Origin of the sequence: Arthrobacter sp. NtRootA1, from assembly GCF_019976975.1 — a bacterium.
Lineage (GTDB): Bacteria > Actinomycetota > Actinomycetes > Actinomycetales > Micrococcaceae > Arthrobacter > Arthrobacter aromaticivorans.
The window spans coordinates 2,296,973-2,412,315 of the sequence record NZ_AP024630.1 but is presented as its reverse complement, the minus strand read 5'-3'; the positions used below and the strand labels follow the sequence as shown (position 1 = coordinate 2,412,315).

Below are 115,343 nucleotides of genomic sequence, written 5' to 3'. Positions count from 1 at the left end.
TCATAAGCGATAGGCGCCGTTGCTACGCGCGGCACGGAGATCACCTCGCATGCAGCTTTTTCAAGGCCAAGGAGGTCGAACTCGTCCTCTTCCGGTGCGAATTCGTAAGCGGAGCGGTGCACGGCATCGGAGTTGGGCACGGTGGCCATGTTGACCACAAACTCCCCCGTGTCGCGGATATTCGTGAACGTGTCCTTCAAGGACACGCCGTCAGCGCGGGGCTGCAGGGAAATCGAAATCATCGGCGGCCTGCGGCCGACGCACGTGAAAAAAGAAATCGGGGCGATGTTGGCGATCCCTTGGGGGGATACGGTGCTGACCCAGGCGATGGGTCGAGGCAGGATCGATCCGATCAGCAGCTTGTAGGCGGCTTCTGCGGAGAGGGACTCGGTGGAGATGATCATGGTCAATGGCTTTCTTCATGGCGGCAAAGTGCCCTCTGCTTGGAGTTGGCGGGGCAGGATGCCAGTGGATATGGACGGCGAGCAGCCGTAGCGGTCTGTCCAGCGGAACTGGATGCAACTGATGCAGACGAAATTAAGGTTCGCCTGGTTGGCCTTTAGTTGGTTGCTGCGCGTTCCCGGTGGGCCCGGACGTTCGCCCGGTTTCCGCAGACCTTGACGTCATGCCAGGCGCCGCTGTTGTTGTTGGAGCGGTCGTAGAAGACGACGTCACACGTCTCGCTCTTGCATGACTTCATGCGCCGCAGGACGCCTTCGAGTTGACCTTGGTGGCACATGAGCAGCAGCGCCGTCTCGAAGTACTTCCAGCCCTCCCCGTCGGGGCGGAGCTCGATTCCTCCGGCGGAAACCGTCATCACGGGATGATAGCTGGGGTTGTTCCGGCCGAGTCCGCGGGCGGTTTCGGAGTGGGAGTGGCCGAAGAGGCCTTCAAACAGCCGGTCCCTGAAGGCCAACAAAGCTTTCCGGTCGGTCTCCGTCAACCTGGGCAGGGTCTTCGCCCAGCCCAGGTCGTCGATGGATATCCACTGTTCGGTCACCCTGTCGGCCCATTCCTGCGCGGAGGTTAGGGTGGCGAGCAGGTCAGGGGGAGCTATGGTTCCCTCTGTAATGGTGTTGAGGAAATCCTGGACAAGACCGAGATTTCCGGGCGCGACAGAGAGCCCGTAGCGGGTTGTAGCGGGCCAAGCCATGTAGCGTGCGGATCCTTCGGGCATGTTGATCAGTTCTCTTACTCTACTTGTCCTGCATTAGGTGCGTGGTGAACCACTGCAGGGCTGCACCGGAGGTCGCTTCGAATTCGCCAAGGTAGGCGTCAAAGTGTCCTCCGGGGAAGACCAGCAGCTCTTTGGGCGGGAGAGCACGCTGATAAGCCTCCAGTGCCAGATCGGTAGGGGTCACCCGGTCGTTGTCCCCGACGATCATGAGAAGAGGGGTCGGTGACACGCGTCCTATGAAGATCCCTGGTTCGTAGGCTCGCGCCGCCCTGGTTGAGCGTACGGTGACGTTGTTCTCCCAGAGCCCGTCGGGGATGGGCTGCAGGTAGAACGCTACGGCTTCCGGATCCGTGTAGCTCGCAGGGACGGAGCCGTCAGAGACCAAGGCAATGCGGTGCGGTTCTTCGCCTGCGAGCTGAGCCCGGTCATCGGCCGCGAATGAGGCCTCCAATGCGGCCAGATTGTCCGGGTTCACCCGCCGGAGTCCTTGCTGATAGCCGCTGATGGTAGGGACTTGGGAGACGATCGCCTTCAGCCGGGGTTAGGTGGCACCGAGGACAAGTGCGTGCCCTCCCGAGTAGCTTGAGCCCCACAGGCCGATCCGCTCCGGATCTACCTCTGGCCGGGATTGGAGGTAAGTGATGGCCCTGCGCCAATCTTCGATTTGCTGCCAGGGGTTGATGTCCTGGCGTGGTGTTCCGCCGCTTTCCCCGAATCCCCGGTGGTCGTGGAAGAGCACGACGAAACCGGCGCTGGCGAAGGCTTCCGCATAAGGGAGGGCGCCCTGTTCCTTGACTCCCCCGTACCCCATGGACAACGTCAGTGCCGGATGCGGGCCATCACCTGTCGCGGGGATGTAGAGGTTGCCCCGGAGCTGGACGTTCCCGTCGGCAGCGAAGGCGACCCGTTCGATCGTGTAGTTGTCCTGGGTCTCAGTCATCGGCGCGGAAGTGTCCTGATTCGAGTTTGCCCTGCGTGCGGCGGTTCATCTCAGCCGAGAATTCAAGGAGGGCCGCGAGGGGACGGTGACTGATCGAGACGTGCTGGATCAGCCCTTCCTCGTTCCGGGTAAGTACCGTCACGCCGGAGAACTCGACTCCTGAGGCGCCAGTGGCCTCCCATTCCACGTAGGTCCGGGGACCGTTCGTGGCTTCGTGGGTGAACCGAAGGGCCTTGTAGTAATTGCTGGCCGTCGACATCACGGTCTGCACGTCGGAGCGGCCTTTGACCGGGACCAGAAGGGCCGCCGCCTCGAGCACAACGTCATGCGTGAACGCTTCTCCGAAGGCTTCCTCGGATTTAGTTGCGAACGCGCCGGTCCAGCTTTCCTCACTGACTTCGTCTGCTTTGATGCTGTTTGTGGGGTTCATTGCTTTTGATTCCTTTTCTTTCACGAGGGGCGCGCTTATATCCAATCGCGACGCTACCTTGGACATTCAGGCCTCAACCCGGTCCAAAGAGCGGACGAAGTCGCCCACGATCCGTGAAACGTCTTCCGGCTTTTCGAGATGTGGGAAGTGCCCGGCGTCGGCGATGCTGACCAGCCGGGCGTTTGCGAAGCGCGGAAGCACGCCTGCGTTTATCACATCTTCGGTGACGAACGGATCGCCAATTCCTCGGGCGATGAGGGTGGGGCCGGCATAGGCTGAGGGAGCGGTCCCGGCAGCGTCCCCGTTGTTCCAGGCATCGAACACCTGAGCAACGACAGTGGGTTGGATTGCTGCTCCCGAGGCGAGCAGGATTTCAAGACCATGCGGGCTGAGGGACACCGAAACGCCAAGCCGTCCCTGCCGTTGCGCGTCAGCGTCGCCTCCCAGCGAGCGGAAGGAGTTGGCCGCGTCCCCGGCGAGGTGGACGCCCGCGAGAGGGACAGGTGTAAGCAGCACCAGTCCTGCTACCTTTTCCGGGCGTGCGGCGGCTGCAAGTTCACTCACTTGAGCTCCCATGCTTTGCCCCACGAGCACGACGGGTTCGTGGGAGCGGTCGATCTCGGCGATCACTGACTCCGCAAGCCGCGGGAGCGTGAAGGGTCCTTCATCGTTCAAGCGCGCACCGGAGCCGGGCAGGTCAAGGGCAACCGCTTCGAAGTCCTCTCCGAGGCGGGACAGAACCTCCTCCCAGGCGGAGCGGTCATCGAGGAATCCGTGAACGAAGACGACCTTGGTCCGCGGCGTTTGATGCTGATCATTGGACATTGCATGACTCCTTTGTCATTAGCTATGCAGTTATTGGGTCAGGGGACAGCTGTTGCAGAAAAATTGGTAAAAACTGGTTCTAACGCGTGCGGCTCAGAAGTCCTACTGCGCCATACCAGGCGGGCCCTGGATTCATCCGGAAGGGGTAACGGCGCATGATTGCGTTGTAGTACTCCTCCGGGCTGGATACCGTTGCGAGAAGGTGCTGCGCATCCTTGAGGTAGGCACGCGTTTCTTCAATGCTCTCCGGATTATCGGGGGCGCCGGGGGCCTTATGGCCCGCGACGACGAACCTGGGCTTCAGCGCTGCGATGGTGTCAAGCGCCGCGAGCCATGAGGCAAATCCTTCTTGGGAAGATTCGAGCACATATTGGTGGACGCCGTTGTACACCGAATCACCCGCAACAACGAGCTCCAGCGACGGAACCCACAGGGCGGTTGTGTCGTCGGTGTCGGTGTGCCCGAGCTCAATCGGAACCAACCGGTTCCCCTCAATTTCCAAGCCGTCAGCGGGAACCGCCTCGGCGATCAGGGGTGACGCAGGGACAAGCCCCGGGAAGATTGCATCCCAGACCTTCTCCCGACCGACAGTGGCTTCGTGCTCCATGCGGCCGAGGGTGCCCGGTGTTGCATAGACCGTCACGCCGGGGAAGCTGGAAAGCAGCTCTCCAGCACCCAACCAGTGATCGCCGTGAGCGTGGGTGATGTAGACGTACCGGAGTGTCTTACCCGAGTCCTGGATCCAGTTCCGTACGCGCTCGATTTGCCCGAAGGTATAGGGGACGTCAACCAGTACGGCGTCCTGCTCCCCGGAAATCAATGTGATCGCCAATGGTGAAGAGACGATCGCTTCGCCGCTGGGAAGTCGCTGGTCTCCCGCACGCGGAGTGCCGTCGAGCACCAAAACTTCATAGGACAGATTTGTCATTGCGTTGTTGTTCCGTTCCATATCAGGGCACTAAGTCGATGTTGTAATAGTCACATAGGTGATGCCTCTTACACAAGCCTTTGCGTGCAATTCCTCCGCGGTCCTGTACGCACCATCTGCACACCTGGCCGCTGGTAACCCCGGTGAGACTGCCGACCGAGCGCTTAAGCGCGCCCGTACGAGGGAACGGGTGGTGCAGTATTTTTGGATGAGCAGAACATCGACGTATTCATCGGCCTGGACGTCGAGAAATCCGGCCACCACGCGGCGCCGATGGCGCCGCGTTTCCCCCGTTGCCCAGCCAGCCTGTCTGACGAGAAGATTCGCCCTTCGCCGCCGCCCACATGCAAGCGCACCGAGACGACTAACCTGAAATCACCGCCGGGGGGCTCCTGGACGATCAGCATCGTGGCCCAGCAAGGGGTGAAGAGTTTCGACGGCAGCGTGCCATGACCGGGGTCGGCGATGACGTCTTCCACTGCAGGTTTCCGGCCAAGGCGGCGACCTCCGACTATAGCGGGGTCATCGCACATCCCGGCCGTTCGGTATGGACCAGACAGCGGCCTGCTGATCAACGACACCGGTGTCTACGGTGGCATGGTGGTCTGGGCACAGGGGCTCCACCAGGTCTCGCCAGACGGGAACTGGCCCGCCACCCTCATATAAGGGCGAGGAGTTCTTCAGACGGCACCGGGCCCGATGAACCGGAAACGAGGATAGGTGTTGAGCTGAAGCCCTTCTAGCTCCTGGACAGTGCAGCGAAACGGCGGCCGAACCCGTCCAGCCGCCGCTTCTTGACGCCGTGTAACCGTGCGCCATCAGATCCCTGGATCGGACCGGGCCGTTTTGGACGTACAGCCAGCCACGCAGCATCATCCCCCGGCGGCCCCGAACTCGACGTCTTGGCCCTCAACTATGTTGCTTCGCTTTGTTGGTGATCTCTTCGACCCGCAGCGCCTTCAACCAGTCACTGATCGCGCTCCAGGCCAGTTCCCAGCCGTGGTCGAGCATCATGTCGTGCCCGATCCCGGCCACCTCCCGTACATCCGCGTCATAGCGTCGTGCGGTTGCCCGCGCCGACCATACGGGAACCATCCGGTCGTGGGTACTGTAGACGCACAGCAACGGGTAAGTACGCTTTATCCTTGAGGGCAGGTGGAAAAGCAGCTGGTACTGGACCCACGGCGACTCGCCGCAAAGGGATCGAGAAATCTCCGCAGCCTCCTCGGCACCAAGCCGCTCGAACAGCATGTCCGGGGGCAGCCGAAGGCTTCGACCTGCGATGTACCGCACCGCCTGCCAAGGATGGTTTCGCAGCACCGAAATAAACGTACCGAAGGCCGGGGCGGAAGTCAGCGAGCCGACGAGCACACCGGCGCTGACCTTCGCCGGATGCGATGCCAATGCCCGCTGCACAACCAAGCCGCCGAGCGAATGCCCAACCAAAACGACGTCATCTCCGTCGACAGCCTCAACTGCGCGAAGGACATCAGCCACATAGTCCTTTAGCCACGCCGAGCGCAAGCTTCCTCCACTCGCACCGTGACCCCTGAGAGAGATCGCGTATGCCGCATAACCGTCGGCGGAAGCTGCCCGCATCCAATTGCGCCAGCATCTGGCGTCGTGACCGAGCCCATGCACAAAGAGGAGCGCCGGGCGAGGCTCGGCGGCGCAGGCAGGGGCCGCAGCAAGCATTTCGAGGTGTATATCGTTTCCTGTGCCAAACATCATCGTTGCCAGAACCTCATCCGATCGTATCTACTGGTGCAATTGGTCAAGGCGTAGTATCGCCGTACATTTCGCCACCTCAAAATATGTGCCAACCCGGACTGCGAGACCGGTTACCGCATTCATGGTGCGGGGTGGAATGTCTTGCCATTGACCCGTTCTGCGGCGCCCACTCTGTCCAGGTAGGGGGTGATGCCTCCGAGGTGCATGGGCCAGCCGGCGCCTGTGATCATGCAGAGATCGATGTCCTCAGCAGTCGGGACCACGTCCTCTTCCAGCATGAGTCCGATTTCCTGAGCAAGCGCGTCCTGGACGCGGACCAGGACCTCCGTGGAGTTATTGGGGGTCTGCCCGAAATGGAGAAGGTCGAGCGTCGGTTCCGGGACGGACTGCGTACCGTCAGGGTTTCTGACCCATAGGGCATCGATGCCCTGGTCGATGAGCCTCTGTTGGTTCGCCGAAACCCGGAACCGATCGCCGAATGCGGCGTGGAGGGACTCTGTCACGTGCTGGGCTGTTTTGATTCCGATCATGGCGAGCAGATTGAACGGGGTCATGGGCAGGCCCATGGGTTTCAGCGCCTTGTCTGCAATTTCGGGGTGAGTGCCCTCGTCGAAGGTGTTAATGACCTCCCCTATCAGTCTCAGCAGAATACGGTTGACGACGAATCCCGCGGAGTCATTGACGAGGACGGGGGATTTCCTCAACTGTCGGGCGAGTGCGAATGCCTTGCCTAGAACTTCGTCGCTCGTCTTCGGAGCGCGCACGATTTCAAGCAACGGCATGGCGGCAACCGGGTTGAAGAAGTGGAAGCCGATGACGCGTTCCGGGTGCCGAAGATCTGCCGCCATCTCTGTCACGGATAATGAGGAGGTGTTTGTCGCGAGGATGCATGCGGGCGAAACTATGGCCTCCATCTCAGCGAAGACTTGTTTCTTGACTGTCATGTCCTCGAAGACAGCCTCGATGACCATGTCGGCGTCGGCAAACGCTTCCTTGGACAGGGACCCAGTCAGAAGTGCAGTTGTGCTCTTGGCGGAGTCCTCTGAGATGCGCCCGCTGCTGAGCAGCTTGTCGACTTGAGCGTGAACGTAGGCGAGGCCCTTGTCCACGCGCGCTTGGTCAATGTCCGTGATTACGACTGGAATTTCGAGTTCACGTGCGAAGAGCAGGGCGAGCTGGGTGGCCATCAGGCCGGCGCCTATAATGCCGATTTTTCTGATCGGTCGTGCAGGGGTCGATTCTGATGCGCTGACGGACTGTTTGGATTTCTTCCGAACGACGTCCAAGAGGGCATACACGGTAGCCCGGAACTGCGGTGTGTCCATGAGCTCGGCCAAGGCCTCCACTTCAGCCTGGGCAGAGTCCCCTTGCGTAAAGTACTTTCCCTTATCCAGCAGGTCCAGCACTCTGGCTGGGGCGGGAGCGGCATTTGATGTCTTACGCTCAACGAAGGCCCGGCCCCCGGCTACGGCCGCGTCCCAGTCGGTGTCATCGTAATTGGTTCGTTCGGCCCGCCGCGCGGCTACGGCTTCAACGGCAGTGGCATCGCTAAGAATGGTTCTTGCCCACGCCAGGGAGTCCGCCAGGAAATTGGACGAATCGAAGATGGCGTCGGCAATGCCGAGCGCGAAAGCGGCCTTGCCATCGAGCGTTCGGTTGTTACTGAGCGGATTTTCGATCATCACCGTAACGGCGTTCCTCGGCCCGATCAGCCGTGGCAGACGGTAGACGCCGCCCCATCCGGGCACGAGTCCGATGTAGGCCTCGGGAAGAGCGATGTTGCTGGCACCGGCGGAGACCGTGCGGTAGCTGGCCGCAAGAGCGAGCTCAAGACCGCCCCCTAGCGCAGCTCCATTGATGAATGAGAATGTCGGCACGCCCAGCGAGTCCATGACTGCGTACACCTCATGGCCGAGCCGGGCCATGAGCGTCCTGCTTTTGTGGTCTTTCAGGGACCGCATCGCGAGGAGATCTGCGCCTGCAGCGAGATAGTTGGGTTTTCCGGTGACACCGACTGCGACGACCTCCCCGGCTGCTGCGCGTTCCTTGAGCTGGTTGAGCCGGGTGCCCAGTTCAATCAGTGTGTTGGGCCCCAGCAGGGTGGGCTTCCCGTCGACGTTGTTGTCCAACGTGATCAGGGCAAAGGTGCCTACTCCGGCCAGCTGGATGTCGCGGAGTTGAGGATAGGAAACCGCCTCGCCCGGGAAAAGATCGGCTAGGGCCTTGAAGTCGGAAAAATTCAATTTGATTGTCCTGTCTAGGATCTGAGTTGGGGTAAAGAGTGCGTTGGGCGGCTCAGTGGGGGATTTTTGATGGGGCAACTCGAGTGTCAGTCACCGGTTAGGTTCTTGATGATTAGGGCATCTCCCTGACCGCCCCCGCCGCATAGAGCGACCACACCCGTTCCTCCGCCGCGACGTTTGAGTGCAAGAGCCTGGTGCAGCACAAGTCGGGCACCGGAAGCGCCCACGGGGTGACCGAGCGCTATTGCCCCGCCTTCAGCGTTTACTCGCTCGGTCTCAACGCCAAGGTCCCGCGCCGACTGGATCACGACGGAGGCGAAAGCTTCGTTGATTTCGATCAGGTCCAGCTCAGCGGCCGTGATCCCTTCGCCCTTCAGCGCCGCTTCGATGGCCCGTGAGGGCTGTGAGTGAAGGGAGCCGTCGGGGCCGGCCGTCTGGCCGTGAGCTCCGATCTCAGCAATCCATTCCAAGCCCAGGGCCTCTGCGGCTGACTTCCTGGCAATGACGAGGGCAGCGGCACCATCGGACAGGGGCGAGGAAGACCCCGCCGTGATGGTTGCGTGCTGGCCCTTGGCGAAGGCAGGCGTGAGCCGGGACAAAGCCTCAAGTGTGGTCTCCGGACGGATGCCTTCATCGTCGGAGAGTGTGATGGCAGGCCCTTTGCGCTGGGGTACGTCCAGCGGAGCGATCTCCTCGGCGAGGATACCCGACGCCCGTGCCGCTTCGGCGCGCTGGTGCGAGCGGACTGCCACCTCGTCCTGGTCCAGGCGGCATATCCCCCGGCCAGGATTGCCCGCATCTGTGGCCCCGCCCATGAGTTGCCCGTTGAAAGGGTCTTGGAGGCCGTCATGGTTCAGTGAGTCCAGTAAGGGGGTATCTCCGATGGCAACGCCAGAACGGAGTCCCGTAAGCAGGTGCGGTGCGTTTGTCATGGATTCCTGGCCTGCGGCGACCACGAAGTCGGCTTCGCCCGCACGGATCATCCTGGCGGCGTCAATCACGGCCGTCAGCCCTGAAAGGCACAGCTTGTTTATGGTGACGGTCGGGACGTCCCAACCGATTCCGGCGGTGAGGCTGGCCTGCCGGGCAGGCCCCTGGCCTGCGCCGGCCTGAAAGACCTGGCCGACGACAACGGCCTCAACCTGATCCGCACGCAGGCCCGAGCGTTCCAAAGCCGCGCGGATGGCGTGGGCGCCAAGTGCACTGGAGGAAAGGGTCGACAGGGCGCCATGGAAACGGCCGAACGGTGTACGGGCACCAGCGAGAATGACGGGAATGTTCGAGTTGGAAGAGCTCATGGAAGGCCTTTCAGGGCAAGGAAGTCAGGGCAGATAATGCGTGTGTTGGTGGTGGGGCCGGCAAGCGCGGAACTGGTGAGATGCGGGCTGTTCAGTTGAACGCCGAGATGCCGGTGATGGATCGGCCAATGATCAGGGCCTGGATGGACTCGGTGCCCTCATACGTGTGGATTGCCTCGATATCGGCCATGTGCCGGGCAACACGGTTGGTAATGAGAATGCCGTTGCCGCCCAGCAAGTCGCGGGCGTTGGCGGCCACGGAGCGGGCCGTGCGGGTGCAGGTGAACTTGGCAAGAGAAGCCTGCGCAGGTGTGAGGGCGCCGGCTTCGTCCAGTCGTGTCATTTGCACGACCATCAACTGCATGGTGGCCAGCTCGCTCTGCATCCTGGCCAGACGTTCCTGCACGATCGCAGACGCGGCGAGCGGACGGCCGAACTGCTTGCGCTGCGCGGCGTATTGGACCGCAGTTTCATAGCACGCAGTGGCATGACCGACGGCGGACCAGGCGACGCCGAGACGCGTGGCCACCAACACCCGTGAGGTGTCCTTGAACGAATTGGCATCGGGGAGCCTATTGCTGTCCGGGACAAAGACGTCCTCCAACCGGATGTGAGCCTGCCAGATCGCCCGCAGGGATGCCTTCCCCTCAATCGTGGTCGCCAGGTACCCGGGTGAGTCCTGGGGCACGAGGTAGCCGTGCACCTGCCCGTCGTCCCCGCGGGCCCACACGACGGTGATTCCGCCGATTGAGCCGTTGCCGATCCACTTCTTCTCGCCGTTGAGCAGGAAGCCGCCTTCCGTGGCTGTCGCCGAAGTTTCCAGACCCACGGAGTCCGAACCGTGGGTAGGCTCTGTCAGCGCGAAGGCTCCGTGCTGCTGCGCCCTCGCCAGCGCGGGAAGCCACCGGTTCTTCTGCTCGTCCGAGCCGCAGTAAGCGATGGACCTCAACGCCAGACCGCCCTGGACAGCGACGGCGGTTCCGATGGAGCCATCCCCGCGGCTGAGTTCCATCATGACCAGCCCGGCGGCCATCTTGCTCATAGGGGCGAAGCCGTCCAAATTGACGCCGTCCCGGAGCAGGTCAAGCTCCCCCAGCCGCTTGACAAGATGCAGTGGATAATCCCCCCGCTCCCAGTACCCGGCGATGACGGGCAGGACCTCCTCTTGGACGAACGTCCGGGCGCGTGCCCAGAAAGTGCCATCGGCACCCGAGATGTCGCTGAACACTCCAGCCGGGTCTGTCGTGGGAGCCCCGGTGAGCACATAAGCGGGCTCAACGGTTCCCGCCGGGAAGATTCCGAGGCCGGCATTAGAGCTCTCTGTTGCCACAGACGAAGGAGTCAGCATGACGTCAGCCCGGCTTTGACGATCTTGCCGACAGAGTTCTTAGGCAGGGAGGCAATGATGACGAACTGGCGGGGAACCTTGAATTTGGCCAGGGACGCCAGGCAATGCCGCTCCAGCTCGGCAACATCGAGCTGCCGGCCCGGGACCGGCGCCACGTAAGCGACGGGTACCTCCCCGAAGAGCGGATCGGGGAGTCCGACCACGGCGGCTTCGAGCACATCGGGATGCTGGTAAAGCACGAACTCAATTTCCTTCGGGAAGATGTTCTCGCCGCCCCGGATGATCACGTCCTTGATCCGGTCGACGAGGACCAGGTACCCGTCCTCGTCGAGATAGCCCACGTCGCCTGTATGCAGCCATCCGTCGTGGAGCACTTTCGCTGTCTCCCCCGGGCGCCCGAGGTATCCACGCATGACGTTGGCCCCCTTAATGAGGATCTCTCCATGTTCCCCCTGTTTGGCCGCGGCACCGTCCATGGTCACGATCCGTACCTGTTGCCCGGGCAGCACCGGCCCCACCGTGCCTGCCTTGCGGGATCCCCGCAGCGGGTTCAATGTTGAGGCAACCGATCCCTCCGAGAGGCCGTAGCCCTCAACGACAGGTACGCCGAATCTGTCCTGAAAGCGCTCGAGGAGATCGGTAGGCATCGGCGCGGCTCCGCACACGAGAAAGCGCAGCGATGAGGTGTCCACTGCCCGGGTGGTCTGCGCCTCAAGCATTGCGTACATGGTGGGGACAGCAGAGAAGAACGTGGGCCGTTCCGCTTCCACGACGTTCCAGAATGTCTTGGCATCGAACCGGGGGGCGATAACGACTGTGCCGCCGGCACCCAGGACTGACAAAACCCCGATCAGCAGCCCGTTGCTATGAAACAAGGGGAGGACTAGAAGGCTGGTGTCCTGGGCGTCGATTTCCAAATGCGTGGAGATGGACGTCACCATTGCCGTGATGTTGCTGTGGTCCAGGACGCAGCCTTTGGGTTTTCCAGTGGTTCCGGACGTGTAGATGATGAGAGCAAAATCCTCTGGTTCTGCCACCGCAACGCTCGCAGGAGCGTTGTCCGGATCAGCGGGTGAGCCTGTGTGGATTGTGAAGGCGTCGATGTGGGTCTTTTTCAGTCCGGCTGCAAGGTGCCCAGCCCGTTCGTCCCCGATGATGACCTTGGCTTCCGAGTCCTGGAGTTGGTAGATGACCTCCGGGTCTGTCAGTGCCGGGTTCATCGGCGTGAGGGCAGCTCCCAGGGACCAGGCGGCGAACATCGTCGTGACGATCTCGGCGCAATTTGGCAGCAAAATGGCCACCACGTCGCCCCGGGACACGCCGCTGGCGGCAAGGCGGGCCGCAAGGGCAGCCGTGTCCAGAGCGAAGGTAAGGTTGTCCAACGAGCGGTTCTGGTCGCGGATGCATTCGCCCGTTGGATCTTGGCGTGCCCTTGCAAAGGGGACACTGACAAGCACGGAAACGTCAGTGTTTTGAGCCTGTTCGATAGTCATCGCTTCAGAATAGGAAACGGCGCAGCACTTGGCTTCGTCCCCCGAGGACAAGCACGGAATGAAAGTTCGTCATCCGTGAACAGATCCTGGGCGCATGGTCCCACCCCGGACGCGTCCACTCCGAAGCCGCGTCATATGCCCTTCTCCATCCCGCCTCTTTCGGGAAAACTGTCCGCCATCGACTCAACCGAGGCGGTGCTGAACCGCGCCCTACACCTCCACCCGCAGATAGTGGGATCGGGGTAGAAACCGGAGAGGATCGGCTGTTCGGCCCCAGACACGACGGGGCGGCTGCCTGATGGTTGCGCTGTTCCGGCGCGGAGCGCGTCAGACATGGACTACGGTAATTCGCGTCTGGGAAGCCCACTCTTCGTCTGATCGGGCACAGAGCCACTCAGGGTTTCGTGCGCGGCTTCCACATCGACATGCTGCGAGCGACTGTTAGATGGAAACCATGGACGCCGCGGTGAAGGCAACTGAGTACGGCTTGACGTGTTTGCTACGCCAGCGGTCGAAAATGGGGAGGCATCGCTGTCTTGGAAGACTGCCGTGAGGAAGTCTTCGACTTCGTTGCTGCTTTCCAGCGCGCCAGCCGTAGGTGCCTTGGAGGGATTGGACGTGGCGTTAGAGTTGCCGCCCAGATTGGGGAAGATGTTGTTTGGTGACTTGTCGGCACAACCCTCGTGGAAAGAGTTCACTCCATGGTCCTTTCGACTAAGCCTTCGGCGAGTTCCGCGATGAGATCGCATCGAGATTGATGATTGTTCATACAGAGGCCGGGTGCGTGGACATACGTCATACTCCCTAGCTCGGATATCAGGAGACATCTGCCCGAGCTGATTGTTTAATAACGTCGCCGGACAACGTTGCACATAATCATAGCCGAACCAACAGCAACCGCCCGAATTACGCAGCTGGGGCCCTGGCAGCGCACCAAACTCGGTCCATTACCGTCCGAGTGTCTGGCTCTTAGGCTCACGTCCATCTCAAAGACACCCCCGAATACGTTCCCAGGGAACTCGATTTAGTCGACACGGTCGGGTTGAACCTCACTAGTCTCGCCTGACAGCATCATCGCCTCTCCTGAGAGACCAATTGCCATGACGATGCCCATGTGACGGCTGCGAAAGCACAGACACTTGGGGCACGATGACTGCGGCAAAGGCAAAGTCAAAGCGAGATCTTGCTCCGGGAGCTTGCAACAGATATCGTTTCGTAAAACGTTGCACACGGCTGTCGCCGACAACTAGTAGCTGCCTTCATCATCGGCGTAGCCGGCTGCGATGCCAGCCCGATCCACGACTTTCGTTGTGCCCGCAGACCTACCAAGACGCGACGGCCAAGGGTGACGGACGGCAAAATTCGGAGGTTTATGAATGAGAAGAACGAGATTACCTAGCGTAGGGCGAGAGGTTACCCACCTCTGCGTGGGAACGAGTCCCCTTGGCTCCGCAATGACGTTCGCCTACGGGGAAGCGGTAGATGACGCCAGCGCCAGTGCCACCATCAATGCTGTGTTGAACAGCAGCATCCGGTTTCTCGACACTTCGAATGCCTACGGGGAGGCTGAGCGTCGCATCGGAGACGTGCTGAAGTCACGAGGTCTGCCGGACGACTTCGTCGTTGCCAGCAAGGCGGACCCCATGGGTAACGACTTCAGTGGCGAGAGGGTGCGTGCATCCTTTGCAGAAAGCACCTCCCGACTCGGATTGGAAAGTCTGGATCTGTTCTACCTGCACGACCCGGAAATGTTTGATTTCTCAGACCTCACAGCAAGGGGCGGCGCCGTCGAGGCCTTGGTGAATCTCAAATGCGACGGTCTCGTGCGCGGGATCGGCGTTGCAGGGGGCAACCTCGACGTGATGCGTCGGTATGTCGACCTCGGAGTTTTCGACGTCGTCCTGAACCACAATCATTACACCCTTCTCAACAGAACCGCCGAACCGTTGATCAGCCAGACTCTGAATGCCGGTGCCGCATTCATCAATGCCGCCCCCTACGCCAGCGGGTTTCTAGCAAAGACATCCGGGGCCACGTACCAGTATGGGGCTCCCTCCGAGGACGTGGTCCGCAAAGTCGAACGCCTGCGGGGGCTGTGCGACGACTACGGCGTTTCACTTCCCGCGCTGGCATTGAGGTTCTCCACACAAAACCCGCGCATTAGTTCAACAATCGTCGGGGTCTCGCGTCCAGATCGTATCCCCGAGCTCGTATCGAATGATGCGGCAGAAATTCCTGATGCCATTTGGTCCGATGTTGAGAACATCCTTGAAATTCAAAGCTGACCTCCCAAATCCGAAGCACACGGCCAAGTAATTCTTCTGGCGCTGCGGCCTCCTCAGAGCATGCCTCCATGCCCGTCTCCTTAACGAAAGAAAGATCTCATGTCTGAACGACCCCGCAAAGTGCTCTTCGGAGCAGCCTATTACCACGAATACCAACCCTCACCCCGCCTCCAGGATGACCTCGACCTCATGGCGGCAGCAAACATGACCGTCATCCGCGTAGGTGAGTCCACTTGGTCCAAATGGGAGCCAGAGGATGGCTGTTTCGACCTTGAGTGGATGACACCAGTTCTGGACGGCGCGCATGAACGGGGCATTTCGGTGATCTTGGGGACGCCGACTTATGCGATTCCGATGTGGCTGGCACGCCGCTACCCGGAAATCGCGGCTGAAACCAGTACCGGCCGGCCACTTGGATGGGGAGCACGCCAGGAAATGGACTACACCCACCCGGCCTTCAAGTTCCACGCAGAACGCGTCATTCGCAAAATTGTCGAGCGGTTTTCGAAACACCCGGCCGTGATTGGCTACCAGGTTGATAACGAACCGGGCTTACGCTCCTTCCATAACCGCGGGGTCTTCCAGCGGTTCACAGACGAACTCCGGCATCAGTACGGAACGGTGGAGAACCTCAACAAGGAATGGGGCTTGGTCTACTGGTCCCACCAACTCTCTACCTGGGCCGATCTCTGGACCCCCGACAACAATGCACAGCCACAGTACGACCTCGCCTGGCGTCGATTCCAAGCCCGCCTCACTACCGAATTCCTTCAATGGCAGACTGCCATCGTCCGCGAATACTCGACGCCGGAACAGTTCGTCACCACCTGCATCTCGTACGACCTACCTTCCCAGCACGATCAGGACGTGACACGCGATTTCGATATCACGGCCGGCAACCCCTATTACGCCATGCAGGACGCTTTCGCCATCCCGTCGTCGAGTAACACATCCCAGGGCTGGGCCGCCGGGGGCGCCTGGACACTTTTTCGGAGCGGCGACAGGATGTACTCATCCAAACAAGCTCCTTTCCTGGTCACTGAAACCAACGCCGGCGCTATCGGGGGTTCAGAAATGCACTACCCTGCATTCGACGGACAGTGGCGGCAGGCGGCTTACGCACTTATTTCCCGCGGCGCCGAAATGATCGAATACTGGCACTGGGCAAGCAACCACTGCGGCACAGAAACGTACTGGATCGGCGTCCTCCCACACGACCAGAAACCCGGACGTGTCTACCGCGAACTGGCGCAACTGGGCGCGGAGCTTAAAGCAGCCGACAAAGCGCTGGTCGGCCTCACCCCGGACGCAAGCATCGGCATGATCTACTCCAATGACTCCAAATGGGGACTGGCCGGCCAGCCCTGTTTCGCGAACGAAGCCTCAATTGGAGGAGACGAACGCTCCTACGAGAAAATCTTCGACGCCTTCTACCAAGGAGCCTTCCATGCAGGGGCTCCTGTCCGCATCATTCACGACCGGCAGATCGCGGGAGGTGAAGGCCACGCTCTCGATCCTGCCCAAGTGGCTAAAGAATTGCCCGTCCTGATCGCTGCCGGCCTGTTTATTGCCGATGACGAATTGCTGGACTGGCTACGAGCCTATGCTGACGCCGGCGGACACCTCGTGCTCGGCATGCGCACCGGATACGCCGACCACGAGTCCCGAGCCCGGCTCGAAACAAAACCCTCCCGACTCGCCACACACGCAGGTGTCAGTTACCAGGAATTCTCGCAACTCGATATCCCGCTCGCCCTGGAACCCACTGTGGGTTTGCAACTCTCCACAGAAAGCCGTGCAACGCGCTGGGTCGACTATCTCGAGGAGCACGAGGCCACAATCCTCGCTAGCTACCGACACCCCCAGTTTGGTCGCTACCCCGCCATCGTCACCAAGGCAACCGGGTCCGGCCGAATAACCACCATCGGCACCCTGCCAAATACCGAACTGGGCGCCGACATCATCCGCTGGCTTACCTCGGAACAAACTGCAGTCTGGGAAGACCTACCAGAGGCAGTCACCGTTCACTCGGCAACGAACGCCGACCAGAGACGTGTGCACTTCGTACACAACTGGAGCTGGGAACCAGCGACAATTGCCTCATCGGCGCCCTTGGACGACGTCCTCGACCGGAAATTGACCAACTTGACCAAAATCGAACTTGCCGCCTGGGACGTTCGAATACTCATAGAACCCGCCGGTTGAGACCAAGTGGGGGACGCCACTGCGACTCACCGTGGTCGGAACACGGGGAACACCTTGCCGGACGAAAGTTCCATGGAGCCGGGAAATTGCACTGTGCTGGCTAGTCCATTCCGCCGAGCATCGCCTCTGACTCAACCACTGTGAAGCATCCTCAATGAGTATCTTGCCGCCGCAGGTCGCCACGTCGCCATGCAGTGGGGCGATCCGCGGCGCCGCAGGCTGAAGGGTACGGCCGCCAGCGGCAGTCGGGCGGGGCGTGATCCTGCCTAGGAAAAATCCCCTCACCATCGACTGGGACGCCTTCCAGTGGGCCAGCGACACCGAGCAGCAGCTGATCATGTGGTCAGCCGAACCCGGCTCCCCCACCCACGACAAACTCCGCATCCTCAGCTCCTGGATCCAGGCCCCCCTCCACTCAGGACGCGCCGACCGGAAGGACAGAATCATGACCTGGGCGCCACACAACGCTGCGAAAAAACCGGCCATTTACCGCTGCAATTTACAGTTCCTTTCCGGTCTCAAAATGCACGGGTTCGAAAAGAAACCGCGTTCAGCCTCACTGGTTTCCGGTCCACGGCGGTTCGCCTGCTTGGATTTCGCGTGCACTGCCGTGGATTTGTCGACGCTTCGAGTGCCTCCCGGTTTTACTGCTTGGGCAGGGGGATGGGGCCCGTGAAGCGGAGGGTGAGTTCTTCTTCCACTCGTTCGAGCGTGCGGCCCTTGGTTTCTGGAACCGAGCGGATGTAGAAGATCAGGGTCCCGACGTTGATGGCGGCGAAGAGGAAGAACGTGGAGCCTTGGATAGCGTTGATGAGGATCGGGAAGACCAGCGACACGATCGTGTTGGCGGTCCACACGAAGGACACGGCGAGTCCCGTCGCGAATCCACGGATGCGCAGCGGAAAGATTTCCGCCAGCAGGAGCCAGAAGATCGGGCCGATGCATGCCTGCATGAAGAAGAGGAATACCAACATGCCCGCCAGAACGAGGTAGGAGCGCAGCGTCGACTCGGGCAGCAGGAAGAAAATACCAATCAGGGCCAGCGCCAACGTCAGGCCAGCCTGCCCGGTGATGATGATCGGCCGGCGCCCGACGCCCCGGTGAAGCAGATAAATGCCAACCAAGGTCCCCAGGACGGAGACGAGCCCGTTGCAGATGGTGGCGACCAGGGATGCCTGCGTGTCCAGCCCGGTGGAGATGAGGACAGTGGGTGCGAAGTACATGATGCTGTTGACGCCTGTGGTCTGGGACAGGAACGCGATCGCGACGCCCAGGAAGACGAGCTTCCGGACCCACGGTGTACGCAGGTCGCGCCAGCTGCCGTGTCCGATCTTTGCGTCGCACGCCGCCATGTCCTGCATCTCGTCAAGCTCGCCCTCCACCGCTTCGGCCGGCCTCGTCCGGAACAGTGACTTTCGCGCGTCTTCGATCCGGCCCTGGGTGACGAGCCACCGTGCGGATTCGGGGACGAGGAGCATGCCGAGCCAGAGGAGTACTGCCGGCAAGGATGCGAGCACCAGCATCCACCGCCAGATGTCCCCGTCGTGGGCGACTGATCCGAGAATTGCGTTCGAGCTGTAGGCGATCAGCTGGCCGGTCACGATCATCAGCTCGTTCACGGTCACGATCTGTCCGCGCCGTGAGGCAGGGGCGAGCTCGGCCAGGAAAACCGGGACGGTGGCCGAGGCTCCGCCCACCGCGAGACCGAGCACAAAGCGCGCGACGATGATCATGGCGGTGTTCGGTGCCAGCGCGCATCCGATAGCGCCGACGAAGAAAATCACCGCGAGCAGCATGATGTTGCGCTTGCGGCCCTGACGGTCGGACAGCCGTCCGCCGAAGAGCGCCCCAAACACGGCACCGAAAACGAGGGAGGCGGCAACGACACCTTCCTGCGCGGGGTCGAGCCCCAGCCCGCCCTCAGTTCCGGGCAGCGTCATGAAGGGGAGGGCTCCGCTGATGACGCCGGTGTCGTATCCGAACAGGAGGCCGCCGAGTGTGGCGATCCCGGTGATGAGGCCGAGTTTCGGGCCGGCTGGTCCTGCGGTGTTTGTTTTTTGGTAGGCAGGAGACGTCTTCGTCTGCATGGGTGTTCCTTTTGTTGGAGAGGCGTTTCAGATGCGGGCGGGAGCCCAGTCCGGGGTGTCGCGGAGCACTACGGAACGAAGAAGCTCGGCGGACTTGCGGACGCCCTCGCCGGAGTTCACAATTACGTCCTCGTGCTCGATGTTCAGGGGTCCCTCGTATCCGACGGAGCGCAGGGTGTAGATGAAGTCGGCCCAGAAAGCAGCGCCTCCCGGGTGGCCCAAGCCGAGTGTCACGTAGTTCCAGGAGCGTTCCCCGGTCCGGGCCGGGGGAAGGGTGTCCAGGATGCCATTGACGTCCGCGTTGGCCCGTTCGATGCGGGCGTCCTTCGCGTGCACATGGAAGATCGATGACCCCAGCGCGCGGATGACCGCGAGGATGTCCCCGCCCATCCACATGAGATGCGAAGGATCGAGGTTCGCGCCCACTACATCGTCGCCCACAATGTCCTGGAGCCGTTTCATCGTGGCCACATTGAAGACGAGCTGGCGCCCGTGCATCTCAACGGCAAGGCGCACGTTGTGGCGTCGGGCGAAGCCGGCGAGACCCTCCCAGTAGGGCGCCGCGACGTCTGTCCACTGGTATTCGAGGATCTCGAGTGTCTCAGGCGGCCACGACGTGGTGATCCAGTTGGGTGACTTCTCGCCGCGCGCACCGGGGAGTCCGGACATCAGCACGACCGTGGGAACACCCATCTCGGAAGCGACCTTGATCGTGTCGCGCACTACCCGATCGTGGGCCGGTCCGGTCAGGGGATGGAGCTGGTTGCCGTTCGCGTTGAGCGCGCTCAGGGTGAGGCCCCGTGAGCTGATGGTCCGGGCGAGGGCATCGCGCGCCGCAGCGGTCGAGACGAGTTCGTCGAGGCGTGCGTGCGGAGACTCTGACCAGTTACCCGTGGCGATCTCCACAGTGTCCAGGCCGAGCTCGGCGGCAGTATCGAGTACCCTCTCCAGAGGTTGCGAGCCGAGCGAGTCGGTGATCAGGCCGAGCTGCATGAACAGTCCTTTCGTACGTCGTTGTGCGGAATCTAAAGCTTTAGATGGGCAAGCGAGCAGGCCGATCTAAAGCTTTAGATAGCTACATTAGACTTAATGTCCTGACATGACAACGGTTTAGGACTAAGTTGTTTGTCCGCGCACGAATTCCACGGGCAGGACAATCTCGTGATGCTCGTCTACCGGCTTCGAGATGAGGTCAATGACTGTACTGGCGATGAGATGGATCGGCTGCCTCACGGTTGTCAGTCGTGGCGTGATCATCTGGCCCCACGCGATCCCGTCAAATCCGCAGATCGCGATGTCCTCGGGGACGCGCAGGCCGGCGCGCTGCAGTTCGAAGAGAACCTGAATGGCCAGGAAGTCGTTGCCGGCGAAGTAGGCGTCGATGCTTCTATCGCGGAGCAGCAAGTCGGCAGCGACAGCGCCGGCGTCGGACGTGCGGACTTCGCCGAATGCAGCGTGCGCCACTTCGAGGCCCACTTTGGCGGCCTCGTCGATGAACCCGGTACTGCGGCTTTGTGACGTCGGCAGCCCCTGCGGCGGGCCGGTGACCAGGGCACGTCGGCGTCCGAGTGAGCGGAAGTGGCGGGCCGCCATGCGGGCGCCCGCCTCGTTGTCCACGGAGACGGACCCGACGCCAGCATGGGAGGTAATCTCGTCTACGATTACGATCGGCGGACCGGAGTCGAACCGGGATTCAACTTCGAGGACAGCGTCGCTCGTCATGGGGACGTAGATGATCCCGTCCGGGACTTCGTCGAACACTGTGTTGAGGTAGGACACTTCCCGGGCGCGATCCAGCTGGCAATTCATGAGCGAGAGCATCCAGCCCTGACTGCTTGCCGCATTTTCGATGGCCGCGATCAGCTCCGCATAGAACGGGTTAGTCACATCCGGCACCAGAGCCGAGAGGGACCGCGATGCTCCGCGGCGCAGTGCCCGAGCGTGACGGTTCCGCTGGTATCCCAGCCGGCGAACGACTTCCAGGACACGTTCGCGCGTGGCGTCGGCAACCTGTTCTTTCCCTGCCAGCACAAAGCTTACCGTCGCCGTCGACACCCCCGCCTCGCGTGCGACGTCAATGATCCCTACGCGCTTCGCGTTACCCAGGTGAACGGCCACAATGAATCGATCCTACCCCTATCGCAGCTTTGATCCTTGGTGGGGTATCTGGCAACCCGCACGCAGGAACTCCTCCCGAAGATGGGAGAGGTCAAAGAGATTCCCGAACCGCCCCCTCTAACGCTAGCAGCGCTGAGTGCCACTGCATCGAAATAGCGCCGCGGTAGGGCGGAGCAGCCCGCGGCGTCCTGCCAACATTCTGTGGCAGGTCATCACCAACTTCAGCTCGTTGGCCTCCGACCGATCGCCCCGGCCTGCCGAGGCTTTTTGGCGGGGCAATGGGGTAGCCGGCAACAACACGTTTTTGGGGTACAGAAAGTGGTCGGGGCGGTCATAGGTCCGATGGCCCAGCCGCGGGCGGTGGTCTTGGGTTTGCCGGTGGGTGGGCTGCTGCGGATTGTTGGCCGGTCCGCTCCTTTGTCGGCCGTGTGGGAAGAGATCCTCCCGCTACCTTCGGTCACCGCAGGGGAAGCATCCATGGGCACTGATGTCACGTGCGCCCGGGGTGGAACGCGGAGTAGGTGCTGACCGGCTGTCGCGGCACGGTTTGGGCAGCAGGGCCATTTTCACGCTCATGCTCGTCCATGGCGTCGCCGCGACCATGGCGTGGTAAGTGGCTCAACGCATCCCGCTGTGGACGGCCACCTTGGACATTCTCCACATGCCTGGGCTTATTGTTGCAACTGTGAGGTATTGCTGTTCCTCGCTGTTGGCTACGCTTCCGCGCGGAACGTACGCCGCAGGCTGAAGTACGAGACTTGGCGCCAATAGCCTGGGTTGTCGTGATCTGCGCGCGGCGGTGGGACCGGGAACTCCAACGCACGTCCCTCGAACCCATGCCTCAACGGCAAGCGCGCAGAATCCGCCCACGGGAGTCCCTGCGTGGTACCTCCAGCCGAGCGCGACGTTCGTCTTCGAGAGCTGCGCGCTGCAGGGCAGGCGGCCAAAGACAACCCCCGAGCACCCAGACTCCGAGGGCGACGGCTGCACCATGATGGCCGAAGACTGAGGGGCCGGACACCCACTCGGTTTGGAAAGAGAAGTACTTGAAGGCTCTAAAGTCGTGATCCCTACCAGCCCTGAACACTAATCGCTCCCCTTGGAACCGCATTTGAACGAGCCCACGACAGGTTCACGCCGCGCCGCATGAACCAAATGAACGAAGTCACCCAAGGCACCTTCCTGAGGGCCAAACAGTCAGTTACCGTCGCCATTGAACTGCTCAACTGACTTACCGGACACGGCACCGAACTCACAGCCCTAACGCAGGCGCCCCTGGACCGCTGGCAGGCAGAAGGCCCTACGACGAGAGGCATCGCATCACGCTTCCTCGACTGGGCAAGCAAAACCAACCTCATCGATCCCTCCCTGAAGCTGCAACCCCACCGCCGCGGCACCAGCCCCCGACTCGACGCAGCCAAGCAACAAGAAATCGTCCAAAGCCTCACCCGCGCGACCGAGATGAGCCCACGAGACCGTGCGGCCGCGATCCTCGTCCTGGTCTTTGGCCAGCAGGTCTCCGACGTCGTCAAACTCACCTGGGACCACGTCCAGGTCACCGACGAGGACGTCACCATCACCCTCGGGACCGTCGAGATTGCCCTCACGCACCCGCTCGATATGCCCCTGCGCCAGTTGGCTGCCGCTCCGACGCACGATCAGACGGCCACGCGGCCCAACAGCAGCTGGGTGTTCCGCGGCGGCCCTCCCGGAAGACATCTGCGGGCTTCCAGCCTCACCCAACGGCCCAGCACGGCCTTCAGCAGCCGAGCTGCCAGACTTGGCACGCTCCACGAACTCACCAAAGTCGCGCCCGTGGCCATCATCGCCGAAGCCCTCGGATACTCTCCAATCACCATCGAACGCCACGCCATCGATTCCTCGGCCAACTACGCCCAATACGTCGGGTCAGTAGCCAGGGCCCAGAGTCAGAAAGGCTCGTCAGCGGAACAATGAACACCGAAGATGGCCCTCAACAAGGAAGCACCCAAACCATCGCGGCAATTAATCAATTGTGGGGTGGCAGCCTTACCCACTTCGCACTTGATCCCATCACTCAACGCAGCGAGCTCCGGATCCGCGTCCAAGAAATGGGCGTGACGGAAGACTATCTCGTGACCTGCAGTGACGTCGTTGAATGCCGTTTCAGCAGCAACATCCCGGGGCCTTGGTCGTATGCCGAGGTCACCCAGGTCGAAGCTGACTACGATCAGGCTGCGGCGCTTTGGCTGATTGATTTCATGCTGTGGTCAGAAGAAGCCGGAATCTCCATCCGATGCTCACATATCAGTATCAACGATCAACCCCTTGATGTTCCGCGCTGGTAGGCGCTTTCGACTTGCTCGACCGCTTCACGCGCCCTCCCTGCGAATCGCCCTATGTCGGTCGAAGATTCTTAGGCAGTGCCCCCTAAATCCACTGGCCTTCCGCCAGTTCAGACCAGAAATCGACACGATGGCTGGGTGATTTTCGGTCAGGAATGTTGAAGAACTCGCTTTGGAAGTAGGAGACGAGATCGCTGCCGTAGTAGATCACATCAGTTTGATACACGGAAAAACCGGGCTGCCCGCAGGCGCAGGAGCTGCCGGCATGAAACGGTGCGAATAGATGGGGATGAGGGAAGGCATGGTGCGCAAGCGCTCACGTGCTGCTAGGAGGGCTTCCTCAACTTCAGTGGGCCGCTCGCCCCATTCCTCGGGCCAGAAAACATTCTCGCTAACATCAAACAACACGCCATCGCGCGGCCAGTCGAGCCTCTTCTGAACCCCCCTGGGATCGCCCAGCCAATCAATCCACCTAGGGCCAATAGGCATCGCGAGACCCAGAAACCGCGCATGATCAGGACTGAACTCGAACGAAAACTGCTCTTCAACGTCTTCGATTTGCCAAGGCGATAAGCCCGGAGCTAGCGGAATCTTCGCGGCATAGAGAACCTCTATGGCTTCTTCAACTCACGCCATAAATCTAGCCGTAGGGCTACTCGTCCCAATCAACACGTCTCACTGCCAGTCAAAGTACGGGAGTAGAAGTAGCTGCAAGAACTCCCGTCCATCAACGATTCCGACGTTTCCGCTGGTCAGCCGCGCTTTGCTACAGATACGGGCATCCCTGCAGGACAGCGGGCGCGGAAGCGCATCCTTCGTGCGCAAGGGACCTTGCGAATCTGGGCCTTGAGGAACTGGCTGCAGATGAGCGGAGAGCCGGACTCGGTGCGGCGCCGCCCGGCCGCTGGTCCGAGATTTTGATTGAGGCTCATCCTGAGGCAGAACCTCACTCCCGACAGAATTCGGGCCCTTCAGGTATGATGACTATCAAATCAGGAGTTAGTTAGTTAGATCAGTGATTGAGTCGACCCCGGAAGGCGGTGGGACAATGCGCAGCCGAAGCAGCTTTGACGGAATGAAATGCAACGTCGCCCATGCTCTCGATGCCATCGGTGACGAATGGAGCGTGCTGATCATCCGGGACGCCGTCTTCAGGGGTAAGAGCCGCTACGACGAATTCCTTGAAAGTCTTTCCATCTCGCCTACGGTCTTGTCTAAGAGGCTGGCCACTCTGGTGGACTCGGGCATTTTCGAGCGCTCCCTTTACAACGAAAAGCCGCCGCGGTTCGAGTACAAGCTGACCTCCGCCGGCAAGGAGCTCGAGGTGCTGATCAAGGTTTTGGATAACTGGGGATACGAACACGCCCCCAGGCCCGAGGCCGCTGACCCCATCGCGGTCTCAGGCTATGCCCGGAGCGTCATTTCCCGGTGGTTCAGCGAGCCTGTAGCCGCAGTATCAGGCGCCTCCCGCCGGTAGCCGGCGCACCGCACCCGAACAGCATCTGCGGTTGGACATTGCAGAACGAAAAAACAGGCACAGGAGAGCATAAACGACTCGTCGAGCGGCGGAACCCGCCATCGGCACAGCCTGCCGACAATGAGCTACCTCGCTGCCTGTAGACAATTACCGGCAGAGAGCTGGCGCCTCTGCCCATGCGCGAACAGCTGAAGATGACACTGGTCGAGGCGGCAGCGGGCAAGGTCGGCTTCACTTGCTACTCCTATGAATCCCACCCCCATCGGCGCCGTTCACAGCAGTCCGGTCTGCACCTTGCTGGACTCGTCCTTCGGCTGTGCAGACCACATCACAATGCCGGGGCTACACCTCCGTCTGGTTCAAGGTACTAACGCGCCCCGTGGGTGTGGGCAGTGGCGTGCTGACATGTGCCGACATCCAAGCCGGGAAGCGGTGACCTCCGCTCAGAGCATCGGGAGGGATGCCGGCGGAAAACTCGTTGCCCCTGCGCCGCTCCCCCTTGGTCTTCCACTCCGCTAAGCACCAAAAGCCAACCTACGGGATGGTGAACCCGAACCGTTGACAGCCGCGCTGCCACGGAATACTATTGCATGCATCACCAGTGACTACTGAAAATGTAGTGACCATTCGAGCTTCTACCGAGATGCAGCCACGGCTATCTGTTTGGTGTCGCCCGAGCGTTCCCAATCACGATATTCGGCGGCAGTGGCGCCCTCAAGGCCATGTTCCCGTCAACTGTAAATTGGCCAGACGTTCCACCGTCGAAGCTATTCAAGCTGCACAACTACAAAGGAAAACTTTATGCCCATATTCCACGCATATATTCCCGCTCAAAAATTCTCAAGCGAGGAGAAGCGAGCTCTCGCCGATGCCTTGAATCTTGCACTTCACGAAGCGATGGAAACGCCCATGGATGATCGCTTTGTTATCATCAGCGAGCATCGCGAGGATGAGCTCTTCATCCACCCGACGTTCCCGGCCCAAGAAAGATCCGACCGGAGCCTGATCGTGACCGTAACCTTCGGCGACAGTAGGACGACCGAGCAGAAGCGCAGGCTCGCCGAGTTAGTCACGCGCTACTCAGTGGAACGGGTCGGTGTCAACCAAGACGATATAACTTTGCTTATGTATGCCATTCCGCTGGAGAACATGAGCTTCGGCGGCGGTAGCCTGGTTTCTGATATCGACCTTTCGATGCCTTGGGTGGATAAGTAGAAAAGTTCGCGGATATGGCGGCAAGGGCGTCGTTAATCTGGTGCAGGCCGGCGGGATGCGGCCGGCGGCTCCGCCGCCGACGTATCGCCAGGGCCTGCGAAGGCTTCTGCCGCGCAGCAACGCGCTATCGAGGATGTTGTCGCTCGGTGGCGTGTGGGGCGCCGTTGCCACCGCGCCGCGCCTCCCGCAGTCTTCCACTCCGTTAGCTACCAAGTGCCAACCTGCGGGATGTGCAACCATTGACAGCCGCGCTGCGACGAAATAATGTGGCACGCATCACGAGTGACTACTGAAAACGTAGTGACTATTCGAATAGCTATCGAAATGAAGCCAAAGCGATCTGCCCGGCACCCCCAAGCATTTCCAACCTGAAAGGAAAACATGTCTTCTCTGTACGTTGCCGCCCCCGTGCGTTCCGTCGACGTTGACGGCACACAGCTGGCATACCGCGAATTCGGAGACCAGTCGGGCGTTCCGCTGGTCTTATTCAGCCGGTTCCGCGGAAGCATCGACGACTGGGATCCGGCTGTCATCGAACTGCTCTCCCGGGAGCGCCACGTGGTCACCTTCGACAACGCCGGTGTGGGATTCAGCGACGGTGAGGTTGGAGCCAACATTACCGAGATGGCCAAGACCGCCGTCAAGTTCATCAAGACGCTTGGTACTAAGAAGGCCGACTTGCTGGGCTTCTCAATGGGCGGGTACATCGCCCAGCGGATCGCCCTGACCGAGCCGGAACTGGTCCGGAACGTCATCCTCGTAGGTACCGGACCTGGCGGCGGCGAAGGAGCCACCTACCCCGGGCCGGACGTCGCACACTGGGTGAATTCAGTACGTGATCCGGAACTCACCTTCCAGGCCTTGTGGTTCAACAAAAAGCCGACCGGCATAGCCGCAACCCGCGCCTACATGGAACGCATATACACCCCCGAGCGTCCCGAACGCGCCAATGTCACTGCCGAGGCCGGTGCGAAACTACGCGCAGCCATCGTTGACTGGTGGGAAGGCAACGGCTCCACCTTGCCGGAGCTGGAAAACATCCAGCACCCGGTCCTGGTCGTCAACGGTTCCAACGACGTCATGGTACCCACCCCGAACTCCTTCCTTATGGCCCAGCGCATTCCCAATGCCCAACTGATCATCTACCCCGACTCCGGACACGCCTCACTGTTCCAGTACCCGGAAACCTTCAGCGAACATGTCCTAAAGTTTCTCCGGGACCAGGAAAACGGCGGCCTAAAGTGACCCGATCCCCTTCGACATGTCGAGGAGAACATTTTTCGTCACCGGATCGGACGCTGGGAATGGGAATGACCATCGCCAAGGGCTTTCACGCCTGCGGCGCCCGCACGGTCATCTCCCAACATCCAGCAGGACCTTGACTCCGCGGTCGGGAAACTGGGCAGCGAAGACACCGCCGTCGAAGGCATCAAACTTTGACCTTTGGGGTACAGGACACTTTGGACCTGATAGGTGGATCCTTCCTGGAATGGAGACTAACGGCAGCGGCAGCATCGTTGTCACCTCCAAGGTGGCCTCCATTGAAGGCCACACGCTGTTGGGAGCGTAGGGGCAGGTAAGGCCGCCCCGCTGTTCCGTGCACCAGCAAAAGCCTACATCCCCGGCGTCACCACCCTGATGGTCGACGGCGGTCGCCACGTCATCTCGGACCCCGACCGGCCGCCCGGTCGAAACCCTTCTATCACTTTCCTCCATTTAGACAGGACTGGAATTCAATGGAGACTTCCACCTCACTTCCAACATCCAGCGGCAATGGATACCCAGCCCTCGCGAGCCTCCACAAGTCCGCTCCAATCCCTCAACGACGACAGGAACTCTCTGTGCCGATGCACTCACTGGACCAGGGGGCCGTTGCGTCCGGCAGCCCCTTTGAACTCCGCGGCAAGCGCGCCGTGATCACCGGAGCAACCTCCGGCATGGGACTTGCAATCGCGCGAGCCTTTGCGTTGCACGGGGCAGACACCATCATCTCGAGCTTCGACCCCGCAGATGTTCGAAGCACGGTCGCGACGCTGGCCAGCGACGGTATCGAGGTCTCGGGGACAATATGCGACCTCTCAAGTCCGGATAACGTGCGCTCGTTCCCAGCCGCCGTCACCAACGAATTCGGGCCCATCGACATCCTGATTGCCCATGCCACGCCATTTGCGCCAATGGGCCCAATCGAACAAACTACCCGCGAAGAACTTGACCGCCTCTTCAGCGGCGTCCTCAACAACTTCGAGCTGATGCGCGGCTTCCTGCCGATGATGTCGAACAACGGCGGCGGTTCCATCGTCACCACTTCAAGCATTGCCTCAGTCCGCGCCAGCATTTCGCTCGGCGCATACGGCGCAGGCAAAGCGGCCACGGACGCCTTCGTACGAAGCATTGCCGCGGAGTGGGGCAGTCGCGGCATCCGAATCAACAGCATCGCCCCCTCGATCGTGCGCACACCATTCGCCGCTCCCGTCTGGGACGACGACGAACGCGGCGCCGTGGCAGCAGGTAAGACCGCCCTCGGGCGCATCGCAGAACCGGAAGAGGTTGTCGGTGCTGTCATGCTGTTCGCCTCGCCGGCCGGCTCCTACATCACCGGTCAAACACTCGTGATCGACGGCGGCCGTTCCATCCTCTAAGGGAACCGCAGTGCACCTCACCCACCAGTTAGACGTTCCCTCACACACATCTACAGGTTCAATGTTGATCCAAGAAAGGCCGATCGTGACTACCTCTGATCCAGCCTCGCCGATCGTGGCTACCGCTAATACAAATTCCGAGAAGAAGAACATTCAGGGCTTCCTCGACTCGCAACCCGTCGGAAGAAGACGCTGGGCTATCGTTGTCCTGGCGTTCCTGGTGATCACACTCGACGGCATCGACGTCCAGGCGTGGAGTTTCGTCTATCCGCAGATTGTGGCCAACTGGGGGACGCCGCTTCCCGCGATTACCGCAGTGGTTACCTTTGGTGTAGTGGGTATGGCCATTGGTGCGATTCTCGGCGGTCCCCTCGCCGACCGCTTCGGACGACGGACAATCATCTTGGTGGGGACCGCATGGTTCACAGTCTTCACGCTTCTCGGTGCCGCATCGCAGACTGTTGAGATGGTTGGCGCAGCCCGCTTGTTGGCCTGCCTGGGCCTCGGCGCCGTCCTGCCTACAATCGTCACTCTGGTCGCCGAGTTTATGCCGGCCGCGCGACGTTCCACTCTCATCACCATCGCCTTCTCCGGATTCACCTTCGGTGTGATCCTGTGCGGCTACTTGGCAGCTGCAATCGTTCCGACCCTCGGGTGGCAGGCGCTCCTGGTCACTGCCGGGATACTCTCGCTCGCGATCATCCCCGTCCTCGCGTGGAAGATTCCGGAGTCGCTTACCTTCCTGGCGCTCAAGGAACGCTCCCCCGAGACGGTCAAGCGCACTCTCCAGGCAATTTCGCCTTCCGCTGACGTTGAGAACATTGACCTCGGCATCGATCGCACCGAGCCTGTAAGGGCGGGCGGCGTCCGAGTCGTGCTCTCCAAGCAGTTCCTGGCTTCGAGCATCCTGCTATGGGTCTGCTATTTCATTGGACTTTCGGTTACCTACCTTCTCGTCAACTACTTGCCCCTAATTATCAAAGCCTACGGGCTGACCGCCGCTGACGCGGGGGTGATCGTCGCAATGTACGGCTGGGGCGGCACGGTCGGCTCGCTGCTCGTCGGTTTCGCCATGGGCAAGCTCGGCAGTTTCCGAGTGCTCGGTGTCATGTTTAGCCTCGGTTCCCTCTCAATCTGGGCTGTCGCGGCGTTCACACTCGGGTTGTCCGGCCTCTTGGTGGCCGCCTTCGCGTGGGGACTCTTCCTCCCAGCGACGAACACGGGCGTCAACGCGCTTGCCGCGCTTGTCTACCCAACAAGGGCCCGAGGTACGGGCGTTTCGTGGATGCACGGCTTCGGTCGCATCGGCACCATTGTCAGCGGCATTGTCGGCGGCGTCATGCTCACCTTCGGCTGGAGCACCGGGCAGATCTTCTTCGCAATCGGCTTCCCGCTCCTCATAGGAACGATCGCAATGATCCTGCTCGGGGTCGCGTCACGTCGCCGGGAGGCGCGCGCGCTGGCCGACAACACCCTCAACTAAATCGCGTCGATAAGGAAATTACACCATGAACGAGACAACCGATCGCTTCCGCCTTGACGGCGACGTCGTCGTCGTCACAGGCGGCGGGAGCGGCATCGGCAAAACGTTGGCCGCGGCATATGCCGGTGTCGGCGCGACCGTCATCATCACCGACGCCAACGAGGAAGCCGCCGAATCGGCCGCCGCCGAAGTCGGTCATGGCGCAACTGCGGTCGCTATCGATGTCACGAACGAGGCATCCGTAACCGACGGTTTCGCTCGGATCGCCGACGAGCACGGCAAACTCGACGTGCTCTTCAACAACGCCGGCGTCAACCGGCGCGTGAAGACCACTGAGCTCACCATGGCGGACTGGCAGTTGGTGATCGCGGTGAACATGACTGGATCGATGCTCGCCGCCCGAGCCGCCGCCGCGATTATGTTCACCGGTGGCGGTGGCAGGATCGTCAATACTGCCTCGGCGCTGGGGCTGTCTGGCGGGTGGTACCCGAACCTGGCTTACCAGGCCGCCAAGGGTGCTGTCGTGAACATGACGCGGTCGCTGGCGGTTGAATGGGGGCCGCAGAACGTCCGCGTCAACGCTATCGCGCCGTCCCTGGTGCGCACACCGTTCATCAAAGCACTAACGGATCAACCGGACCAGGTGAAGTTCTTCGAAGGACTCTCTCCGCTCGGGCGCATCGGTGATGTCGAGGACATGATCGGGCCCGTGATTTTCCTGTCATCGCGCGCCTCCGATTTTGTGACCGGACACATCCTGCTCGTCGACGGCGGCCTGATGGCCTCGTAGTGATGGTGGTCGTAGCGGGAAGGCCGATTCCCTCAGCGTTGGGCCGTCGAACATTACAGACAGAGCATCGGTACGATTGCGGCGTCTTCTTGAGGAGCGATATGACTAGGCTCGAAGACTTGTGTTGGAGGCATCACCCAGGTGCTCTTTTACAACATTGAGTTAGGACCCCCTGATAGGGACGGAACAACAATGCATGGCGACTCTGTCCTATGAAGTCTTGGTGCTGGAGGGCGCTCCGGACGCCAGGGAGCAGCGACTTGCCAGCGGCGAAGCGATAGTTTCCTCACCCTTGGCGATCACTTTTATTTCCGGGGCCCCTGCGAATGAACACAGGGTCCGTTTGGTACGGAGCAGTAGGACTTCTGAGCCGCAAGCGTTAGAACTAGTTTTTAAAAACTCCCTACATAGATTCCCCAATCCAACAATTGCACTGCTAATGACAAAGGAGTCAGCCATGTCCAATGGCCAGGACCAAACTCTTCGGTCGAAAACCGAGGACAAATACACGATCGAACGGGTCGGCTTTCGTGCCGACGGCAACGTTGAGCTTCGGGGCAACCTTTATATTCCCACCACTGGTGATGGCCCGTATCCGGCACTGACGTTGGGTATGGGGTATGGCGGGGTCAAGGAGCAGGGCGCCCTCCCCTATGCTGAAGCCTTTGCCAGCGCCGGTTTCGTTGTGCTCTTCCACGATCACCGAGGATTCGGGGAAAGCGGTGGAATACCCCGTCAGGACATCAATCCCTGGCGGCAAATCGAGGATTGGCGCAGGGCCATCACCTTCCTCGAATCGCGGCCGGAAGCGGATCCGGAACGGATCGGTCTGTGGGGCTCAAGCTATGCAGGGGGCCATGCCTTCGTCCTCGGCGCAACCGAACCCCGGCTGAAGGCGATCGTCTCGCAAGTGCCTACCATCAGCGGCTATCAGCAAGGACTCCGGCGGGTGACCCCGGAAAAACGGGCAGCATTGGAGGCCTCGTTCGCGGCCGATGACCAGGCACAACTCGCAGGCGAGGAACCGCACCGTATTGCCTTGGTCTCCGACGGGTCCGTCCCTGCCAGCTACACGGACCCGGAAGCCGTATCGTTCTACCTGCAGCCAATCCCTGACGGGCTCTGGGAGAACAACGTCACCGTACGCTCAACAAGAGCGGCCCGGGCATACGAGCCTGGGATCCATATCGAACGCGTCTCACCGACACCTCTTCTGATGATCGTGGGGGACAACGACCGGGTGACACCGACTGATCTGGCACTGCAGGCCTACCAGCGTGCCCTCCCACCCAAAGAGCTGCTGGTCTTCCCCGGAGGACACTTTGACGCCTACCTTGGCGAATTCGAAGCGACCTCCGGTGCAGCCCTGCAATGGTTCACCCGACACCTAATGCACGACAAGTCGAGCAAGGAGAACTGCTCGGCATGACTGAACGATCCGGACGCTACATTGGCTTGATCCGCTACAACCCGGTACAGGCTGTCTGTTGCGCCCGGAACCCTAGGTCTCAACCGTCAAGCTTTGTACACACTTAAACGCAAAACGCCTCTGACGAGGGGTTATGCCGTGCCCGAGGGGACTCGAACCGGACTCCAGCCCCGCCAATGCTGAGAACTCCCGCAAACGTCCCCAATCCGGCCCAGTCAGACCGATATAGGACCCGATCCGAAGCCCAAGGTCTGCACAGTGTGCACAGCTTTCTTTTGCCCATTTCGCTGCCCCGTTCGCCGACTCGGGCGACCGCACGGGGCTGGAGGTCATCATTGCCTGATCGAGCAAGAATCCGTGACGTTATCCTCTAGCACTCCGCATGCCGGCTTGTCCGCTACGGGAAAGACATCCCAGAGTAGCGACTGCACTAAGGCAACACGAGGATGAGCCGGCTCAAGCCAGTACGACAAATCGTCCGTTATCGGCGCATAAAGTACAGGAGCAGAAGGAGATGATTGTGGTTCCGTCCGTGGCAACCGTCAGGGGGAAAAATCGCGTAGAACAGGGCACGAGGACCTCGAGTAGCCGTCATGCTCCGTAGCTCCAGGACACCCGGAGGCTGCCCTTTGTGCATTTCCAGTACCATCTCACCAAGCTGCCTGGACTCTGCAGCTAGTCCTTCAACGCCCCGTCACACAGGCGGGCAACGACCTCGGTGAGCATGGTCAGCCCGGCGACGATGTCCTCATCCGTGGTGTATTCGTGCTCGTTGTGGGAGATGCCGTCAACGCTGGGCACGAACAACATGACCGTTGGAACGAGGTCCTTCATGTTGGTGGAATCGTGCCCGGCGAGGGTCATGACCTCCTTGTTGGACAACCCCAGATCGGCGGCGACCTTGGCTGCGAGTTCCACACCTTCGGGCTGGTAAGGCGTGACGGCCCAGGAGTGTGAGTGGTTCTTTTCCACCGAGACGTTGGCCAAGCGTTCAATCTCCGTGATGCGGGCGTGCAACAGTGCGTCGGCCTCGGCCAGGACCGCTTCATCGGCGCTGCGCAGGTCCAGGAGCAGGTTCACCCGGGACGGGACCACAACGGGCGAGTTCGGGTAGACGTTGAGCTGGCCCACCGAAGTGTGGAGCACACCGGAAAAGCGGTCGGCGATTTCGCGTGCCGCAACTACCATCATCGATGCCCCGAGCAGGGCGTCCTTGCGGTCCGCGATCACAGTGGAACCCGTATGTGCCTGCTCGCCGTGAACCACGAACTCGTATTTGTTCGCTGCCCAGTTGGAACTGACCAGCCCAATGGTGACGCCTTCGCGCTCCATGCTGCGGCCCTGCTCGATGTGGATCTCGGCGCAGTATGCAGCCTCCGGCCCCTCAAACGTTCCGCGGCAATCGATCGCGTCCAGAGCGTCACGGACAGTGATCCCGGCAGCGTCCTTGGTGTTAAGCGCATCCTCCAGGTCCAGCTTCCCCGTGTACACGGACGATCCCATCATGGACGGCTTGAAGCGACTGCCTTCCTCGTTGAACCAGTTGACGATGGCGAGGTTGAACTTGGGTGCCGTGGCGCCGGCTTCCCAGCGCGCTACCAGGCGGAACGCGGCGTGGGCAGCCGCGAGGACGCCATACGCGCCGTCGTAACGGCCCGCCGTCGGCTGTGAGTCCATGTGCGAACCGACCACCACGAAGGGCGCACCGGGCACGGCTTCGTAGAGGCCCCACTGGTTGCCGGCGTGGTCGAACTTCACCGTGAAGCCGTGCTCCTCCAGGAGGCCTGCGAGCCAGCGGCGCTGTTCGCCGTCGGGAATCGTTGCCGCTTGGCGGTCCACCCCGCCGTTCTCGGTGGCACCGAAGGCGCTCATGGTCCGGAAGTCCTGGACGAACGCGGTGTCCTGCGTGGTGAAACTTGTGGTTGTTGTCATGGTCTCCCCTATGAGCTCTCTGGCGCTGAAACACGGCCCGCTGAAACGGGGGCCGCGAACGGACTTTCCAGGGAAAGTGCCGCGTGGAAGTCGGTTGATTGGTAGGTGAAGCGGCCTCCGACGGCGGTGGCCAGGACGTGCAGTTCGCTGATGGCCGGTGCCGTCAACGGTGAGGCGGAAAGGACCGTAAAGTCAGCCAGTTTGCCCGGTTCCAGGGTGCCCTTCTCGCCCAGGGACCCTGTGGCTGCTGCGGCTCCGGACGTGTAGGCGGCGAGGGCCTGCTGCGGGGTGAGGCGTTCCGCGGGGTTTCCAAAGACAGCACCGGATTCCGTCCGGCGGTCCACGAACGCCTGCATGCCGCGAAGCACGTTCCCATCGGCGACGGGCCGGTCCGAGCTGCCTGCCACCACAACTCCGGCTTCGAGGAAACTGGCTGCCCGGTACGCCCATGGCAGGCGGTCGGGTCCGAGGGAGGCGGTCATGCCGTCCCCGCCGTCGCGGAAGAAACTGGCCTGCGGCGTCACCGCGATGCCGGATTCGGCGAGCTTGGCCAGCTGCTCCGGGCGTGTCATGGAGGCATGCTCGATCCTGTTGGGGACCCGGCGGGGCCCATACGCAGCCTGGCAATCCGTAATGATGTCCACGGCGAGGTCCACGGCCCGGTCGCCGATGGCGTGGGCGGCGATGGACCACCCGGCGGCGTAGGCGGCCTCGATGCTTTCCCGCAGCTGGGCTGGATCCGCTTGGAAGTAGCCCGTGTTGCCGCGGTTGTCCTTGTGGCCATGACTGCAGAACTCGTGGCTCACGGCTGCAGTTTCGCCCAAGAGCGAGCCATCGAGGAAAACCTTGGCCGGTCCCAGGGACAGGAACTCGTTCCCGAATCCGCTGGCGATACCAAGATCCAGTCCAGCTGGAGCGGCGCCGGGGCTGTCCGAGGAATGACCGCCAAGGCCATGCAGCACGTCCAGCACCGGCATCACCTGAGCCCGCGCGTGCAGCCGGCCGTTGGCGGCAGCGTTCTGGTAGGCAGCGAGCTCTGCCGGACTGTGACCGATCCACCCGCCGCCCACCCCGGCTTCGGTGAAACTCGTGATGCCCTCCGAGGCGTAGTACAGCGTGGCCCGTTCAAGGGCGGCCTCAATGTCAGACAACGAATACGGCAGGATCAGCTGCTGGATCAGTTCCTGGGCCGTCTCCTGGACAAGTCCCGTGGGACGTCCCGCTGCGTCGCGGACGATCGCTCCGCCGTCGGGATCCGGGAACGACGGCGACTCGGCACCTGCCATCCGCAGCGCGGCTGTGTTGACAATGGCCATGTGCCCGGAGTTGTGGCGCATGAACAGCGGCCGCTCCCCCGTGATGCGGTCCAGTTCTGCGATGTCCGGAAAGGACCCGCCGTGCTGTGTCTGGCTGAAACCGGTAGCGAAGAGCCATCCCTCGTCGTCAGCCCCGGCTTCAGAAACAGCGCCCCGAAGCAACTCGTAGAGTTCCTCCAGACCGCGAGCACAGGAGACGTCCAGTTCCGCCAGGCCCAGCCCGAACCAGGTGGTGTGGCAGTGGGCGTCGATGAAGCCGGGAGTGACGGTGGCGCCGCCAAGATCGAGTACCTGAACGGCATCCAAGCCGTCCACTTCGTCGTCCAGGCCCACGATGCGTCCCTGCCAGATGCCCAGCGAGCTGGCCACCGGGCGGGCCGGATCCATGGTGATGATGTCTGCGTTCCGCAGGAGGAGGTCGAGTTTCATGTCAGGTTCTAGCGGTGGGAAGTGGTAACGGACTTGATGCGCGTGTAGTCTTCGAGCCCGTAGACGGAGAGGTCCTTGCCGGTGCCCGAGTGCTTGAAGCCGCCGTGCGGTGCTTCAGCCGGGATCACTTGGTGGCAGTTGATCCACACGGCGCCGAAGTCGAGCTCGTTGGAAACGCGGGTCACCACGCCGTGGTTCTCGGACCACACACTGGAGGCGAGGGCGTACTTGGTGCCGTTGGCGAGCTCGATCGCTTCGTCCTCGCTGGCGAACGGCTGGACCGTCAGTACGGGACCGAAGATTTCGTCGCACACCACTTCGTCTGTTTGGAACACGCCGTCGATGACGGTCGGCTCAAAGTGGAAACCCGTTCCGGTGCGCTTGCCTCCGGACAGGACGCGGGCGTTGGCGGGCAGGCGGGACATGAAGCCCTCCACTCGCTCCAACTGGGCGGCACTGTTCAGCGGGCCAAGATCAGCCTCGTCGCCCCCAACCGTCAGAGCGGAGGCGGCCTCTGCCAGGGCCGCCGCGAACTCCGTGTGGATGTTCTGGTGGACCAGCACGCGGGTCACCGCGGTGCAGTCCTGACCGGCATTGAAGAAGGCAGCCAGGGCGATTTCGCCAGCGGTCCGCTGGATATCGACGTCGGCAAACACCACTGCGGGGGCCTTGCCTCCAAGCTCCAGGTGGACGTCCTTCAGGGTCTTGGCCGCAGCGGACATGACCTGCGCACCCGCACGGGTGGAACCGGTGATGGAGACCATCTCCGGGATGTCGTGGTCCACCATTGCTGCGCCAGCCTCGCGACCGCCGCAGACAATGTTAACTACGCCGGCCGGGTAGACCTGCTGGGCAAGTTCGCCCAGCACCACGGTGGACCAGGGGGTGGTGTCGGCCGGTTTCAGGACCAAGGTGTTCCCCGCGGCGAGGGCTGGTCCGATCTTCCAGATGGCCATCATGAACGGGTAGTTCCACGGCGTAATCTGGGCCACCACACCGATGGGCTCGCGCCGGATGGTGGACGAAAAACCTTCCAAGTACTCCGTCTGGGCAGTGCCGGAAACCACCCGGCACGCTCCGGCGAAGAAGCGCAACTGGTCGGCGCCACGCAGGATTTCCAGCTCTTTGGTAAGTGCGGCGGGTTTGCCGGTGCAGGCCACCTCGGCCTCTAGCAGACGGTCAACATTCGCCTCGATAAGGTCGGCCAACTGCAACAGCAGCGACTGGCGCGTCCCCGGCGTCGTGCGCTTGTAGCTCTTGAATGCTGTGGCAGCGGCCTGGCAAGCGGCGTCGACGGCGGCAGCGTCACTGTCCGGGGCGGTGCCGATTTGCTGGCCCGTGGCGGGGTCGAAGAACGGCAGGCTGGCCGCCGCGTCCACGGACTCGCCGTTGATGATGTTCTGAAGCTGAATCACAGGAGGCTCCGGTCAGTTCGTTGAAGTCTTGGGGGAACGCGTGGTGGGGTCCTGCGGCAGGTGCAACAAGGCCGGGAGGCCGGAGTCGACGGCGCGGCGGAACGCGGCTGCGAAGTCTTCCGTACGGTCCACACGCTCGCCGTAACCGCCGTAGGAACGGGCCAGTGCGGCGAAGTCCGGGTTGGTCATGTGCGTGCCGGAGGGCCGGTCCGGGTAATGCGCTTCCTGGTGCTCGCGGATGGTGGCGAAGATGCCGTTGTCCACCACCAGGACGATGAACGCGGCTCCGTAGCCCATGGCCGTGGCGATTTCCTGGCCGTTCATCATGAAGCAGCCATCGCCGGCCACGGAGATGACCTGGCGGCCCGGGTATGCCAGTGACGCGGCCACAGCTGCGGGAATCCCCATCCCCATGGCGCCGTTGCGCGGAGCGGCCAGGGAGTTGGCCGAGTTGTGGTCCAGATACCGGGCGGGCCACAGGGCGTGGTTCCCGGCGCCGAAGGTGAGGACGGCGTCGTCGGCCATTTCCTTCTTGAGGACCTCCATGGCGGCGCCCAAGTCGACGCCGATGCCGCCGTCGGGCCGGGGCGTGGAGAAGGTGAGCTGGTCGGCGCGGGCGCTGGCGAACCAACCTTCCTCGCGGTTGCCCACGGAGTCCGCGGCGTCCGTGGCGGGGAGGGACGCAGCGAACGCGGTGACATCCGCGATGATGTGCTGGTCCACCCGGCCGAAGTGGCCCAGGAGGTTGGCGTCGGCGTTGACCACGACGGTTTCGGCATTGAGTCCACGCTTGTAGCCATCGGAGAGGACGTCGCCGCGGACGCATCCGACAAAGACGATCAGATCGGCGTCGTCCAGGCGCTGGGCGTTCGCGTCGCTGCGGCCGTAACCGAGGAAGCCTGCGTAGGCGTCGCTGCGGTGCGGGACGGCGTCGTAGGCGCGGAAGTCGGCCAGTACCGGGATGCTGTGGCGGGTCGCCCAGGCGGCCAGCTGCTCGCCGGACTCCTGGGTCCAGCTTTCTCCGCCGACGACGATCAGGGGCTTGCGTGCCTTCTCCAGCTTTTGGTTCAGGTCTTCCATGTCCGCGACAGCCGGCCGGGTACGGGCAACCTTGCGGGGTTCCACGGTGGCGTCCTCGACGACGTGCACGAGGACGTCCTCCGGGAGGCCGATCACGACGGGGCCCGGTCGGCCGCTGAGGGCGGTGAAAATGGCGTCGTCCACAACGCGGGCTGCGGAAGCGGCGTCGTCGAGGGTCACTACTTTCTTGGCGGTGCTGCCGAACCAGGCGTTGATGTCGAATTCCTGGAACGACTCGCGGCCCCGGTCTGCCACCGGGATCAGGCCAACGAAGAGGAGCAGTGGCGTGGCGTCTTGGTGTGCGGTGTGGATGGCGATGAAGGCGTTGGCAGCCCCAGGCCCGCGGGTCACCATGGCGACGCCCGGCAGTTCGGTGAGGCGGCCCTCGGCCAGTGCCATGAATCCGGCACCGCCTTCCTGGCGTGCCACTACGTTGGTGATCGGCGAGCCGTGCAGTCCGTCGAGGACATCAAGGAAGCTCTCCCCCGGAACGGTGTAGACACGCCTGATGCCTGCCCGTTCCAGTTGGGAGACGATCAAGTGGCCCGCCGTGGTGGTGCTCAATGCTTCATTCCTTCTTCTTCGATGGACAGGCTTGGGAGGAACAGGCCGGAGAGCGCGGTCAGTGCGGAAACCACCAGCAGGATGATGGCGCCTGGCCAGAAGGAGTTGCCGTTAGCTGCTACCAGGGCAGTCGCAATCAAGGGCACGAAGCCGGAGATGACACCCGCAGTGTTTGAGGTGATGGCGACGCCGGTGTAGCGGACCTTCGTGGCGAACAGCGCGGTCAGGGCGGTGCCGGACACTGCATACGGGATTGAAAGGACCGCGACGCCGATCATCATGCCCAGGACCACCAGCACGGGGTCGCGGGAATCGATGGCCAGGAAGACCGGGACTGCTACGAGCGCGGACGCCACACCGCCCCAGAGAATAACCTTGCTGGCGCCGAACTTCTCGCCCAGGCGGCCTGCCCAGATGAGGGCACCAATCTCAAGGGCCGCAGCAAGCAGGGTGCCCAGGAGCAGGAGTTCGAACGGCATCTTCAGGACCTTGGTGCCGTAGAAGACCACGAAGCTGGTGATCAGGTAGAAGCCGCCGATACCGAGCAGCGCCGAGCACATGCCCACGAGGATCTGGCGCCAGCTGTTCCTTAGGACGCCGCGGATGGGAGCATGCTCTGTCTCGCCGGATTCCATGAGCGCTTCGAATTCGGGCGACTCGCTAAGACGGCTGCGGATCCACATAGAAATAGCGAGGAGCGGAATGGCGGCGATGAACGGGATGCGCCAACCCCAGGCCTCAAAGTTGCTCTGACCCACCAGGAACAGCATGCCGAAGAAGCCACCCGAGGAAAGGATGGTGCCGATCGGCGAACCGATCTGCGGCAGCGCCGCGTAGCGTGCCCGCTTCTCCACCGGAGCATTTTCGACGGCGATGATCACCGCGCCACTCCACTCGCCACCGACCGCGAGGCCCTGGACAATGCGCAGCGCCACCAGGAGGATAGGTGCGGCCAGGCCAATGGTCATGTAGTTGGGCAGCAGCCCGATAAGGCCGGTAACAACGCCGATGCCCACGATGGTGACCATGAGGATTTTCTTGCGGCCCACCTTGTCGCCCAGGGCGCCGAAGATGAAGCCACCGATCGGGCGGGCAACGAAGCCAACCGCAAGAGTGGCAAAGGACCCCATGGCCGCCACGAAGGGGTCCTGGGAAACGAAGAACTGTGCGTTGAATACCAGCGCAGCGGCTGTGGTGAAAAGGAAGAAGTCGTACCATTCCAGCGCAGTGCCCACGAGGGCAGCCAAGGCTACTTTCTTGGTGACGCTTTCATCGACGATGCGTGCTGCCGTGGGACTGGCGTCCGGGGCTCCGCTGACCGTGCTTGCCATAGTTGCTCCATGAGTGCGAACGGGACCGGGACGTTGGGGATGCCCGGGCGATTTGTGTGACTTGTTCCATAGTGCCAGTAGTTTTTCCCAAAATATCTAGCAATTCACCACGGAATCATTGGACTAGAATGTGTGAATGCACAATTTTGAAGCTCCTGGGCACGTAGATCGTTGGCCCGAGCTGGTTGATCAGCTCGAGGGCAGGCTGGACACTCTCGCGCAGGCCTTCACTACGCGGGTTCGCGAGATCCCCGAATACGGGGAAAGCCAGGTGACGGTCCTGGAAATCCAGGAGACCGCGAGGGAGACTTTCAGGCGCCTGATCCGCGGGCTACGGAACGGCACGTCGGACAGCCGGGACGGGCTCCTCGACTTCGCCTCCGACCTTGGATCCAAGCGCGCCAGGGCCGGCATTCCGCCAGAGTCCCTTACCTCTGCCGTTCGCCTGGACTTCAGCATTCTCTGGGCCGAGCTGCTGGAGATCGCGCACACCGAGGACGCCGCCCTGCTGGCCACCCGAGTGGACCAGGTTTGGAGCGTCGTGGACGAATTCGCCACCCGGACGCACACCAGCTACTTGACTGAGCGCGTCAGGATGGCCCAGGAAGAGTCCAGCATCCAACGAGAGTTCATTGCCCGCCTGTTCAACCAGAGCAGCCCCTCCCTGGAGACATCCTCCCAAGTAGCTTCGGCACTGGGCATCAACCCAGAGTCGCGCTTTGCGCTTGTGGCAGCAAGTGGCGAACCCGGCGCCCGGCTTCGCGCCGCAACGTCCCAGTTCGGATCTGGGCAGCACACCCGGCAGCGCTTGTTTCTGCACGAGTCCGGCGGCAACACCTATGTTTTCTGGGCTCTTCCGGCCATTCGGACGCGAGGTCCTGAATCCCGAGGCGACCTGCACGGCACTGAACCCGAAGGCCAGCAGCTGCCGCCCGGCGTCGTAGATGTCCCTTGTGGCTACGTGCCCGCAGTACTTGGCCTGCGCGCTCTCCCAGGGGCCGCCCGCACCGCCGAGAGCCTCGCCGCTTTGCTGCGACCCCGGGATTCCGGTCCGTTGTCAGCAGATTCCGCGTGGGCCCGGCTGGCCCAGCAAAACCTGCAGGACGCCGGCTTGGACCTCGCCGCGGAACTCGACGAAGCTTTGGCGGAGTGCCGGGGCGGCGAGCGCGAGCGCCTGCTGGAAACTGTCCGGAACTACCTGGTAACGGGCAATGTCACCGTTACCTCCGAGCAGCTGTTTTGCCATCGCAACACCATTCTCAACCGGCTCAATCGTTTCCAGGAGCTGACGGGAATTGATGTTTCGGTACCGTCAAAGGCTGCGAGACTTGTGGTCCTTTGGGCCTGAATGCGCGTCCTGTTGTTCATGGCAGGACGACCCGAGGCTTTGCCGGCCATTCCTCCTAGACGGGGATCGTGAATGATGTCGGCAATGCGGATGCTTCCGGCAGCACGACAGGAGCGAGTTCCGTGAACCTGTCTCCGGGGCCGGGATTCTCGGGGGTGCAGTGCCCGCCCAACTGGTCCATCACTGCCCATGTTGCGTTCAGAGCGGTAGTGACCGCGCCCTCGGCCCATCCTGCCGTCCAGGAGACGTCGTCTCCTGCCAGGTAGATGCCTTGGGCTTGTCCACCTTGGGCGTGTTCCATGAACTGGGTGTAGAGCCTGCGCTGGTAGCGGTAGTGCCCGGGGAGGTTGATTTTGAACGCTCCTGCGAAACCGGGTTCGTCTTCCCACGAGACCGTGAGCGGTTGGCCGACGATGTGGCTTCGGATATCTACGTCCGGGTAGATCTCGCCCAGAGTGCGCAGCATGACATCGGCGCGCTGCTGCGCAGTCAAGGGCAGCCATTTCAGTGCGTCATCGTTCCATGTGTAGGAGAGGCAGATCAGCGCTTGCTGGTCCGGGCCGTTGTCGAAAAGGTACGTCCCGCGGGTGACTCTGTCCGTCAAGGTTGTACTCATGACACGCCGTCCGGTGTCAGGGTCTGTGTCCAGCCAGAAGGGGCGGTCAACAACCACGAAGGTTTTGGAGGACTGCAGGTAGTGGATCCGGCGCATGGCCATCCACTGTTCCGGACTGAACAAGCTTTCGTCGGCCTGTATCTCCGTGGAGAGCAGCCATTTGTGGCAGGTGACAATGGCTGCCGCGTACTCCCGGGACCCTTCGGCGTCGGTGATCGTCACGGCCGGATCAGTAGGCCCCGCGGCCCGCCGTATGCTGGTGACCGCACCTCGGGGCATGCCTCCGTGGAGGGATGCAAGGCTCGTGCCTTCCGGCCAGTATTCCATTTTCTCGGATGTGTGGCTCCACAATCCGTCTGTGATCCCGCGGGCCCCGCCCAGAATTCGTCGCTGGTTGTTTTCGCATTCCATGTAGACCACGCGGAGGATCTCCAGGATGGCGTTGGGAAAGCTGACATCCCAACCACCGGAGCCAAAGCCAATTTGGCCGAATGCTTCGCGGTACTGGTAGGGCAGGGCGGAGAACGCTTTGGAACTTGCCAGATAGTTCGAGAACGACGTGTCATCAAGGACCGGGACCAGGCCCGCCCAGATCCGTTTGATGGTGGCGTAGTCCCGGTCTGCGATGGCCTGCTGCATGGCGGCATACTCGGCACGTTCTTCAAGGCATTGCTCCCACGCGTCAGCGACTTCCTGGAAGAACGGGGGCAGGGCCTCGCTGGCACTGGCGTAGAACTGTTGCCCGCCCAGTTCCACTACGGTGCTCGGTGATGCGGAGTCCAGCGGGTTCGGGAACGGAGCCGAACCCACACCTGCGAGGTCGGCGTAGTGCCAGAATGCGCGACTGGACACCGGGAAGCGCATGCCTCCCATGTCGGCGACGGGTGCATCCGCCCCAGGAAGCGTGGCCCCACGGAGCCTGCCCCCTATGGTGCCCGATTCGTAGATGACAGGCCGAAGTCCCATTTTCATCAGCTCAAGGGCAGCCACCAGGCCGGCAAGGCCCGCGCCGATCACGGCTACTTCGGTGCCGTGTGTTGATGGGGGGACGGATCCCAGTCCGGAAGGGTGCTGGAGGTATTCGTCATAGGGGAAGGGAAAGTCGGGGGTCAGCATCGTGACAGGCTGGGGTTTCATGATGATTCCTGGTGGGTCTAAAGGGCTTTTACTTGTTGAAGTAGGCGAGATAGCCAATATCGGTCCGGGCTTGCCGGATGAGGTTGTGGTCCAGATCGGCGAAGACGATCTCGGCGTCTGCGTCCCCCGCTGTGGTGATGCGGCGCCCGTACGGGTCTGCGACAGTACTGGTCCCGGAGAACTTCGGGCCGGCATGGTTGGCGTAGGCAACGAACACTTGGCTTTCCAAGGCACGGGCAGGCACCAGAACAGTGGACACAATCCTGGTATCCAGGGGATGCGGCTCGTCACCCGTGCTGGCACGCAACGGGACGGCGGTTGGGATGAGCAGTAAGTTCGCGCCACGGAGTGCCTGTTCGCGGGCAAATTCCGGAAATTCGATGTCGAAGCAGATGCCCAGCGCGGCGGTGAAGTCACCAATCCTGACCAATTCCGGTTGCGACGTACCCGGCCTGAAGACTCCGCTCTCGTCCGCGCCAAAGAGATGCTGTTTCCGGTAGCGGGTGAGCTCTTGGCCTGTTCTGTCGAAGAGTGAGGCGCAGATGTAGCGACCGGCTTCGTCGTGATCGACTGTCGAAGCAACGATGCCAATCCCCGCCGCAGCGGCGGCCCTCGCAATCCAGTCGCGCTGATTGGCGCCATCCTCCAAGTGGACACGGAGCGGGTCGTACCCGCTGAGGAACAGTTCCGGGGTGAGAAGCAGGTCAGCTCCGCGGCTGGAGGCCGACCTGGCAGCGCCTTCCAAGGTCTCCCGGTTTTCCTGTGCCGCCCCCACGATTCCGGTGGCCTGAAGCAATGCGATTCTCATCAGTGCAGTTCCTCCGCCGCAACGACAACGTCATCCGCCCCGTGTTGGCTTTCCTTTTGACGAGCAAGCTCCCTCACCCTGCCGCGAACGGCATACCAGCCGAGAACGAGCGCCGGGACGATAATGACGAGCGTACCTACTGTGTACGTCCCCGTCGGGTACTGGAACGCAATGACAACCAGCACTGAGAACAAGAATGCCAGGGCGAGATACGACGTCCAGGGTGAACCCGGAAGACGGAAGGCCGGCCGGGTCACAAACCCCTGCTTGGCCCAGCGCTGGAGACGGAGCTGGCACAAGATAATAGTGGCCCAGACCGTCAGGATGGCCATCGCCGTTGCGTTCAACGTGATCTCGAACGCCTCCTTGGGAACAATCGCATTGACAGCCACACCGATCAGCGCAAAAGCCGAAGTGAAAAGGACCCCGGCGTAGGGAACACCAGACTTGCTCATCCGGTTCATGAAGCGCGGCGCCGACCCAGCCACCGCCAGGGAGCGGTAGATCCGCCCGGTGGAGTACAGCCCCGCGTTGAGGCTGGACATTGCTGCCGTGATGACTACAAGATTCATCGCATCTCCTGCACCGGAGACACCGATCGAGGCAAAGAACGTCACAAAGGGCGAGACACCAGCGGAGTACGACGTAAAGGGAAGCAGCAGGGCTAGCAGGACACTCGAGCCAACATAGAACACAGCGATACGGAAGATGACGGCGTTGACGGCCTTCGGAATGACCTTCTCAGGGTTCTTGGTCTCCCCCGCTGCTGTCCCAATCAGTTCAATGCCACCGTAGGCAAACATCACGCCCGAGACAGTGATGATCAGCGGCAACGCTCCGTTGGGCAGGAGGCCACCCTTGGACTCCAGAATCCCAAGTCCCGGGACTTGCCCTGCCACAGGGAAAGATCCAGCCAGGAAAATGGTGCCGATGACCAGGAAGCTCACCAACGCCAAGACCTTGACCAGCGCAAACCAGAACTCCATTTCACCGAAGAGCTTCACCGAGACCAGATTAATGGCCGTCACGATTGCCAACGCAATAAAAGCAAGCACCCACTGCGGGATGCTGGTGAACGCTGTCCAATAGTGCAGGTAAACAGCGACAGCGGTGATGTCCACCAGCGCCGTGAGGCCCCACGTCAGCGCGTAGATCCAGCCAGCGACATACGCCGCCTTCTCACCGAAGAACTCCCTGGCATAAGAGACGAATGAACCGGAGGACGGCCGGTGCATGACCAGCTCCCCCAACGCCCTGAGGATGATGTACGCAAAGATTCCGCAAAGCGCGTAGACGACGAACAACGCAGGCCCGGCCGTGGCCAGCCTGCCGCCGGCGCCGAGGAACAGGCCGGTGCCAATGGCACCACCGATACCAATCATCTGCACCTGACGGTTGGACAGACCCTTGTGATATCCAGCCTGTTCCTGCAGATCCACCCTGCTTGGTTTGTTGTGATTGATCATGAAAAGTCTCTCTGGAGTGTCGGCTCCACCGCCGGCTTCGATGACGGGATGGAGTTTCAGTCACATGCCGGAACGTTCCGGCTTGGACAAGAATGACAGTGTCGGCCCTCACATGTCAAGGAGCTGGACAAAGGGGGCGGCGCCGCGTGGATACCATTCACTTATGGGCAAACCGACAATTATTGATCTCGCAAAGCACCTTGGGATCTCAAAAACCACGGTGGCCGACGCGCTCAAGGGGTCCGGCAGGGTTGCCGACGAGACTCGGGCGAGGGTCATGGAGGCCGCCAAAGAAATCGGCTATGTCTCCAATCGGGCAGCCCGCCAGCTTCGCGAAAGTTCTACCGGCGCCATCGCTCTGTATGTGCCTCAACGAGTGCGCAACATGTCCTTCTACATGCCCTTCGCCCTCGGGGTAGCCGATGAAGCCGCCAAACATGGCTACGACCTCACGCTCGTCTCAGACCGTTCAGCCGACCGGTCCGGCTGGACACACGTGGACGGAGCCATTCTGGTGGACGCCATGATGGGCGACCCCGTTGTGCAATCCCTCATCCGCTCCCCCGTGCCGATCGTGACCGCCGGACGCATCGCAGGCTTCCCCGATGCGCGCTCTTCGGGCATCGTCGAGATTGAGCACACCAAAATGTGCGGAGAAATACTGGACGCCATGGCCTCGAGGGGAGCCGAACATCCTGCGCTAATTTGCCCTGAGCCCGGGGATGAGTCTTCCTGGGTACGCCAAATCGTTCTCGGATACAAAGAATGGTGCGTCCGGAAGAACATCCGGCAGGTCATTGAAGTGGTCAGCAGCTTTCCCACCAACGCCCAGCTTGAAGCATCCTTGGTTGATGCATTGTCCGGCGGTGACGTTGATTCGCTGCTCTTCGGCTGGCAGGACGTCGCCCAGCGAGCCGAGGCAGCCCTCACGCGGATCGGTCATGGCCTTGGGAAGGTGAAGTTGGCCTCTTTGCTAAGCTCCAAGGACAACCTGAACGAGTCCTATATAGCCGGACTGGATCTCCAGCCCTACGAATTCGGGCAACGAACCGCCGCTCTCCTCCGAGAGGCCATATCCTCGCCGCCAGCCACGCCTGCTCATCAACTTCACGAAGCGCTGGTCATACAGCCCGACGGCGGTGCCAACACCAGGACGTAGCCGGGATGGAGGCCCCGTGCCAGAAAACCAGACATCATGCCCAAAAGCATGCGCAGTGAATATCACAAGTCATGCTGACTGCACGACATAGGGTTCGTTATCGCCGGAAATCTCATTTCCGTTCGGGGAATCCCCAGGGTTGGTGCCGGTCACCAATGCTCCAGCTCGCGGCCGCTGAGGAAACCCCGGTTTTCGTGGTGCGCACCTCCCCGTCCATCCTGGTGACCGACCCGACCGGGATTACGGGCTGACAGAAGTCGCTGCAGGCAGCGCGCTGCCCTGGTGCTTGAGTCCGCCGAGGGCACCCCCAGGCCACGCTTTGCCCGTCGTCTTGAAAAGGTAGCCGCCAAGCCTGCCCTTGACCTTGTCGGCCAAAGGGGAGTTGATGGTCCAGTTCGTCCCGAGCAGCACCGTGATTTCCATAGACTCACCGATGGCGTGGTATGTGCCCATCTGCTTATCCCTGTCAGCCCAGGATGAATACGTGGCAAGGACGATGTTCTCACTGCGGTCCGCTGAGGAAGCAGAATCCATCATCAGGTCGTGCTCGTGCCAACGTGGACAATCGAGCCCTGCTCTAACCATTGCATCGCGCAATTCGACCACGGATGCATACTTTCCGCCGTCTGCTGGTGGTTCACCTTTCCCCTGAGGGGCTGCATCATTGATCTGGATGCACCCGGTCAGCACAAGCATGCAGAGCACCGGACCGCCCGCAGCTTTGACGACCCCCGCATGTTTCCCTATGTGATTCCCTTCAATGCGAACGCCACTGATCCTATTCCTTAAGAAGTCCGCACACGTGGCCATGACCAATGCATAGCCGAACAGGATAAAGCTCAGCCGGAGGAAAGATATTTATCTTCCGCTGTACTCATCAAACTCTCGCTCTTGGCGCCAGTGCCGTTTCAGGTAAGCCTCTTTCACCGCACTGTCAACCCCAGAGTAGATCGACGGCCTCATTCTGACATATGCCTTGAACATTTCATTTCTAAAGCGGACGAGCCCACGCTTTTGGAAGGGCGGAACAAAAAGAATCCCTCCAAACTCAGCCTTGCAAAGTTGACTCCGGTGCGTGGAACCCGCCTGAGTGCCAAGTTCCTCACTCAAAAGCTTGTACACGTCCCTCGTCGGGATGTCCGAGTGATTCCAGAGGGCAAAGGCCCGCAGTGTCTTTTCTCTCGGCTCCGAATCCCGAACGGCCGCTTGATACATGTCTGACAATTGCTGGGCTGACTCGTTTCTGGCTAGCCCACGAATCGCTCGATCGACGTCATTGTATTGAACTAACGTTCTACTCTTGGACTCCGCCACGATGAGACACTCCTGCCCAAGGACATGAACGAACCAGGGATAGCCGGATGACACGTCCGCCAGCCGTGCGATTGCTCTCATCGAAAACGCCAGAGGTATCCCTTCTGCATTCAAATAGGATTGTGCTTTTATAACAATTTGTTCAAGCTCAGCTTCTTCCATCACGGGCACAAGCACCGGCCTAAGGCGCCGTTCGATGGATTGATGATCGGTCAACAACTCGGCCACATTACTTGCAATGCCAACAAGTACAAACTTCAGAGCTTCGCTTGATACGGCCTTAAGGAAACTGGCCAATCCTGCAGTGTCCTTCATTCGATCCAACTCGTCGATGATGAACAGAACTGGCATGCCGTAGGTGTCCGTTAGGAGCTCGCAGAGCCGAACCAACTTCTCCTCAAGGTTAAGATCTTTGAAGGATAGGCGCCCACTTTCAGCCGCGTACTTCTTTGTACTCTCCGCTTCAAACAGCTTGAATGTTACCCGTTTTCGAGTCGTGCGATCAATCAGTTTGGTGGCACCCGCCGAGGTATCCACATGCTCAACCGACTCCGCATGATTAACCAAGGATTGAAGGAGATCGGCAAAATTCCGCGTCGAATCCGTACAGGTGACAAAAAAGGTCAGAAAACGCTTGTCCGGGGGAAGGACTCGATCCGTGACGCCAAGCTTAGTCAGCAGCTCAGCATTTCCCATCGCGATAAGTTGTAATTGAAGCGCCAGACTTGATTTCCCTAGGCCTCGGTCCCCGTAAATCAGCGGAGTGGCACCATGCGCGTACAAACAATCTGACAGCTCGAGCACCTGCTTGCGCCGTCCCGCAAAACGATCTGGAACTTCCAGTTCGTGCGCAGGCACGAAAGCGTTAACGAGAACTTGACGATTTATCACGATCAACCCGCTTTTCTCTCAGCATGTCCTGACCATGAACATACATCGCCCGAAGCGCTATTTGAACGCCTGAAGTACCGATAACGGCGCATATGTCGCGCAACAGAACGACCAGCACCTCTTGCCCATAGGTCCGTAAGTGCCTAGGACTACTAAACGCATCCCGCCGGCCTTGCGTACGACGCCCGGGCGCGCTTGGACGGCCGGACTCCTTCCCTGGCATGGACCTGTTGCGCCGTATGAAGAATGGACCGTCCACGGTCATGGTGCCGGGGCTATGGATCCGCATGAATTAACAGATGCATTTCCGCTGTAGGGCTTTCTGAATAGCCACACGCTTCGCTGAGCCTAACGGTGGCGCCACGATCAGCACTGGGGCCCATCGAGCGGCCATAACCGCGAGTCACGTGAGACAACAGACAAGGGAGACAGGACAATGAATGCGCTCACCGTCAAGGACCCCGCCGACCTGCTCAGTTTCATCGGCCACACCCTAGGATTCTGGCCACAAGAAAGCCTCGTCTGCATCACCCTCGACAAAGACAAAGTCGGCGCGACCCTCCGCATCGACCTCCCCCAATAACCCGGCTTGGAGGTCCACTTCGCTCGAACAGTCGCCGCCTACCTCACGACGGATGAACGAGCCAACGGCATCGTCTTCGCCCTCTACACCAATGAACTCCCGGAACCAGGAGAAGCTCGTCCGCACCGCAAGACCATTGCCGCCCTCACCGGAGTCCTCGCCCAGGAAGGCATCAACATCCGCGACGGCATCTACGTCACCAGCACAGCTGTCTCCCCCTACGACACCCCACCCGGGCCCGACATCGCCATCCCCATCAGCACCACCGAATACTCCCAATTCAACGCCGAATTCATCTACCGCGGCAGCACCATCGAAACCTTCGAACCATTTGCTCCTCCCAGCGGCGACTGACAAGCAAGAGCATGCGACCGCCGTCGAACACCACATGCAAACCGTCCTCAACGGACCACCAGCTGCCGTCAATCAAGACGCCCACGAACTCTGGTGCACCATGCTCGAGACCAAGGACTACCCCAGCGACCCGGACGTCCTGAGACTCATCGCCTACTACCAATTCCCCCACGTCCGCGACCAGCTCATGGCCGACATACCCGGCATCGACGAACCACCCGAGCACATCCTCTTCGCACAAACCCATGCCGCCCCGAACTGGTCACGGATCGAATGGGCCAAACAGCTCCTCACCCACACCTACACCCTCACAGCCCCAGAACACGCAGCACCCATCCTCACCACCATCGGCTACATCAACTGGTGGGAAGGCAGAGGCTCCAAAGCCCACCAATACCTCCAACTCGCCCTCGACACCGACCCCGGCTACCGCTTCGCACGAGTCAGCGACCAAATGCTCGGCGCAGGCATCATCGCCGGCTGGAACACCAACAAGGACACCGCCTACAAGAACCCCCTCGACATGCCCTAACCTAGATGATTACGAAAGCAGCAAATGCCGATAAACGGCTCTTCAGAGCGCTGCCACCGCACCACGCCGTCGAGTGCCCTGGGTCCAAATCTCGAGTTGACGAAAGATCCGTCATCGGCATTAAAACCACGGGAGTGGGAAGTAACTGCGCGAACTCCCGTCCCGTGACGAAGCGGGGCGTTCCACACGTCAAACCGCCTTTGCGGTAATGGGGACTCTTGACTCCTGGGGTCGTTGAATGGATTTCCGGGCTGATGAAGACGCCGAGTTCGTGGGCCAGGTCGAACATTAGTAAGCCGGGTCTCTAGCTCCTAGTCGGGCCTTCGCCGTTCCAGTGCGTCACTCACCCATGCACGATTGCACTCATCCTTTCCCGCACCGCCCCAGGGTCTGACTCACACAACCCGGACTCTGAGCCGGCTGAAGGCTGGTACCCACGGGACGACAAGCGTAGCGTCAGAAATACTGACGACGAGGCATCAGAAGGCACGGTGACGGTGGTCATCCGTGAACGGCCACTCCGATGTCGATCCTCAAAGGAGCCGCAATGGCTGGGTGGAATGCTGACACGGCGGCCGGAGCATTGGGCGCGGCCGTCACGCTGGTGGAAGGATCCAACTTCTGCATCTCGCTAACCAACGGGGACATAGTTCCGGGCCTTCCGCACGGGGTCTTCTACGAAGACACACGCATCCTGTCTTGTTGGAAGCTTTCGGTGAACGAACAAGCCGTTGAGGCGCTTGCAGCGGACGTCAAACAGCCTTACCGGGTTCTCTTTGCAGGTCGAGTGGCACGCCGGGACGGGAGGGCCGACAGCCCGCTGGTCGTGGAACGACTACGGGAAGTGGGCAGCGGCATCACCGAGCAGATCACCGTCCGGAATTATTCTGGACTCCCCGCGGAGTGTGTCATCGCGCTGACGGTTGAGTCGGATTTTGCGGACCTCTTCGAAGTCAAGGAGGCCCGTGTCCAGCGAACCTGGCAGGAAACCCGGCAAGTGGAGGCCCATTCGCTGATCATCCGGGCAAAATGGCAGGACATTACCAAGGGCGTCAATATCGACGGCGGCCCCACCGCAGTGGTGACGCCCGAGGCCGTGACGTACCGGACGACCGTTCCTCCGCACGGACACTGGAACGTGCGGCTGACTGTGGCGCCCTGGGGCGTGGAAGACACCCAGCCCCGTGCGCACTCCGGCAAAGACGCCCTTTCGCCAAGCGATCGTCGGCGGCAGGAGTGGGTGGCCAAAATCCCCGTGGTGCAGATGGGCAACCGGTCCATTGAACGAACCCTGCGGCGCAGCTACGAAGATTTGGGGGCACTGCGGATCGAGGACCCCAAGCATCCCGAGCGCGTGGTGGTTGCTGCAGGGGCGCCGTGGTTCATGGCACTGTTCGGGCGGGACTCTCTTTGGGCCTCGACAATGGCGCTTCCGGTTGATCCCTCCTTGGCACTGGGTACGTTGCAAACGCTGGCGGACCTGCAAGGCAGTGTCGTGGATCCCATGAGCGAGGAAGAACCCGGAAAGATCCTCCACGAGGTACGCCTTGACGTATCCAGTGGCCTTGCCCTTGGCGGAAAGTCGGCATACTACGGGAGCGTCGATGCTACGCCGCTATTCCTGATGGTTCTGGGCGAAGTCAGCCGATGGGGTTTCGCCAAAGAGACCATCGCTGCCCTGCAGCCCCATGCGGACCGCGCCATGGACTGGATCTGGAATTACGGCGACAGGGATGGAGACGGCTTTATCGAATACGCCCGCCTCAACGATAGAGGCCTCATCAACCAAGGATGGAAAGACTCATGGGACGGCATTAACTTCGCCGACGGAACCCTGGCCGAAGCACCAATAGCGCTGAGCGAGGTGCAGGGCTATGTTTACAGCGCATGTTTAGCGTCGGCTTGGATGGCGCATGAGGCCGGCGACGAGGCCAAAGCGGCCCAACTCCGCGCCCGCGCTGTACGCCTGAAGCAACAGTTCAATGAACGTTTTTGGTTGCCGGACAAAGGCTATTTCGCAATCGCCCTGGATCGCTACAAGCGTCCGGTCGATGCCTGCGCCTCCAACATGGGACACTGTCTGGCTACCGGCATTATCGACGACGACAAGGCACCTAGCGTAGTAGAGCACCTGATGTCCGATCGAATGTTCAGCGGCTGGGGAGTGCGTACCTTGGCTGACGACATGGACGCCTATAACCCCGTCAGCTACCACAACGGATCTGTCTGGCCGCATGACAACGCCATTATCCAGGTAGGCCTTATGCGGTATGGCTTCGTGGAGGAAGCACAACGTATCTCGACGGCGTTGCTGGAGGCTGCAGAGTTCTCCGATGGCCGGCTGCCCGAATTGTTCTGTGGCTTCAGTCGGGAGGCATTCTCAGCTCCCGTGCCCTACCCCACTGCCTGCTCGCCACAGGCGTGGGCCGCCACTGCACCCATCATGCTGGTGTCCACTCTCATGCGCTACGATCCCGATGTCTCCCAGGGCGGCATCTGGATGGACCCTGTCCTTCCAGAAAGTTACGGCGATTTGCACATCGCCAACGCGCCGATCGGTGAGGGCAGGATCAATATCAACATTTCCGGCTCATCGGTTTCCGTAGACGGGCTGCCGGAGGGAATGGTCTTCCACCGCGGGTACCTGCCATGGGTAGGCGATCTCATGGAAGGTGACCCGGACCGGGATCTATAGGGGGAGTTCGAATCAGTCGATCCTCTGGCGACCCAAGCGCGCGTAGATGTCGGGGCGCTTGGAGCGGAGGAAGAAGGCGTAGACGATGCCGCCGAAGAAAAGCGCGAAAGTGAAAGTCATGAAGATGGCCGTCATAACCGTTGAGCCCCCAATGAGCTCCGGGTAGTTGGCAATAGCCAGATAGGTGATAGCGCCCAGGAACAGCACGCTGATGAAAGGTGCGATGACCGTCTTCCAGATTGATTCCGGAGCGAAGCCGCGGCGGCGGATGAAGTACACCAGGACAGCGAAGCTTGTGATGAACATCAGAAGCAGCACGGCGAAGGTTCCGCTACCGCTGGCGATCGGATAGAGCACTTCCGGAGCCACCCCGATGACTGTAAACAGCACGATTGCTACCGCCCACACAATACCTACGGCCAGTGCCGAGGCGTAAGGCGACTTGTGCTTGGGATGCACCCTGCCCAGGAACGAGGGCAGCGCGTGGTCGGCAGCCAGCGCGAAGCTGTACCTGGCGGCAATGTTCTGGATGGACAGCATGCAAGCCAAGACGGACGTGATGAGCAGAAGGACGGCGACGTCGGCGAAGATCCTGCCCACGAGGCCGACGAGTGCGTCATTGAAGAGATTCACCGTGTTGTTCTCTGCCTCGGCCTGGATCTTGTCCGCACCGAAGAAGGCGATGAAGGCCCACGCTGCCACTGCATAGAAGATGCCGATGCCTGCCACGGCCAAATACGTGGCGCGAGAGATGGTCTTATCCGGGTTCTTGACCTCGTCCCGGTAGATAACGGTAGCTTCGAACCCGAAGAAGTTACCCACGGCGAAAAGCAGCGCCAAGCCCAGCGTCGCGTCAGCGATGGACGGCAGGGCGAACCCTGCACTTTGCACTGCCCCTAGCCCGTTGGCCGAGAACGAAACGACGTCGAACACGACGATGATCGCCACTTCAAGCAACATCACGATGGTCAGCAGCTTGGCGGACAGATCGATGCGGTTGTAGGCCAGCAGGGTGGTAAGGGCCGTGATGGCCAGCGCGTACCAGTACCAGGCAATATCCGGTCCGCCGAGGGTGTTGGCTACAAACCCTTGGAGCGTCACCCCGAAGAACGATGGCGCGAAGAAGCCGATAAAGATGTAGCCAAACAGTGCCAGGAAAGCGCCCCCGAGTCCTGCCGGCTTGCCCAGTCCAGCTGTGACAAAGGAGTAGAAACCACCCGGGCCCTGGACGCTGCGGCTCATCTTGACGAATCCCACCGAGAAGATCAGCAGCATGAGCGTAACCAGCAAGTAGATGGCAGGTGCAGTTTGCCCGCTGAACATGAGCAGGACCGGCAGCGTTCCGGCCACCGTGGCCAGGGGTGAAGAGAAAGCGAGCACGTTCATCACGAGTTCGCCCACTCCCATGTTGCCGCTGAGCCGGTTCTCCTGGATCTGACGCGACACCTTTGGTGCGTCAAGAGTGGTGTTATTCATGTAATCCTCATCACCAAATATAGAGTTCTGAATCACAGTATCGACGGGGCTAGGAAGGGCGTTGTGCCATGTTGGGACAGCGCGGCCTATGCGCTCGCCCGGCTTCGGGTGCCGACCTCAAGTAAGGAACGGGTTAGTGCCACCCCGTGGTCCGCCAGGCCGTCAAGATGCGTTACCGTGCCGTCCCAAGCGGTCCAGTGAGCGGCGCCGTCGAGCAGCGTAAAAATGGCTTGGATGGTTTGCCGCGTGACGGCGAGTCCCATCTCTTCGGCCGCAGCGGTATACATGTCCTCGTGCAGGCTCTGCCAAAAGGCCAACTCTTCACGCAGTCCTTGACCAAGGAATCCCGCCACCTTGTCCGAAGCAACCAGAAGATTCCAGAGATCAGCCTCGGGGGTGCTCACTTGCTGGGCGACATGGAAGCGGACAAGGGCCGCCCAGTAGTCGCCCGCGCACGAAGCTCCCTGCACTGCATCAAGGAGGTCACGGGCGAATCCGTGGGTGAACCACAGGAGCGATTCGGCCACGATCTGGTCCTTGCCCTGCGGAAAACTGGAATAGAGGCTTGGGGCCTTCAGGCCCAGCTCGCGGCCCAGCGTACGCATGCTCACTGAGTTGTAACCGTTGGTGGCAGCCAGCCGGAGGAAAGCTACGAGGATCCGCCTCCTGGCGGGCGTCTGTGCCGACCAGTCGCGTTTGGACAGGAATTCCCGGACAGCAGCGTTCGCCTGCTCACGCGGAGATGGACTCATTTCATCCTCAAAAGGGTCGTAACGGAATGAGTCTAACTAACATTCGTTAGGTTGAGAAGACCTAAACCACACAGAATCACCTCTACCGATGAGACAGTCAGCAAAACACTCCCGTACGCGGCCCACCACGAGGTCGTCCGTGTACCCGTCACAGCTGGTGAGAGTGACGCCGAGGACAGAAAGCGTGAGGGAACCCTGGGGCACGGCTTTGATCTGTCTCCCGGCGTAGGCCATTTGGTGCCAGTCCCTCCCCCACGGAACCTCTATCAGGGCGGAGGCCGCAGGCGCTGCGAACAACCTAACGGTGTGCTTGGTGCGGCACAGGCGCCGGATCAATGTTCCCGGTGGCATATTAAGGAGCAGGCAAGCCGTAGCCAGGTCCGGCCCGTCAGCACCGCCGAAGTTGACGGGCAATACGTAGGTAGCTGGCGGGGCGTCCCAGGTCCCGCACTCCGCTTGGGACGAAGCCGCCATGCCGGCGGATCCACGAACGGCCAACTCTGCCTCCTGGAATTAAGGAAGCGGCCGTAACGCCTGCACACAGTGCCAGGGAACAGGCGGTACGGGCCGCAGATTGTGGGTATCAGGAGCCCGGCGCGGGCCACGGTGAGGCATCGCTGCTATCGCGGCCTTCTGCCATGTCCTGAAGGAGACGGTGAACGAGTTTTCCGGAGCGCTTCAGCTGAAGGTCGGTGCGTTCGCCGAGATCGGTTTCCTTGAAGTGTGCCGATTCCCGCAACCATTCGACGTGCCGTCCTTGTGCGAGCTTCCTGTTCATCATCGAGATCAACTCTCAAAAGTAATAGAGCTATTGGGTCCTTCAAGGATCCGCCCCTGGCTCCCGCAGCAACCGTGTCAGTTTGAGACACGGGTTAACCCTCCACACTGATTCCCATGACAAAGATAAAGACCCCACTCGCAGCGACCAGAAATGCGGCGGCCCCCAGGGGAACCGCGTGGACGCCGCGGAAGCTCGCCGTTGGCCTCGCTTCACGGGACGGTCCCGCAAAATGCCAACCTGCAAAGCGCAATCCGGCCGCCACCAGGATGAGGAAAATGCCGAGGTACGCCACCTAGTTCTCCGTCCATCGGGCACTCTGCGGATCCAAGGCAATTGCCAGGTGCTTACTGGAGCGTTCCGGATCGATCTGCGAGACCTGCATGGCACAACTGAACCCGTCGGTGAGGACCAGCCCCTCACCACTATCCAGCGCCGGGACAATGGAGTGTTCCGCCACCTTCATGGACATGTCGAAGTGCTCGGCCTCAAAACCAAAGTTACCGGCCACTCCACAGCACGACGACGATTCAACGAGGTTGGGCACTCCCCACGCCTCCAAAACGCGTTTCTGGGCACCTGAACCGAAGACTGCATGCTCGTGGCAGTGGGTTTGCAGGACAGCGGTTTTGGGCGGAACGGCGGACGGCTTCCAACCACGTTTAATAGCCTCATCGACAGCCACGGAGAACGAACGGACCCGGGCGGCAACCCGCGCGGCCGCCGCACCGCCCACCATCTTGGGCCCTTCGTCCCGGATAGTCGCCGCGCAGCTGGGTTCCAGGACCACAATGTCGCGCTCAGTGCCGTCGTCAAGCCGGTTGATCAACCTGGCCAGCCGCCGCCGTGCTCCATCGCGCTGTCCCGTGGAAATCCATGTCAGCCCGCAACAGGCGTCGGGCGTGCAGCCCACGGAGGCGCCCGAGTCGCGGAGCACCCGGGCCGCGGCCGGGACCACTTCGGGCCGGAAGGCGCGCGTGAAGCTGTCGATGAACAGCAGGACGTCGGCATTGTCCGTGAACTGCGCTTCCCGCACCCGCCGCTGTATGCGGCCAGACGGCGCAAAGGCCGGGAGCCGGCGTCGGGCACTGACGCCCAACTTTTCGCCCACCCAACGGAACGGACGGAAGCCGGTCCCCGCGTTGGCTATGGGCGCGATGCGAGTCAACAGCGGCAGCCACCGCGGCAGCCAACCAATGGAGTAGTGCGTGAAGGGTCGGATTTTGCCGCGGTAATGCTCATCCACCAGCTGCGACTTGGCCTCTGCGATGTCCACGCCCGTGGGGCAGTCGGCCGAGCAGGCTTTGCAGGACAGGCACAGATCCAGGGCTTCCCGGACCTCCGGACTCGACCAGCCGTCGTGGCTGGTGCCCTCGGTGCGGGTGAGTTCCTGCAGGACCCTTGCCCGGCCTCGCGTGGAGTCCTTCTCGTCCTTGGTGGCACGGTAGCTGGGACACATGAAGCCGCCGGTGGTCGCCCGGCAGCGGCCCACGCCGATACATGCGTGGGTATTGCCGACAAACGGGCTCACCACCGGCAGCAGGCTGCGGCCAGCTGAAGAAGGTACGACGGCGGCACCCGGCACCTCGGCCGGCTCACCGTGCGCAGGACCCGGTTGGGGTACGCCCTCAAGAGCCAGCGAAGCAGCGAAGGGCTCTGGGTCCACGATGATTCCCGGGTTCAAGATTCCGGCAGGATCCCAGAGGTGTTTGAACGCCCTGAAGATGCCCACCATCGCGGGCGAATACATCACGTCCAGCAGTTCGCTGCGTGCCCGGCCGTCGCCGTGTTCTCCGGAAAGCGAGCCGCCGTGGGCCACCACGAGTGCGGCTGCTTCGCGGGTGAAGTTCGCAAACGACTCCCGGCCAGTGTCGCTTCGGAGGTCGTAATCCAGGCGCATGTGCACGCAGCCCGCACCGAAATGCCCGTACATAAAGGCCGTGTAGCCGTACTTCTCCACGAGGGGCAGAAGCTCCGCCAGATAATCTGCCAGGCGCTCCGGGGCGACCGCCGAGTCCTCCCAGCCGGGCCAGGTCTGGACACCATCGATCCGCCGGGATGAGAGTCCCGCCCCGTCTTCGCGCACCCGCCAGAGTTTGGCGCGCTCCTGGGACTCCGTGACAAGGGCGTGATCCACAACCCGGCCGTCGGCTTTGAGTTTCTCCAGCAGCTGTTCGCAGTCGGAGGCCGCCTGTTCCATGGTGTCCCCGGGGAACTCAACCATCAGGAAGGCCTTGCCCTGCGGGAGGGAGTCGACGCTGGAGGCACCCCGTCGGTGGCGCATGATGTCCACGATCGATGCATCCAGCCCCTCGATGGCACTCGGCTTGGCAGCGAGGATGGTCATAACATCACGGGCCGAGTCAATGGTATTCGCGTATCCGAGACACAGGAGGGCCGTGGTCCGGGGCTTCGGGACCAGCAGGACCTTGGCCCGCACCACAATGGTGCACGTTCCTTCGCTGCCTGCCAAAGCGCCCGCCAAGTCCAGGCCGTTTTCGGGCAGGAGGTGCCCCAAGTGGTAGCCGGAAACCTGCCGGGGAATGTTTCCCAGTTCCACCCGCAGCGGGGCGAGGTTGGCCTGGGCCAGTTCCTTCAAGCCCACCAGCAGTTCGCTGGCCCGGGCGACGGAGTGCTGGTCACCTGCGTCAACAGCCCGCAGGAAGTCCCGTCCGGCATGCAGGTGGGCACCATCGGCCGTGACGAGTTCCAGTTCCTGCACATGCTGGGTCATGCGCCCGTAGGCCACTGAATGGTTGCCGCACGCGTCGTTGCCAATGGAGCCGCCGATCGTGGCCCGCGTCATGGACGAAGGGTCCGGAGCGAAGGTCAGCTCCCCGCCACTCGCTTTCTCGACGTAGGAGCGCAGCTCGCCAAGGACGACGCCAGCGTCCGCCCAGACAGCCGCGTTGCCGCCGTCGACCTCTCCCACGGAAGTCAAGCCTCGCGAGAGGTCGATCACCAACGATTCACCGATCGCGTTGCCTGCCATGGACGTTCCGCCGCCCCGCGGGGTAATGGGAACGCCGGAAGCCGAACATTCGCGCACCACTTTCCTGACGTCGTCGACGCTTGCCGGGAAGGCGACGGCGGCAGGCCGGACACGGTAGTTGGACGCATCGTAGGAGTACTCGGAGAGCCGTCGCGGAGAGCAATCCACCTCGATGTCTTGCCCGCGCAACGCGGCCAGCAACTGCTCTACTTTCGTGTCTCCGTCGTCACCATAGGGCATGTTCGCCTTCTCCAATTCGTAGTGGTCCCCTGGAAGTTTAGGCAGGTGTCCACGCTGCCGTAGTGTGCCAAAACAGAACGGGCACAGTGGAAGGATCCACTGTGCCCGTTACCGCGTCCCTGTCCTGAAGGGAGCTACTTCAGGAACTCGGACAGGTTGTCCTTGGTGATGAGCGTGAACGGCAGCGTGTAGCGGTTGTCCACGTTTGCGCCGTTCAGGAAGTCGGTCACTACCTCAACGGCCTTGACGCCCTGACCCGCGGAGTCCTGGCGGACCGTTGCGGACATGGTGCCCGCCTTGATGTCCTGCAACGCGGGATCGGTACCGTCGACGCCAACCACTGCCTTGAACTCCGCGGTGCGTCCCGCATCGGCAATGGCGGAAGCCGCACCGATGGCCATTTCGTCGTTGTTGGCCACAACCGCGTCAATCTGGCCGGACGGGAAGCGCTGAAGGGTGTCCTCCATGTTGCGCTTGGCGTCATCCCGGCTGCCCTTGGCCTGGAATTCGGCTACGATCTTGAAGTTCTTATTGATGGTCTTGTCGAAGCCGGACTTGCGGCGGTCGGTCCAGGATGCACCGTAGATACCTGCTGCGAACACGAGGTTGCCGCCGTTGGGCATCAGCTTGTTGAGGTATTCGGCCTGCATCTGGCCGGCCACGGTGTCATCCACGCCGATGTAGCTCTTGTAGCCGACGTTCGATCCGTCGGCGAACTCGGTGGACAGGATGAACAGCGGAATGTTGGCCGCAATGACCCGCTTGGCCGCGTTCTGGCTGGCATCGCCGTCCAGCGGCTGCATGATGACCGCGTCCACCTGGCGGGTGAGGAGGTCCTCAACCTGGTTCAGTTCGCTGCCAACGTCCTTCTTGGAGTCGGTGATGTTGAGCTTGACGCCCTTTTCCTCCGCCGTCTTCTTCATGGCGTCGGTCATGTGGGCCAGGTCAGGATCTTGCAGGTCAAGGACCACAACGCCGATGTTGTAGGTCTTGGCCGCCCCTCCGCTGCTGCTTGCGTTGCTGCTGCCGGCACACCCGGTGAGGGTGAGTGCCCCCGCTGCCATCATTGCGACCGCCGCAGCGATCTTACGTCGCATACCCATGGTTGTTCCTTTCAGTGGTTTTGTCTGTGCGTTGGGAGATTGTTGCTGCTGTGGGTCAGTCGGACTTCCAGCGGTTCAGCAGGACGGCGAGGACCAGGATCACGCCCTGTACGCCTTGCTGGAAGTAGGAGGAAACGCCCATCAGGTTCATGCCGTTCATCACCACGCCCAGCAGGAGCACGCCAATGACGGTTCCGCGGATGGTGCCGACGCCACCAAAGAGGCTCGTTCCTCCAATGACGACGGCGGCAATCACCTGGAGTTCGTAACCGGTACCGGCCACCGGTGCGGCGCCGTCCAGACGCGCGGTGAGGACGAGGCCGCCAAGGGCGGCAGTGACGCCACCAATGAGGTAGACGGTGAACAGTACGCGGCTGGTGGAGATGCCGACCTTCTTGGCCGATTCCTCGTTGCCACCTACGGCGTAGACATGGGAGCCGAATTTGGTTCGGCTCAGCACGAACTCGCAGATGATGGCGGCCACCAGGAAGATGATCACTGGGACCGGGATAGGCCCAATGAAGCCGGATCCCAGCCACTCGGCCGGTCCGCTCAGGCCGGAGACAACCTGCCCGTCTGTAATCACCAATGCTGCAGTGCGGGCTATGGCCATGGTGGCCAACGTGGCCAGGAAGGGAAGGATGGCTCCCCAGACAACCATTGCCGCGCTCAGGAAACCGACCAACAGTCCGACGCCAAGCCCGGCGATCAGCGGGAGCCAGAAGGCGCCGCCGCTGGCAGGAGCGAGCAGGGCGAACGTCATGCCGGCCAGACCGACTACGGAGCCCACGGACAGGTCGATGCCTGCCGTGATCATGATGAAGGTCATTCCCAGCGCGATCAGCCCGATGATGGAGGATTGCCTGACGACGTTCACGATGTTGTTAAGGGTCAGGAAGTTCGGTGCTGCCGCGGCGAGGAAGACGAGGATCACCACGAACAGGATGATGATTCCGTAATCCCCAATGAAGCGCTTGACCTTGGTGGCGGTCATGCCTTCCTTGAGATCGGCGGGGCCCAGTTTGGTCTTCAGATTGTCCATGGTGATACTCATGAGTCGCTCCCGTTCGTCGTACCGCGCGCGGCCAGGGCATCAACGGTTTCCATTGATGAAGTGCTTCCGATCCTGCGGCGTTCCTCAGGGATGCCGCTGCCGGTGTCCACGTAGTCGTCCAGAGTGCCGTGGGAAATCAGGTGGGCCACTTGGGCTTCGGAAACCTCGCCAACGCGGAACCGCCCCACCACTTGCCCTTGGCGCATGACGGCAAAGCGGTCTGCCACTGCGAAGGCTTCGTCGAGGCGGTGTGTGATGATGATTACCGCGATGCCCAGGTCCTTGAGGCGCTGGGTTACTTCGATGAGCTTGTCCACCTTGGCCACAGACAGGTTCGCGGTGGGCTCGTCCATGATGATCAGGCGTGCATCGAAGGCAAGCGCGCGTCCGATCGCGACGGCCTGCCGCTGGCCACCGGAGAGTCGCTTGACCTTCAGGCGCGGGTTGATGGGGATGTCCAAGCGTTCCAGTACCCGTTTGGTCTCGGATTCCATCTTCTTCCTGTCGATGATCCTCAACAGCGGACCCAGGATGTTCTTCTGCGGCTCCCGCCCCAGGAAGATATTGGTCCGGACGTCGAGGTTGTCTGCCAAGGCAAAATCCTGGTAGACCATCTCGACGCCTTGGTCACGGGAAGCGGAAGGCGTCGGGAACTCGGTCCGCTTCCCGTCCAACTCAATCGAGCCGCGGTCTGGCTGGTAAACGCCCGTTAGCACTTTCATGAGCGTTGACTTGCCGGCGGCGTTGTCTCCAAGAAGTGCGAAGGTTTCGCCGGGCATGACATCGATGCTGACTCCGCGCAAAGCGGACACCGCCCCGAATGTCTTGTGTATGTCCTTGAGGGCGACAAGTGGAGCTGTCGCCGGTGGTGCGTCGGTCATCTCATCCTCGTTTGATAGGGCCATGCAAATGAACCGGTGAAACACCTTTGGCGATGGACCATCAAACAACGTTGTTTGATTTTGCAGAATCCGGGGTAATTCAAGGAAAGCCCCATAACTGCGTGACCTTCGCCACACTGTTTCACTTACTTGAACTTTGACGGATTGGATAACCGGACATGTGTGCCACTTTGGAACACGGGCCCTGCCAAAATTGTTGCCGCGGGAAACAATTCCTCGCTTTAAAAGACAAAGCCCGGTCCGGGCACGGATTGTTGCGAAAGAATCCGTGCCCAAACCGGGCAGTTCAAGGGTCAGGCCGCGAGGTCTACGGCTATCGCGGCACCGGTCCGGGCGGACTTCTCCGCGGCATCAGCGAGGATCAAAGCCGCACGGCCGTCCTCGAAACCAGGACTCCGCGAGGGAAGCCCGCGGACAGCGCGCAGGAACTCTGCCACCTCAAGCCGGTACGCCTCCGCATAGCGCTCCAGGAAGAAGCTCTGGTACGGCCCCATCCCCTCCACCGTCCTGGCGCCCCAGTGCCGGACCAGGCTGTCGTTCTTGTTGGCCACCTGAAGCAAGCCCGCGGATCCGAAGGCCTCGATGCGCTGGTCATAGCCATATACGGAATGCCGCGAGTTGAGGATGGTCACGAGTTCATCCTTGGACCCCCGAAGCGTGACCACAATCGAATCGAAGTCATCGGCCTCGCGGATCGCGTCGCTGAAGACGTTCGCGCCCCTGGCCGAGACCTCCACGATGTCCGGGATGAAGTAGCGGGCCGTGTCCAAGTCATGGATAGTCATGTCCCGGAAGATCCCACCGGACTGCGGCAGGTACGCTGCGGGAGGCTCCCCCGGGTCCCGACTGGTGATGACCAACTGTTCCAAGGCACCGATCTCGCCGGCCCCCACACGCCGCCTGAGTTCCACGAAGTGCCTGTCGAAGCGCTTGTTGAAGCCCAAAGCAATCGGGACATCCGCAGCAGCCGCCTTGGCCCGGAGCGCATCGACCCGCCCAATCTCCAGGTCGATGGGCTTCTCGCACAGCACTGGGATGCCGGCGTCGATCGACTGTTCGATCAGGTCCACGTGGGTGGCCGTTGGCGAAGCCACAATGACGGCATCGACTTCCCCGGAAGCAAACACTTCCCCGGGATCGTCGCTCACGCGGCCTCCGAACTCGGCGGCTGTTCGCTTGGCACCCTCAATGAAGGGATCGCACACCCAAGCCAACGTTGCTTCTTCCAGTGTCGCCAAGCTCATGGCATGCACTTGACCGATCCTGCCGGTCCCGAACAGGCCAACCCTGATCTGTTGCGTCATTGCAGGTCTCCAGATGTTGAAATGTCTATTGCTCGATTTTTTGCCGGCCCAGGCGTGCATAAACTTCCGGACGCTTTGAACGCAGGACGTATGCGTAGATAATTCCGCCAATGAACAGCGCGAAAGTAAAGGTCATGAAAATAGCCGTCATCAGGGCGGAACCGCCGATCAGTTCCGGATAATTCGCAATAGCCAAGTAGGTGATCAAGCCGAGGAAGATCACGCTGACGATCGGCGCCACGATCGTCTTCCACACCGATTCCGGGGCGAAACTGCGGCGGCGTACAAAGTAGACCAGCACAGCAAAGCTCGTGATGAACATCAACAGCAGGACCGAGAAAGTACCGCTTCCGCTCGCGATCGGATAGAGGGCCTCGGGAGCAACGCCCAGCAAGGTGAACACCACGGTGGCCACCGCCCAGAGGAGCCCCACTCCCATTGCTGAAACATAGGGGGACTTGTGGCGAGGGTGCACCCGGCCCAGGGCCTTCGGAAGCGCCCCATCGGCGGCAAGCGAAAAGCTGTACCGCGCAGCGATGTTCTGGATGGACAGCATGGAAGCCAGGATGGACGTGATGAGCAGGACAACCCCGACGTCCGCAAAGATCTTGCCAACCAACACGGTTGAGCCGTCGTTGAACAGGTTTACCGTGTTGGCCTTGGCCTCTTCCTGGACGTTGTCAGCACCAAGGAACGCCGTATAGGCCCAGGCAGCCACCGCGTAGAACAAGCCGATGCCAACCACTGCCAGGTAGGTTGCCCGGGGAATCGTCCGGTCCGGATTCTTAACCTCGTCGCGGTAGATGACCGTTGCTTCGAAGCCGAAGAAGTTGCCAACTGCAAACAGCAGCGCAAGGCCCAATCCGGCGTCGGTGATCCACGGCATGGAGAAGCCGACGCCTTGGGACACATCACCTGAGGCAAACGCCGCAACATCGAAGACGATGACCACGGTGGACTCGAGCAGCATGACAACCGTTAGCACCTTCGCGGAAAGGTCGATCCGGTTGTAGGCCAGGAGTGTTGTGATGCCAATGATGCCCAGTCCGTACCAGTACCACGGGATATCCGGACCACCGAGGGTATTGACCACGAAGCTCTGCAGCGTCAGGGCGAACAGTGACGGCGCAAAGAAACCGATGAAGATGTATCCCACGAGCGCCAGGAGGGCGCCACCCAAGCCCGCAGGCTTGCCGAGACCGGCCGTGACGAAGGAGTAAAAGCCGCCGGGAGCCTCGACGCTCCTGCTCATCTTGACGAATCCCACCGAGAAGATCAGGAGCATCAGCGTCACCAGGAGGTAGATTCCCGGAGCAGTGTGGCCGCTGAAGAGGAGCATCACGGGCAGGGTGCCCGCGACTGTGGTCAGCGGGGAGGAAAAGGCGAGCACGTTCATCACGAGCTCGCCCACCCCCATATTTCCGCTGAGCTTGTTTTCCTGGGTTTGGGTAGGCGTTATCGGCTTGCCTTTTATTGAGCTAGACATGTAATCCTCGTCACGAAATTTAGAGTGCTGAATCACACTACCGACGCGGATTGTGGGAGTACTGTACCAGCTTGAGACAGCCCTTTTGGAGCAGTTCCGCCGAGCTTTTTCAGGTCCACCACGTCGCCCAGCGGCTGTCCTGTCTTCCACTGCCGCAGGTTCTTCGCAAAGCAGTCCACCACACGTCCGCGCCACCCGATCAGATCCCCGGAGGCATGAGGGGAGACCAGGATGTTCTTGCGGCTCCACAGGGGATTTTCGGCCGCCAAGGGCTCGTTCTCAAATACATCCAAAGCTGCAGCACCCAAGTGCCCTGCGTCGATCGCATCGAGGAGGTCCTGCTCCACCACCACGGCCCCGCGGCCCACGTTGACCAAGCGGGCACCGGTACGCATCTTGTCGAACCGGTCAGCGTTGAACAGGCCACGGGTCTCCTCCGTGAGGGGAACAGTCAGCACCACGTCCTGCGCCTCTCCAAGGAGCGCATCCAGCTCATCGAAGGAGGCGATGGCGCCCAACTGCTTGTCCTCGCGGGCGGTCCGGCCCACCACTGAGACATCCATGCCCGCCGCGCGCAGCAGCAATACAGTTTCGCGTCCCACCGGTCCCGGGCCGACCACCAGCACCTTGCGGCCCAGCAACGGCTCGGTCTCACGGTGCTGCCATGTCCGCGCCTGCTGCAGCTCGATCGTGCGGCGGAGGTCCTTGGTGAACATCAGCAGCACGCCCAGGACCCACTCAGCGATGGGACGCTCGCATACCCCACGGGAGTTGCTGACCACGATGTCGCTGTTGATGATCTCCTCGGTCATGAGGCTGTCGACGCCGATGCTGGAAGTGTGGATCCAGCGGAGGCCACCGGGGCCCACTTCACGCAGGAGCGTGGTCCGGAAATCGTTGAGGAACAGGATCTCCGTTCCCGGCAGCGCCGCCCGGAACTCGTCTGCGGTCCGGACCACCACCACCTCCGCTTCGGCATCCAGACGTTCCACGGGAGGTGCCGGGCGGCCCTCCTGGACGATGACAATCACTTTAGGTCGTGACACATTTTCTCCTTTCAAGGGGCGCTCCCGCAGAAGCGCCCCTAAAAACTCGTGCTTAGTACCGGTGGCGGCCTACCAGCCGCCTTGCCAACCGCTCATCAGTCCGTACGGCAGCCGTTGCGGCTCTTCACCCGGCAAACCCTTGAGGAAGTCGAAGTCGCAGCCCTCATGTGCCTGGTTGACGTGGTCGACGAAGAGGCGTCCGTAGCCGCGCCGGTATTTCGGCTCGGGGAGCTTGAGCTCGGCCAATCGGGCCTCGATCTCTTCGGCTGGGACATCCAGGTCGAGCCGCTGGTTCTCGACGTCGAGCACTATCGGATCGCCGTCCCGGACAATGGCCAGCGGGCCACCCACCGCAGACTCCGGCGAAACATGCAGAACTGTGGTGCCGAAGGCCGTGCCACTCATTCGCGCATCGGAGATCCGGACAATGTCCCGGATGCCCCGGCGCAGCAGCCTCTCCGGAATGGGAAGCATGCCCCACTCGGGCATACCGGGAGCTCCCACCGGCCCGCTGTTGCGCAAGACCAGTACGGAGTCTTCCGTGATATCCAGATCTGGATCATCAATCCTGCGGCCGAGGTCGTAAATGTCCTCGAACACCACCGCCGAACCCTTGTGCTGCAGCAGGTCCATGGACGCTGCGCTTCTCTTGATCACGGCACCGTTGGGTGCCAAGGATCCACGGACGACGGCGATGCCACCTGAAGCGTCGAAGGGCGCTTCGAGCGTGCCGACTACAACGCCATCCGGCTCCGGTGCTGTCTTGTAGCCATCTTCAAGGGACTCACCCGTGACGGTAATTGCGTCCTTGTTCAGGAGTGGAGCCAGCTCCTTAAGTACCGTGGAGATGCCACCTACCTGGAACAGCTGCTGCACCAAGTACTCACCCGATGGGCGGACATTGACGATGCGAGGCGTGCGCTGCGAGATTTCGTGGAACCGATCCAACGGCAGCTCATAACCAACGCGCCTCGCCAGCGCCAGGAGATGCACCACGGCATTGGTGGAACCACCTACAGCCATCAAGAGCGTGATGGCATTATCAAACGCCTCTTTGGTCAATATTTCGCTGGGCTTTGGCCCCTGCGTCAGGGCCATTTCCACTGCCCTGCGTCCTGTGGCTTCGGCTGCTTGGGCGCGGCGCGCGTCCACTGCAGGGATTGAGGCAGTACCCGGCAGGCACATGCCCAGGGCTTCGACGAGGGATGTCATGGTGGAGGCAGTGCCCATCTCGCTGCAGTGTCCGGCAGAAGGTTTCGCGGCGGATTCAAGCTCGTCGAAGTCCGCCTCGGTGATCTTTCCTGCACGCAACTCATCTGCGTACTTCCAGGTGTCCGTGCCAACCCCGAGCTGTTTCCCCCGGAAATGTGCGGGCTCCTGGGGTCCGCCCGTAAGCATGATGGTGGGGACATCCGCACTGGCGGCACCCATAAGCTGCGCCGGGACGGTTTTGTCACAGCCGCCCAGAAGCACGATTGCATCCAGCGGGTAGGCGCGGATGGACTCTTCAACGTCCATGGCCATCAGGTTCCGGAACTGCATGGCAGAGGGCTTCATCAGGCTTTCGCCCAAGGAGATCGTAGGGAACTCCAGCGGCAGCCCGCCGGCCATGAGAACCCCGCGTTTCACGGCGTCGGCCAGCAGTTTGAAGTGGATGTTGCAGTTGACCAGTTCCGACCAGGAGTTTGCGATGCCGATAACTGGCTTGTCTTTGAGGGCGAAGCGTGAGAAACCTTCGGCCTGGATGGCGGTGCGGTGTACGAATCCCGTGAGGTCGTGTGGCGCGAACCATCGTGCGCTGCGGAGGTCGTTGTAATTCGACTCGGACATATCTTTCAAGGCTCCTTGGCTTGTTTGTCTATATGAGGTCTTGGGTGTTGCAGTTACGCGGCGGACGTGCCGCCGTCGAATGCCATGCTGGTGCCGGTGGCGAAGGTGCCGTCAACGGCCAGGAAATAGATGGCTGCTGCCACCTCCTCCGGATCAGCGAGCCGGCTCAGCGGCACGGTGCTTTGCTTCTGCTGCAGGGCCAGGACGGGGTCCGGTTCGGCGTCCAAGCCCGAGCGCAGCATGGGCGTATCTATCGGGCCGGGGCAGACGGCATTGACGCGGACTTGGGGCGCCAGCTCCACGGCAAGCGCCTTGGTAAGCCCCACCACACCGGCCTTGGCTGCGCAGTAATGGGCCAGCCCGGCGACTCCCATGGTTGCGAGGTCCGAGGCAACATTGACGATTGCTCCTCCCCCGGCCCTGCGCAGGTGGAGTCCCGCTTCCCGGGCGACGTAGAACGTACCGGAGAGGTTGGTGTCCAGCACTTCGCGCCAGCGATGCTCGTCCAGATCCTCTAGCGCCGCATAGCCGGCAACGCCCGCGGCATTAACGGCCACGTCCAGTCCGCCGAGGGAGTGGATCGCGCCCCGGACGCCATTCCGGACTGATTCGGCGTCGGCAACGTTGGTGACCACCTGGTGTGCACCGCCGTCGATGTCGTCCGCCACGCGCTGCAGTTCCCCCGCACGCCGGCCAAGCAGGGCTACGCGTGCACCCCGGGCGGCGAACAGTTTCGCGGTCGCTTCCCCGACGCCGGACGTCGCGCCTGTGACGAGCACCCGCAAGGGTTCCGTCCGATTCCACGTGCTGCGGTGCATCATCGTCGACGGGCTCCTCTTTGTTGGCGTTGCTGAACTAGTACGTTCTACTCAAACAGCCGGAGGCCTTCGCTGGATGTCTCAGATTGAGACACAGCCCACACTCCCGGCGTCCATAGGCTGATCCTCAGATGCCGCCTTTCTGTGCGGCACAGCACACCGCCGGAGAACGGCACAAACTAAGGAGTCCACTTTGGAAGACCAGAACCGCATTGGCGTTGGCCTCATCTCGGTGGGTTGGATGGGGCGCCTGCATTCCCGCGCCTACCTCGCCACCAAACAGTTCTTCCCTGAACTGCCGCGCCACCCCGAGCTTGTGATCGCCGCAGACCCCGACGACGCCGGCCGTCACCATGCCGAGGACGCGCTCGGCTACAAGGAAACGGCTACCGACTACCGCAAAGTGCTCGAGAACCCGGACGTCGATGTCGTCTCGATCTGCTCCCCCAACTTTCTGCACCACGAAATCGCCTTGGCAACCATCGAAGCGGGCAAGCACTTCTGGATCGAGAAGCCCATGGGCCGCAGTGCCCAGGAATCCCGCGAGATTGCCCAAGGTGCCGAGGCTGCAGGACTGATCACGTCCGTGGGGTTCAACTACCGGCACGCACCGGCCGTAGCTGAAGCCAGGCGGCTCATCCGCTCCGGCGCGCTGGGCAAAGTGACCAACGTGCAGATCCGCCTGCTCACCGGCTACGCCTCCGACCCGACGCAGGTCTTCACGTGGCGCTACGAGCAGGCACGGGCGGGCTCCGGTGTCCTGGGCGATGTGCTGAGTCACGGTTTTGACCTTGCACAGTTCCTGGTGGGGCGCATCACTTCGCTCAATGCCGTCACAGAAACATTCATCAAGGACCGCCCGCTGCCGGCCGGCAATTCCTCCAACTCCTTCGACATGGGCCAGGCCTCGGATGTCACCCGTGAGGTGGAGAACGAGGACTACACCGCCATGCTGGCCCGCTTCGAGGGCGGCGCGATCGGCATGTTCGAATCCACCCGCGTTGCCATTGGGCCGCACGCCGAATACATCATCGAGGTGTACGGCACGGAGGGCTCGCTGCGCTGGAACTTCGAACGCATGAACCAGCTTGAGCTCGCCACGGACCGCAGCGGTTACCGCACCATCATGACGCCACCGTCCTACGGCGAATTCGGCCGCTTCCAGCCGGGCCCCGGTCCGGGCATCGGCTTCAACGATCTCAAGACCATTGAGGCCGCACTCTTCCTGCGTTCGGTGGCCGAAGGAAAGCAGCTCGGACCCTCCGCCGCCGATGGTTGGTCGGCTTCGGAACTGGTGGATGCCTCCTTGCGCAGCGCCGGTTCCGGGGACTGGGTGGAGATCCCGGAAGTCTCCGGGAAGACCACGTACGGAGCCTGAGACTGAAGACAAAGGGAGGCCGGATCGCGATGATCCGGCCTCCTTTTTGGTGCGCTGATTTTGCTGTGCTGAATCCTACTTGGCGAAGCGGAACAGCTTCTTGTTGGCAAACTCCAACATGCCCACCTTGCCCAGTTCGCGTCCGTAACCTGACTTCTTGACGCCGCCGAATGGCACGTCCGCACCGCTGAGGTCGTAGGCACCCACGAACACCATGCCGACGTCGAGCTGGTTGCCGACGCGCTCGGCGCGCTCAACGTCGTCGCAAATCACCACGGAACCCAGGCCGTACGGCGAGGAATTCGCGAGCTTGATCGCCTCAGCGTCGCTGCTGACCTTGTAGAGCTGCGCAACAGGGCCGAAGAGCTCCTCGCTGTAAACGTCCATGGACGGCGTGATGTTGGTGATCACCGTCGGCGTGAAGACGTTGCCCTGGGGCTCATTGTTACCCACCAGGATCTCGGCGCCCTGGTCCAACGCGCCCTGCACCTGCGAGGCTAGGAATTTGGTGGCCGAATCGGAAGACATCGGCCCGAAATCGCCATTCTCGTAGGACTGTCCGGCGATGGCGGCCTTGAACTTCTCCGAGAACTCGTGGAAGTACTTGTCCAGCACCACGATCCTCTTGGAACCGTTGCACGACTGGCCCGTGTTGCCCATGCGGCCCATCACGGCCTTCTTCACCGCAAGGTCCACGTCGTCCGTGTCCAGGACCAGGAACACGTCGGCGCCGCCAAGCTCCAGCACACACTTCTTCAGCGCGCGCCCCGCCTGCTCAGCCACGATCGCTCCCACCTGTTCGGAGCCCGTTAGTGAGACACCCTGCACGCGGTCGTCGGCAATGATGTTCGAGATCTGCTGATGGGTGGCGAACAGGTTGACGTACGCGCCCTCCGGGAAGCCTGCGTCGCGGAAGAGTTCCTCCAGCGCCAACGCGGATTCCGGGCATTGGCTGGCGTGGCGGACGATCACCGTGTTGCCCAGGATGATGTTCGGAATAGCAAACCGTGCCACCTGGTAGTAGGGGTAGTTCCACGGCATGATGCCCAGGATCACGCCGAGGCCCTGGTACCGGAAGAAGCTCCGGAGCCCGTCGGCGACCTCGAGTTGCTCATCGGCAAGCCATTCTTCGGCGTGCTCGGCGAAAGCAGCGGCGATGGAAGCGGAGAACTCGGCTTCTCCCACTGCCTGCTGCAGCGGCTTGCCCATTTCCCGGTTGATGATGGCGGCCAGCTTGTCCTTGCGCTCGACAAACAGTTCCGCAAGGCGCTTGGCCAAGGCCGCACGTTCGGCGACCGTGGTGGTGCGGGACCACTCCTGGTAAGTCTTCTGTGCTGCGCTGAGCCCGGCTTCCACCTCTGCGTCAGTGGCGGCTGGGTACTCGGCGTGGATGGTGCCGGTGGCTGGATCAGTAACGGCAAATGCGCTCATGATGAATGCTCCTTTGTTACGAAAATCAGAAAGAACGGTAAGCCCGTAAGACGACGGGCGGGACCGCTGCGTAGCGGTCCCGCCCAGTGCGCTTAGCGCGTTTCAGGTGCGGTGGTGGCAGCGTAGAAGCGCTGACGCTCACGGCCCTTGAGGTGCTTGGCGATACCCTCCAGGGTGGCGGGTCGCTGCGAAGTCATCGGAGCTCCAACGTCCCAGAAGGCGCCATTGCCGGAAAGGTAGCGCCACGGCTCAACACGGGCCACGATCACGGCAGGACCTTCGGTTTCCTTCGCTTCGGTGAGGGCGGCCGAGAACTCTTCGATCGTCGTCGTGGACCATGCAGCACAGCCCATGCTGGCTGCGTTGGCGGCGATGTCGAACTCAAGGACCGCCCCGTCCAGTCGACCTGACTCTTTGCTGCGTTCCCGGTACTGGGTGCCGAATTCGCGGCCCGGACCACCCTTGGCAACCTGCAGAGGCCAGATGCACTGGTGTCCGCGGTTGTCGATCACGATCGTGATGATCTTCTTGCGTTCCTGGACGGCCGTGACCAGTTCGGTGGGCTGCATGAAGTAGGTGCCGTCACCGATCAGGACATATACCTCGCCCGGCGCATCGGGACGGGCCAAACGGTAGCCGAGGCCAGCCGGGATCTCATGGCCCATGCAGGAGTTGGCGTATTCAAAGTGAATTTCGGTGCCGTTGGAGGGATCCCATGCCTTGTGGATGCCTTCAACCACGCCGCCGGAGCCCAAAATCAGGGCGTCGTCACTGGTGGTGCGCTGGTTGAGTACGTCAATCACCTGGGCCTGGCTCATCAGTTCGCCGGCAAAATCCTGGAGGTCGTGCTTGCGCACCTCCAGCGTGGCCTTGCGGGCATCTGCGATGTCGCTGCGGAACTCGTCCGACGTCGAGTATCCGACGGCGGCCAGGCGCTCCCGCAGGGCGGCCAGGTTTAGCTTGGCGTCGCCGATCACCGGGAACGAGCCCATCTTGTGGGCGTCGAACGAACCCACGTTGAGGTTCACGAACTTCACGTCCGGGTTCTGGAAGAGCGAGTGGGATGCGGTGATGAAGTCCTGGAGGCGTGAACCCACGGTCACCACCACATCGGCGCCATCTGCGATCTCGTTGGCGCCCACGGTTCCGGTCACACCCAGTGCACCGAGGTTGAGGTCGGTGATGGGTCCGCTGCCCTTGCCTGCGTAGGTCTCTGACACCGGGATGCCGAACTCCGCGCTGAAGCGTGCCAGTTCATCCTGGGCCTTGGAGTAGCGGACACCGCCACCGGAGATCAGCAGGGGACGCTTGGCGTTGCGGATGATTTCGGCGGCGTCGCGCAACTCGTCCTCAACCGCCGGGCGACGGCGGATGTGCCAGACGCGCGGTGTGAAGAAGGACTCGGGGAAGTCGAACTCGGCACCTTGGATATCCTGCGGAAGGCACACCACCACGGCACCGGTTTCCACCGGGTCGGTGAGGACGCGCATGGCCTCCGGGAGCGTGGACAGCAACTGTGCGGGGTGGGTGATCCGGTCGAAGTAGCGGCTGACGGGACGGAAGCAGTCGTTGGCGGAGACATCGCGCTCAACGGGGTGTTCGATCTGCTGCAACACGGGGTCGCCGAACCGGTTGTTGATGATGTCCGCAGGGAACAACAGCACGGGGAGGCGGTTGGTGGTGGCCGTGGCCGCACCGGAGACCATGTTGGTGGATCCCGGGCCGGCGGAGGCCGTGCAGGCCAGGGTGGCGGCACGGTTGGAAGCCTTTGCGAAGCCAATGGCCGCGTGGACCATGGATTGCTCGTTCTTGCCTTGGTAGTGCGGGAAGTCCACGCCGTATTCGTCGATGCCTTGAGCCAGGCCAACGGAGTTGCCGTGGCCAAAGATGCCGTACATGCCGGCGATCAGACGCCGTTTTTCACCATCGAGTTCGCTGTACTGGACTTGCAAATACTCAACGATCGCTTGTGCGACAGTGCGGCGGCGGACGGCCTTTTTATCGGCTGCGATATTGACTTCGGTGCCGATATCAGCAGCGGCTGTGCTAGTCATGCGTTCTCCTAAATTCGTAGGTGCGTCGGCATTTGCAAACCGATTCGCCCGAACATCAGGTTTTCACCTTGGGGAAGCAAAGTTGTGTCCCAGTTTGGGACGCCACCTACCCTCCCCGGACACGAAAAAAACAGCAGCCGACGGCGGCACGCAAGTACCGACGTCGGCTGCTGTTTGGTGGTTGTCTTAGTCGAAGCGGTATGGCTCCTGCGGCCCTACCGATGGCAGCGGCCGGGGACGTTCGCAGGTGCTTTCGATTTCGATGTGCTTGCCCTGCTCCGAGGATGCCTCGAAGGCCAGGAGGACCTCCAGCACGTGGTAGGCGAAGTCGCCGCCCGTCCGGGGTTCCAGGCCGTTGCGGATGGCGTAGCCGAACTCGGCCAGACCGATGCCGCGGTAGGCGTCGTCACGGTGGGTGATCGGAGTTTCGCGCCAGTCGCCACCGCCCGGGGGCGTCATGTCCAGCGCGAGGTCACCCGGCTCGCCGCGGCGCAGCACGGGAGCGCCGGAGAAGTGATCCGGGTTGGGTGCAGCGAGGGATCCTCCGGTGCCGTAGATCTCCAGGTGCGGCAGGTTGTGGTTCCAGATGTCCCAGCTGACGATCACAGTGGCAGCAGCGCCGGACTCGAAGTCGAGGGTGCCCGTGACGTGCGTCGGGGTCTGGATCTGGATGACTTCGCCCTCTTTGCCCGGGCGGGGACGGGTCTCGGACGAACGCGGCGTGGTCGCGGAGACCCGCTTCACCGGGCCGAAGAAGTTCACCAGGTTGGTGATCAAATACGGTCCGATGTCCAGCATGGGGCCAGCCCCGGGGCTGTAAAACGGGTCCACGTTCGGGTGCCAGTGCTCATAGCCCCGGCACGCGAAGGATGCGAAGGCCGCCACCGGCTCGCCGATCCAGCCGTCGTCGATGAGCTTGCGGCTGGTCTGCATGCCGGAACCCAGGAACGTGGTGGGCGCGGAGCCTACTTTGACGCCGGCTTCCCGTGCTGCGTCCAGGATCTGCTTGGCTTCCTCAAGGGATGTTGCGAAGGGCTTCTCGGAGAGGACGTGCTTGCCGGCCGCGATCGCCTGGAGCGTCACTGGTGCATGGAGCTTGGGCGGCGTGAGGTTGAGGACCAACTCCACGTCCTTATCTGCCAGCAGCTCGTCGGGTGTGAGGGCTTTGAGAACGTCGTATTCGGCGGCGCGCTTCCGCACTGCCTCGGGGTTCACATCCGCGAGCGCCACGATGTTGACGTCGGGGTGGACGCCGATCTTGTCCAGGTATTGGTTGAGGACGTTTCCGACGCCGATGATGCCGACTCGAATGGGTTCCATGTGAATCTCCGTTAAATGATTGTTGGAACATCCCGGGGCGAGGATACCCCGCCCCGGGATGGGTTGCGATAGCCCGGTGCTAGTTGCGGTAGCCCTGGTGCTAGCCGGCCAGGCGTTCTTCGCGGATCCTGGCCGTAGCTGCCTCGTCCACAGCGCCTTCGGTGATGACCACGCCGTAATCGGCTACTGCTGCCTCGAGAGTGACGCGGGACTCGCGGTAGTCGTCGAGGACTGCCAGGACGTCGCGCTCCAGCGGGTCGCCGTAGCCACCACCGCCGGGGGTGATGGAGACGACCTTCTCTCCCGATTGCAGGTCGTAGCGGCCCACCACCGGGATCTCGCGTCGTTCGCCGGTCTTGAGGTCTTCCACCCAGGCGGAAGGTTCTGCCCCGTCGTGTCCGCCACGGACACCCTTGGGCGGGTTGATCTTGCCTTCGATGCCGTAGGTGAGAGTCACGCTCTCCCCGCGGGGCTCCATGGTGACGCGTGTTGCGAGTCCGCCGCGCTGGCGGCCGGCTCCGCCGGTGTCGGCTACCAGGGTGCGTTCGTGGACCAGGATCGGGTAGCGCTGCTCGTCCACTTCCACGCTGTCGTGGTACAACAGGGCGCCGCACACAGGACGCTGGTAGGTAGGCCATCCGTCAACGAACGGGGTAGCCGGACCGCCGACGCCGCCGACCAGGATTTGGTTCACGTAGGCGTTGCCGTTGCGTTCGTCCGTTCCGGAAATGACCGACTTGGCTGGCGCCTGGCCGGCCGCGCCCTCGGCGGTGCCGTATCCGTCGTCGATCTGGGAGAACGCGGCCTGGACGATGTTCACCACGCGGTCGGCGAGGTTGGTGGTTCCCGAGGAGCAGGAGTAGGGGTGCTTGGGAACGCCGACGGCACAACCATCACGCAACAGCACCTCCACCCGGCGGAAGGTTCCGGCGTTGCTGGGCAGGTTCTCCGGGATGCCGGAAAGGATGCCGGCCAAGGCGGCGCCGGTGGCCGTTGCCTTGGTGAGGTTCAAGCCGTTGGGAAGGTTGTCCGGATTGTCGCGCAGGTCGATCACAATCTTGCCCTGCTTGGGCTTGACCTCGAGGGTCGCCTGCAGCTGCACGCCGTCCGGTCCGGTGCCGGGGAAGGGGTCGTGGGCAGAGGTGCCATGGAGGACGAACTCGGGCAGCTTCTCGATTGCGCTGGCGGTCAGCCGCTCGGAGTAGTCGAACCAGGCGTCCACGAAGTCCACCAGGTCATCCACTCCGAACTTTTCTGCGAGCTCGTGGATGCGGCGCTCGGCGATGCGGGACGCACCGACGGATGCGAGGTAGTCGCCGTACCACTGGTCGGGAACACGGATGCGGGACCGGCACATGCGGATGATGTCGTCGATGTCCGTGTAGTCGCGCTGGATCCGGACGCAGGGGAAGATCAGCGCGCCTTCCTCGTACACGTCCCGCGCTGTGGCGAAGAAGGTGGTGGGAAGCGAGTTGCCGCAGTCGGCTTGGTGGGCCTTGGTCACGGCAGTGAAGAGGTGGCGTCCCTGGATGAAGATGGGCACCAGGATCACGTGGTCTGCGGCGTGCGAGTTACCCATGTAGGGATCGTTGTGCAGGAACGCGTCGCCTTCGCGGATGTCCTTATGTAGTTCCACCATGTCCTCGCCCAGGGGTCCAGCACCGAAGACGTGTACCGGGACACCTTCGGCCGCGGCGAGCAACTGGTTGTCCGCAGTAAGTACGGCACAGGAGAAGTCGCGGGCGGTGTTGATGACGGATGAGCGGGCGGAGCGGAGCAGGCCGCTGGTCATCTCGCGGACAATGCCGTCGAATGCGTTGGCAAGGACCGAGAGCTTTACGGGATCGAATTCGCGGGTCACGGTTACGCCTCCTTACGGGTGAGGTAGATGTTGGATCGTTCATCGAGCGTGGCGTCCCACTCCGGCGGCACGACGATGGTGGTGGTTGGCTGGTCGATGACGGCTGGGCCGACGATCTTGTCGCGCGGGGCGAGCGTCACGCCGCGGTAGCGCTGGGTGCTGAACGGTTCGCCGCCAAAAACAATGCTGTCAGTGCGGTGGATCTCCGCGGTGCGGCTGAGTTCGCTCTCGGACTTGAGATGTTCCGGCCGCGGAATTTCCACGCGGACACCCCAGGTGATGATCTCCACGCGGCTGTCCGGATCGTGGGTGCCGTTGCGGCGATCGTGCTCTTCGTGGAAGGCGCGCTCAATGATGCCGGCCGCGTCACCGGACGTGTCTGGGGCGGCGTCGAGGTAGACCCGGAGGTCCCAGGCCTGGCCGGGGTATCGGGCATCCACGAAGTACGTGACGTTGGGCGCCTCGCCCACGCCGTCGAAGCGCTTGATGAAGACTTCAGCCTTGGCTGTCAGGTCCTCCACTGCGCGGGAGGCCGAACCGGCGTCGAAACTGCGGGTGTCGTTGTGCAGTGGCGAGAGGAACTCGGTGGCGATCGGGGCGCGGTGGGCTCCGTAGGCGGCCAGGACGCCGGCGGTCGCCGGGATGAGGATGGTGTCTGCTTCCAGAAGCTTGCCGATCGCCGCGGCAACCATGGCACCGGCGCCGCCACCGGCAACAATGAGGGCACCGCGCGGGTCCACGCCCTGCTCCAACGAAGCCTGGCGGATGGCAGTGGCCATGTGGTTGGCGGAGACATCCAGGATTGCCTGGGCAGCCTGCAGGGTATCCATCTTCAACGGCCCGGCGATGCGGGTGTCGATGGCCTTGATGGCGGCTTCGCGGTTCAGGGTGAACCCGCCTTCGAAGCCCTCTGTGTCGAGGTAGCCAAGGGCGACGCAGGCGTCGGTGACGGTGGGTTCTTCGCCGCCGCGGCCGTACGCTGCCGGGCCGGGAGTGCTGCGCGCACTCTGCGGACCCACTCGAAGCAGCCCACCGCCGTCGATCCATGCGATGCTGCCGCCACCGGCGCCGATGCTGGACACCGCAACGGAGGACAGACCGGTGAGGTGCCCCACGAAAGGCTCGCCCAGCCAGGCTTCACGGGTGTGGCGGACCACGCCTTCCTCCACCAGGGAGACGTCGAAGGTGGTGCCGCCCATGTCGCAGACAACCACGGTGTCGCGGTCCGGAGCAGCCGCAGCGCCCACCAGCGGCGCCATGGACGGGCCGGAGTTCAGCAGTAGGACGGGACGGTCCAGGACGTCGGCGACGTCGAGCACGGCACCTTCGGAGGTGACCACCAGCAGGTCCCCGGCGAAGCCGTATTCCTGGAGGTCGGAGCGGAGCTTGCCCAGGTGGTCGGCCATTAGCGGCTTCAGGGAAGCGTCGATCGAGGCTGCCGAGGAGCGGCGGTATTCGCGGATGGTGGGGTTGGCTTCGTTGGAGAGCGTGTACGGGACGCCGGGGAGAATCTCCTGGATCAGCTCGGCAACGCGCTTCTCGTGGGCGTCGTTGATGATGGACCACAGGAAGGAAACCGCAACGGCCTCGATGCCCTGTTCCTTGAAGGAACCGAGGACCTCGCGCACGTGCTTCTCGTCCAACGGCACCAGGACGTCGCCTTCGGCAGAGATGCGTTCAGTGATTTCGAAGGTCAGCTGGCGGGGAACATACGGCGGCGGGTAGGCGGCCTTGGAATCGAACGCGTCGCGGCGGCCGCCTTCGCGCAGCAGCAGGGTGTCGGCAAAACCGTCCGTGGTCAGCAGCGCAGTTTTGGCGACCTTGCCGGTGAGCACTGCATTGGTGGCGTGGGTGGTGCCGTAGACAATGACGTCTGCGTTGCGCAGAACATCGTCGCCGCTCCAGCCAACGGACTCGGCTGCGCGGCGTACGGACGCTTCGAAGCCGGTGAACACGCGATCGTAGGTGGTCAACGCCTTGCCGACCGCCATGTCACCGCTGTTGGACCCGACTACGACGTCGGTGAAGGTTCCGCCGGTGTCGACGGCGATGCGGTACCTGGCCTCACTTGCTTGTGTTTGTACATCACTCATGGTCTTCATTACTTTCGTTGAGCTTGCAGGGGGTTAGAGCTGGGGCTTGCCCACGGTGTTGCGGAGCAGCCCCACCTTCTCGATCTCGATTTCCACCGTGTCTCCCGGTTCCAGCCAGACAGGCGGATTCCGCTTGGCACCAATGCCCTGCGGGGTCCCTGTGGCAATGACGTCGCCAGGTTCCAGGGTGAGGAAGCTTGAGAGGTAGGAGACGATCCGTGCGATCGGGAAGATCTGGTAGCTCGTGTTGGAGCGCTGCACTTCGATGCCGTTCACGCGGGTTGCGAGGTCCAGGTTTTGGGGATCGCCCACTTCGTCCAAGGTGACCAAGGCCGGGCCCCACGGGGTTGACCCGTCCACGGCCTTGCCTGCCAGCCACTGTGTCCCGCGGTACTGCAGGTCACGGGCGGTGACATCGTTCAGCGGGGCAAGCGCTGCAACATAGTTCAGGGCTTCTTCTTCGCTGACCTCGCTGGCCTTGCGCCCGATGATTACGGCGAGTTCACCTTCGAAGTCGAGGTTGTCGCTGACCTTCGCACCGCCGATCTCGTCTTCGGGTCCAACCATGGTGGAGGCGAACTTGGCGAAAACGTCCGGGTACTCCGGGAACGCGCGGCCGGTCTCGGCAACGTGGTCCTTGTAGTTCAGTCCGATGCACAGCACCTTGGAAGGATTGGGCACAGGTGTGGTCAAGCCAATATCGGCCGGGGCACCCACATGGGCTTCGGGGTCCTGACCGGCCAATGCGCCGAGCTCGGCCGAAATGGCTTCAAGCCTGTCGCCGTAGAATTCCAGGAATTCCCGGACGGACGAGGTGGCTCCGTGCACGGCCTGGCGGGAACCCTGCAGCAGCAGCTCCAGGTCATAGATGGTGTCGTCGATCAGGACACCGCCGCGAACGCCGGACTCGTGTTCGTAGGAAACGATCTTCATGGTTACTTTGCGCCTTCCGTGGTGGAAGCCTCCGAGGCGACGGCCAGGACTGCGTCGGCCAGGCGGTCGGTAATGTCAGCGACCACCTTTTCGTCCATGGGCGTGGACAGGGACAGCAGGTTGGCCGGGGAGCCGAGCAGGCCGCGCTCGTAGGAGGCCCACCACAGCTTGTGCTGGGTGTGCTCGTCCACCTTCTCCGCACCGGCCGGAACCGCGCGGAGGAGCGAGCCGCGGCCACGGATCTCCCAACCGGCTTCGGCAACCCTGGCGTTGACCGTGTCGCGGGCGGTGTCGCCCAACTGGTTCAGGCGCTTGACCTCATCTTCGGTGTAGAGGCGCAGGGCGACGGAACCGGCTGCCATGCTGACGGGGTTGCCGGAGAACGTGCCACCGTGCGGCAGGCTGCCGGGGCGCGTCGGGTCCACCTCGGCCATCAGCTCGGCCTTGCCGCAGACTGCTCCGACGGGAAATCCGCCGCCGATGAGCTTGCCCGTGGTCAGCAGATCCGGGGTAACCCCGTATTCGCCGCTGAAGCCGCTGTAGCCAAGGCGGAGGCTGATGACCTCATCGATGATCAGGACAATGCCGTAACGGGTGGCCAGCTCCCGGGCAGTCCGGACGAACTCCCCGTTGATGGTGAGGAGGCCGGCACGGTTGGGCAGCAGATCCAGGATGATGGCTGCGTACGCATCCGGAGCGGCCTCAACCGCCTGGCGAAGGAATTCGACGTCGTTCAGCGGAACCGCTGTGACGTCGTCGATCACGCCGCGGGTGACGCCGCGCTGGTAGGACGGTCCACCGGGAACCAGGGCAACCTCGGACGTTCCGTGGTATCCACCCTTGGTGACGATAACGCGCTCACGGCCGGTGCTGGCACGGGCGATGCGGATCGCGGACATGACGGCTTCGGTGCCGGAGTTCGCGAAACGGACCTGGTCCAGTTCGGGAAGGCGGCCGAGGAGGAGTTCGGCGAGTTCCCATTCGTAGAGGTTCGGGATGCCCCAGCTTGCACCCATGGTGAGGGCCTTGGTTGCAGCTTCGGTGATTTCCGGGTGGGCGTTGCCGTGGATCAGGGAGGTGAAGTTGTTGTTCGCGTCGATCAGTTCACGGCCGCGGTCATCCCACACCCGATAGCCCTCGCCCTTGATGGCGTACGGGCTCGGAGCGCCGGTGTAGTAGGTTGACCGGCCGTAGCCGCCAGGCAGCAGCGGGAAGCCGCGCGGACCGCGGCGCAGGTGCGGATCCTCTGCAGGGTTCTGCAATGCAGCAAGGTCTTCCAAATGATTGGTGGTAGCCAAGTCGGGTTTCTCCAGTCTTTTCAGTTCACAAGTCGTTTCAGTTCACGAGTCGTTTCAGTTCACGAGGTCGATGAGCGGCTGCCCGGTTAGCGCGAGGCGTACGCGCTCCACGGCACCGTCCTGCAGGGCACCTGTCGACCGGTTGGAACGCCAAGCGATGTGCGGCGTGAGGATGGCGTTTGGTGCCGTCCGCAGCGGGTGATCAGCACCGAGCGGCTCCTGGGCGAAGGTATCGATGCCGGCGCCTGCAATGTGTCCGGAGGCCAGTGCCTCGGCGAGCGCGGCTTCATCGATGAGGCCGCCGCGGGACACGTTGACGATCACCGTGCCTTTGCGCATTTTCGCGAGCACTTCGGTGGAGATGAGGTTCGCCGTTTCGTCGTTCAGCGGCAGGTGGAGGGAAACGACGTCGGAATTCTCCAGGATGTCCTGCAGCCCGGTCATCTCCACGAAACTCTCCGTGACAAAGGGATCATAGGCGCGGACGCGGGCTCCTACAGCCGAATACATGCGGGCCACATGCTGCCCGATGCGGCCCATGCCCAGGACGCCGACCTCAAGCTCGGAGAGGACAGGGGTGTCGTAGCCGATGGTTCCGGCCCAGCCAAGGTTGTCGATGGCGGCGTTTCCGGCAGGCAGGCGGCGGGCCAGCGCCAGGCCCATCGCGAAGGCATGGGAGGCGACTTCCTCCGACGCCGTGCCGGGAACGATCGAGACCGGGATGCCCGCTTCGGTGGCTGCGGCGACGTCGATGTTGTCGTAGCCGATTCCGTACCGGATCACTGCCCGGCACTTGGTCATCAACTGGAAATCGGCGGCAGTGAGCTTGGCATAGGGCGTGATCATCACGATGTCGGCTTCGGGAAGCCCGTCACGGAAGGCATCGGTGTCTGCCGCGGCGTTGAGTGTGTAACCGAACTCCTCCGCGAGCGCGTGCTCGCGGTCCAGGTCCGGGAAATGGTGAGGGGCCACAAGAATGGTTCCCTGGGCATCGCGGGTCATAGTCAGTCGTCCTGTTCGTGTTCGTATCCTCGGTCGCCGCCGGACAGTCCTTGAGACGGGTGCCGGCGTCGGGTGATTTCCAGTACAACGCGATATCGGGGCGGCCATCCGTGCCATATCGAGACACCACGGTGGGACACCGTGTCCCACCGCATGGGGAGAGCCGGGCCTTCCGCCGCCCGGGCAGCACAACTCACCAATCGCCGTCGGGCTTTTCGCCGCCGGGGCAGCACGGAGCAGCCGGCCCCCTTAGGAGGTCGGCTGCGGCTCCCTGCCTGGAATCAGAGATCGAAGCCGCGGCTGCGGAAGTAGTCCATGCGCCGGTACAGCGTGGAGCGCCCGATCTGCAGCGTTTCAGCGGCCAGGCTGCGGTTGCCCTTCGCCTCCTGAAGGGCCGTGCGCAACTCGCTGAGTTCTGCATCCTCGAGGCGGGATAGCCTGCCCTTCGTCAGGACACGGTGGAATCCCTGGGGCAGGTCGTCAACTGTCACCTCGGCACCCTCCGCACGTTCGACGGCGTTGGAAACCACGGCCCGCAGCTGGTCGATGTTCCGTGGCCAGTCTGCATGGGTGAGGGTGGTGATGAGCCTGCGGGACAAGCGCCGCTCCCCCAGCTCTCCTGCGATGGCGTTGGCCAGGTGGGGGATGTCTTCGCGCCTGTTGCGCAGGGGCGCCACGGAGACCTCAAGGACATCGAAGGCCTCCGAAAGCAGGAGCGTGGCATCCGTGGGGCGGGTGACGGTGAAGATCAGCTTGGTGGTGGCGTTGTTGCGGAGGTTGCGGGCAATCTCACTGGCTTCGTTCTGGGATAGTTCATCGGCGTGTTCAACGATCAACGTGGCTGGGAGCTCGGTGGCCACCCGGTGTACGACATCCCTGAAGTTGGCATTCCTGAGGTCTCCGTTGCGGGCATCCACAACCATCTGCCCACCACGCAGGGATGCGATGGCACCGGCAAGCCGTAGTTTCCCGCTGCCGAGTTCACCGATCATCACCACGGACCTGTCCTGGTCCACGGCTTTCCGCGCCAGGTTGAGTGTGCGTTTGAACTCTGTGCTGGTGCCATCCACGTACTTCAGCAACCGTTCAGCGGTCCCTTGCGGTGCCAATTCCAGGGTTATTGCCGCGCTTGCGGAAGCGTTCGCCCGCTCCATGGCGGGTGCATGCGGCCGGACCACCACAATTGCTCCGACGTTCGCCGAAGAAAGCGTTACCGGTGATATTTCCAGCGTGGAACGCCCCGGCCCCTGCAGCATGACTTCGCAGTTCATGTCGCGGCCGGAAGCCATGACCGCTTTGGCGTAGCCGAAGACGATCGAGAAATCGCTGTCCACCAGCGTCGCCGTCGCCGAAGCGTTCTGGAGCGAGTTTTTACCGTCGACGGCGATGACAGCCCGGTTGCCCCTGCGGCGCGAGATTCTGAGGTATTCGCTCAGAAGTGCCCGCTCCTTGGATGAGGTCCGGACCTCGATGTCCCTCTCAATGCGGGAAGCAACTCCCTCCAACATGAGCAGGGTGGATGACGGTTCCAGCGTGCTGACCCGGTTTGCCGGGAGAGTCAGCCCGATGACAGCCCGTACACGGTTATGGAATGGGTCGCGGACCAAGGAGGCAAAGCACCAGTTGCCGCGCATGTCCTCCCGGAAGTGTTCCTCCGGAGCCAGCCAGACACCACGCCCCTCTTCCAGTGCCAGGCCTTCGCCATTGCTGCCACAGCTCTCCTCCAGCAGGGAGTACCCGGCAGGGAACCCGTCATCCCGCAAAAAGTTGGCCTTGACCAGGACACCGTTGGGGGCGGTGATGTTGACGTAGCCCCCCAGGTCGGCGGCCACCTCGTCCAGTTTCTGCAGGTGCGGGCCAGCTGCTGCGATCGTGTACTCGTCTACCCGCCCTTCGTCGTAGAACCCACGGTCGGCGAAGGCGTCAACGCCCGCGGCCCGGCTCCTGTACCACGAGCGGGCCACCATGGGACGGATACCGCTGAGGTCGGCATGCGGTTGCATAAGGAAGATCTCACGGACCCTGTTGGTTTCGCGTGGGGTCTCATGCGGCAACGGTGACAGTACTTCTGCAGACATGTTGAGGTTCTCTCTTGGTATGCGGTTCAGGAAGCCAACGCCGGGCCAGGTCCCCCCGGCCTGGTCTTTCGCGGCCGCCACCTCGGCAGCTTGGGACGGAACACCCGCTCTGCGGTCCAGTTCTCATTTTGTGATGCGTTCTCCTCCAGCGCGCGTGCGCCGATGTACGCGGCAACCATTCCCGAAAGACCACTTCCGAGGATGACGTTGTTGTTTCGAGGGGCCCCCAGGCTCGTGTTTTCGGTGACCATTGTGTGCTCTTCCGCTCAAACCATTCGGATTGGTGGGTGCTTGTGCTCCGCGCCACTTCCAGACTACCTAACTAACAGACGTTAGGGAAGCGTCCGAGTCGAGTTACCTAACGACTGTTAGGATGATGGATTATGAGCGCGACGTCCTACGAAACAGCGAAGGCGCAGTTCCAGACCAAGCTGGAGGAGTGGAACTGGGCCGGCCAGAGAGCCTCCCGCCAGAACATCCTCGAGGCCTTCCTGGAACTCGCCATCGCCAATGGATTCAACTCCGTTTCCATGCGGACCATCGCCAACGCCGTCAACGTCAAGCCGCCTAGCCTCTACTCCCATTTCCCGGACGGCAGGGACGAAATCGTTGCCGAATCGCTTCGCTGGCATTTCCACCGCTTCGGCGTCGCCCTTCTTGAGGCGGTAGCGCCAGCCACAAATGCGGAAGAGTTCTGGGACGCCATGGTCAGGCTTCACTTCACGCGGCAGGTGCGGCTCCCGGAAAGCAACCTCTGGGACTTGCTTGTAGCCACCGACAGGATGGCGGAAGTGCTGCCAAAGGACCTCCGCGCGCAAGTGGACGAATGGGTGGCGCTCCACGAGCAGATGTATGAGGCGGCGGCCCGTGACATGGGGTATGCCGATCCCGCGGAACACGTGAAGGTGGTTGTCACCCTCCTCGAGGGTGCCACGCGCTGGGCCTCCCGCGACTGCACCGACGCCGAGCTTGAAGAATTGGCGGACCGTGCCGTTACCCTGTCCCGGGCGATTTTGGGCGTCGACTTCGGGTCAGGAACACAATAGGCGACGGCGGTCAGTCACCCCCGAGCACGGGCCGGCGCCTCGCCGATCCGGCCTGCCCCTCTTCCAACGTGGCCCAGAGTGGCACAGTGCGGCAGGAGTCCCTCCCCTTACTCTTCCTACTACAAAGTACTGAAAGTAGACCGGATCCGCCGCGGCCAGTGAGCAACGCTGACTGCTGCCTTGGCGAACTGCTTGGGAGAACTGATGAACAGCTACTATCCACTTGCCCTCTTGCTTGCGCGCCAGGAGCAAGCCACCTTGAGCCATGCGCACAGCGCCGCCCCCATGGCACCTACGCTTCCTGACGGGAAGCAGGAATTACGACGGCGATGGCTGGCGTTGCGGGGACGGGTTGCTACCCGCCTTCATCGCATCGCGTGGGCCATTGAGCCCTTGGGGTATTAGCTCCCGCTGCGGGTTTTATTCCTCCAGATAATGAGTATTACAGCCGCCGTAATCACTGCGGCGCCGAGCATTGCAAGCGCCACGCTGTCGCTGCCGGTGGCGTCCCTGAGAAAACCGTAACTATAAGGGCTTACAAAGCCGGCGATGTTACCCACGGAGTTAATTAATGCGATTCCGCTCGCGGCTGCTGCGCCGGTCAGATAATGGGTGGGCAGCGACCAAAACATTGCTGTTGCCGGGAGGACGCACATCGTTGCCACTGTGATTGCGATAAGAGCAATGATCGGCTGGCCCAGGGCCGCTGTGATTACTGCGAAGGCACCCGAAGCAAAGATCAGCGGAACGCTGATGTGTGCAACTTCGGCGTCGCGCCGTGCGAAGCGCATCGCCATCAGAAACAGAACTATTGCAGCGCATGCATAAGGAATGGCTGTTACCAGGCTGACTTGAACTGCCGATAATTCCGGTCCGATCTTCTTGACCAGTTGCGGCAGCCAAAAAGCCAAGGGGTAGTTTCCGAACTGGATCAGAAAGAAGACGACCGCCAGAAGGATGACCCTTTTATCACGCAAGCCTGCCCAAATGCCGTGGTTTGAACGGCCCGCCGCACGCTCCTCGCCCTCCCGCACCAGGGTCTCGATCAGCCACTGGCGTTCAGGTTCGTCGAGCCAACGCGCCTTCTGTGGAGAATCCGTCAACAGAAAGAAGCTGAGGACGCCGAGGATGACCGCCAGGAGGCCGCCGACGAAGAAGATCCATCGCCAGCCCGAAAAACCAAGCAGGCCATCAAAATGCTGAAGGATCTGACCGTTCAGGAGGCTTCCGGTCGCCAGGGCGATGGAAACAGAGAGCATGAAGACGGACAGCATACGGGCCCGAACGGCATTGGGAAACCAGTATGTGAGGTAGAGGATTATGCCGGGGAAGAATCCGGCTTCAGCGACACCGAGGAGGAACCGCAGGATGTAGACGCCGGCTGCGCCCGTCGTCAACCCGATAAGCACGGTGATGATCCCCCAACTGATCATGATCCTCGTGATCCAGATCCGGGCTCCCACTCGATGCAGCAAGACATTACTGGGAATTTCAAAAATCACATAGCCCAGGAAGAAAATGCCGACGGCAAATCCGAATGCGGTGGCATTCATGCCAAACTCCTGGCTGAGCCCTTGGCTGGCGAACGAAATGCTTGTCCGGTCGAGATATCCCACGATGTACCCCAACATCAGTATGGGCATCAGTCGCCGGAATACTTTGCGCTTTGTTCGAACAGCGACGTCGGACAGGACATTGTCTATTTTGATGACCAAGAATTTCTCCTATGGCGCTCATTGTTTGGCTTTATCGACGTGGAGCGTGGTCCGCTGTACCCGAAATGCGCAAGTCATGAAGGTCGCCAGTGTTCGGAATATACGAATATCTGACTGGTTGATCAGAAGCAGATTGAATCCTGTACCCACACCCCGCGAACGTCAAGAGGATGGGATTATTTGTCTCAGATTGGCACAGATGGTGGATCTTGCGGAATTTCCGCGAATTCAGACGGCCCAAAATCGACTCTTGACGCGTGAGGCTAATCACTGCATCATTTATCCGCATTCGCAATTTACGAAGGATGTTCGCATATGTCAAACAGTTCATCAAGGACTTCCAGCACGGTTGCCACCGCACTCCGTGTGCTCCGAATTCTCAGCGAACACCCAAAAGGGATTGGCGTCAGTGAGATGTCGCGCCAACTCGGCGTGGGACGAAGTACTGCACACATGCTTCTGTCCACGCTCCTGCAACAGGACTTCGCTTTTCAGGACGAGGACAGCATGTACTTCCTTGGCCTGGGTGCCTTCGAGGTGGGCGCGGCCGTCCCGGATGTTGCCCGGTTCGGAGGCGCTCTGCTGGGACCCATGAGGTCACTGGCGGACCTGAGCGGTGAAGCAGTCTCGCTGGCGATACCGCGCAACCGGGACGCCATCATTGTTCAACGATTCGAGACGAAGCATGTCTTGAGGATGGACATTCGGGTGGGGACCAGGATGCCCTTGGTCAGTTGCGCATCCGGAAAGGTCTTGCTGGCGTCGATGTCTGAAGCAGAGATCGACAACCTCTACCCGGACGAGGAGCTGCCAGAGGTGACCAGCCTCAGTGTCCGCTCCAAGACCGTACTCAAGTGCAGGATCCTCCCGGAAGTCCGGCGACAGGGTTATGCCATCACAGAGGGCGAATATGCCGAGGGCATCGACGGTGTTGCAGCCGGGATCGCCGCCCCAAGCGGGGTTCTCGTCGGTGCACTCAGTGTTGCCGGTCCCAGCAGCCGCTTCGTCATCGACCAGTGGGTGGAGCCCGTTCTCACGGCCGCGACTGCCATGGCGCAATTGCTGTCGAGGAACAGTTCGTAGCTCATGTGAGCACAAAAACAACGTTAGGAAAACACATGGAAGTCATCGCAGGAATCGATGTTGGCGGCACATTCACAGACGTGGTGCTGCACGACACCAAAGAAAACCGTCTCCGCATAGCGAAGGTCTTCTCGACCACGGGCCAGCAAGCGGAAGGGCTCGTCGCGGGACTGGAGCAACTACCGGTACCCGTCGCCGGGATGGACGCAGTCGTCCACGGCACGACCGTGGCCACCAACGCCGTTCTTGAACGTAAGGGAGACCGCTGTGCGCTGGTGACCACAAAAGGATTCCGGGACGTCCTCGAGCTGCGCCGACGGGACCGGCCCACCACCTACGGGCTGACAACAGGCTACACACCGATTATTCCGCGGAGCCGATCAATCGAAGTCGATGAACGCATTGACTCCCAGGGCCGGATCCTGACGGCATTGACCGATGACGCCATCATTCGCGTCGCGGACAAACTGCGGGACCTGAACGTTGAGAGCGTCGCTGTCTGCCTTCTCAACAGCTACGCAAATCCGGCCCATGAACAGCTCCTCATCGAGAGGCTCGCCACCCTGCTCCCCGGTGTCAGCTTCAGCGCCTCACATGAACTGTGCCCCGAGTCAGGAGAGTTCGAGCGAGCAAACACAACGGCTGTCAACGCCTTCGTCAGCGCCACCATGGGCCGCTACCTTCACAGCGTCCAAGACCGGCTTGAAGCAAAAGGCTTCAAGCATGAGGTCCAGGTGATGCAGTCCAACGGCGGGCTCATCCCTGCCCGGCGCGCAGGACGGCTGGGTGCACGGACACTGCTGTCCGGGCCGGCCGCAGGAACGGTAGCGGCAGCTGACTTCGGCGCGGCAGCCGGCCTCGCCGACGTCATCTCCTGCGATATGGGCGGTACCAGCTTCGACGTCGCACTGATACCCGGCGGCGCCCCATCCATCACCTCCGAAAAGAACATCGACTATGGCATGCCCATCAAACTGCCAATGATCGACATCACCACCATCGCTGCCGGCGGCGGCTCGCTGGCCTCCCTCGACCGGGCAGGAATCCTCCAGGTAGGACCCGAGAGCGCCGGCTCAACACCGGGACCCGCCTGCTACGCCCGAGGTGGCACAAAACCCACAGTCACCGACGCCAATGCTGTCCTGGGTCGTATAGCCCCAGACCAGCAACTCGGAACCGAAGACGGATTCACCATCGACGTCGACGCCGCCAGGAACGCCATCCGAACTGAAATCGCGGACCCCCTGGGCCTCAGCATCGAGGCCGCAGCCTTGGCCATCATCCGGATAGCCAACGAAAAGATGGCTGTCGCGATCCGCAGCGTCAGCGTGGACAAAGGCCACGACCCCCGAAAATTTGCCCTGGTTGGCTACGGTGGCGCCGGACCAATGCACATCGCCGAACTGGCAAGAACAGTCGGAGCGACCACCGTCCTCATCCCACCCCACCCAGGCGCCCTCAGCGCCTACGGATGCCTCATCGCCGATGCCAAGTACGACTACGTCAGCGCCCTCAACATCAACGTTGAAGGCACTGAGCTAAGCCAGAAGGTCCAGGACATCCTGAGCCAGCACGCCTCCGAGGGCACAGGACTGCTCACCTCCGACGGTTTCACGTCCGAAAGCATTGCCGTGGAACACTTCGCCGACATGAGTTTCAGCAAACAGCGTTACACGCTGCGTATCCCGCTCGGGGACCGGCAGCAGGGCTGGACTTCCGACGGGCTCGCCGATGCCTTCCTGCGCGAACACGCCAAAACCTACGGCGGCAGGCACCCGGCACGAAACATCAAGCTGATCAACCTCCGAACCGTCACTACCGGACGACGATCCCTTCCGTCGCTGGCACCAACCCAGACGAAAACCACGCATCAGCAAACCAAACGGAGCATCAACTTCACCGGCGAACCACAAATGGTCGATGTCCTGTCACGGGATTCCCTGGTAGCCGGTCAATCACTGGAAGGACCTCTCGTGATCGAACAAATCGATACCACCATCATCCTGCCCCCGGGAACCCGGTCCATCGTCCATGACAGCGGCTCGATCATCGTGGAGGTGGCACGATGAGCCGCCCCGATGTTGATCCGCTCTCCTTGGCCGTGATCCGCGGACGTCTCGAACAGATCGCCGATGAGATGGACACAGTCTTCGAACGAATGGCCTTCTCCCCCGTCATTTCGGACGCATGGGACCGCGCCGACGGAATCTACTCCGCCAAGGACGGATCCATGATCGTCCAAGGCATCAGGGGTCTGCCCATCTTCGTAGGCACCATGCAGTACACGGTCGCCAGCGTCCTGAACATCGTGAAGGAACCACGACCCGGGGATACCTACCTCGTCAACGACCCCTTTGCCGGCGGAACCCACATCATGGACACCAAGCTCGTCAGGCCCTACTTCTACAACGGGAAACTGTTCGCCATGCTGGCCAACACCGGCCACTGGACAGACCTTGGCGGCCGCGTCCCCGGTGGATTCGCTGCCCAGGCCAGCGACTGCTACCAGGAGGGCCTGCGGATTCCGCCCGTTCGCCTGTTCACCCAGGACACCCTGAACACCGACATCCTGGCGATACTGCAAACCAATTCCCGGCTGCCCGACGACATCATGGGCGATGTCGAGGCCCAGGCCACTGCACTGCGGGTCGGCGATGAACGCCTCACGGAGCTGCTCGACGAATACGGACCAGAACTCGTCTCCAATGTCATTGACCTCCTCCGGGAACGCTCCGCCCTCCAAATGCGCAGCTATATCCGTGACATACCGGATGGCTCGTACAGCTTCACCGAGCGGATGGACAACGACGGCATCAACGACGCCCTCCTGGACGTAGCGGTCCGCCTCACCATCAGCGGCGACGAAATGACCATCGATTTCAGCGAGTCCTCCCCACCGTGCGAAGGACCAATGAACTCCGTCTACGCGGCCACCGTCTCCAGCGCCATCGTGGCCATAAAGCACGTCTTCCCGGACATCCCAATCAACTCGGGAATCTTCGAACCCCTGTCCTTCGTCATCCCCGAGTCCGTCTTCCTCAACGCCAAGCCACCACGCCCCGTCGCAGGCTGCGCAGCTGAAACCAGCCAACGCATCATCACAGCCGTTATGGGGGCCCTCGCTGGTGCATTGCCGGACCGCGTCCCGGCCGGGTCCTCCGCCACCTCCAACAATCTTTCCATCGGAGGCGTCGACGAGGACGGCGAGCAATTCGTCATGTACACCTTCCTTGGTGGCGGATATGGCGGACACCAATCGGGCGATGGTTTGTCCAACGGCTGCTCCCTGATGAGCATCGGCCTGATCCAGTCGGTTGAAACGCTGGAACAGCGCTACCCCATCCTCGTACGCCAATACTCCCTGAGGGACGAATCCGCCGGCGCCGGCACATTCCGGGGCGGACTCGGCGTCCACTTCGAGTTTGAATACCTCGGCAAGCACGGCCGCGCCAGCCTGCTCGGCGACCAATCCAAGACAGCCCCGGTCGGCCGCATGGGCGGCCAACCCGGTGCGACATCCGCCCCCTGGTTCCGGCTGCGGGGAGAGAAGGTCACTCTTCCCATGGTCAGCAAGGGCGAAAACGTCAGAATCACCCAGGGCGACATTATCTGCATGCTCACCCCGGGCGGGGGCGGCTACGGGGACCCGGCGCGACGCTCCAAACAGGCCATCGCCGGAGACATCGAAGCCGGTTACGCCACCTCCGACTGAACGGGTCAACCCGACAAATCCAAACAACCTCATGCACTTCGGATCCACTATGGAGGCACCATGCCTAGCACCGAGCAACACAATCTGGGGGAAACAAAAGCACTTCGACGGGCCATCACCGGAAGTCTGGTAGGCACGTCACTCGAATGGTACGACTTCTTTCTCTACGGCACTGCCGCCGCTCTGGTCTTCGGAGAGGTCTTCTTTCCGTCCTATGACCGGTTGACCGGAACCCTGCTATCCTTCATCACCTTTGCCGTGGGCTTCGCGGCACGACCTGTCGGCGCCGCAATCGCCGGACACTTCGGGGACAGAATAGGCCGCAAGAAAGTCCTCCTTGCAACGATCATGCTGATGGGAACCTCCACAATCGCCATCGGAGTGTTGCCCAGCTATGCCACCGCAGGCATCCTCGCGCCCATCCTCCTCGTCATTATCCGGCTCATTCAAGGACTCGCCCTGGGCGGAGAATGGGCCGGAGGTGCACTCATGATCGCAGAACGCGCACCAGCGGCCCGACGGGGCTTCCTGACGAGTTTCGTTCAAGTCGGGGCCTCCATCGGAAACCTTCTCAGCACAGGCATCCTGCTCCTCATGTCCGCGCAGCTCAGCCGTGAAGAGTTCGTGGCCTGGGGCTGGCGGGTACCGTTCCTGCTCTCCGCGATCGTCGTGATAGTCGGAATCTACATCCGCCTGAAAGTCACCGAAACACCGACCTTCAACGCCCTTCAGCAAGAGGGGAAAGTCAGCCGCTCGCCCGTCCTGGAACTGTTCCGGCGTCAACCGCTGGACATCCTGCGGGTCATTGGGATCCGGGCCGGCGCCGACATCATGTTCTACCTCCTGATTACGTTCCTGCTCACCTATGTGTCGCAGACCCTCGGCCTGCCCGGCAGCATCGGTCTCACCGCAGCAATGCTCGGGGCCAGCATGCAGCTGATCACCTACCCACTCTCAGCAGCGCTGAGTGACAAGTTTGGCCGCAGGCCAATCACCGTCATCGGCGCCATTGGGGCGACCATTTGGATGCTGTTCTTCTTCTTCCCACTGGTTGACACCAAATCAGTGGCCCTGATCATCGCAGCGGTCCTCGTTGGCCTCGTGTTCCACTCAGCGATGTACGGAGTCCAGGCCGTATGGATCTGCGAACTCTTCGACGCCAAACACCGCTACAGCGGCGCATCCCTTGGCTACCAGCTCGCCGGAATCGTCGGAGGCAGCCTCGCCCCAACCATCGCCATCGCACTGCTTCAAATCTTCGGGACAACCAGAGCTATCACCGTCTACGCGGCGGCTGCCTTGGCGATCGTTGCGATCACCGCGGCCTTCACCCGTGAAACACGCGGAATCAAGATGAACGAAGCCGGCGCCGACCACGAAACGGCCTCCGTACACACGTAACGACGTTGGGGGGCTCCAAACGAGCCCCCCAACCAACAAAGGAAACCACATGAGCACCAGCCACCTCGACGCGCTCGAAGTCCAATGGCTTGAAACCTACAACCAACGCAACGCACGTTCCCTCGAAGCCAACAAGACCGCCCAGCAGCTCATCGCCAAGGGCCAGCGCACCCGCTTCAACTCAGGCATGCCCTACCCCATCTATGTCGCCTCTGGAAGCGGATCCCGCTTCACGGACCTGGATGGAAACACCGTCCTGGACTGCAACGCCGGATGGAACGCAAGCTTCATCGGCAGGGCCCACCCCGCAGTAACAGCAGCCGTTCACACAGCAATGAGCAGTATCGGGGCCCCTGGCGGCGCCATGCACCCATCCCCCATCCGCGACGAGTTCGCCCAGCTGCTCTGCGCACGGATCCCCGGAGCTGAAAGGATCGTGTTCGCCCCCTCAGGCTCCGAAGCCAACACGTATGCACTGCGATTGGCGCGGGCCTTCACCGGGAATCAGATAATCATCCGGGTGGCAGGAGGATTCCACGGCCAGCACGACGCTTTGCTTGGCGAACAATCCTCGAAGACCGGGCTCTCCCCAACAGCCCACGACAACATCGTCACCGTGCCCTACAACGACCTGTCCGCAGTCCGGGATGTTCTGCAGAGTCGCCATGGTTCAGTCGCGGCCGTAATAGCTGAGCCTATGATGACCATCCCCGGAGCCATCCACCAACGGGACGGCTACATCCAAGGCCTACGGGACGAAACCCGCAAACATGGCGTCCTGCTGATTCTGGATGAAGTCATCACCGGCTGCCGCTTCGCAGTCGGCGGCGCAACCGAGTACTACGGGCTATCTGCTGCCCCGGACCTCATCGTCATGGGCAAGATGCTTGGCGGCGGCCTGCCAGTAGCCGTCGTCGCCGGCCGGGCTGACATCGTAGAACAGCCGATCAGCGCCTCCAACACCCACGCGCAAAACCCCGTAGCCCTGGCAGCAGCCGTCGCAACCATGAAGGCCACCACCCCCGCCGTCTTCGCCGATGCTGCTGCCAAGGGCGAAAAGCTACGCCAAAGACTCCGGGAAATCGCCGAACGGCTCGGTTTCTCCCTTGCCGTGACCGGGGACGGCCCCTGCGCCGGGGTGCATTTCTCCAGCGAGGAAATCGTGGACTACGCGAGTGCAGAACGCGCCGATCACAGGCTCTGGCGCCTCATGTGCCTTGGATTGGCAAACCAAGGGCTGGGCTTGACCAGCCGGACATTCGGTCCGACCGCTGCCTGGACCGACGAGGACCTCAACACCGCCATCGGCGGCTTTGAGGTGACCCTGTCAGCCATGGCCAAAGCGCACCAACTCGACCATGAGAGGGCAACGGCATGACAATCACGGACGCCATCCGAACGGAGATAGCCAGCCCATCCGTCCCCGCACCCCGCGGGCACTTCTCCCATGCCGTCACGGCAGGACAGTTCGTCTACGTCTCCGGCCTCCTCGCCTTGGATAACAGCGGAGCAATCCAGCACCCAGGCGACATCGAAGCACAGACAACCACCATCCTTGAAGCGTTGGAATCAATCCTCAAGGCAGCCGGGTCATCGCCGGCGGACCTCATCAAACTGACCGTCTTCGTCACCGACATCAAACAACGCGCAGCAGTCAGCGCGCTGAGGGCACAACGATGGCCGGACATCAGGCCAGCAAGCACACTTGTCGAAGTGAGCGGCCTGGCCGCCGACGGAGCCGTCATCGAAATCGACGCAGTAGCCCTCCTCTGACGGGATGGTGCTGGCCCCGCATGCAGGGTCCAGCACCATCCGCCGACCTTTAATGAAATGAAACAAACATGCCAACCACTTTTGCCAGCGAAACAGCACTACCGCTGAGAGCCTCGAAGGTCATGCCCGGAGGCAACACCAGATCGACGGTATATGTCCCTCCCCATCCCCCATATGCCGCCTCGGGGCAGGGCGCTGTGGTGGTCGATGAAAACGGACATTCCGTTATCGACTGCAACAACAACTACACTTCAATGATTCACGGGCATGCCAACGCTGAGATTCTCGACGCTGCTTTCGGCGCAGCCCGCCAGGGTACGGCCTTCGGCTTGCCCACCCGGTACGAAGTGGACATGGCCGAATGTCTGGCAGAACGGACCGGGATCCAGCAATGGCGCTTCTGCAATTCCGGAACAGAAGCCGTACTCATGATGCTGCGTGCAGCCAGAGCCTATACAGGCCGGGACCTCATCATCCGATTCGAAGGCAGCTACCACGGCACCGGCGACGAAGTCTCCGATCAACGCTCCCCCGGACTTCCCGCATCAAGCCGTCAGTCCGTCATCGTGCTTCCCCAAGGAGATCTTCAGGCACTGACTGACACGATGATCCGCGTGGGAGACAAGACGGCTGCCATCCTGATCGACCTCATGCCCAACCGGGCAGGGCTGCGGCCGGCCGAGCCTGAATTTGTCAACGAACTCCGCAAGCTTGCTGATCAGCACGGCGCCCTCCTGGCCGTTGACGAGGTCATCAGCCTCCGGCTCCACTGGGGAGGTTTCCACAAACACTATGGCGTGGAACCGGACTTGATATCAGCGGGCAAGATCATTGGCGGAGGCTTCCCCGCTGGAGCCATCGGCGGCAGTTCCGAGATCCTGAAAAGCTTCCGGCCAGGCGGCGGACGAAGTGTCATGTGGGGTGGCACCTTCACGGCAAACCCCGTCACCATGGCAGCCGGCCTCACTTCGATGCAACTTTATGACGAAGCTTCTGTGGTGGCTTTGAACGCTGCCGGGGATCGTCTCCGCGCACAGCTCCAGTCCGCAGGCCTACCCGTCAACGGCATGGGCTCCCTGCTACGGATCCAGACATCCGACATGCAATCCCTGTGGTGGAAGCTCTACAACCAAGGCGTACTCGCAGGAACCAACGGACTCCTGGCCCTCTCAACCGCAATGTCCGAGGAACACATATCAAGGATCCGCAGCGCCATTATCGCGTCCACGAGCGCATGATTTGTGCCCACCAGCGTTGTGCTTAGTCGACTTTCTGGCCAAGGGTGGAAGTCGGAGCCTGTCGATGTACAACGGTCGGCGATGGGACCGTTCCTTGCAATTGTGTTGTCGGTCAAGCAAGTTGACCCATCACGCAAACTGGTATTGCCCTCTGAAGGCATGCCTTCGTCTCTTTCGACAGTCCGCCGTTCGAGCCCACTTGCCCAAGTCGATAATGCCCTCACTAGAGGAGTCCTTGCCATGCTCGCACGAAGTCGATCTTGGAAAAGGGAGCCTTCGCAGGGAGAGGCTTCAGCAAGGACACCGTCGGCAGCAGGTGCTTACAGCAGACCAGCTGCCGGGAACGATGTGCATGGATCTAACTCGAGGAAGGTCCGCTACTGATCTCCACGCTGGTGGGCACCGACGTAAAGGAGCTGAAAATCGGACAGCCCCTCACCCTTGATTTCGGGGCTTACGGGTCTGGACGGCATACCCATGCCCGTGTTTCGATCCGTCAATGCGGTAGCGAAGTCTCAGCAGAGCTAATCAGCCGGACGACGAGGGGCCACCGGATTCATTAGATTCCAAAAAGGGGAATTCCCCAGCACTACTCGAGGCGCTGGCAACAAGGTGAACACCCTATAACCCTGCGAGGAAATGCATCCGCTGGTCAGTGGAGTGGCGCCGGATGCGGTTTCGATGGCCACACCAATGAGTAGCCTCACTCAGCTTAGCCACATTAACGCCGGCGGCTGCTTGCATGAGAGGAATTTTGGCTACCCGTTTGGGCCAAAAGCACTTTAACTTCTCGAGTCGTGAACGCTCCCCCAAACAGCGGCGAGTCTGCTTCGATGAAACACAGCGCGTCGGTGGCGTGAACATCCCCAATCATGTCCCGCACGACGTTGACCTGCATAAGGAGACGATCAACCAATTTTGTGGAATCACGCCGCCAACGAGAGGCTTCGTTGCACGGACCCTCTGCCATACACAAACATTCAGGATCAATCGATTAGGACCGGTGTGCCTGCTCTGATAGGACAAACAAGTCATAGTGGGATTCGAAATGGTCGTCCCCTGAAACTAGGCGACGTATGGGCCCTTATCGGCAAACTGGTCGGCTTCGACGTGCACACCCCGACAAGCGTGTGAACTCCAAATGCTCGGCGGCCTTGGTAGGGACTGCAATCCGCGCCGGAACCCCCATTAATCTTAGTTGGACGTCGACGACACCAAAGAGGCCTCCCCAAAGCACCCGGTCGCCAATGCCGGCTGGACTCTCACGTCGCTGCGGCCCTGCAGATGATGCGATTGCGAACGGGCGTCACAGTCGCTCTGGCCTTTACACGCGATGAGTAGTGTAGGCCGAACGAAATGGCTGTGATCAGGCTCAATCAAGAAGTTTTAAGTGTTGACAATGTCCACACCCCGTTGGCCTACGAAGCTCTCCTGAGTCAAGCCTCTTGACTCAAGCAACGAGCCAAAACAAAGGACTTTGAGGCAGGATCGCCAAGTCATTTGCAGTCAGTCCCGGCGCCCATGAATAGGTGTAAGACAACCCCGACCTACCAAACGAACCAAGAGAGGAACGCATAACCCCAGTTCAGAGCGAGCGGAGGGCCCACCAGCCAAGACCTTGAACCCGGTCCCCACAACCAATCAGGCGACCCGCGGCGCCAGGCACACCCCGCGGCCAGTGTCAGGGGACCTGACCACCTAATTTCTACACACTTAAACGCAAAAACCCCTCTGACGAGGGGTCATGCCGTGCCCGAGGTGGGACTCGAACGCGATTCTTGGCCTTGTGATCGCTGGGAAGTAGCGGAAACATGCAGAATCCGGGCCAGTCCGGTGGGCGTACGGGCCAGTCCGGAGCAAAAGGTGTGCACATTGTGCACACTTCCTTTTGCCCCTATCGTCGACCATCGGGTCGCTGTCCATGACCGGGGAATCGCGATGCACAGCGCCGCACGCGACAAGAACAGGTTGGAAGGCGGCAGAGCCGAATAGCGAAGAGCAAGAACCCATCATTAGATTCCCTCCTTTGACATGTTCATGGCGCCCCAACAAACGCCCAACATGACAACATCGAAATCTTCAGACCACTACCCACGGACTTCCGGATGTGCTTCCACACCCATTACGGTTGTCGCCCGGCCTGGCGAATGTCGAAGCCAACAAGCCCACGTCGCGGATGTGGAAGCCATACTGATCAACAACTTCAAGCGCTTCTTCAATGTCCAGGTAAGCGGTCCGGTGTCCTCAAGACGAGTGAGCAACTCAGCATCATGGCTCATGACAACTCCGACGTGTGCGTCGAGGGAGCAGGCAATCCGGAGACCTTCCCAGTCGAAGTCACCCTGATACCGTCAATCCGCCCCATCTCCGGCGAGTCTTCTAAGCAGGTCGACCACCGGCGTGGGTCGGCTTGGCCAATTCGCCGTATGGGTCCTACATCCAGAACGGACTGACGCCGAGCAAAGTGCTCGGCGTCAGTCTCTCATGGGCATCTACTAATTGGGGTGCAGCTTTTTGTGTTTTGCCAGGCCGACGTCGAAAGTCTTGCCGCCATCGTTAGTGCCCTGGAAGTAGAACCAGATCTCGCTTCCCATATCAATTACGTCGCCATGTCCGAGGGAACCGGACGCAAAGCTCGGGCGATCCAAGTTTGCGAGACCGATCTCCTGAAAGTTATCGAGCGTGCTTGAACCGTAGAGGTGGTAGTCCTCCCCCAAGCCAGAGAAGCCTTGGGCTGCGAGAAGGTAGTAGGTCGTGCCTTCCTTCCATATGGTCGTACCCTCGCCTTCCGCTCCAGTCAGCTCCGGCTCGGACCAGTTGACGAGATCCTTCGACTCTCGCTTGAAGATCTGCTCTCCGTTGGTCCCGTACGTCGTGTAGAACATATAGAACGAGCCACGATCCTTAAAGATGTACATGTCGTTGGCTCGGTTTACGTTCTGCGGCTGCGCAACCGTCTGAGTGATTTGCCCTTCTTTTGTCCAGTGCACCAGATCTGTCGACGTCGCATACCCGGTATATATGATGTTCGTCGGCGTTCGAGGCCCGCCGGTGTAGAACATGTAGAACTTTCCCTGATGGAAAATTGGCTTGCTGGGGGCTTGGACGCGGCAAGCTTCCCAACCGCCGCAATCCGCTTCGAGCAAGGTACCCTGCTTGGTCCAGTCGACCCCATCAGGGGACGTAGCAAATTCAAGTGTCCAAGGTTCTCCTGCCTGCCCCCCGCCCTGAAAACCCGGCAGAGTACCGGTGTAGAACATGTAGTACTGGCCCTTGGCAAAAAAGATTGACGGGTCCTTCGCCATCCCGTCGTCCGGATCAGTGAATACCGGATCAGGAGTTGACTCCCACTGAATATTCTCGAACGAAGCCGGCGACTTCGCAGCGGAGTAGTCCGCGCCCGGCTTCGCGGTTGCTGCTCCTCCAGTTAACGTGAGCGCCAGTGTTGCTACTGCAATCCCAGAAAGCAGAGTCGTGGATCTGAAGAATCTGGGCCGCTTTTCAGCGCAGAATCGTGGGTTGTGCATCTGATTCACCTCATTGCGAACGTGATTGCGGCGGTTTAGGCACGCTGGATCGGTTGATTAAATCTTGGCTATTCGGTGTGGGACTTCGGGCCGTCTTCTGCGTCGCTACCGGCGTTTCGTAGCTGGCAGTGAGGTCCGGAAGAGGTGTAACGCGTACCAAGGCTGCGAGCCAACGGGGAGGTCCACCCGGCGATTACTCAACGCTGACTCGGACGGGAAGGGATTGCCATGCGCGCAAGGTGTTGTTGTGGTGCCTGCGTGTTGGCCCTGATATCCCGATGGAGGTGATTCGTCGGGCAAGGACATCCAAGAGAGTCGCCGCCTCCAGCCGGGCAATGTGTTGGCCTATGCACTGGTGGATGCCGAAGCCGAAACCGACGTGGCCGGAAGGATCCCGGTTCAGGTCAAAGGCATGGGGGTTCTCCCAACGCCGGGGATCTCGATTGGCTGAGCCGAGGAACATGAGGATCTTTTTGCCTTCGGGGATTAGAGTGCCACCAACCTCAATGTCCCTGGTGGTGGTGCGGAAGAATGTCTGGACGGGCGATTCGAAGCGCACGGCTTCGTCAAAGGCGGTGCGCGCCAAAGCGGGGTTTTCACGCAGCCGCGCCCACTGCTCAGGGTTAGTTGCGAACGCGTAGAGGACCGCCGCGAGCCCGTTGACTGTCGTGTCCACCCCAGCGGTGAGCAGGGAGCGGACGATCAGGGGTGCCTGCTCCTCCGTGATATCCCCTCGATCGGCGGCAGCCCAGATCTGGGCGCCGAACCCCTCTGACGTCAGGACGTCGCGGGCGCATTGGGATGCTATCGAAGCCGAGAGCTCGGCAACGCGTGGCTCCCCTTTGGCGACAAGTTCGTTAGGTGGACCGAACGCGTTAAAGACGTGATCGCCGTAAGGAAGGAGGTTTTTCCTACCTTCCTCGGGTATTCCCACCGCGTCCGGGAAGACTCGGAGGGGGAAGGACGATGCAAGGTCCGCCACGGCGTCGAACTCAGTACCCTTCGATAGCAGGTCATCTACAAGTGATTCAGCATCGGCCGCCCATGCTTCGCCCAGTCGCCGGATTTCCCTGGGGCCGAGAATCGTGGAGAGGACCGCGCGCGGCGCGTCGTGGTGGGGTGGATCCGCTTCAAGCAGCAGACTCGGGGGTCGCCAAGGCTTTTCGTAACGGAAGTTGCTGAGTCCAACTCCAGCCGCGGACTGAAATGTTTGCCAGTCTGACAGGGCTGCCCTTACCTGCTCATATCTGCCCATTGCGTAGACGTCATAAGTGCGGAGGTAGACCACCGGTCCGGCGTTGCGAAGGTCGGCCTGGAACGGGAGTGGGTCCTCCAGAACGTCGGGACTGAAGGGATCGACATCACTAAACGGCGTTGTGAGGATGGATGGGGCTGTCATGTGGTCCTTTCACGGATAGCCGCGGGTTTACAGGTCAAGAACGAGGCGGTCACCGCATGAGCGCGACACGCAGGGCAACATGCAATTCCCGGCTGCCCGGTCATCCTTGTCAAGGATTGAGTCGCGGTGGTCGGGCTTGCCTGCCAGGACATCAACCTCGCAGGTTCCGCAGGTGCCCTGCCGGCAGGACGTCAGGACGTCAATTCCGGCGGCTTTCAGCGCATCGACAACACTGACGTCGGGTGTCACCGTGACTGAGAGCCCTGAGCGCGCCAGTTCCACGTCGAAAGGAGCATCGTAAACCGGAGCGCCTAGCTCCTTGGCAGCGAAGTGTTCCACCCGTAGTAGGGCGGGGGGCCATTCCCTGCAGTGCTGTTCGACGGCGGACAACAGTCGACTGGGGCCGCACACGTAGACTTTGGTGTCCGTCGCGGGTCCACCGATATACTCCTCCAGCCGGAACGTACCGGCTTCGGCCTTGGCCAGCACCTGTACCCGTTCACCGTAGGCTTCAAGTTCATCGAGAAACGCCATACTGTTCCGCGACCGGCCAAGGTAAAGGAGTTTCCATTCGGCACCGAGCATGTCCGCTTGCTGCAGCATTGGAAGGATCGGGGTGATGCCGATCCCGCCCGCAATGAACAGGTACCTTTCGGAGGGCACGAGCCGGAAGTTATTCCGCGGACCACCCAAAGCGAGCGTCATGCCCTCGGTGAGTTCTTCATGGACAAAAGCCGATCCGCCGCGGCCTTCCTTTTCGTGAAGGACCGCGATGCGGTAGTTGTGGGCATCCCAGCGGTCGCCGCAGAGGGAATATTGGCGCGTGGTTCCGGACGGAAGTACCACGTCGACATGCGATCCAGGTGACCAGTCCGGCAGCCTGCGGCCGTCGGGACGGGCCAGGGTCAAGGCGACAACGTCGTCCGCTGCCCTGACCTTGGCGGTGACGGTCAGCTTGACCGATGAATAATTGGTATCGGGATGTCCCGAAATGAACATTTCGACTCCTTCGCTCGCCCTGTCCTCCCCCTAGTGTTAGTTCACAAAGCACCTATCACCACCGTCTTCTCAATGATTGAGAATGTGGGTCAATGAACGGTCATTTGAACGGAGGAGATGCCGGGTATGTCATCGCACGGGAGATGGCCTTGGACGCAGCTAGCAGGACTGCGACCCGGGAGCGCGCCACGTCATCGTTGGGTGCAATGACCGCCAGCGCAGCCACCACCCTGTCCCCAGGATCGCGGATGGGCACGGCAACTCCCGTCACGTCAGCATGGATGTGACCCGCAAGCAGCGCATGACCCTGCAGTCGTACCTCCGCCAGCGCGGACCTCAACTGTGATGGCGTTCTGATTGTGCGTTCGGTGAACGCTTCGAGCGGGCCGCTGATGATTCTCTCCTGATGATCCGATGGGGCGTATGCCAGCAGAAGCAATCCTGATGACGACGCATGCAAGGGAAGCCGGCCCGCCACACGCGTGTAATTGATTACGGCGCGCGGGGCTGTCAGGCGCTCGACGAAGAGCACGTCATCGCCTTCCATTACCCCCAACTGAATGTGCTGGCCAACGATGGTGTGGAGGTCCTCCATCACCGGCATTGCCGCCTCCCGGAGCCTGAGTGTCGGTGAGGCCCTTGAGACGGCCTCCCACATTTTGACCCCTATCCGCACTTGCCGGTCTTCATGCCGCTGAAGCCAGCCGAAGTTTGTCAATTCCTCAACAATCCTGGAGGCGGTTGCTACATGCAGTCCGGAACGGCGGGCTATCTCCGTGACGCTCAGCGCCGTATCGCCGGGCCCAAAAGCCTCTACTATGCGAACAACTCGGGAGAGCAAAGATTCTCCTTTTTGGGTACGGACCATCATCGCCGGCGTCTGTAAATGTGACTTCTAAAGACGCCAGGAAGCATCAACGGCATTGAGTGCATGCCAGGCCGCTCGACGCTCTGCCTGCTCGTCTGGGTCGGACAAAGGTGACGCGAGGAGGAGTCGTTGTGTGTACGGGTGTTGCGGATTGACCGTAACCTGCTCGGCGTCGCCCTCTTCCACAATGTTTCCCCGGTACAGCACAGAAACGCGATCACTGACATATCTCACGACGTCGAGGTCGTGCGAAATGAACAGGTAGGCCACGCCGGTGTCTTGTTGGATTTCGGCGAAGAGATCAAGGACGCGCGCCTGCGTTGTAAGATCCAGTGCACTGACCGGTTCGTCGCAGATAATCAACTTCGGTTTGGGCGCCAGAGCCCTGGCGATGGCAATCCTTTGACGCTGGCCGCCACTGAACTCCCGCGGCAGCCGGTCCATTGCGTCTGAGGGCAAGTGGACTCTGTCGAGCAGGGTGCCGACCCTCTTGCGGGCGTCCTGCCCAGACAAACCTGAAACCAACAATGGCTCGGACAACGTGTCACCGATTGTCCTTGCCGGGTTCAAGGAGCTGTACGGATCTTGGAATACGACTTGCAGTTCCTTGCTCACGGCACGCCGCTCACGCTGCTTCAGGTGGGTGATGTCACGGCCCTCCAGGTGGATGCGTCCTCCTGCTGCGGGTACGAGCCCAAGGATCGCCCGGCCTATGGTGGACTTGCCGGAACCGGACTCCCCCACAAGTCCGAGGGTCTCTCCGAACCCGAGATGGAGTGAAACGCCGTGGAGGACCTGGAACGGCCGGGCGAGCCTCCGCTTCGGACGAAACTGTACTTTCAAGTCCTGGACTTCAAGGAGTCGGTCCGGGCCGTTTTCTGCCATCGTGCTCATCGTTCCTCCGTCGTTAGCGCTGGACGGGCTGTTTTGCGGGACTCGGCGTTTTTGACCATGGACCCCAACAGCTTTTGGGTGTACTCATGGGTAGGCTGACGAATGATGTCCCGCACGGGGCCCTGTTCAACCACAGCGCCGGACTGCATGACCACCACCCGGTCGCAGAGATCAGCCACCACTCCAAAGTTGTGGGTGATCAGTAGGACACCGAGCCCCAGACGCTGCTGCAGATCGCGCAGGACATCAAGAACTTCAGCCTGGACGGTGACGTCGAGAGCTGTAGTGGGTTCATCGGCAACCAGCAGGTCCGGTTCGCAGCTGATGGCCCCAGCAATGAGAACCCGCTGGGCCATGCCACCGGATATTTCATGCGGGTATGCGCGCATCGTACGGTCAGGGTCCGGAATTCCGACGCTCGCAAGTAGATCCTTGGCACGTTTTGTGGCCTCGTCCTTGGAGATGCCCAGGACCTCACGCATGGGGCTGGTGAGCTGGAATCCGATGGTGAATGCGGAGTCGAGGTTGCTCATGGGCTCTTGCGGGATGTAGCCGATTCGCTTGCCGCGGATGCCGCTGTAGTGCTGTTGCCGGATTTTCGCATCTCCGGGTTTAACCAACCAGCGATCATCGAAGGAGACGGAGCCGCCGGTGACGATGGCCGCACCGGAAAGCAGCCCAAGCGCGGTGAAGGCTGATTGACTCTTGCCGGAACCGGATTCACCTACGAGACCTACAACTTCGCCGCGATCTACGGTGAAAGAGACATCTTTGACCACGGTCCTCAGGTCAGAAGGACCGGTTGGATAGGCGATGCTTAGATTTCGGACATCCATTAGATGTGCTGCTTCCGGTCGCTTCGGCGCGGCCTGTCCTTCGTTCTTGTGCTCACGGTCGTCCTTGGAATCCGGTGCCGCAGCCTTGGCCGTTCGTACCGGACGCTTACCTTTGACCTTTTCTGCGTCCTCCAGGGCGTCGCGAAGAGCGTTACCCAACAGGACGAAGGCAGCGGTTACGAGACCAATGGCGAGGGCCGGCCAAAGAAGGCCGAGCGGGGTTTGGTATACGGTGACGAAGCCGTCACTCACCATCCCGCCCCAAGTGACAGTGTTTGGGTCCCCCAGACCAAGGAAATCAAGCCCGGCCTGGACCGAGATTGCGATACCGCCCACGTTGGCCGTTTGGATAATCAGCGGCGCCCGGACAACAAGGAGTACGTGGCGTGCCATGATCCGTGCGTTGCTGAGTCCAGCAACCCTGGCTGCATCGACGTAGAGTTCGTTCCGAACGCCTTGGACTGTTGAACGTGTTAGTCGGAAATATGAAGGGCTCACCATGATGCCCAGGGCGATCATGGCAATCACCAGCGATGGGCCCACGGCCGCGCGTACGGTGAGGAGGACGATGATGCCAGGCAGTGCCATCAGGATATTGGCGAACCAGCTGGTTACGTCGTCGAGGAATCGTCCATAGTAGCCTGCCAGCAGGCCGGTAGGGACACCGACCAGGAGGGCCATTGCGGTCACGATGAGCACGCCGAGCAGTGTGGTCTGTGAGCCCCACAGCAATCGGCTGAAAATGTCGCGGCCGGCGCTGTCCGTTCCTAGTAAATTCGCTCCGCCGGGTGCGGCGAGTGAGTTGCCTAGGTCTGCGTATTCGGGCGGGAAGGGCGCGATCAGGGGCGCCAGTGTTGCCGCCGCCACAAGAGCCAGCAGCACGACAATAGAGTAGAGCGCAAAGGGGTTGCGGAGCAGTCGGCGCAAGGGGTGACTTCTTAGTGCAGCAGGCGCCGGTGGTGCAGCAGTTGGGGAGGTGACTTCTGTCATGACACACGCACCTTGGGATTCAGCCAGCCGTTTACGAGGTCGACGATGAGATTGACGATGATGACGAGGAGGATGGTGTAGACGACGACGCCCATGACCAGGGGGGTATCACCGGTGGACGTTGCTGACACAGCAAGGGTTCCCATTCCGGGCAGCGCAAACATTTGTTCAATGATGACCACGCCGCCCAGCATGCCTACAAAGTGAAGGCCAAGCAGGGTCAGTGATGGTGGGGCTGCGTTGCGCAGAACGTGCCGGTACAGGATCACATTTTCGCGCATGCCCCTGCTTCGGAGTGTCCGGACATAATCCAATTCGAGCTGCTGGATGATGGCGCTGCGCAACTGTTGAGTCATGGCCGTTACGGAGCCGATGGTGAGCGCGATGACTGGCAAGGTGAGGCTTGCAATCCATGGGGAGAGTCCACCGCCGGGATAGATGGTGCTGATCGCGGGGAACCAGCCGAGTTGGATGGCGAAGAAGGTGACCAGGAAGAGCCCTATCAGGAAGTTGGGCAATGCTGTTCCGATGACGCCGAGTACTTGGATTGCCCGGTCTATCCAGCCGCGGCGGACGGACGAAGCCACGGCCAACACGACAGACACGAACACGGTTAGTACGGTGGCGGCAATGACCATGGTCAGTGTGATGGGCAAACGGTTGAGGATTGCTTCAAAGACCGGTTCACCGTTGTACCAGGATTTTCCGAAGTTGCCTGTCAGGGCGCCGGTCCACCATAACCCTAAACGGATCAGCAATGGTCGGTCCAAACCCAGTTGGGCTTCTTTGGCGTGGATCTGTTCTGGGGTGGCGTCCGCGCCCAGAATGTTCTGTGCGACTGTGCCGCCTGAAAAGAACAGGAGGATGTACGTGAGGCAACAGACGACGACCAGTGTTACGAGGCTCGACACGAGTCGCCGGGTAATGAAGGCGAACATCGGCCGCCCTCCTTCCGTTGGGGTACTGTCGGGGCGGGGCGAAATCGCCCCTCCCCGACAGATGGTTATTTCTTTGCGGGCAGGTAGCTGTAAATGGATGGGGCGTTCTGGAATGCCTGCTTCAGCACACTACTTACTACTTGCGGGTTGTAGGCAAGGGGCTGACCCACCCGGTACCAGGGAGCAAACCAGGCGTTGTCCACCAGGTAGCGGTTCAGTTCCTGTCCCGCGTTCTCTGCATCGCCTGCGTTACGGGTTTCCTCAAGGAGCTTGTTAAGCTCCGGAGTCTGGGTCTTGAAAGCATTGTAGGGCGCCTCCGGGGACACGACCCGCTGCACCATGGTCCAGGTGGGGCCTTGGCTGATTACCGACCATGGCATTGCGTACTGGCCGCCGGAGATTGAGGACTGGAAATCCTGCGGTGGGATGGACACGCGCTCGACAGTGATACCGATCTCCCCGAGTTCTTGGACGATGAAGGGAGCCGCGAATTCGGAGGGTTTGGCGAAGGCAATTTTCACTTTGAAGCCGTTGGCGTAGCCGGCGTCGGCCATCAACTGCTTGGCTTTCGCAACATCATGTGGGTACGCGTGATCGAGTTCCTCGACATACGCGGAGCTACCGGGGGCAAACATCTGGCTGGTAACTTCTCCGCGCCCGAGGACCGCTTCCTTGAGCATCAGTTCACGGTCGAAGGCATAGTTAATCGCCTGTCGGACGCGAACGTCCTTCAGTTCCGGGGCCACCTTCCCCTCTCGGTCAAGCAGGAGCATGCCTTGAACGGAGGATGTCCAGTCGGTTACTTTGGTGCCGGTCTTTTCGGCCTGTGCGATCTGAGGAGGCTGGATGTTGGCAACGTCTACTTGCTTGGCGGTCAGGGCGTTCAAGCGCGCTGCTGGGTCGCTGAGCAAGCGGAACGTCATCATCTTCCAGTGCTGCAGTTCCGGCTTCCAATAGCCCTCGCGGGCCTTGAGTATGTACTGATTGCCGCGGACGGACCCTGGATCCAGGGTGTAAGGCCCGCTTCCGACCGGCTTCGTTTCGGCCGAGCCGTCCTTGAGGCTCGCGGGGCTTGCCTGAAGCCCGGCTGCTTGGCTGAGGTTGATCTCAAGGGCAGGATTCGGGGTATCCAACTTGATTCTGATGGTCTTCTCATCGACGACCTCGGTGCCCGTAACGCCGTCAACCTGGTTGACCTGTGGTCCGTTGCTCTCACGGAAGTGGTCCAGGTTCGCCTTGGCGGCCTCTGCGTTGAATTTTGCTCCGTCACTGAAGGTCACGTCGTCACGAAGCTTCAGTTCCAGCACCTTGCGGCTGTCGTCGGTGTAACGCCATTCAGTCGCCAGCGCCGGGACGAGCTTGCCCTCGGTGTCGACGCCGATGAGGGTGTCGTAAATTCCCCGTGCCAATTCCAGCTGGTTGGCAGTTCCTGCCTGGCCGGGATCCCAGGACGGGATGTCGTTAATCATGGCGATCCTGATGTTCTCGCCTTTGAGGTCCCCGCCGGGAACCTGCGTATTTCCCGTACCAGTGCTGCCGGCGCTGCTTCCGCAAGCGGTCAGCAAGGCGGTAGTCAGTGCAAGGGCCGCAAGGACCGATCCACGCCTTCTTGCCTTCATTATTGGCCTTCCTCATTGAACTGCCGTGATTTGCCCCTGTGGCAAACAGTTGTCTAGATGGTGCAGGTGATTCTCAGCTCGCCGCCTCGGAAAGACTCTTTTTGCAGGTCCTTGCTCGCGGCCATGCCACCGTAGATCACTTTCACTAACTACTGTGAGGCAGCTCATGTATCCCCGAAAGGGCAAATTCAGGATAGGTACTATTACCTATAGTAATTTTACGGAAGTCAGCCTGCTTTGGTGGCGGGGCGGTGTGGTGACAACCGAAGGCGTGCTCGCCGTTGCCAGTCCCGGGTGACACATGACGCAGGAAGGACAGTCAAGCATTGAAGGGTATCGACCTTAATCTGGTGCCACTGCTGCAGGTGCTGCTCGAGGTCCGCAACGTCTCGCGTGCGGCCGAGCAGCTGCAAATCAGCCAGCCCGCGGCCAGCACCGGCCTGGCACGCCTGCGCCGGCATTTTGATGACGAACTCCTGCTGCGCGTCGGCAGGAAATACGAGCTGACGCCTTTCGCACGGTCGCTGGTTCCTCTCGTGGACGAGACGATGCAGCAGATCCGGCTGATGTCCGGGGCCCGGTCACGTTTTGATCCAACATCCACCGAACGGGCCTTTAGAATCGTTGCCTCTGGTTACTCATCTACGCTCCTGATCGGTCCAATCCGACGGATTCTCCGGGAGGAGGCACCGCATGTATCGATTGAATTCGTACCCCTCGGCTCCATCACTCCGGAACTGGCCCAATTCTCCAGATTTGATCTGCTTGTGGCTCCTGCGGATTATGGCATGCCCGGGTCCAGTCGACATCTGTTCAGGGACAGCTTCGTTGCCATGGTTTCTGCCGATAACCCGGTGGCGAACGAAGTCCTCACATTGGCAGAATTGGCCAGCTTGCCTCACGTCGTCGGGCGCATCGGAGAGGGCATACGTACCCCCGCAGACCTGTTGTTCGACCAGCATGGTTTAAAACGAAACCTCGTTGCATCCGCGGCCGGCTTCAACTCGCTGCCCCTGATTATCGAGGGCACCGACCTGATAGCGCTCGTTCCCCAGATGCTTGCTACCAAAGCGCAGCACGTCGGCATTCGGACGCTGAAACTGCCCCTGGAGGATGAGGTGTACCTAGTTGAATCCATGTTCTGGCACCCGGCGCAGACTGACGATCCTGCCAACACATGGCTGCGTTCTGTAGTACAGCGGTCCGCTGCTCAACTTCCCGAACTATTTCAGAACGGTGGCTAACGGACGGGCCCACGCGCCGCAATCACCACTAGTTGCGGGACCACCGCTTCCTAAGAATGTGAGCCGCGGCTTTTGGCCGACGGTCCCGCGTAAAGACACCCTTCTTGTTACCGTCGACGCGGATTACACCAATAGCCGTCTGAAAATCTGCGAAGTTCCAGACATGTTCGCCCACTACGGCTTCGATTCTGTCGAAGACCCTGTGGTACATATCCAGGAAGGCTGCCTGGAATTCCTCGCTCCATGGCGTTTCATATATCGAGTGGAGCCCAGTAATTGTATCTGCGCCATATTCGGTGATGATGATTGGTTTACCGTGTTTCGATTCCCATTCCAGGAGCTCCTTTTCCAGCGCAGCCTCCGCACTGGGGAGATCACCGTGGTGGTGGTACCAGCCGTAGTACCGGTTGATCATGACGACGTCGAAAAGATCCGTAAGGGTGTCCTTGTCCGGTGTATCGAAGCCCACGTTCACGTAACCTACGGGGCGGGTTGCATCGAGCTTCCGGGCCAGGGCCGCCAGTGGCTCGAAGTAGGGTCGCGCGCCCTCATCAGAGGCATTCGGCTCGTTTGCGATGCACCACATAACTACGGAGGGATGGTTTTTGTCCCGTGCGACAAGTTCTGAAATGGCCTGCCGATGGCTTGCGGCAGTGTCGTCGTTGACGTAGTCGTCGGAGTACGTGGATTTGGGGCCGCTGCCAAATCCGAAGACGGTGTTGAGGCCCACCGCGCCGGTCTCGTCAATCACCACAATGCCGTGACGGTCTGCGTAGTCCATGACCTCTTCAGCGTAGGGGTAGTGGGTGGTTCGGAAGGAGTTGGCGCCCGTCCACCCCAGCAGCTGAAAGTCATTCACCATCTGTGCCTGGCTGTGTCCCTTGCCAATGCCCACATGGTCTTCGTGCATGCCGAAGCCCTTGAAGTAGAACGGCTCTCCATTGATGAGGAATTGCTTGCCGCGGACCTCAACTGTACGCACGCCGAAGGATTGCTCGTATGCGTCGATGAGCTGTCCGTCCTCATACACTTCGGCTACAAGCGTGTAGAGGTAGCCTTTGCCTGGTTGCCAGAGTTGTACATCCGCAATGTCGAGGCGCCCTTCGCGGCCCTCAGTGTTAGCCACCTCGCGGCCTTCCGCATCCAGCACTCGGGCGGAGACAGTTTCTTTGCCTCCTGCTCCGGCGAGTTCAATGCTGTAACTGACTGAGCCGAGGCTCCCTGTGAAGCTGGTTGTCACGGTTACGTCCTCGACCCGAATCTTCGGCGTGCTGTACAGCCAGACGCTTCGGTGGAGACCTGCATAGTTGTAAAAATCATGCATGTACTGCTGCTGCCGGCGCCCGTCCTTGGTCATGGTAATGACTCCGGGCGGGATCGAGGCCTGGGTGAGCTCATTGTTCACCGCGATCGTTAACCGGAATGTACTGCCCGGGGTGACATGGTCTGTGATGTCCGCAGAGAACGGGGTATACCCGCCCTGGTGCTCAGCTACCTTGGTTTCGTCCACAAAGACTTTGCCTTCGTGGGTGGCCGAGTCCAAGCGCAGGTGAATCCTTTCCCCTGCCCACCCACGCGGCACCCGTACTTCGCGCTGGTACCAAACGTAGCCGACATGGTCCCGGATGGCCTTATCCGCAAACAGGTCGTTGTAGCTGGAGGGAACGCCGGCTTCCAGGTCCGTCTGCAGCCGCGCGTTTTGCCATTTCTCTGTTAGGCCGGATCGTTCGAAGTCGACCTTGAAGCTGTACAGGCCATCAAGGTTGATAAGTTCCCGGGTCGGGCTGTTCTGCGGTTTTAACATGTTCTACCTTTTTGTTTGAGCCGATTCCGTAGACCGCGCTGTCAGGCCTGGCGAGGGGGCCGTGACGGTCAGCCGGTGGCTTTTGGGCTGGAAGAGTTCCTGCAGTTGGGTGCTGGAACGTCTGACCACCGAACGCAGCCAGGTGCTGGCGGGGTCGTCCGTTTGGGTGGGGTGCCAGAACATGGCCTCGACCAGGTACGCTTCCAGGTCCAGGGGCAGTTCAAGAATGGCTATGGCACCGGTCTGCTGGGCACGGGCCGCCAGCATTCGTGGAACGGTAGCAACAAGGTCTGTTCCTTCGACGAGCAGGGGCAGGGCGAGGAAACCGTTGGCGACAGCCGCGACATTGCGCTTGAGACCGGCCTGTTCGAAGAGTTTGTCTGCCGGGGTGCGAATGCCCTCACCGAAGAATCCGACGGCGTGCGGCAGGCTGGCAAAACGTTCCAAGGTGAGGCTGCTCTGTCGGAGGATGGGGTTGTCTGCTGCAACGATCGCGACAAAGCTATCCCGGAACAATTGCCTGCTCAAGCCGGGCATACCGTACCCAGCGGGTGCGATGAGCAGATCCATTCGGGAAAATTCAGACACTTCTCCGCTGATGGAACTGGTGGGTACGAACTCTACCGCAACACCCGGCGCTTCGTCCTGCAGGATCCGCCGCAGCGGTCCCACCAGCAGGGTTGCAGCGTAGTCTGACGCGGCGACGACGAAAGACCGGCCGGTGGTTGAGGGGTCGAACCCGGACCGCGCCCCGGACATGCGGTGGATTCGGTGCATCGTTTCGTCCACCAGCGGGACCAGCGACTGCGCGAAAGGCGTCAGCTCGTATTTCCTGCCGACGCGCAGCAGCAGTTCGTCATCAAAATGCCGGCGCAGGCGTGCCAGGCCAGTGCTGGCCGCGGGCTGGCTGATTTGCAGCTGCTCGGCCGCGCGCGAGACGTTGCGGACTTCGAGCAGCACCTGCAACAGCGGGACCAGATTAAGATCGATACCCTTCACAGTTCCCCTTGCCATGTCATCCTAGAAGCCAGTGGAAAACGAAGCCATGATGCATTCGCTGTAGCGTCACGGGCCCGACCGTTCGTTGTTGACAACAAGCTGGAGGTCCTCGCCAAAGCAAACATCGCGGCTCGGTTCGAATCCAAGCCTCCAAGCCCTAAACCATACTGATCTGCCGGCGGATTCCACCGGGCCTGTGTATAGCTGCCAACCCCGGCCGTCGTCCTCTGGCGACCCGCCAAGGCGTTCAAGCATTCCAAGGGTCCGTCCGGTGGCTCCCGGCCCGACTGTGGTCCAACCAATGGACGCTCCCGGGGTTTCACACGTCGCTTCGAAGCCGTGAGGAGTATCGGTGACTAGAGGCGCGGCGGTAGTTTGCCGCACGCCCCCCGGGCGCCACATATCGATGAGGGTGTCTTCGTTTATCAGACCGAGGTCTCCGTAGCGGTCCTGCCAGTCCTGTAGAGCGCTCCGCATGCGCTCCACTGTTGACGTGTAGTTCGGGTTCCTCGCGAGGTCGCAGGTTTCATGCGGGTCAGCCGAGATGTCATACAGCTCCTCCTCCGGCTTACTCGATGCTACGAGCGTGCGTTGCAGGTCGGTGAAGTGACTGCGCGGCTCGCCGCGTCCCACCTGGCCGGCCTCTTGCTTCGCCAGGTTGCGCAGTTCGGCCCAGGTCGCCAGCTGATCCGGGTAGCTCGTATACGGAAGAGCTGCACGGTCCGGGTGAAAGTGGCGGATATAGCGGAATCTGGCGTCCCGGACTGTCCGGGAGGTGTCTTCCGCCTCATCCATGCGGTCCCGGCCTCCGAACGCGTACTCATTGGTTCCCTGAACAATCCCCCCGTTCGAGGAAAGAAACGGCACCCCCTGCATGTGTCCAGGCACCGGAAGGCCGCACGCTGTGAGCATGGTTGGAGCAAGATCGAGGGTTTGCACCACGTCTGTAACCACAGTGGCCGGGGCGATTTTCCCGGGCCACCGGACGATAAGGGGTTCGCGGAGGCCTGCTTCCGTGGCCCATCGTTTTGCCCGGGGCATGCCCCGGCCATGGTCGCTCCAGAACACCACGATCGTGTTGTCGGCGAGGCCGTCTTCCTCCAATTGGTCAAGGATGCCGCCGACCCAGTGGTCCATCTCGGTGATGAGGTCCAAATACCGGGACCACGCTGAGCGGAACACTTCCGTGTCCGGGTAGTACGGGGGCAGCGGAGCTTCTACCGGGTGGTGGCGCTGGTCGTCCCTAACGTTCGGGGTGGCCCTGGCGAAGGCTTCCTCGTCCAGGTGAATTTGGGACTCATGCGTCGTCATGCCTTGGAAGGCAGCAAAGAACGGTGTCCCTGGTTCCGGCCTGTTCCGCCAGTGGGCTGTAGGGGAACAATCGTCAAACACTGTGTTGGGGACGTCCACCTGGAAGTCGGCGTACCAGTTGTTGGTGCAGTAGTACCCGGCTTGCCGGAAGTACTCCGGCAGCAGGCGCACTTCCGGTGGCGGTACTGCCCTTGTACGCATGTGCATGGTCCCAATGGATGTCGGGTAGCAGCCGGTTATGATCGCGGACCGGGCCGGTGCGCACACAGGGGCGGCAGCAAACGCCTGATCAAAGCGGGCTCCTTCACTTGACAGCCTGTCAAGGTTGGGTGTGATGGAGAACTCGGCACCAGGCCACACCCCCGCATAACAACCAAGGTCAGGGTTGATGTCGTGCGTGGAGATCCACAGTACGTTGGGCTTTTCCATGACGTCTCTCTATTTCTGAAGGGTTAGAACAGCACGTCCACGGGCTCAGTCGTAGACTTTCGCAAGTTCCTGCTCAAGGTCGATGATTTGCTCCCGGTTGTAGGCCGCTTTGGCTCCCGGCGTGTAGCGGACCGATGAGAGCAGCCCGTTATAGGGGAATGAGCCGTGCCTTTGGTGTAGTTCCCAGTCCACGGGGCCGCCGCGGTCAAGGCCGACGCTAATGCCGGTAAAGGGACACATACCGCCGGTGAGCTGGAGAACCGGGCCGAGTCGGACCTGTTGGCCCGCGACCTTGACGTCGATCTCCCACTTGAAGTCCGGTGTCGTCTGGAATTGCATCTGAATATCCTGCTGGCCCTCGGAAATCGCCAGAGACGTCCGCTTCATCTCGCCGTACTGGTTGTACGACACGTGCAGCGCCTCCGCTTCGACGTACAGGCAGTAGCCGCCACCCTGGTCGCCGTGGGCAACAAGTACGCCCTCTTTGCCATCACGGTGGTCCAGTCGGATATTGATGCTGAAGGAACGCATCCGAATGAGCTTGTTGGAGCGGTAGCGTTCCAGCGTTGGCGTGCCGGGGTAGAGTGTCACCGGTTCTTCGAAAAAAAGCTCGGTGGAGGGACGGTTACGCATCATTGAGTGGTCATCGTTGAGCGGAAATACTTGGTTATACCAGGCGGCAGCTTTCCAGCCCTCGGCCAATTGACGCACCCGCTCCGGGTAGTCAGACGCCAAGTCGTGGAGTTCGGTTGGATCCGCCTCGACATCGTAAAGCTCCCATGCGTCCTCTCCCCCGACGGCTCCGTTGGGGTGCGGTTCAATTGCTTTCCATCGTCCGTCCATGAAGGATCTGC

At 61.4% G+C, this 115,343-nt stretch carries 90 protein-coding genes and 1 pseudogene (2 of these 91 running past the window's edge); 30 read left to right on the top strand and 61 right to left on the bottom strand.

Features of this window, described 5'->3' with window-relative positions:
• The 7 genes from LDN90_RS10795 to LDN90_RS10765 form a co-directional block, all read right to left on the bottom strand.
• On the bottom strand, nt 1-404 hold the 5' portion of the coding sequence (locus tag LDN90_RS10795) for a flavin reductase family protein (RefSeq protein ID WP_223949054.1). It extends 313 nt beyond the left edge of the window; 404 of the gene's 717 nt are visible here — the first part of the coding sequence; the start codon lies at nt 402-404; its stop codon lies off the left edge, out of view.
• 155 nt (nt 405-559) lie between these two features.
• A complete protein-coding gene (locus tag LDN90_RS10790; RefSeq protein WP_223949053.1) occupies nt 560-1,153 on the bottom strand; it encodes a CGNR zinc finger domain-containing protein in 594 nt (197 codons plus the stop codon).
• 43 nt (nt 1,154-1,196) lie between these two features.
• Complete coding sequence (locus LDN90_RS10785) at nt 1,197-1,652, bottom strand: alpha/beta hydrolase (protein WP_223949052.1); 456 nt, start codon at nt 1,650-1,652, stop codon at nt 1,197-1,199.
• Between the two features lie 66 nt (nt 1,653-1,718).
• Nucleotides 1,719-2,117, bottom strand: a complete 399-nt coding sequence (locus LDN90_RS10780; RefSeq protein ID WP_223949051.1) for a CocE/NonD family hydrolase — start codon at nt 2,115-2,117, stop codon at nt 1,719-1,721.
• Nucleotides 2,110-2,547 (bottom strand): nuclear transport factor 2 family protein, encoded by a 438-nt coding sequence (locus LDN90_RS10775; protein WP_223949050.1) that lies wholly within the window; start codon nt 2,545-2,547, stop codon nt 2,110-2,112. The genes LDN90_RS10780 and LDN90_RS10775 overlap by 8 nt, the downstream gene beginning before the upstream one ends.
• 66 nt (nt 2,548-2,613) lie before the next feature.
• Nucleotides 2,614-3,372 carry an alpha/beta hydrolase gene (locus LDN90_RS10770; protein ID WP_223949049.1) on the bottom strand — a complete coding sequence of 253 codons (759 nt, stop codon included), beginning with the start codon at nt 3,370-3,372 and terminating at the stop codon, nt 2,614-2,616.
• Between the two features lie 79 nt (nt 3,373-3,451).
• A complete protein-coding gene (locus LDN90_RS10765; RefSeq protein ID WP_223949048.1) occupies nt 3,452-4,300 on the bottom strand; it encodes an MBL fold metallo-hydrolase in 849 nt (282 codons plus the stop codon).
• 204 nt (nt 4,301-4,504) lie between these two features.
• Here LDN90_RS10765 and LDN90_RS10760 point away from each other — a divergent pair, with 204 nt between their 5' ends.
• On the top strand, nt 4,505-4,753 hold the full coding sequence (locus LDN90_RS10760; protein WP_223949047.1) for a hypothetical protein: 249 nt from the start codon (nt 4,505-4,507) through the stop codon (nt 4,751-4,753).
• A gap of 456 nt (nt 4,754-5,209) precedes the next feature.
• Here LDN90_RS10760 and LDN90_RS10755 read toward each other — a convergent pair whose 3' ends face one another.
• The 5 genes from LDN90_RS10755 to LDN90_RS10735 form a co-directional block, all read right to left on the bottom strand.
• Nucleotides 5,210-5,995, bottom strand: a complete 786-nt coding sequence (locus LDN90_RS10755) for an alpha/beta hydrolase (RefSeq protein WP_223949278.1) — start codon at nt 5,993-5,995, stop codon at nt 5,210-5,212.
• Between the two features lie 155 nt (nt 5,996-6,150).
• The gene (locus tag LDN90_RS10750; RefSeq protein ID WP_223949046.1) at nt 6,151-8,274 is read right to left on the bottom strand and encodes a 3-hydroxyacyl-CoA dehydrogenase NAD-binding domain-containing protein; all 2,124 of its coding nucleotides are present in this window, start codon (nt 8,272-8,274) and stop codon (nt 6,151-6,153) included.
• Nucleotides 8,275-8,360: 86 nt separating this feature from the next.
• A complete protein-coding gene (locus LDN90_RS10745) occupies nt 8,361-9,572 on the bottom strand; it encodes an acetyl-CoA C-acetyltransferase (protein WP_223949045.1) in 1,212 nt (403 codons plus the stop codon).
• Between the two features lie 91 nt (nt 9,573-9,663).
• A complete protein-coding gene (locus LDN90_RS10740; protein WP_223949044.1) occupies nt 9,664-10,920 on the bottom strand; it encodes an acyl-CoA dehydrogenase family protein in 1,257 nt (418 codons plus the stop codon).
• Nucleotides 10,914-12,413: an AMP-binding protein gene (locus LDN90_RS10735; protein ID WP_223949043.1), complete on the bottom strand. Its 1,500-nt coding sequence runs from the start codon at nt 12,411-12,413 to the stop codon at nt 10,914-10,916. Before LDN90_RS10735 ends, LDN90_RS10740 begins: the two co-directional genes overlap by 7 nt.
• Before the next feature lie 92 nt (nt 12,414-12,505).
• Here LDN90_RS10735 and LDN90_RS10730 point away from each other — a divergent pair.
• From LDN90_RS10730 to LDN90_RS10720, 3 genes and pseudogenes are all read left to right on the top strand, one after another.
• Nucleotides 12,506-12,610: pseudogene (locus tag LDN90_RS10730) on the top strand (IS110 family transposase); the annotation flags it as partial.
• A gap of 1,230 nt (nt 12,611-13,840) precedes the next feature.
• A complete protein-coding gene (locus tag LDN90_RS10725) occupies nt 13,841-14,698 on the top strand; it encodes an aldo/keto reductase (protein ID WP_263426285.1) in 858 nt (285 codons plus the stop codon).
• A gap of 99 nt (nt 14,699-14,797) precedes the next feature.
• Complete coding sequence (locus LDN90_RS10720) at nt 14,798-16,903, top strand: beta-galactosidase (protein WP_223949041.1); 2,106 nt, start codon at nt 14,798-14,800, stop codon at nt 16,901-16,903.
• Nucleotides 16,904-17,547: 644 nt separating this feature from the next.
• On the opposite strand, the gene LDN90_RS10715 is transcribed toward LDN90_RS10720, so the two are convergent.
• The 3 genes from LDN90_RS10715 to LDN90_RS10705 all read right to left on the bottom strand — a co-directional run bounded on the left by LDN90_RS10715 (nt 17,548) and on the right by LDN90_RS10705 (nt 21,108).
• Nucleotides 17,548-18,990, bottom strand: coding sequence for a sugar porter family MFS transporter (locus LDN90_RS10715; RefSeq protein WP_223949040.1), 1,443 nt, complete (start codon nt 18,988-18,990; stop codon nt 17,548-17,550).
• A gap of 27 nt (nt 18,991-19,017) precedes the next feature.
• Nucleotides 19,018-19,983, bottom strand: coding sequence for a sugar phosphate isomerase/epimerase (locus LDN90_RS10710; protein WP_223949039.1), 966 nt, complete (start codon nt 19,981-19,983; stop codon nt 19,018-19,020).
• A gap of 123 nt (nt 19,984-20,106) precedes the next feature.
• Nucleotides 20,107-21,108, bottom strand: a complete 1,002-nt coding sequence (locus tag LDN90_RS10705; protein ID WP_223949038.1) for a LacI family DNA-binding transcriptional regulator — start codon at nt 21,106-21,108, stop codon at nt 20,107-20,109.
• Nucleotides 21,109-22,569: 1,461 nt separating this feature from the next.
• Here LDN90_RS10705 and LDN90_RS10700 point away from each other — a divergent pair.
• The gene (locus tag LDN90_RS10700) at nt 22,570-23,064 is read left to right on the top strand and encodes a site-specific integrase (RefSeq protein ID WP_223949037.1); all 495 of its coding nucleotides are present in this window, start codon (nt 22,570-22,572) and stop codon (nt 23,062-23,064) included.
• Nucleotides 23,061-23,435 carry a hypothetical protein gene (locus tag LDN90_RS10695; protein WP_223949036.1) on the top strand — a complete coding sequence of 125 codons (375 nt, stop codon included), beginning with the start codon at nt 23,061-23,063 and terminating at the stop codon, nt 23,433-23,435. Before LDN90_RS10700 ends, LDN90_RS10695 begins: the two co-directional genes overlap by 4 nt.
• Before the next feature lie 82 nt (nt 23,436-23,517).
• Here LDN90_RS10695 and LDN90_RS10690 read toward each other — a convergent pair whose 3' ends face one another.
• Nucleotides 23,518-23,658: a hypothetical protein gene (locus LDN90_RS10690; RefSeq protein WP_223949035.1), complete on the bottom strand. Its 141-nt coding sequence runs from the start codon at nt 23,656-23,658 to the stop codon at nt 23,518-23,520.
• 822 nt (nt 23,659-24,480) lie between these two features.
• Here LDN90_RS10690 and LDN90_RS10685 point away from each other — a divergent pair.
• From LDN90_RS10685 to LDN90_RS10655, 7 genes are all read left to right on the top strand, one after another.
• Nucleotides 24,481-24,909, top strand: coding sequence for a helix-turn-helix domain-containing protein (locus LDN90_RS10685; RefSeq protein ID WP_223949034.1), 429 nt, complete (start codon nt 24,481-24,483; stop codon nt 24,907-24,909).
• An 801-nt stretch (nt 24,910-25,710) separates the two neighbouring features.
• Nucleotides 25,711-26,124 carry a tautomerase family protein gene (locus tag LDN90_RS10680; RefSeq protein ID WP_216923424.1) on the top strand — a complete coding sequence of 138 codons (414 nt, stop codon included), beginning with the start codon at nt 25,711-25,713 and terminating at the stop codon, nt 26,122-26,124.
• 381 nt (nt 26,125-26,505) lie between these two features.
• On the top strand, nt 26,506-27,369 hold the full coding sequence (locus tag LDN90_RS10675) for an alpha/beta hydrolase (RefSeq protein ID WP_223949033.1): 864 nt from the start codon (nt 26,506-26,508) through the stop codon (nt 27,367-27,369).
• Between the two features lie 602 nt (nt 27,370-27,971).
• Nucleotides 27,972-28,763, top strand: a complete 792-nt coding sequence (locus tag LDN90_RS10670; protein ID WP_223949277.1) for an SDR family oxidoreductase — start codon at nt 27,972-27,974, stop codon at nt 28,761-28,763.
• A gap of 85 nt (nt 28,764-28,848) precedes the next feature.
• Nucleotides 28,849-30,246: an aromatic acid/H+ symport family MFS transporter gene (locus tag LDN90_RS10665; protein ID WP_223949032.1), complete on the top strand. Its 1,398-nt coding sequence runs from the start codon at nt 28,849-28,851 to the stop codon at nt 30,244-30,246.
• Between the two features lie 25 nt (nt 30,247-30,271).
• Nucleotides 30,272-31,036, top strand: a complete 765-nt coding sequence (locus LDN90_RS10660; RefSeq protein ID WP_216923416.1) for a glucose 1-dehydrogenase — start codon at nt 30,272-30,274, stop codon at nt 31,034-31,036.
• Nucleotides 31,037-31,493: 457 nt separating this feature from the next.
• Nucleotides 31,494-32,465 (top strand): alpha/beta hydrolase, encoded by a 972-nt coding sequence (locus tag LDN90_RS10655; protein ID WP_223949031.1) that lies wholly within the window; start codon nt 31,494-31,496, stop codon nt 32,463-32,465.
• Between the two features lie 675 nt (nt 32,466-33,140).
• Here LDN90_RS10655 and LDN90_RS10650 read toward each other — a convergent pair.
• Genes LDN90_RS10650 through LDN90_RS10630 form a run of 5 tightly spaced genes read right to left on the bottom strand, consistent with a single transcriptional unit; the run spans nt 33,141 to nt 40,532 of the window.
• Nucleotides 33,141-34,397, bottom strand: coding sequence for a M20 family metallo-hydrolase (locus tag LDN90_RS10650; protein WP_223949030.1), 1,257 nt, complete (start codon nt 34,395-34,397; stop codon nt 33,141-33,143).
• An 8-nt stretch (nt 34,398-34,405) separates the two neighbouring features.
• Nucleotides 34,406-36,142 (bottom strand): amidohydrolase, encoded by a 1,737-nt coding sequence (locus LDN90_RS10645; RefSeq protein WP_223949029.1) that lies wholly within the window; start codon nt 36,140-36,142, stop codon nt 34,406-34,408.
• A gap of 8 nt (nt 36,143-36,150) precedes the next feature.
• Entirely contained in the window at nt 36,151-37,557 is a 1,407-nt protein-coding gene (locus LDN90_RS10640) for a gamma-aminobutyraldehyde dehydrogenase (RefSeq protein WP_223949028.1), read from the bottom strand.
• A 12-nt stretch (nt 37,558-37,569) separates the two neighbouring features.
• The gene (locus LDN90_RS10635) at nt 37,570-39,201 is read right to left on the bottom strand and encodes a thiamine pyrophosphate-dependent enzyme (RefSeq protein ID WP_223949027.1); all 1,632 of its coding nucleotides are present in this window, start codon (nt 39,199-39,201) and stop codon (nt 37,570-37,572) included.
• A complete protein-coding gene (locus tag LDN90_RS10630; protein WP_223949026.1) occupies nt 39,198-40,532 on the bottom strand; it encodes an MFS transporter in 1,335 nt (444 codons plus the stop codon). Before LDN90_RS10630 ends, LDN90_RS10635 begins: the two co-directional genes overlap by 4 nt.
• A gap of 136 nt (nt 40,533-40,668) precedes the next feature.
• Between LDN90_RS10630 and LDN90_RS10625 the strand changes: the two genes are divergently transcribed.
• Nucleotides 40,669-41,880 carry a helix-turn-helix domain-containing protein gene (locus LDN90_RS10625; protein WP_223949025.1) on the top strand — a complete coding sequence of 404 codons (1,212 nt, stop codon included), beginning with the start codon at nt 40,669-40,671 and terminating at the stop codon, nt 41,878-41,880.
• 55 nt (nt 41,881-41,935) lie between these two features.
• Here the strand turns inward: LDN90_RS10625 and LDN90_RS10620 are convergent, their stop codons facing one another.
• Genes LDN90_RS10620 through LDN90_RS10610 form a run of 3 tightly spaced genes read right to left on the bottom strand, consistent with a single transcriptional unit; the run spans nt 41,936 to nt 45,907 of the window.
• On the bottom strand, nt 41,936-43,633 hold the full coding sequence (locus tag LDN90_RS10620; protein WP_223949024.1) for an NAD(P)/FAD-dependent oxidoreductase: 1,698 nt from the start codon (nt 43,631-43,633) through the stop codon (nt 41,936-41,938).
• 28 nt (nt 43,634-43,661) lie between these two features.
• A complete protein-coding gene (locus LDN90_RS10615; RefSeq protein WP_223949023.1) occupies nt 43,662-44,441 on the bottom strand; it encodes a nitrilase-related carbon-nitrogen hydrolase in 780 nt (259 codons plus the stop codon).
• Nucleotides 44,441-45,907: an amino acid permease gene (locus tag LDN90_RS10610; RefSeq protein ID WP_223949022.1), complete on the bottom strand. Its 1,467-nt coding sequence runs from the start codon at nt 45,905-45,907 to the stop codon at nt 44,441-44,443. The genes LDN90_RS10615 and LDN90_RS10610 overlap by 1 nt, the downstream gene beginning before the upstream one ends.
• A gap of 163 nt (nt 45,908-46,070) precedes the next feature.
• Between LDN90_RS10610 and LDN90_RS10605 the strand changes: the two genes are divergently transcribed.
• A complete protein-coding gene (locus LDN90_RS10605; protein ID WP_223949021.1) occupies nt 46,071-47,066 on the top strand; it encodes a LacI family DNA-binding transcriptional regulator in 996 nt (331 codons plus the stop codon).
• A 240-nt stretch (nt 47,067-47,306) separates the two neighbouring features.
• On the opposite strand, the gene LDN90_RS10600 is transcribed toward LDN90_RS10605, so the two are convergent.
• Nucleotides 47,307-47,603, bottom strand: a complete 297-nt coding sequence (locus LDN90_RS10600; RefSeq protein ID WP_223949020.1) for a hypothetical protein — start codon at nt 47,601-47,603, stop codon at nt 47,307-47,309.
• A 321-nt stretch (nt 47,604-47,924) separates the two neighbouring features.
• On the bottom strand, nt 47,925-49,277 hold the full coding sequence (locus tag LDN90_RS10595) for a hypothetical protein (RefSeq protein WP_346347005.1): 1,353 nt from the start codon (nt 49,275-49,277) through the stop codon (nt 47,925-47,927).
• Between the two features lie 430 nt (nt 49,278-49,707).
• Here LDN90_RS10595 and LDN90_RS10590 point away from each other — a divergent pair, with 430 nt between their 5' ends.
• From LDN90_RS10590 to LDN90_RS10575, 4 genes are all read left to right on the top strand, one after another.
• Nucleotides 49,708-49,854, top strand: coding sequence for a DUF4192 family protein (locus LDN90_RS10590; RefSeq protein ID WP_223949019.1), 147 nt, complete (start codon nt 49,708-49,710; stop codon nt 49,852-49,854).
• A gap of 6 nt (nt 49,855-49,860) precedes the next feature.
• Nucleotides 49,861-50,208: a hypothetical protein gene (locus LDN90_RS10585; protein WP_223949018.1), complete on the top strand. Its 348-nt coding sequence runs from the start codon at nt 49,861-49,863 to the stop codon at nt 50,206-50,208.
• A 34-nt stretch (nt 50,209-50,242) separates the two neighbouring features.
• Complete coding sequence (locus LDN90_RS10580) at nt 50,243-50,740, top strand: DUF4192 family protein (RefSeq protein ID WP_223949017.1); 498 nt, start codon at nt 50,243-50,245, stop codon at nt 50,738-50,740.
• A gap of 547 nt (nt 50,741-51,287) precedes the next feature.
• Nucleotides 51,288-53,435 (top strand): glycogen debranching N-terminal domain-containing protein, encoded by a 2,148-nt coding sequence (locus LDN90_RS10575; protein WP_223949016.1) that lies wholly within the window; start codon nt 51,288-51,290, stop codon nt 53,433-53,435.
• A gap of 12 nt (nt 53,436-53,447) precedes the next feature.
• On the opposite strand, the gene LDN90_RS10570 is transcribed toward LDN90_RS10575, so the two are convergent.
• The 13 genes from LDN90_RS10570 to LDN90_RS10510 form a co-directional block, all read right to left on the bottom strand.
• Nucleotides 53,448-54,911 (bottom strand): APC family permease, encoded by a 1,464-nt coding sequence (locus LDN90_RS10570; RefSeq protein ID WP_223949015.1) that lies wholly within the window; start codon nt 54,909-54,911, stop codon nt 53,448-53,450.
• 86 nt (nt 54,912-54,997) lie between these two features.
• Nucleotides 54,998-55,663, bottom strand: a complete 666-nt coding sequence (locus LDN90_RS10565) for a TetR/AcrR family transcriptional regulator (protein WP_223949014.1) — start codon at nt 55,661-55,663, stop codon at nt 54,998-55,000.
• 583 nt (nt 55,664-56,246) lie between these two features.
• A complete protein-coding gene (locus LDN90_RS10560; RefSeq protein WP_223949013.1) occupies nt 56,247-56,444 on the bottom strand; it encodes a hypothetical protein in 198 nt (65 codons plus the stop codon).
• Between the two features lie 91 nt (nt 56,445-56,535).
• The gene (locus LDN90_RS10555; protein ID WP_223949012.1) at nt 56,536-56,736 is read right to left on the bottom strand and encodes a hypothetical protein; all 201 of its coding nucleotides are present in this window, start codon (nt 56,734-56,736) and stop codon (nt 56,536-56,538) included.
• Nucleotides 56,737-59,673, bottom strand: a complete 2,937-nt coding sequence (locus LDN90_RS10550) for an FAD-binding and (Fe-S)-binding domain-containing protein (protein ID WP_223949011.1) — start codon at nt 59,671-59,673, stop codon at nt 56,737-56,739.
• 134 nt (nt 59,674-59,807) lie between these two features.
• A complete protein-coding gene (locus tag LDN90_RS10545; RefSeq protein ID WP_223949010.1) occupies nt 59,808-60,776 on the bottom strand; it encodes a sugar ABC transporter substrate-binding protein in 969 nt (322 codons plus the stop codon).
• 55 nt (nt 60,777-60,831) lie between these two features.
• Nucleotides 60,832-61,830 carry an ABC transporter permease gene (locus LDN90_RS10540; protein WP_223949009.1) on the bottom strand — a complete coding sequence of 333 codons (999 nt, stop codon included), beginning with the start codon at nt 61,828-61,830 and terminating at the stop codon, nt 60,832-60,834.
• Complete coding sequence (locus LDN90_RS10535) at nt 61,827-62,711, bottom strand: ATP-binding cassette domain-containing protein (protein WP_223949008.1); 885 nt, start codon at nt 62,709-62,711, stop codon at nt 61,827-61,829. Before LDN90_RS10535 ends, LDN90_RS10540 begins: the two co-directional genes overlap by 4 nt.
• 314 nt (nt 62,712-63,025) lie before the next feature.
• Entirely contained in the window at nt 63,026-64,036 is a 1,011-nt protein-coding gene (locus tag LDN90_RS10530; protein WP_223949007.1) for a Gfo/Idh/MocA family oxidoreductase, read from the bottom strand.
• A gap of 25 nt (nt 64,037-64,061) precedes the next feature.
• Entirely contained in the window at nt 64,062-65,522 is a 1,461-nt protein-coding gene (locus LDN90_RS10525; protein WP_223949006.1) for an APC family permease, read from the bottom strand.
• 32 nt (nt 65,523-65,554) lie between these two features.
• Nucleotides 65,555-66,568 carry a D-2-hydroxyacid dehydrogenase gene (locus tag LDN90_RS10520; RefSeq protein ID WP_223949005.1) on the bottom strand — a complete coding sequence of 338 codons (1,014 nt, stop codon included), beginning with the start codon at nt 66,566-66,568 and terminating at the stop codon, nt 65,555-65,557.
• Between the two features lie 69 nt (nt 66,569-66,637).
• Entirely contained in the window at nt 66,638-68,398 is a 1,761-nt protein-coding gene (locus LDN90_RS10515) for an IlvD/Edd family dehydratase (protein WP_223949004.1), read from the bottom strand.
• Nucleotides 68,399-68,451: 53 nt separating this feature from the next.
• A complete protein-coding gene (locus LDN90_RS10510) occupies nt 68,452-69,219 on the bottom strand; it encodes an SDR family NAD(P)-dependent oxidoreductase (RefSeq protein WP_223949003.1) in 768 nt (255 codons plus the stop codon).
• A gap of 190 nt (nt 69,220-69,409) precedes the next feature.
• On the opposite strand from LDN90_RS10510, the gene LDN90_RS10505 reads away from it, so the two are divergent.
• Nucleotides 69,410-70,594 carry a Gfo/Idh/MocA family oxidoreductase gene (locus LDN90_RS10505; RefSeq protein WP_223949002.1) on the top strand — a complete coding sequence of 395 codons (1,185 nt, stop codon included), beginning with the start codon at nt 69,410-69,412 and terminating at the stop codon, nt 70,592-70,594.
• Between the two features lie 75 nt (nt 70,595-70,669).
• Here LDN90_RS10505 and LDN90_RS10500 read toward each other — a convergent pair whose 3' ends face one another.
• The 9 genes from LDN90_RS10500 to LDN90_RS10460 form a co-directional block, all read right to left on the bottom strand.
• Nucleotides 70,670-72,025, bottom strand: a complete 1,356-nt coding sequence (locus LDN90_RS10500; protein WP_223949001.1) for an aldehyde dehydrogenase family protein — start codon at nt 72,023-72,025, stop codon at nt 70,670-70,672.
• 92 nt (nt 72,026-72,117) lie between these two features.
• Nucleotides 72,118-74,079: a 3D-(3,5/4)-trihydroxycyclohexane-1,2-dione acylhydrolase (decyclizing) gene (gene iolD, locus LDN90_RS10495; RefSeq protein WP_223949000.1), complete on the bottom strand. Its 1,962-nt coding sequence runs from the start codon at nt 74,077-74,079 to the stop codon at nt 72,118-72,120.
• A 186-nt stretch (nt 74,080-74,265) separates the two neighbouring features.
• Entirely contained in the window at nt 74,266-75,399 is a 1,134-nt protein-coding gene (locus LDN90_RS10490) for a Gfo/Idh/MocA family oxidoreductase (RefSeq protein ID WP_223948999.1), read from the bottom strand.
• A gap of 100 nt (nt 75,400-75,499) precedes the next feature.
• Nucleotides 75,500-77,260, bottom strand: coding sequence for a hydantoinase B/oxoprolinase family protein (locus LDN90_RS10485; RefSeq protein WP_223948998.1), 1,761 nt, complete (start codon nt 77,258-77,260; stop codon nt 75,500-75,502).
• 2 nt (nt 77,261-77,262) lie between these two features.
• On the bottom strand, nt 77,263-79,353 hold the full coding sequence (locus tag LDN90_RS10480) for a hydantoinase/oxoprolinase family protein (protein ID WP_223948997.1): 2,091 nt from the start codon (nt 79,351-79,353) through the stop codon (nt 77,263-77,265).
• A 33-nt stretch (nt 79,354-79,386) separates the two neighbouring features.
• Complete coding sequence (locus LDN90_RS10475; protein WP_223948996.1) at nt 79,387-80,286, bottom strand: fumarylacetoacetate hydrolase family protein; 900 nt, start codon at nt 80,284-80,286, stop codon at nt 79,387-79,389.
• A 2-nt stretch (nt 80,287-80,288) separates the two neighbouring features.
• On the bottom strand, nt 80,289-81,584 hold the full coding sequence (locus LDN90_RS10470; protein ID WP_223948995.1) for an aminotransferase class III-fold pyridoxal phosphate-dependent enzyme: 1,296 nt from the start codon (nt 81,582-81,584) through the stop codon (nt 80,289-80,291).
• Between the two features lie 54 nt (nt 81,585-81,638).
• On the bottom strand, nt 81,639-82,586 hold the full coding sequence (locus tag LDN90_RS10465) for a C-terminal binding protein (RefSeq protein ID WP_223948994.1): 948 nt from the start codon (nt 82,584-82,586) through the stop codon (nt 81,639-81,641).
• Nucleotides 82,587-82,867: 281 nt separating this feature from the next.
• On the bottom strand, nt 82,868-84,664 hold the full coding sequence (locus tag LDN90_RS10460) for a helix-turn-helix domain-containing protein (RefSeq protein WP_223948993.1): 1,797 nt from the start codon (nt 84,662-84,664) through the stop codon (nt 82,868-82,870).
• A gap of 383 nt (nt 84,665-85,047) precedes the next feature.
• Between LDN90_RS10460 and LDN90_RS10455 the strand changes: the two genes are divergently transcribed.
• Complete coding sequence (locus LDN90_RS10455) at nt 85,048-85,710, top strand: TetR/AcrR family transcriptional regulator (RefSeq protein WP_223948992.1); 663 nt, start codon at nt 85,048-85,050, stop codon at nt 85,708-85,710.
• Between the two features lie 204 nt (nt 85,711-85,914).
• A complete protein-coding gene (locus LDN90_RS10450; RefSeq protein WP_223948991.1) occupies nt 85,915-86,115 on the top strand; it encodes a hypothetical protein in 201 nt (66 codons plus the stop codon).
• On the opposite strand, the gene LDN90_RS10445 is transcribed toward LDN90_RS10450, so the two are convergent.
• Complete coding sequence (locus LDN90_RS10445) at nt 86,112-87,425, bottom strand: MFS transporter (RefSeq protein ID WP_223948990.1); 1,314 nt, start codon at nt 87,423-87,425, stop codon at nt 86,112-86,114. The genes LDN90_RS10450 and LDN90_RS10445 overlap by 4 nt on opposite strands.
• A gap of 315 nt (nt 87,426-87,740) precedes the next feature.
• On the opposite strand from LDN90_RS10445, the gene LDN90_RS10440 reads away from it, so the two are divergent.
• The 7 genes from LDN90_RS10440 (at nt 87,741) to LDN90_RS10410 (ending at nt 96,632) form a co-directional block, all read left to right on the top strand.
• Nucleotides 87,741-88,508: an IclR family transcriptional regulator gene (locus tag LDN90_RS10440; protein WP_223948989.1), complete on the top strand. Its 768-nt coding sequence runs from the start codon at nt 87,741-87,743 to the stop codon at nt 88,506-88,508.
• Between the two features lie 35 nt (nt 88,509-88,543).
• Nucleotides 88,544-90,577 carry a hydantoinase/oxoprolinase family protein gene (locus LDN90_RS10435; RefSeq protein WP_223948988.1) on the top strand — a complete coding sequence of 678 codons (2,034 nt, stop codon included), beginning with the start codon at nt 88,544-88,546 and terminating at the stop codon, nt 90,575-90,577.
• Nucleotides 90,574-92,220, top strand: a complete 1,647-nt coding sequence (locus LDN90_RS10430) for a hydantoinase B/oxoprolinase family protein (protein WP_223948987.1) — start codon at nt 90,574-90,576, stop codon at nt 92,218-92,220. Before LDN90_RS10435 ends, LDN90_RS10430 begins: the two co-directional genes overlap by 4 nt.
• 60 nt (nt 92,221-92,280) lie before the next feature.
• Nucleotides 92,281-93,621: an MFS transporter gene (locus LDN90_RS10425; RefSeq protein ID WP_223948986.1), complete on the top strand. Its 1,341-nt coding sequence runs from the start codon at nt 92,281-92,283 to the stop codon at nt 93,619-93,621.
• Nucleotides 93,622-93,670: 49 nt separating this feature from the next.
• Nucleotides 93,671-94,999, top strand: coding sequence for an aminotransferase class III-fold pyridoxal phosphate-dependent enzyme (locus LDN90_RS10420; protein WP_223948985.1), 1,329 nt, complete (start codon nt 93,671-93,673; stop codon nt 94,997-94,999).
• Nucleotides 94,996-95,394 carry a RidA family protein gene (locus tag LDN90_RS10415; protein WP_223948984.1) on the top strand — a complete coding sequence of 133 codons (399 nt, stop codon included), beginning with the start codon at nt 94,996-94,998 and terminating at the stop codon, nt 95,392-95,394. Before LDN90_RS10420 ends, LDN90_RS10415 begins: the two co-directional genes overlap by 4 nt.
• Nucleotides 95,395-95,462: 68 nt before the next feature.
• Nucleotides 95,463-96,632: an aminotransferase class III-fold pyridoxal phosphate-dependent enzyme gene (locus LDN90_RS10410; protein WP_223948983.1), complete on the top strand. Its 1,170-nt coding sequence runs from the start codon at nt 95,463-95,465 to the stop codon at nt 96,630-96,632.
• 2,495 nt (nt 96,633-99,127) lie between these two features.
• On the opposite strand, the gene LDN90_RS10405 is transcribed toward LDN90_RS10410, so the two are convergent.
• The 8 genes from LDN90_RS10405 to LDN90_RS10370 all read right to left on the bottom strand — a co-directional run bounded on the left by LDN90_RS10405 (nt 99,128) and on the right by LDN90_RS10370 (nt 108,702).
• Nucleotides 99,128-100,159 (bottom strand): hypothetical protein, encoded by a 1,032-nt coding sequence (locus LDN90_RS10405; RefSeq protein WP_223948982.1) that lies wholly within the window; start codon nt 100,157-100,159, stop codon nt 99,128-99,130.
• A gap of 193 nt (nt 100,160-100,352) precedes the next feature.
• Nucleotides 100,353-101,558: a cytochrome P450 gene (locus LDN90_RS10400; RefSeq protein ID WP_223948981.1), complete on the bottom strand. Its 1,206-nt coding sequence runs from the start codon at nt 101,556-101,558 to the stop codon at nt 100,353-100,355.
• Nucleotides 101,559-101,585: 27 nt separating this feature from the next.
• On the bottom strand, nt 101,586-102,557 hold the full coding sequence (locus LDN90_RS10395) for a PDR/VanB family oxidoreductase (protein ID WP_223948980.1): 972 nt from the start codon (nt 102,555-102,557) through the stop codon (nt 101,586-101,588).
• A 100-nt stretch (nt 102,558-102,657) separates the two neighbouring features.
• Complete coding sequence (locus LDN90_RS10390; RefSeq protein WP_223948979.1) at nt 102,658-103,398, bottom strand: IclR family transcriptional regulator; 741 nt, start codon at nt 103,396-103,398, stop codon at nt 102,658-102,660.
• 54 nt (nt 103,399-103,452) lie between these two features.
• The gene (locus LDN90_RS10385; protein ID WP_223949275.1) at nt 103,453-104,310 is read right to left on the bottom strand and encodes an ATP-binding cassette domain-containing protein; all 858 of its coding nucleotides are present in this window, start codon (nt 104,308-104,310) and stop codon (nt 103,453-103,455) included.
• 5 nt (nt 104,311-104,315) lie between these two features.
• Complete coding sequence (locus LDN90_RS10380; protein ID WP_223948978.1) at nt 104,316-106,145, bottom strand: dipeptide/oligopeptide/nickel ABC transporter permease/ATP-binding protein; 1,830 nt, start codon at nt 106,143-106,145, stop codon at nt 104,316-104,318.
• Nucleotides 106,142-107,083 (bottom strand): ABC transporter permease, encoded by a 942-nt coding sequence (locus LDN90_RS10375; RefSeq protein WP_223948977.1) that lies wholly within the window; start codon nt 107,081-107,083, stop codon nt 106,142-106,144. Before LDN90_RS10375 ends, LDN90_RS10380 begins: the two co-directional genes overlap by 4 nt.
• Nucleotides 107,084-107,148: 65 nt before the next feature.
• Nucleotides 107,149-108,702, bottom strand: a complete 1,554-nt coding sequence (locus LDN90_RS10370; RefSeq protein ID WP_223948976.1) for an ABC transporter substrate-binding protein — start codon at nt 108,700-108,702, stop codon at nt 107,149-107,151.
• A gap of 326 nt (nt 108,703-109,028) precedes the next feature.
• On the opposite strand from LDN90_RS10370, the gene LDN90_RS10365 reads away from it, so the two are divergent.
• Nucleotides 109,029-109,946, top strand: a complete 918-nt coding sequence (locus LDN90_RS10365) for a LysR family transcriptional regulator (RefSeq protein ID WP_223948975.1) — start codon at nt 109,029-109,031, stop codon at nt 109,944-109,946.
• Between the two features lie 28 nt (nt 109,947-109,974).
• Here the strand turns inward: LDN90_RS10365 and uidA are convergent, their stop codons facing one another.
• The 4 genes in view from uidA to LDN90_RS10345 are tightly spaced (at most 51 nt apart) and all read right to left on the bottom strand, a layout consistent with a single transcriptional unit that may run on beyond the window.
• Nucleotides 109,975-111,750 (bottom strand): beta-glucuronidase, encoded by a 1,776-nt coding sequence (uidA, locus tag LDN90_RS10360; protein WP_223948974.1) that lies wholly within the window; start codon nt 111,748-111,750, stop codon nt 109,975-109,977.
• A gap of 3 nt (nt 111,751-111,753) precedes the next feature.
• Nucleotides 111,754-112,764, bottom strand: coding sequence for a LysR family transcriptional regulator (locus LDN90_RS10355; protein WP_223948973.1), 1,011 nt, complete (start codon nt 112,762-112,764; stop codon nt 111,754-111,756).
• 51 nt (nt 112,765-112,815) lie between these two features.
• Nucleotides 112,816-114,489: a sulfatase gene (locus LDN90_RS10350; protein ID WP_223948972.1), complete on the bottom strand. Its 1,674-nt coding sequence runs from the start codon at nt 114,487-114,489 to the stop codon at nt 112,816-112,818.
• Between the two features lie 45 nt (nt 114,490-114,534).
• Nucleotides 114,535-115,343 carry the final stretch of an arylsulfatase gene (locus LDN90_RS10345; protein WP_223948971.1) on the bottom strand. Its footprint extends 1,525 nt past the window's final position, so 809 of the gene's 2,334 nt are visible here — the last part of the coding sequence; its start codon lies beyond the right edge, outside the window; it ends in the stop codon at nt 114,535-114,537.

Bases quoted from the DNA above. Each gene is read 5' to 3' on its own strand.
- LDN90_RS10620 (WP_223949024.1), bottom strand. From the start codon at position 43,633: ATGAAACCCCAGCCTGTCACGATGCTGACCCCCGACTTTCCCTTCCCC.
- LDN90_RS10465 (WP_223948994.1), bottom strand. From the start codon at position 82,586: ATGACCCGCGATGCCCAGGGAACCATTCTTGTGGCCCCTCACCATTTC.
- LDN90_RS10385 (WP_223949275.1), bottom strand. From the start codon at position 104,310: ATGGCAGAAAACGGCCCGGACCGACTCCTTGAAGTCCAGGACTTGAAA.
- LDN90_RS10700 (WP_223949037.1), top strand. From the start codon at position 22,570: ATGAGCCCACGAGACCGTGCGGCCGCGATCCTCGTCCTGGTCTTTGGC.
- LDN90_RS10660 (WP_216923416.1), top strand. From the start codon at position 30,272: ATGAACGAGACAACCGATCGCTTCCGCCTTGACGGCGACGTCGTCGTC.
- LDN90_RS10775 (WP_223949050.1), bottom strand. From the start codon at position 2,547: ATGAACCCCACAAACAGCATCAAAGCAGACGAAGTCAGTGAGGAAAGC.
- LDN90_RS10570 (WP_223949015.1), bottom strand. From the start codon at position 54,911: ATGAATAACACCACTCTTGACGCACCAAAGGTGTCGCGTCAGATCCAG.
- LDN90_RS10755 (WP_223949278.1), bottom strand. From the start codon at position 5,995: ATGCTTGCTGCGGCCCCTGCCTGCGCCGCCGAGCCTCGCCCGGCGCTC.
- LDN90_RS10400 (WP_223948981.1), bottom strand. From the start codon at position 101,558: ATGACAGCCCCATCCATCCTCACAACGCCGTTTAGTGATGTCGATCCC.
- LDN90_RS10430 (WP_223948987.1), top strand. From the start codon at position 90,574: ATGAGCCGCCCCGATGTTGATCCGCTCTCCTTGGCCGTGATCCGCGGA.
- LDN90_RS10425 (WP_223948986.1), top strand. From the start codon at position 92,281: ATGCCTAGCACCGAGCAACACAATCTGGGGGAAACAAAAGCACTTCGA.
- LDN90_RS10455 (WP_223948992.1), top strand. From the start codon at position 85,048: ATGAGCGCGACGTCCTACGAAACAGCGAAGGCGCAGTTCCAGACCAAG.
- LDN90_RS10740 (WP_223949044.1), bottom strand. From the start codon at position 10,920: ATGCTGACTCCTTCGTCTGTGGCAACAGAGAGCTCTAATGCCGGCCTC.
- LDN90_RS10790 (WP_223949053.1), bottom strand. From the start codon at position 1,153: ATGGCTTGGCCCGCTACAACCCGCTACGGGCTCTCTGTCGCGCCCGGA.
- LDN90_RS10460 (WP_223948993.1), bottom strand. From the start codon at position 84,664: ATGTCTGCAGAAGTACTGTCACCGTTGCCGCATGAGACCCCACGCGAA.
- LDN90_RS10525 (WP_223949006.1), bottom strand. From the start codon at position 65,522: ATGTCTAGCTCAATAAAAGGCAAGCCGATAACGCCTACCCAAACCCAG.
- LDN90_RS10380 (WP_223948978.1), bottom strand. From the start codon at position 106,145: ATGACAGAAGTCACCTCCCCAACTGCTGCACCACCGGCGCCTGCTGCA.
- LDN90_RS10355 (WP_223948973.1), bottom strand. From the start codon at position 112,764: ATGGCAAGGGGAACTGTGAAGGGTATCGATCTTAATCTGGTCCCGCTG.
- LDN90_RS10580 (WP_223949017.1), top strand. From the start codon at position 50,243: ATGCAAACCGTCCTCAACGGACCACCAGCTGCCGTCAATCAAGACGCC.
- LDN90_RS10655 (WP_223949031.1), top strand. From the start codon at position 31,494: ATGTCCAATGGCCAGGACCAAACTCTTCGGTCGAAAACCGAGGACAAA.
- LDN90_RS10765 (WP_223949048.1), bottom strand. From the start codon at position 4,300: ATGACAAATCTGTCCTATGAAGTTTTGGTGCTCGACGGCACTCCGCGT.
- LDN90_RS10715 (WP_223949040.1), bottom strand. From the start codon at position 18,990: ATGCAGACGAAGACGTCTCCTGCCTACCAAAAAACAAACACCGCAGGA.
- LDN90_RS10590 (WP_223949019.1), top strand. From the start codon at position 49,708: ATGAATGCGCTCACCGTCAAGGACCCCGCCGACCTGCTCAGTTTCATC.
- LDN90_RS10475 (WP_223948996.1), bottom strand. From the start codon at position 80,286: ATGAAGATCGTTTCCTACGAACACGAGTCCGGCGTTCGCGGCGGTGTC.
- LDN90_RS10650 (WP_223949030.1), bottom strand. From the start codon at position 34,397: ATGACAACAACCACAAGTTTCACCACGCAGGACACCGCGTTCGTCCAG.
- LDN90_RS10770 (WP_223949049.1), bottom strand. From the start codon at position 3,372: ATGTCCAATGATCAGCATCAAACGCCGCGGACCAAGGTCGTCTTCGTT.
- LDN90_RS10535 (WP_223949008.1), bottom strand. From the start codon at position 62,711: ATGACCGACGCACCACCGGCGACAGCTCCACTTGTCGCCCTCAAGGAC.
- LDN90_RS10370 (WP_223948976.1), bottom strand. From the start codon at position 108,702: ATGAAGGCAAGAAGGCGTGGATCGGTCCTTGCGGCCCTTGCACTGACT.
- LDN90_RS10515 (WP_223949004.1), bottom strand. From the start codon at position 68,398: ATGTCCGAGTCGAATTACAACGACCTCCGCAGCGCACGATGGTTCGCG.
- uidA (WP_223948974.1), bottom strand. From the start codon at position 111,750: ATGTTAAAACCGCAGAACAGCCCGACCCGGGAACTTATCAACCTTGAT.
- LDN90_RS10625 (WP_223949025.1), top strand. From the start codon at position 40,669: ATGCACAATTTTGAAGCTCCTGGGCACGTAGATCGTTGGCCCGAGCTG.
- LDN90_RS10615 (WP_223949023.1), bottom strand. From the start codon at position 44,441: ATGAGAATCGCATTGCTTCAGGCCACCGGAATCGTGGGGGCGGCACAG.
- LDN90_RS10720 (WP_223949041.1), top strand. From the start codon at position 14,798: ATGTCTGAACGACCCCGCAAAGTGCTCTTCGGAGCAGCCTATTACCAC.
- LDN90_RS10735 (WP_223949043.1), bottom strand. From the start codon at position 12,413: ATGACTATCGAACAGGCTCAAAACACTGACGTTTCCGTGCTTGTCAGT.
- LDN90_RS10440 (WP_223948989.1), top strand. From the start codon at position 87,741: ATGTCAAACAGTTCATCAAGGACTTCCAGCACGGTTGCCACCGCACTC.
- LDN90_RS10350 (WP_223948972.1), bottom strand. From the start codon at position 114,489: ATGGAAAAGCCCAACGTACTGTGGATCTCCACGCACGACATCAACCCT.
- LDN90_RS10695 (WP_223949036.1), top strand. From the start codon at position 23,061: ATGAACACCGAAGATGGCCCTCAACAAGGAAGCACCCAAACCATCGCG.
- LDN90_RS10450 (WP_223948991.1), top strand. From the start codon at position 85,915: ATGAACAGCTACTATCCACTTGCCCTCTTGCTTGCGCGCCAGGAGCAA.
- LDN90_RS10565 (WP_223949014.1), bottom strand. From the start codon at position 55,663: ATGAGTCCATCTCCGCGTGAGCAGGCGAACGCTGCTGTCCGGGAATTC.
- LDN90_RS10680 (WP_216923424.1), top strand. From the start codon at position 25,711: ATGCCCATATTCCACGCATATATTCCCGCTCAAAAATTCTCAAGCGAG.
- iolD (WP_223949000.1), bottom strand. From the start codon at position 74,079: ATGACTAGCACAGCCGCTGCTGATATCGGCACCGAAGTCAATATCGCA.
- LDN90_RS10745 (WP_223949045.1), bottom strand. From the start codon at position 9,572: ATGAGCTCTTCCAACTCGAACATTCCCGTCATTCTCGCTGGTGCCCGT.
- LDN90_RS10600 (WP_223949020.1), bottom strand. From the start codon at position 47,603: ATGATGGATTCTGCTTCCTCAGCGGACCGCAGTGAGAACATCGTCCTT.
- LDN90_RS10405 (WP_223948982.1), bottom strand. From the start codon at position 100,159: ATGCACAACCCACGATTCTGCGCTGAAAAGCGGCCCAGATTCTTCAGA.
- LDN90_RS10575 (WP_223949016.1), top strand. From the start codon at position 51,288: ATGGCTGGGTGGAATGCTGACACGGCGGCCGGAGCATTGGGCGCGGCC.
- LDN90_RS10410 (WP_223948983.1), top strand. From the start codon at position 95,463: ATGCCAACCACTTTTGCCAGCGAAACAGCACTACCGCTGAGAGCCTCG.
- LDN90_RS10645 (WP_223949029.1), bottom strand. From the start codon at position 36,142: ATGAAACTCGACCTCCTCCTGCGGAACGCAGACATCATCACCATGGAT.
- LDN90_RS10670 (WP_223949277.1), top strand. From the start codon at position 27,972: ATGCACTCACTGGACCAGGGGGCCGTTGCGTCCGGCAGCCCCTTTGAA.
- LDN90_RS10675 (WP_223949033.1), top strand. From the start codon at position 26,506: ATGTCTTCTCTGTACGTTGCCGCCCCCGTGCGTTCCGTCGACGTTGAC.
- LDN90_RS10610 (WP_223949022.1), bottom strand. From the start codon at position 45,907: ATGATCAATCACAACAAACCAAGCAGGGTGGATCTGCAGGAACAGGCT.
- LDN90_RS10395 (WP_223948980.1), bottom strand. From the start codon at position 102,557: ATGTTCATTTCGGGACATCCCGATACCAATTATTCATCGGTCAAGCTG.
- LDN90_RS10605 (WP_223949021.1), top strand. From the start codon at position 46,071: ATGGGCAAACCGACAATTATTGATCTCGCAAAGCACCTTGGGATCTCA.
- LDN90_RS10550 (WP_223949011.1), bottom strand. From the start codon at position 59,673: ATGCCCTATGGTGACGACGGAGACACGAAAGTAGAGCAGTTGCTGGCC.
- LDN90_RS10420 (WP_223948985.1), top strand. From the start codon at position 93,671: ATGAGCACCAGCCACCTCGACGCGCTCGAAGTCCAATGGCTTGAAACC.
- LDN90_RS10510 (WP_223949003.1), bottom strand. From the start codon at position 69,219: ATGATGCACCGCAGCACGTGGAATCGGACGGAACCCTTGCGGGTGCTC.
- LDN90_RS10480 (WP_223948997.1), bottom strand. From the start codon at position 79,353: ATGAGTGATGTACAAACACAAGCAAGTGAGGCCAGGTACCGCATCGCC.
- LDN90_RS10630 (WP_223949026.1), bottom strand. From the start codon at position 40,532: ATGGCAAGCACGGTCAGCGGAGCCCCGGACGCCAGTCCCACGGCAGCA.
- LDN90_RS10545 (WP_223949010.1), bottom strand. From the start codon at position 60,776: ATGGGTATGCGACGTAAGATCGCTGCGGCGGTCGCAATGATGGCAGCG.
- LDN90_RS10530 (WP_223949007.1), bottom strand. From the start codon at position 64,036: ATGACGCAACAGATCAGGGTTGGCCTGTTCGGGACCGGCAGGATCGGT.
- LDN90_RS10780 (WP_223949051.1), bottom strand. From the start codon at position 2,117: ATGACTGAGACCCAGGACAACTACACGATCGAACGGGTCGCCTTCGCT.
- LDN90_RS10490 (WP_223948999.1), bottom strand. From the start codon at position 75,399: ATGGAACCCATTCGAGTCGGCATCATCGGCGTCGGAAACGTCCTCAAC.
- LDN90_RS10415 (WP_223948984.1), top strand. From the start codon at position 94,996: ATGACAATCACGGACGCCATCCGAACGGAGATAGCCAGCCCATCCGTC.
- LDN90_RS10435 (WP_223948988.1), top strand. From the start codon at position 88,544: ATGGAAGTCATCGCAGGAATCGATGTTGGCGGCACATTCACAGACGTG.
- LDN90_RS10375 (WP_223948977.1), bottom strand. From the start codon at position 107,083: ATGTTCGCCTTCATTACCCGGCGACTCGTGTCGAGCCTCGTAACACTG.
- LDN90_RS10540 (WP_223949009.1), bottom strand. From the start codon at position 61,830: ATGAGTATCACCATGGACAATCTGAAGACCAAACTGGGCCCCGCCGAT.
- LDN90_RS10685 (WP_223949034.1), top strand. From the start codon at position 24,481: ATGCGCAGCCGAAGCAGCTTTGACGGAATGAAATGCAACGTCGCCCAT.
- LDN90_RS10710 (WP_223949039.1), bottom strand. From the start codon at position 19,983: ATGCAGCTCGGCCTGATCACCGACTCGCTCGGCTCGCAACCTCTGGAG.
- LDN90_RS10500 (WP_223949001.1), bottom strand. From the start codon at position 72,025: ATGAGCGCATTTGCCGTTACTGATCCAGCCACCGGCACCATCCACGCC.
- LDN90_RS10560 (WP_223949013.1), bottom strand. From the start codon at position 56,444: ATGATGAACAGGAAGCTCGCACAAGGACGGCACGTCGAATGGTTGCGG.